Consider the following 115,343-nt stretch of genomic DNA (forward strand, 5'->3'; position numbering starts at 1 on the left):
AGTGTCCGACCGGCAATCAATTCAAAGGACATTCGCCGGGTAATGATAGCCTGTGGAACGATGCCCGCGGCGTCGGCGAACAATCTTAGCCCGGCGACGGGCAGCAGCACGGCAACCCATTCCGAGCCGAGCATTCGACTGAACGGTCCGCTGCAGATGGCCAGCACGGCATACGCGACCAGCGCGCAGATCGACGCCGCCCAGAAGGTGGAGTCCAGATGAATGTCGTCTACGGACGACCGCTGAACAATCGCCTCGGCGAAACCGGTCGGCAACAGCACGGCGAGCAACGCAACCAGACTGCCGGCAAGGGCGACGACACCAAACTCGGCGGGACCGAGATAGCGCGACGTCACCAGAAACACGAGAAAGCCCGCGAGCGACGGAATCACCGAATTGACGCTCGACCAGAACACGCCCCGGATTGCGCGAACGGCATGGGTACGATTGCCTGGCTCCGTGCCTACCATTTGCAGTTATCTTCCCTGCGGGTGACGTTTCCGACAGGCTGCGCGTCGGAAGCGGTGAATGTATGGAACCGTGCACAGACCAGCTCACACACGGCGGATTGTCTTCGGGGCAGTCCTTGAAGCTCATGCAATTCAACTGCCATCAGATGCTCCGCCGCGGGGAGATCAGCCGAGCGGACAGTTGGCCAGCTACCTGACTTTGCAAGAGGCACGCCTGCTGTTCGCGATTCCACGCGGGTCACGCATGAGCCCTCAACCAGCCCGGAAATGCGACCAAATTGTAGCCGAAGAGGCCGCATGTGGCATGTTCGGCTTCCAGCAAATCATGACTACACCGGCCCCTTCGGGCATCAAATGCAAGCAATGCGACGGGAACGTGTCACATACCCACATTCCGTTGCCGGATCATGACCGCGAGCTCCTCGGAGACAGTGGCATCGGTGACCTTGCGACAAAACAACAGTTCACCGGAGCCGTAGATGCCATCTATCTTCATGCACGGATTGGCACGGAACATCGCGATGTGACGCTCGCCGATCTCCGACGGATTTGCCCCGCCGCCGCTCCAGTCCGAATAGGTGATGCTGCGCCGCATCTTCGAACGAAACGGCGAGTTCGCAAGGATGGTCTGAAACACCATCTCATCCGGCACATGAGTGTTTTCATAGAACTTCATGAACTTGGGATGCTCGTCAGCGAACTTCTGGATGTAGATGCAGGCGTCGCGGGTCAACGCCCACCACTGGTTGCCGGCGTACGGCACGAGTTCGCCGAACCACTTCTTGTAATCGCGCGCCATCGGCACCAGGCCAAGCCCTTCGAGCAGCTTGCGACCCTTGCCGATCCACCAGCCGACCGGCCCGGGACGGCCCTTGTAGTGCGTCAGGCGCGACAGCGGTTTCGCGGCGGCTTCCGACGGCATCGCCACCGAGTCGATGAATTCAGTGCCGTTGTTCTCGCGAAAGAACTGCTCGATCTCGCCCACCGAACGGAGCGGATAGTCCGTCCCACTGATCAGGACGAGATAGTCGCAGCGGCGCGGCGCCGCCAACCCCGCCTCCATGAGCACGAGGGCTGCCTTGATCAACGAATAGTCACCCCAATGAATTGGAATTCGCTTGGTCGTGAAATGCGCGCGAGGACCGACCGCGCGCTGGAATGGACCGATGTCCGTATGGGCATCGATATGCACAAAGATCTCCGTGGACGGCGACTGGAGCTCACAAACCAGCCGAGCAAGTTGCTCCGGCTGCCTATGGGCGAGAATGAGGTAAGCAACATTCATCTCTTGACTGTCCTGATGCGGCCGCGCGATCGCGGTGACGCACGATGGGGTTCAGTGACGAAATCAGAATGCTGGTGGGCCGAGCCCGAAAAATCGTTGGAAAAATCGTTGTAAGGGTTGCGGATCCCGCGCCCCCGTCTGGCACTAAAGCCTCAACGAAAGCTCACACTTAACGCTACCACGCCCATGAGGATCCCGTAGCCATACTGGGGCTCCGACCGCAGGCGCCCCGCCCCATGAAACATGCGCAACAGTTCGGCAAAAAGCAGACCCTCACAACAGTTTGCTCAACAAGTAGACAGGGTATTCTTCGCGGGACTACTCCCCCGCCGGCTGAGCCACGGTGACCGCAGCGCCCGTCTCCCGTAGTCGCCGGCCGGCACGTCCGCGCTCGACCGCGAAGACCGTAAGAAACCGCGAACGCAGCCAACGCGTCATCGGGCGCTCGACCTTGAAGTACACCACAAATCCGACCGCGAGCGAAGCTGTCGCAGCGAGAATTGCGAATGATGCAAATTGCAGCACACCTTCCACCGGCAATCGAAGAAACAGGCGGCGAAACACGAAGAGCGTCAACGCGTGCGTCAGATAGATCGAATAGCTGGCGTCTCCAAGCAACCGCAGCCAACCGATATCGCGAATCTTGAATGACCGTTCGGCGGCGACCGCGCCGAGCATGATCAACGCTGCGCACAACCCATTGAGCAGGTACAGGTGCGGAAGCTGCAACGCATGCACCGCGAACAGCGTCACAAATCCTACAGGCAAGAGCAACCAGACGTTGGGGATTTTCTCGTTGAGGAACAACCACCCCAACACGATGCCCGCTGCAAACTCCAGCATCAGGGGGTGAGTATACATCAACAGCGGGTGCGTGTAGCTGTGAAAGATCGATTCATCGGTCGAGACAACGAGGCCCAATGCAACAAGCAGCGAAATCAGGCCCAGCGAAATCAGCAGCGGTTTGCGGAAGAACAACCCAATCGTGAAGATCAAGTAGAAGAACATTTCGAAATAGAGGGTCCAGCCCGGATTCAGCACCGGCCAAATGGTGCCTTGAAAGATCGAACTGTGATGCGGAAAGAACATCGCGGAAAGCATCACGTCGTTCACCAGCGCGAAGCCGGGCTTGGCCCCGCCTGACATCAGAAGCAGGCTCGCTGCACAGAGCGTGAGAATCCAGTACAAGGGCGCGACGCGAATAAGCCGCAATCCGGCGAAGACGGCAGGCGTTTCGATCCGCGACGAAACGTACATCACCACGCCGCTGATAATGAAAAAGATGTCGACCCCCGCCTCGCCCATGGCGAACCTCTCGAGCGGGTTGTAGAGATTCGGCCAGGGATTTCTGATGTGGTGCAACACCACCATCACCGAGGCGACCCCGCGCAGATACTGGATGGTCAATAGCTGTTTGGAAGATCTTTGATCCAGCGCCGTTGCAGGTGTCATCAGCCGTCACATCGAGAAGAGGGAAACTGCGCTGAGCCGATCAGCAGCTAGCAAATTGTTCCGAAAGCATGTCCGATAGCGTCACGGTTCCGCAACGACCCCTTGCACACGCAAGAGGCAGTTCGCTTCACAGCTTTGCCACAAACCTCTCGCTGAAAGTTCATGCCAACTTGCTGCTATGCATCTGCCGGGCCAACGGGGCATGTTACCTCGGCCGAACCATCGCGCGATGCGTAGCATCAGAGCCCATGACGTCCATGCGAGATAATTCATGTTGACCTTCATCATACCGGTTCGCCATCCGGCCAATTCCAAGAACTGGGACGCTCTCAAGGCGCGGCTCGCGCAAACCATAGCATCGATCTCGGGTCAGAATAGTGACCGCTGGCAAGCCATTATTGTGGCGAATGACGGGGCAGATCTGCCTGACCTGCCAAAAGGCTTTTCAGTCGAGCGCGTCGACTTTGAGCCGAACCCGAAGCATGAACGTGGTGCGACGGACGATGTCGAGGTTTTCCGCGATTTCTTCCGTATCGATAAAGGACGCCGCGTGCGCGCAGGAATGCTGGCCGCACAGAACGCTACCTTTTTCATGATTGTCGACGATGACGATTTCGTCAGTTCCCGGCTCGCCGACTACGTCGCCCGGCATCCCGACGACAATGGCTGGTATATCGACCGCGGCTACATGTGGAGCGAAGGCAACGTGCTGCTCGGAGCCATTTCGAAATTCTTCATGCTTTGCGGCACATCCCACATCATCAGCGCCCGGCTCTATGATCTCGAGAGGCTCAAGGGAAACGACGCCGATGACTACCTGAAGCGCATGCTTGGCAGCCATATCGCGGTCGCCCAGGAGATGTCCGCCGCTGGAACGCCGCTCAAGGCCCTCCCATTCTTCGGCGCGATCTATCGCGTCGGGCATCCGGGAGCCCACAGCAATTCCTCGGGGCTGATCGCAACCTTCTTCAAGAAGGCGACGTTGGCCAATCCGATCGGCTTCGTCAGGACCGCGCTTTCGCTCAGACTGTTGACCCCGAAGCTACGGCGCGAGTTCTTCGGTGCCGAGCGCGCATAGCGAACAAGCCGTGCGGCCGGATCGGCAAGGACCGGCAGCACGGCGAGCTCGCCGTAGCCACAGGCGGCATCAATGCGATTGCGCCTGCACGTCCAGGTTCAGGAGCTTGCACACCGTCGCCTTGGGGGGCTGGACGACATCGGTGCTGCATGTCACCGGGCTGGACAGCGTCTGCTTCGCTCCATTGCCGTTGGTCACATCGGAGGCCAGCCGGCCAAACAGAATATAGTTTCCAGGGCGCTCAACGGCGGGCAGTGAGGCCACCACGGTGGTCGCGCCGTCGGCCCGCTTCTTGTCGGGCTCAACCTGCAATTTGGTGTTGGCTGACGACACGATGGCTCCGGTCGCCTTGTCGTAGACCGTCACCTGAAGCGTCCGGTTGGACGGATAGTCAGCCGGGATCTTAAGCGGTATTTCGATGTTGAGCTTGTCGCTTGTCGTTAGCGCCAGAGCGCCCGCGCTGGGCTGCTTGCCCGCGACCACCTTGCTGACAGGCAGGAACGCGGGCTTCGCCATGTCGTTGAGCGGCGCAGAATAGCCGAACTGCTGGGGATCCGGCGTCAACTGGCTCGGCCCGCATTGCCGGCCGCCACGCTCGGAGGTCGTGAACTGACATACGCGCACATAGTCGATCTTGAAGCTCTGCGGAAACGCGGCCTCGTCAATGCCGTGCCGCCCGGCCCATTTGCTGCCACCGACGGCGAAGTTGAGATCGACGTGCGCAGGCGGCCCAAGCTTTCCGTCACTGCGCTGCCACTGGTAATTGCGCGTGTAGATCAGCTTGCCATCCCAGAACATTGAAATCTTGTCGGGCGCCCATACAAAGCCGGCGGTGTGCCAGCCCTGGTTGAGATCCTCGCTGCCATACATGTTCTGGAACTTGAGCTCGAAGGAGCGATCGACATAGGTGTATTGCCGCGGATCGAACGGCGCCACCACATTGGAGTGCAATGAGTTCGCCTTGTCCTCGACGCCATTCATGACAAACTCGAAGATGTCGATCTCCGGCGGATGCCAGGTTTTGCCGTCGATATCGTAGTCCGCCTCGAGCCAGAACGCCGGCCAGACGCCCTTGGCGTTGGGCAGGAACACACGCGCTTCATAGTATCCGTAGTAGAATGTTCGATGACTGCGGATCATTGCCGATTCGTACAGACTGGGAGATCCGGGCATCTTCTTTGCGATCAAATTGAGAACACCGTCGGCCACGACGTGACCGTCGCGATAGCGTTGGTTCTCGTCGTTGAAGTGATCCATCGTCTCATTCGAGTAGAGATAGCGCGTCGCCCATTTGTTACGATCGAGCTTGTCGCCGTTGAACTCGTCCGAGAACACCAGTTCCCATCCCGCCGACCGCGCCGGCGTCGAAGCCGCTGTCAGCGCCGACGTCAGCACCACCAGTGTCGGGAGAACACGTTTCGCAATCTCGGTGAGGTTCATTCAGCGAGCCTTCTGACTGATCGTATGCAATTTCGATGACGAGACTCCCGCCCTCACAGGCGAGCAGTCGTCAAGTTGACAGCCCTGCCTCGGTAGGACAGGTTAGCTTCGCGCTCCAACGCTCGATCATTCACATCGATGAATTGGACGAAGACGTGGCCTCGGACAAAATACATCGACCTTGTCGATGATGTGATCAGGCTGCCGAATTTATGTCCGGAGGATGACGGAATTTGCGGCAATATCGCTCGCGTCGTGCAAGCGGTAACATCAAACGTGAGAGGATCGTGGGAACCGACGCTACCATACCGGCCTTCGTCATCAATCTCGATCGGGACATCGCACGATGGCAGGACATCTCGAGTTCGCTGACGCGGCTCGGGGTCCCCTATGAACGCATCTCCGCAATCGACGCCAAGAACCGGATGACGCTCATTCGCCGGGTAATCCGGCGCGAGTTCCACTTTGCACCGGCCAATCGTCCGATGAAGGCAGGCGAAATCGGCTGCTATCTCTCGCACATCGCCGCGCTGAAGCGCATCGTGCGCAGGGGCCTGCCGATGGCGATCGTCCTTGAAGACGATGCGGCTTTCGAGGAGCGCTTTCCGCTGTTCTACCGGCGCGACTTGCCGCGCTTTCTGGCGAAAAGCGATATCGTAAAGTTCGAAGGCATCCACTATGCGCACACGTCCAAGTCAGGGATTTCCCTGATCAAGGGCGAAGCAGCTCAGCTCGTCATTCCCTTGAAGCCCGCGCTCGGATCGGCCGCCTATGCCGTCACCCGAAAGGGCGCGATAGGGTTGATCAGAGCTCTTTCGGTCACCGACCGGCCGCTGGACCACAAGCTGGTCTATTACGATCGGCACGGAATTGATTTTGCCGAGACCCAACCGTTCCTCGTCAGTCAGGCTGCTTACGAAAGCAGCATCGAGCTGCGCAATCTCGATACTCCCCCGCTGCAACCTGCGGAACGGATTCGTCGAGGCGTTGCCTCCGTCGGTCGCGGCGCGAAGCGGATCGCATATGTCGCAAGGCTGCTGGTCAAACGGCGATTGCTCGGCACAAAATCTCCGTCCGCTGCCTGATCCGGATGGGGCGTGCGCCCCCGGCACCGACATTCTGTACTGCGCGTTCTTTCGAGATCGAGTGATGAAGAAGATTCTGTGGATCGTCGGCCGCATCCCCTCGCCGCTCTTTAGCGGCGATGCGCTCTATTCCGCGGGACTGCTCACGGCTCTGTCGCGGACCGAACAGACCGACGTGACGGTCGTCGGCTCACGGCGCGAGAACGGCCCGGTCGAGGGCCGCCTGCTCCGCTTGCCGCGCACGGCCTTTCCGGAGGCACCGTGGCCGCGACGGCTTGGAATGCTGAGCCTGCTGACATCGTTGCCGAGAGATGCCTATAGCCTTGCACCGCCCTCGATCGGCATGACTCTAGCAGAGCTCCTGAACCAGCGCTGGGACTGGATCGTGTTCGATCACGCGCGCTCTGCCGCGTTGCTACCGATGGTATTGCAACGCCGGAAGCAGGCGTCGGTCTGCTATCTCGCGCACAACGCCGAGGGAAAGATCAGGCCCGCGATCGCGAAGGATTTCGCCAACCCGCTGCGCCGTTCGATCATGCGCTGGGATGCCGAGAAGTACCGGCGACTTGAGCAACGTATCGTCGATGCGGCAGACCGCATTCTGTGCATCACCGACGCCGACGCAGCCTATTTCGCGCGATCGGGCAAAACCACGTTCGTGGTGCCGCCGATCTATCTCGGAGCGATCGCGCCGAGCGATCGCATCGAGCCAACCCGACCGAAGTCCATCCTGCTGCTCGGCTCGTTCGAATGGGTCGCCAAGCAGCGCAATCTCGAGCATATCGTCAGCGCGCTGCTGCCGGCCTTGAAGAGCCAAAACGTCACGCTGGATGTGGTGGGCAATGTTCCGGAGGATATCAAGGCGCGCTACGCCCATGAACGGCCGAACCTGGTCTTCCATGGTCCGGTGGACGATCTCTCGAACGTGCTTGCGAGATCGCGCGGCGGCCTGGTTGCGGAGACGCTCGGCGGCGGGTTCAAACTCAAGCTGCTGGACTACGCTTTCGCACGGCTTCCCATATTCGGCCTTCGCGCGGCGGTCGACGGCACCACGGCCGACGAGCAATCGGCCATGTATCTCGCCGACACCATGGACGGCCTGGCACAAACCATCATCGATGGAATCGACGACCTCGCCGCGCTCAACCGGAAGCAGGCCACACTGTTCGAACTGATGTCGAACCGCTTCGGGCTCGAGCAGGGAACCAGGCGGATGCATGACATCCTGGTCAAGCAGGCCGGCGCGGCGGCATGACTGGAACCGGATATCGATCGATACAGATTGCCAATTGTGCTAGCGTGACCTTGATCCATCCAGGCAAACGTCGCGATGACTTTTGAGATCCAGGCTCCCATGGCGGCGCCGGCCGGGGCAGCGCATTCAAAGCCGGCAATGTCGGACACCGAACTCAGCAAGTCGGGGCGCTTCGCCGTCTGGGCGTCGATCATCTCCGTCCTGTTCCTGTCGCAGATCGCTTACAACATCAATACCTTCCCGGCATCGACCGACCTCATCTGCTACGCCGCCGTGACGGCATATCTGCTGATCAGCGGCTTCGCTTCGGTCGGATTGCTGTCTCTCGCGCTGTTCGTTGTTGCGCTGATATTCGCCTGTTTCGGGACGGTGACCGCGACATCGTCGACGTCATGGACTTCGCTGATGCTGCTCTTCGTTCTCTATGCTCCGTTCGCCACTCGGCTGAAGGGAGAGCCGGAGGAGGTCCACGACTACATCCTGTCCGCCTACGTTTCGGCGGCAACCTTCATCGCCTGTATCGCGATCGTGCAGATCGTGCTCGTCAACGCCACCAAATCGACGTTGCTGACCAACATCTACTTCAACCTGCCCGAAGCCATCCGCGGTGCCGGACACTACACTTTCCTGCGCGAGGGCGGCGGAATCATCAAGCCGAACGGCTTTTTTCTTCGTGAGTCGGCTGATCTTTCGCTCGTCGTCGCGTTGGCCCTCATCATCGAGTTTGGCTCGCAGGCGAGATTGCGGACCATGGGCATTCTCGCGGCAGGCCTGCTTTGCTCGCTATCCGGCACCGGTTTGCTCGCGATCACGGCTGGCTTCTTGCTGCCAAGATCGTTGTTTCGCATCCCGCTGTTCATCGTCTCTCTCGTCGGTCTGATCCTGGCGCTGTATCTGCTTTACAGCCTGGACGTTCCTGGTCTTGACCTGTGGTTCGACCGCCTCTCTGAATTTCAGACGCCGAATACCAGCGCTTATGCGCGCTTCGTCGCGCCAATGGAAATGATCGGACACAGCTTTGACAACGGCCCCATAGCCACCTGGTTCGGCAACGGCGCAGGCAGCTATCTCAGGGACGTCAAGCTTTACCACATGAACTACGAGGTCAACGACCCGACCTGGGCAAAGCTCACTTACGAATATGGCCTGTTCGGTTTTATCCTGATCTTTGCCATTCTCGTGCAGCGATTGTACTCGAGCCGGCTGCGCATCGAAATCTGCAACTTCCTGCTGTTTAGCTGGATCAGTGTCGGCCTCGTGCTCAAGCCGAGCTTTGCGCTGATCGTCTGGCTGCTGACACTGGTCGGAACCCCGGCACGCCGATCGGGCCAGCGCGCAAGACCATCAGCGGGTTGACGCTCCACCAAGGCGGAATGAGATTGGCAGATCTCCGGAAAGTCCGCTTCATGCTTTTCCGGATCATGCTCCAGCACGTGCCTGCAATCACCCATTCTCGCGATGCTCGCTTGATGGTTGTATCGGTTCAAGCGGAACCGCGTCGCAAAAACAACGCATAGTGTCCACACGAACAACGAAGTCCGCCGGGAAGATGGAAGTCCCGCGGAAGCACCGGACGCCGTGAGCATCGGCGGTAGCGCTTCACACCGCCAACACCCGACCTGCGATGGACCAATGGCCGCGCATGCAAGGGCGTTGCGCGGGCCCGCTCGAGGCGCCTTTTCAGGCAGTCGCAGTTACTCCGGGAGACGGCGTTGGCCAGGCTTCTCTCTATCCAATATCTGCGAGCGTTTGCGGCCTTCGGGGTCGTCGCTTTTCACGCGCAGGGCCTCACCTACGGCCGGGCGCTCGTCATCGGCAGCGCCGGTGTAGACATATTCTTCGTCGTCAGCGGATTCGTGATGTGGACCGTGAGCGCGTACCGCACGCAGACGCCGGCGGAATTCTTTGCGAACCGCATTGTCCGGATCGTCCCGATGTATTGGTTCGTGACACTTTGCTTCGTCGCCGCGGCAGTTGCCTTTCCGGCCCTGTTTCCGCGGCTCGTCGTCAGCGCCTCCCACACTCTCGCATCCCTTTTCTTCGTTCCGATGCGATCTCCGAGCAACGGTGAGATCTGGCCGGTGGTGGTGCCCGGATGGACCCTGAACTGCGAGATGTTCTTCTATGCCATCTTTGCCTTGGCACTCTTCCTCGACAACGCCAAGCGGCTGGTCTTCCTGGCCCTGACGTTCTTCGCCCTGATGCTAGTGGGACGCCTTTACACCGGCGACAGTCCCCCCATCACATTCTACACAGATCCGATCATGCTCGAATTCCCAATGGGAATTCTGCTCGGCAGAGCCTTTGAGCAGGACCGCCTGCCACGGCTCCGCTGGGGCTATGCCGCGCTCGCCGCCGGTCTGCTGCTGTTTGCCGCTTCCGCCTGGCTTGCAGTCGATTCCCCGCGCCTGCTGGCATGGGGCATCCCGGCGTTCCTGCTGGTTGCTGGCGCCGTCATTGTCGAAAAGAACCGCAGCGTCCGGATCGTCCCTGCCCTCGCTCTGCTCGGCGATGCCTCATATTCAATCTACCTGACGCATACCCTCACCATTTCCGCGATCGGCAAGTTCAAGGCACACTTCAATCCATCGACATTCTTCATTACCAGCCTGACGCTTTCGGCCTTGATCGGCGTTGCCGCATGGCGGCTGATCGAGCGCCCCTTTGCCGAACTTCTGAAGCCCCGCCCCAGGGTTCAACAACCGCATTTGGCCGAGTGAACGATCGCTGACTTCGCCTTAGAGCGTTTTCGCGCGAAGTGGATACCGGTTCGCGCGAAGAAGCCGGCTCAGAACAAGACCCTCGGTTCTGATTTCAATCGGAACCGCAATTGCTCTAGGCAGCCGCCGGCGCTTTCTTCACCACCCGGAGCAGGCTAAGCGCTCGCCTCATCCATTGCGGCCGTGCTGTCGGCACATAACGCCAGCTCACCACGGAGCGCCGAAAGCCGCGCGGGCCGAACAGCGCAAGGATCATCCACAAGAACAACGAGATCCGCTGCGCCTGCGAGAAGCCTTGCGGAAACATCAATGCCCTGAACGTGGCGGATGCAATCTGCGGCGCGCTGTCGCCCGCGATCGGATGGATGTCCGGTCGCAGCGAGTATGACGCCGCGCGCAGGCACAGAAACAGCAAATTCCTATTCAGCGCATTTGCATCCACCTTCATGCCCACGCTGCTTGCCACTTCCGTGAAGAATTTGTGACGCCGGCGCGTGAGATCGACCTCGCGCGCGAAGCGGCTGTCGTCGAGCTGCAGATGCGCGCCATGGTTTAGTCCGTGGACCCGATAATCCACCAGCGGCTTCGGGATCGTGACGACGTCGCCATATACTGGGGCCGCCGCAATCAAATAGCTATCGGGCGCACGATCGACGAATTCAGATTCAAAGTCGAAGATTCGCTCCACCACCGATCGCGGATAGGCACTGCCGGATCCCGGCGGTGTCGGATAGAGACCTGTGGTCGTAACCCAGGTGCGAATCTCCTGCGGGGTCGGACGTGAGTAATATTGAGGCAGGATGCTGCCCGTCGGATTTCCCTTCGCATCAATGACGCGCATCTGAAATTGGAATTTGCTGGCCGCGTCGGACCACACTGCCGCAATTTCAGTCATGACGTCCGGATGAAGGACATCGTCGGAATCGAGAAATATCACGACATCGCCCGTACAGCGACGGAACCCATTGACGCAAGACGGCATCTGGCCGGCGTTTGCCTGGCTGATGATGGTGATCCTGTCGGCGTAGGGCTTGATCACCTCGAGGGAGTTGTCCGTTGATCCATCATCAACAACGATCACCTCGACCTTCGGCCAGCGAATGTCGAGCGCGCTCTTGACCGCTGTGCCTACATAAGCGGCGTAATTGTGATTGGGAATTACAACTGACAGGACGAGATCATTCGTCACTTCGGGTTCCTCACGCGCTATCGTCGCCGAGTTCTATTGCGCATTTGTGCGATATGACAACAGATTATCGCGACACTCGCTTGCGTTGCATCATCGATAGCGTCGAAACCGTGTCATCGCTTCCGCATATGTGGCCGCGTCTTCACTCGCCATGAAACTGTCGAATTATGGATAAAGATTGTGGCTAACAACAGTGGGGGAACGCAAACAAGTCGGGCAATAACCGTGTTGCCAAGATAAAGGGAACGGCCGTGTCCGCAGAGCTGTATCGAGAACTCGCCTGGCTTCCAAAACCTCCGTCCGATTTCTCGATCCGCTGCAAGGAGCTGGCAAGCGGCTCCGGTGGCGCTCTCGGAAAGAAGATCAGAACACTCGCGAGCCACGCGCTCGATGAGCGACAACTGTCCAGGCTCGGACGGACGATTCGATCATTGCAACTTGGCGGCGAGACCTTGGCCCCGCTGATACCCTTTCGCCTCGGCCTGATCGGAAACGGAACGCTCGACCTGATCGTTCCCGTGCTGGTTGCAACCGCGGCCCGCCATGGTTTTGCGCTCGAATGCATCACCGGCGCCTATGATCAGTATCTGCAGGACGCGCTGCAGCCGGAGTCGACCCTCAACAAGGCGCAGCCCGACGCGGTTCTCATTGCGCTCGATCACCGCGGGCTGTCGCTGCAGCCATGCCCGGGCAACGAGCAGCTCGCCACTGAAACCGTTGATGCGGCAATCGGACTTCTCGATTCGATCCGGGCCGGCGTATCGCGCAACAGCGGCGCGCTGTGCATCCTACAGACGCTCGCCGCGCCGCCCGAAGGACTCTTCGGATCCTTCGACCGCTCCCTGGCCGGCACCGCCCGCAATCTGGTCGATCGCATCAACCAGAAGATATCCAGCGCAGTGTTGCACTCGACCGACATGCTGCTCGACGTCGCCGGCATCGCCGAGACCGTCGGCCTTGCCGACTGGCACTCGCCGGCCCAGTGGAATCTCGCGAAATTGCCGTTTGCTGATGCGCTGGTGCCGCTTTACGCCGAGCATGTCGTGCGCATCATCAGCGCGCTGCGCGGCAAGAGCCGCCGCGTCCTGGTGCTTGATCTCGACAACACCGTCTGGGGCGGGGTGATCGGCGACGACGGCATGGAGGGCATCCAGATCGCCCAGGGCGATGCCACCGGCGAGGCGCATCTTTCCGTGCAGCAGCTCGCGCTGACATTGCGGGCGCGAGGCATCGTGCTCGCGGTGAGCTCGAAGAACACCGACGCTGTGGCGCGACGGCCGTTCAAGGAACACCCGGACATGCTGCTGAAGGAGGAGCATATCGCGGTGTTCCAGGCCAACTGGAACGACAAGGCGACCAACATCCGTGCCATCGCAAAGGAGCTTGCGCTCGGTCTCGATTCCTTCGTCTTCCTCGATGACAATCCGGCCGAACGCGGCCTGATCCGGCAGGAGCTTCCGGAGGTCGCGGTGCCCGAGCTCGATGCCGATCCGGCGAGCTACGCCCGCACGCTGGCCGCTGCCGGCTACTTCGAGGCGATCAATTTCTCCGAGGAAGACCGCGCACGCGCCGAAATGTATCAGGCCAATGCGCGCCGGCTCAGCCTGCAGGGCCAGGCGACGGATCTGAACAGCTACCTGCGCTCGTTGGAAATGCGGATCGTGTTCGGCCCCTTCGACCGGACGACGCGAGCCCGCGTCACCCAGCTCATCAACAAGAGCAACCAGTTCAACCTGACGACGCGCCGCTATACCGAATCGCAGGTCGAGCAGTTGGAAGGCGACGACCGGGTCATGACGCTGCACGCGCGGTTGATCGACAAGTTCGGCGACAACGGCATCATCTGCGTGATCATCTGTCGCGCCACGAGCCCCGATACCTGGACGATCGATAGCTGGCTGATGAGCTGCCGGGTGCTCGGACGATGCGTCGAGCAGGCCGTGCTGGCCGAGATCGTGTTGCGGGCACGGGCTGCCGGTGTCACCACCCTCGAGGGCGTCTATCTTCCGACCGACAGGAACGAGATGGTTCGCGACCACTACGCCAAGCTCGGCTTCACGCGCCTCGACGAGGGTGCCGACGGAAGCAGCCGCTGGGCGCTCCGGACCGATGTTGAACTGGACGCTTTGCCGATGACGGTTCAGCGCGAAGAGAAGCAGTTTGAGGCGGCTTGATCCGATCGGATCGCCGACTGACCTGAACGAGAACTTCTGACAGCCTCGAGCCCACGGACATGAGTCTGACATCGCCCCTGTTTTTCGCCTTTGTTGCCGCGGTCGTCATCGCCTTTCACGTCAGTGAATCGGTGATCTACCGACGGCTCGTGCTCGGGGCCGCGAATGCGATCTTCATCGCAAGCTATTTGAGCGACGTCACCCAGGTGCTACCGCTGCTCGCCTTCCTGGCGCTCGGCTATGTCTGCGTGTCCGCGCTGTCCGTGCGCCAGTCGTCTCTGGTGTTGGCGGCCGGCGTCGCCGCGATCCTGTGCTGCTACGTATTCCTGAAGCGTTTCTCGTTCTTCGAAGGGCTGGGCCAGCTTCCATTCCCGTATCTGACGGTCGGACTTTCCTACATCCTGTTCCGCATCCTGCACATCATGGTCGACGTGCGCTCAGGAGATCTCAGCGAGCGAATTGGTCCGCTGGCATTCTTTCGCTTCACCTGCAACTTCCTGTGCTTCGTCTCCGGCCCGATCCAGCGCTACCAGGATTTCAGCGCGATGGATGGGAAGGCCGCGGTTCAGCTCGATGCATCGGTGGTGTACGCGGCGTTTTCCAGGATCGCGACCGGCTACGTGAAGTTCGTCATCATTGCCGCGACCGCCGACTACGCCTTCACGTTTGTCAGCCCGCACCTGCTGCAGCCATCCGGACTTTCCTTCCTCAAGCTGTGCGCCGTCTATGCGACGGTCGCTTCGCTCTACACGGTCTATCTGTACTTCAATTTCTCCGGCTACATGGACATCGTGATCGGCATCGGAACCCTGCTCGGGCAAGCGCTGCCGGAAAACTTCGACAGGCCATTCTCGGCGCGCAGCTTCCTAGAATTCTGGCAGCGCTGGCACATGACGCTGTCGCAATGGTTCAAGTTCTACCTCTTCAACCCGCTCCTGATGTTCCTGATGACCTGGTTGCCGTCGCCGGCGCTGACGTCCTATCTGGGCGTGCTCGCCTTCTTCATCACGTTCGGCGTGATGGGTGTCTGGCACGGCACGACCGCGGTGTTCGTCATCTACGGCCTGCTGATGGGCGCCGGCGCCAGCATTAACAAGCTCTGGCAGGTGGCGTGCACTGAACGCCTCGGCAAGAAGCGCTATCGCGCGCTGACCGAATCCACTGCCTACATCTATTTCGCGCGTGGTCTCACGGTCGCCTATTTCGTGCTGGCGCTGACCTGCCTCTGGGTCCCCGAACTGCCTCAATTCACCGCTCTGCTGGCGCGGCTCGGCTTCGCCGGCGTGATCGCGACCTTCGTCGTGGTGGCGGTGGCGTTCGGGGTCGCTGCGCTGATCCTGGATCTCGCCCAAGCTCGGCTCCGCATCCCCGTCGCTCTGTCGGCAATCCAGAGCGGCGAGATCACCAAGAATCTGCACCTGGCGGGCAAGATGATGGCAATCGTCGCCGTCGCGACCCTGCTGCATAAAGCTCCGGACTTCGTCTACAAGGCGTTCTGAAATTGAAATACATCCTTCGACAATCGGCGTTGACCTTGTTGTCGTTCGCCTTCCTTTATGCGCTGCTCGCCGGCGCATCGTTCCTCGTCTTTCCGGATCCGTCGAGTGCCGGCCCGCGGGATTTCCAGGCCGCGGGAGACACGCTCTACATGACGGTTCCGAAATATGTCTTCCTTGGCCGCAGCGTGCTGGCCAACGCGGACCGCAAGATCATTCTGGTGGGAGCATCGAACACCGGGGTCGGATTCCGGCAGAAGCTCGTGCAATCGAAACTCGGCTGCGGCAAGGTGAGCAACCTCGCGATGGGGGGCGCCAACATCTCCGAGGTCAAGCAGGTGATCGACCTCGTCCATGAGGTCCAGACCGATCAGGAACGCCGGCAGAACACTTTTGTCATCGGCATCTGGTTCGGCATGTTCATCGATTCCGATGTGAAGTTTGCGGATGGCGATCGGCACCGTGGCGAGACCGACATCGATATCGAGCGGTACCGCTACGGCTTCTACAGACGCACGCCCGATGGTCCGGTCGCAGTTTTGCCGCCGCAATGGCTGGACGCGGGCGCCATGGCGATTCGGCCGTTTTTGCTGCTTGAGAAGGCCGCGCGCGAGGCCAGGGCCGGCGTCAATCTCGTGATGACCGGCCGCACCAGCGCCCAGCGCACCGACGACGAGCGCGAACGTGTCGTGGTATCGGCGGCTTACAAGCAACAGGCGTTGCAATACTGGACGGAAACCATGGGGCGCCCGAGTGACATTGCTCCGGGCCAGGTCGAAGTCCTGAAGCAGACCATCCAGGCGCTGCTGGATTCGGGAGAGAAGGTCGTGCTCGTCGACCTGCCGATCCCGGCTTGGCATCGCGATGCAAGCCCGTATGAACCGAGCTACCGACTGGCGCTGAAGGGCCTGCTGCAAGAATTTGGCGACCGGCCGAACTTCACCTCGATGAGCATGGACGACCTTGATAACGACCTCGATTATTCGGACGAGGTGCATGCCAAACGGCATCTGGCCGATATCTGGTCGGTCAGGCTGGCCAAGACGCTGGATTCGTTCATCTGTCAGCAGAAGCCCGACAACGCGCCACGAGTCACCACCGTGCGCTCTTCGGAGGGCTAACTGCCGTCCCCGACAACTGACCGCGATCCACACAGCGGCACCACCGCAACTCAATCGACAAAGGAAGGCGCAAATGGAGAAGGCCGAAGTCTATAGCAAGCTCACCGCTGTATTTCAGGACGTGTTTGACGAGGATGACCTCGCGTTGACGCCGCAGACCACGGCCGACGACGTCGACGGCTGGGACAGCCTGTCCCACATCCGGCTCGTGCTGGCCGTCTCGAAGGCCTTCGGCGTGAAATTCTCGGCGTCCGAGATTGGCGGCCTCAAGAATGTCGGCGAGTTCGCCGACTTGATCGAGAAGAAAGCGTAACGGCGCGTGGACCACCCGGCGAACGACATCGCGTCAGCATCTGACGTCCTGGCCTTTCATCACCTCGGGCTCGCGGTCGCCTCCCCCGAGGAGGCGTTTCGTTACCTGGCGTCGCTCGGCTATGCCGCGGGAAACTCCGCCTATGATCCGATACAGCGGGTCAACCTCGCCATGCGGCATCACCCCGTGATGCCGGACGTCGAGGTGATCTGGCCGGGCGACGGCCCCTCTCCCATCGACAAGCTGATCAAGCGGACTGGCACCATGATCTACCATTTATGCTACGCCTGCTCCAATGCCGAACAGGCGCTTGATGTGCTGGCGGCGTCCGGGATCGAGATCGTGCCGGTCAGCGCGCCTGCACCGGCGATCCTGTTCGGCGGCCAGAAGGTCTCGTTTCACCACGTTTCCGGCTTCGGCCTCATTGAGCTTCTAGAGACCGGCGCATGACGAGCGTTTTCCGGTCACGCCGCGTTGGTCACGTCAGCCGCATTTCGCGCAGCCTGATGGCCGCTACTCTGCTTGTCGCAGTCCCGGCACAGGCTCAGGTCGTCGGCTTCGGACGATCGTCGGCGCCAATGTACGGAGGAACCGGCGTGTCGCCGATGCCCGCGAACCCGTTCCCGCCGATGAAGGGCACATATGCGCCGCCGCATAAGGCGCCGGACGGGACAACCTGCATATCGGTCCACCCATCGACACATCCGCAAGTCATCAATCCGAAGATCATCGACCAGATCGTGACCGTGAACAACGCTTGCGGCCAATCGATCAACGTTCAGGTCTGCTATGCCGGCAGCTCGGACTGCATCAAGGTCGCACTGAGCGGCTACCAGAAGCTGCAAAGGATCCTCGGGATCTCGGCGGGTTCGACCGCATTCCGCTACGAGTATCGCGAGCTCTATTGATGGCGCAGTCAGAACCAACCGCAGCCGTTGTCGCGTCGCGCGTTGCTTGCCCGCCGACGCAAGTGGTCACTGATGACGTCCTGACGGAGATGTCCCACGCCGAATTCAGCACCCACACGCGAACCGGGCCTTGAGCGCATGTCGAACACCACCCAGGCGATCGTCTTCGGAGGTGCCGGCTTCATCGGAACGCATCTGATGAACCGGCTGATCGCGTCCGGACAATACCAGCGCATTGTTGCCGCCGACATCGGCAAGCCGAGGACGCTGGTTGCCGGCGTCGAATATGTCCATCACGATGTCCGCGAGCCGATCGACCCCAAGCTCGCGCGCGGCGTACCCGCCGACATCTTCAATCTGGCGGCAATCCACACGACACCCGGTCATCCGGACGGCGAGTACTACTACACCAATGTGCTCGGAGCGGTGAACGTATGCCGGTTTGCCAAGGAAACCGGCAGCCGGAATATCATCTTCACAAGCTCGATATCCATCTACGGCCCGAGCGAAGCCCCGCTTGACGAAGACTCGCAGCCCGCTCCGGTCAGCGCGTACGGACGTTCAAAGCTGTCGGCCGAAGCCATCCATCGTCTTTGGCAGTCGGAGGATCCGGCCAGACGTCTCACGATCGTGCGCCCCGCTGTGATCTACGGTCTCTACGAGGGAGGCAACTTCACGCGGCTGTCGCGGCTGCTGCAGAGACGGGCTTTCGTCTATCCCGGCCGAACCGACACCATCAAGTCGTGCGGCTACGTCAAGGATCTGGTGTCGTCGATGCTCTTCATGGCGGCACGCAACGACAGCGTGTCGGTCTACAACTTCTGCTACGAGCACCGCTATACGATCAGCGACATCTGCGCGGCGTTCGCACAGGCCGCCGGGTACAAGAAGCCAACGCTGACCATTCCGATATGGTTCATGAATCTCGCCGTCCTTCCGTTCGAGGTGCTGCACAAGATCGGCATCAAGACCGGGATCAATCGCGAACGCATCCGGAAATTGTGGTTCTCAACGAACATCCTGCCCAAGCGGTTGGTCGCGAGTGGGTTCAAGTTCGAATACGACGTGGCAAGCTCGCTTCACGAGTGGAAGCACGATTCCGGCGTCGGCGATTTCGATTGATTTTCTGCGGGCGACCTCGAGCCGGCGTTGACCGAGCAAGAGCGTTCTGGGCGCATGGCCTAATCCAACGGCAGTCGACGACAAGCCGCCTCGGCCTGGCCATTCTCGTCGAGCCGGCGCTGCCGGTCCATCTGCGTCGGAGTCGCCGGCTGGGCGCAATCGTCCTGAGCCGATGGCCGTCCGCCTGCTGTGCGACGCGAAAGCTTACCCGTTCAGCACATGGAACCCGACTCTCGGGCGCAGAATTGCCGCCGAAATAGGCGCCGCGCCCGCAGCTTTCGTCGCCGCGGGTCAGGCCTCCTTTTTTGGACTGTTTGCTCGCTGCCGAATTGCCGCTACGCGCGCCACGTCGTGCGCTATCAACCGGCACGGGAATTGCTCTACCTTGGCCGGAACCACAGTCGGCCGGTGACAGCGCCCCAGATCCGGAGGCACGTTCCGGAAATGAATGATGCACTGCACTCTTGCTGACACATTTGTTTGGCACGTTCGGGGGGCTGATGCGTTCAGCGTGGGCCAATTTTCGCTCACTTCGACGCGGCACAATCCAGGAACTCTAGTCAGGTAGACGAGCCGGATGCTCCAAACTCGAATCACACCTCCTCGCGAGATCGAATCTCCCACACAAGAATCGGCTTCGCTGGAGCAGACGATTTCTGCGGCGGTCGCGCTGATCGGCCGCCAGTACCCGGTGATGATCTTCGTGATGTGCCTGTGCATCGGCCTGGCTGGCGTCTACTTGATGACCGCACCGAAGCGATTCACCGGCACCGCCGTGCTGCTGATCGACAGCCGCAAGATGCAGGGCTTGCAGACCCAGCAAGCAACCAGCTCCGACAGTTCGATCGACTCGGCCATGGTCGACAGCCAGGTCGAAGTGCTGAAGTCCGAGACCATCGCGACGAACGTCATCAAGCAACTGCATTTGCTCGATTCGCCTGAGTTCACCGGCGAGGAAGCCGGGCTGCTCTCCAGCGTCTCGAACCTGTTTTCCTGGATGTTTCCGGAGCAACGCCCCTCCGAAGCCGCATTGATGCGGATCGCGATCGGCAAGGTGCTCGGCAACCTCTCGATCAAGCGCGTCGGCCTGAGCTACGTCATCGAGATTTCCTATCAGTCGCGTTCGCCCGACGAGGCCGCGCGGATCGCCAATGCTGTGGCCGAAGGCTACATCAACGATTCGCTGGAATCGAAGTATCAGGCGTCACGGCGCGCCGCGGTTTGGCTGCAGGATCGGCTGAAGGAGCTGCGAACGGAGGCTTCCACCGCAGAACGCGCGGTCGTGGACTTCAAGGCGAAGAACAATATCGTCGATGCCGGCGGGCGCCTTCTCACCGAGCAGCAACTGGCGGAGATCAACAGTTCGCTGACGCAGGCCCGCGCCCAGCGCGCCGAAGCGCAGGCCAAGCTCGAGCGGATCACAGCGATTCTGAACGCGGACGACAGCGATTCCAAGGTCATCCTGAATGACCTGGCGACAGTCACCGACACCATGAACAATCCGGTGATCACCAAGCTGCGACAGACCTATCTCGACTATGCGGCGCGTGAGGCCGACTGGTCCAACCGATACGGACCGACCCACCTTGCGGTCGTCAACCTGCGCAACCAGATGCGCGAAATCAGGCATTCGATCACCGACGAGCTGCGGCGCACGGCGGAGGTCTACAAGAGCGACCTTGCGATCGCGAAAGCGCGCGAGGAATCCAGTCAAAAGAGCCTGAACGACACCATCGCGCTATCCAATGGCACCAACCAGGCACAGATCGCCCTGCGCGACCTGGAGAGCAATGCCCAGAGCGCCCGCGCGCTTTCGGACAACTTCCTGCAGCTCTATATGGTCTCGGTTCAGCAGCAGTCGTTTCCGATCACCGAAGCACGCGTGATCACGCAAGCGTCCAACGCTCCCAACAAGACATCGCCCAAGACCACCCTCATCCTGCTGGCAACGCTGATCGGCGGGGCCATCTTGGCAGGGGGCGTTGCCGTTCTGCTCGACATGATGGATCGGGTGTTCAGGACGGTATCCCAGGTCGAGCAGTACCTGCACACCAACTGTCTTGCTTCGATCCCCGCGATCGGGAGCGAGCAGAACGTGCACCTGACGGGGCATACCCTGCTCTCCAGAGCGGGACGGCTGTTCAACAGACGACCGAAGAAGCCGCAGCCGCTGGCGCCAAAGTCCGTTCCCGCAGCAGCTTCAGGTTTGCCGATGGGCAAATCCGAGCTCGGGTTGAAATACCCGCAGCCGCATGGCGATCGTCTCCTGGCGGCCGACCAGAGCGTCGGAAGATACGTGATCAATTCGCCCTTCTCGCGCTTTGCCGAGGGCTTCCGCTCCATCAAGCTTGCATGCGACCTCAGCAGCTACGGATCGTCCAACAAGGTGGTGGGCATCACGTCCGGGTTGCCCAACGAAGGCAAATCCACGGTCAGCGAGGCATTGGCCCAGACCGTTGCGCAAAGCGGCTCCCGCACGCTTCTGATCGACGGTGATATCCGCAATCCAAGTCTCACCGCGAGGCTTGCCCCGTCCGCGCAGGCCGGCTTGATCGATGTTGTGCTGGGCCGGGTCGATTGGACGGATGCGGTTTGGATCGATCCCCAGACCAACCTCCATTTCATGCCGTGCGTCGTGACCTCACGCTTCTCCAATTCCAGCGACGTGCTGGCCTCGCAACAAATGGAAAGGCTGTTCCAACATTTGCGGGAACACTACGATCGCATCGTCCTCGACCTTAGCCCGCTCGCACCGGTGATCGACGTTCGAGCCACCGGCGCGCTGGCGGATTCGTACATTCTGGTAGTCGAATGGGCCAAGGCCAAGGTCGATATTCTCGAGCGCGTGCTGGGCGAAGCTCCGGTCGTGCGCGAGCGCTTGCTCGGCGCAGTCCTCAACAAGGTGAACATGGCGGTGATGAGCCGCTACGACATCTATAGCGCCGGCTACTATCGCAACCGATATTACAAGCGATACGGTTACGTCGACTAGCGTCCGCCGAAGAGGAGCGATCATCCGGTGCGCCACTGACAGCGGCGCCCGGTGGTTCCAGCACTATCGCATATGCCGCCTTTGGGTGGCTGCGCACGTACGCGGCCTCGTGGTTCGAGACACGCCGCAAGCGGCGCTGCTCACCATGAGCGGCTACCGTTGTGCTGTAAAACAAGACCTCATCCTCTGAGAGGAGATGCAAAGCTCGGACAAATCATGTCGCGAGAATGCGGATGCACATTCTCTCTCAGTCGTCATGGCCCGCCACCGGGTCGCGCGAACGCGCGCCCGATGAAAGCCTCCGGCGGGCCATCCAGTACGCCGCGGCCTCTCGGTTCAACCACAAGCCTCGCTGGAATTAGATCACCCGCATGCGCGGGTGATGACACCGAGTTGATCGCCTTAATCAGCGGCGTCGAGGCGGTGAATTCAGGTCGCCGCGCTGGGCACGCAATGTGGCCCAGCGCGGTTGGTCTCGCTTCACTGGCGCGAGTTGATCCGCAGGATCTGCGCGTTGTTCGCGGTGACGATCGTACTGTTGGCGGTGCCGACCACTGCCTGGACGAACGTCAGGAATTTCGTGGTATCGACTGTGGCAGCGTTCGCGGCGAACAGCACGTCCTTGTCCCGCATTTCAAACTTGCTGGCGAGGAAGAAGCCGGACGGATCGCGGAAGTCGGCGTTGTAAACCACCGGGACCAGCGGACCGGTGAATTTGGAGCAGTCTGCGCCCAGTCGTTCCGCCAGCTCGCGCGGCTCGCGTCGATAGACATAGACGCCCGCAGGCTCAGCCTGCGCATCAATCAGGCCGCCGGCCTTGGCCATTGCCTGCGCCATGGTGATCTTCCACATATCGAACGGGAATTGGGCCTGCCCGCCGAAGTTTCCGCCAATCGTGAACGCGCCGAAGGCCAGGAAGACCTGCGGTTCGCGGTAGACGTAAATGGTGTCACCTGGGTGGATCCAGACGTTGTTGGCCGGCTGATACATCAAGGCTCCGAACGGAACCGTGGCGCGCTTGCCGCCGCGCTCCAGCGTCACCCAGCTCTCCCAGCCCGGTCCGGTGAGGCCGCCAGCACGCGCGATCAAGTCGAGGATCCGCTCGCCGGCGGCATTGGCCGTCAAACGGGCCGGCGTTTTGACTTCACCCAGCACGCTGATCAGCGACGTGTTTTGCGTGATCAAGGACACGACCACCTGGGGCTCAATGGCGCGGTTTCCGATTGCCTTGACGATGTCCCGCTGGATCTCGACCGGGGTACGGCCGTTGGCCTTCACCTGCCCGGCATAGGGAACCGTAATGTTCCCGTTCAAATCAACGTTTTGGTTTGGCAACGCCACAAAGTTACCTGGCCGCACGCCAGCTTCTGCAGGGATGAACAAGCCCCCCGCGGCCGCTTCGAAGATCGACACGGCCACCGTGTCTCCGATGCCAAATCTGATGCCCGGCGGCGGCCGGTGATCAGGAAATGACCCTGCGATGGCGCCCGGACCGTATTCCTTCAGAATATCGACAACGGTCGGTGTCAGCTTGATCAAGACGTAGTCCGGTCCCGACCGCGTGATCTCGCTCTTGATGACATGATCTTCCGGGCCGGACGACGGCATGATCGCGCACCCCGCGGAAGAAAGCAGAATGCCGAGCAACATTCCCCATACTAAAACGCTACGCCTCACAACGCGTCCCCCTACTCCAGGCTAACTTCGTCAAATTCCCCAAGCGGCGTCAACGAAGCCCTAGGAGATGGTGAGAATAAGGAGAGGATGTTGCAGCGCAGTTACAGGTAAGCGCCATTTTAAATGGGCAGAGACACTGTCTAATACAGAGGCATTGCCCAATATTCGTCGCGTTGACGCACGAGTTCCAGGCAATCACCGCGCAGATCCTCGCCCGCCACCGGTTCCATGTGTCTTGCGACGGAGGTTCCATCGCATGATCCAAGTCCAGCCGGCCAAAATCAAACTCAGCGGGGTCGAGAGCGCCGCGGCCGGTCGCTTGCCACAAAATTGAGCAACGTTACCGATCGTCCTTTGATACTGGTGCGGCGTTGTTGAGTGGAGCGTGCAGCATCAGCTCCAATAAGGGTTCCGTTATCGTTGACAATGACACGCTTAACACTGCTGTGCGCCGTTCTGCTGATTGGAGCTCATGGTTCCGGCCGAGCCGAGACGCCACGTCCAGGTATGACGAATTGCGCAACCGGGGTCAGTCCCGAGCAGCGGCAACGCTGCGACGAGGAGGCGTTCAGGCAGGTCCAGTCCGGCAGCCAATCGACGCAACTCGACGGCGGATGGCGATTGGTACGAAGCAGAGACCCCGAAGGCGGTGCCGACGCTGTTTCAGCGATGCATGTTGCCGACAGCTCGAAATCGGACGGGCGCCTCGCCGGCTTGAGCTTGCAATGCGGACGCGACGGGATTGACGTTGCGCTGATCGTCCTCGAGCCCTTGTCGCGCTCGGTGCGACCGACCGTGGTCTTGACGAGCGGAGGAAAGCGCGCGGCGTTCGAAGCGTCCGTGGTCCAGGGCGGCGCAGCGTTACGGCTGCCCGCGGATGCATCGAAGCTTGCGGCCAGCGATTGGCAGAACGCCCCTGAGCTTTCGGTCGAAATCGCGACTGAACCGAACGCGATCCATGGCACTGTGCCGACCAGCGGACTGCCGATGGCGCTGAGTTACCTGTCGCAAAATTGCCATGCTCGATAGCTGCTGGCCGGAACCTCCGCGGGTTCCTTGGTGACATGCGCTCCATTGGCAAACGCCGAGGGCAACTGTCTCGACAATCGATGGCTGGCCTGCGCGTGTTGGCCTCGCGCGTTTGCATATGCGATAATTCGGCTAACCTTGTCGCAGTGACATCATTCCCCGCCCCGATCCCAGCCCAGCTTCGAAGTCTCGCATTTTGCCGGTTGCCTCTTTCCTCCTGACCATATTGCTGGCCGCTGTTCCGACCCTGGTCGTCGCAAATGGCGTTTTCGCACAGCATACGATCGCACTCGCCGCCGCCGTCCTGCTGGCCATGGCGGTCAGGGGCGCGGACGCTGAACTTACGTCCACCACACAGTTGCTGAAGCGTTTTTCAGTCGCGATCCTGGTCCCCGTTATCTGGATGGTAGTGCAAATCCTGCCATTGCCATTCGCGTCATTGGCAAACCCGATCTGGTCGGCGACGTCGATCGCGCTGAACGAACCGTCGCTACCGGGCCGCATCAGCCTTGATCCCGGCGCGACACTGCAAAGCCTGTTTGTTTATCTGGTCTACGTGTCGTTGGTGGTGTCGACCGTCATCATCAGCAGGGATCGCCACAGGGCCGAAACGATCCTGTTCGTGTTGTGCGCCGTGACGACTTTCATGTCGCTCGAAGTCCTGCTCGGCCGGCTTCATTTCTTCGCCGCGATGACTCCGGCCACCGATGCGCCAACAAGCCCGTTTCCTGCGGTCGCCGCGCTCGCCGCGGTCACCAACACCGCACTGATTTCCCGGGCACTCGAGCGACACCTGCACCGGCGGGACATCCGCAATCTGGCCTCGGTCCGGCTCTGGCTCGGCGTACTTTCCGGTTCGTTCGGAATTGCCGCGGCGATCATCGCGATGGCGGTCCTCGCGCGAGGCACGCTGTTGGCAGCCGCCGGCTTTGGATTGATCGCGATCGCTTTCGTCGCCGCGGTCCGCCGCCTCGGATTTCGCTCGTGGCCATCCGCGGCCTTATTTACGGGTCTCGTCGTGATCGTCTGCGCACTCGCCGTGCCGCGCTTTCAGTCGGGCGGCGCGACCCTGGCTGGATTGGCGAGATTCGCTCCCGAAACCGTGGCGCTGGCAGGGCGCATGCTCCCCGATGCTCCGTGGTTGGGGAACGGCGTCGGAACGTTTTCCGCAGCGTCGCGAGCCTATCAGAACGTGGACGCCACGGCCCCGGCAGTCCCGCCTTCCACCGCGGTGCTGGTCGCGATCGAGTCGGGACGGCTGGCGCTTGTGATCCTCGCGGGCTTCGCTGCCCAGCTTTTCTTCGTCCTGTTTCGCGGCGCCGTCCGGCGCGGACGCGATTCCTTTTTCGCATCGGCCGCGGCCGCCGGCGTTCTGGTCGTCTTCTTCGAAGGCTTTCTCGATTCAAGTCTCTTAAGCCCCGCGGTCAGGATCATTGTGGCCGTCATGGTCGGGTTGGGACTTGCACAGTCTGCCGGCCGGACGAGCGGCCTCAAACGCTAGGCGATGGTGCGCTCGCAGCGTAGGATGGCCTCGCATTGAACCTCGGCCTGCCCTCTTCGTCGGAATGGCTCCCTTGAGCGGAATTCGTATCCTTCTGATGGCAGTGGCGCTGACCATCGGATCCTACGTTGTCGTCTCCGCCGTCACGGCGATGACGGCGCTCGAACCCGTGCCATTTCCATCCGATGCCGCCAAGATCAGCTCGCCCTGGGTCGGAGACGTGCCATCCCTTTCGGCGATGCTCTCGCCGTTCGGATCGGAGCAGGAAAGCAATCACGCCCTGATCAGCGCGCTCCAGGCTATCGAGGCCAACCGGAAAAAGCAGACGACCGTGCAATCCGAGCAATATGCCGAGGCCATCGGCAGAGTGAGACGGACATTGTCGATCTCGCCTTACAATCCCGAACTGTGGCTCGCGCTCGCGTTGCTCCTGACGCAACGCGACCCCCACGACCCGGTCGTGTTCGAGGCGCTGAAGATGACTTACTTCACTGCTCCAAGCGATACGCGGTTGATGCCGGTGCGGCTGGACGTCGCGGGCCGGTCCGACATGCTCGCCGATCCCGATATCAGGGATCTTGCACTGAGCGATGTTCGGCTGATCATGACCCGCCGGCCGGAGCTGAAGCCCGCGATCGTATCGGCCTTTCGACGGGCGTCGGAGCGTGGTAAGGCGTTCCTGCAAGATGCCGTTCAGTCGATCGATCCGGCATTCGCTCAAACGCTGCGCGGCTAACGTCGGGCGCGACGCAATCGCGAATCCCGGGCAAGGCCACGCGCAGACGCGCCCCATTGGCTCACCTCGGCCACACTTCATCCAATATTCGCCCGGCAGTATCGTTCCGGTTGCTCGTCCCGGCGCGAGCACTTAAGGTCTGATCGCGATCAGGGGAGCAGAAGCGATGTCACGATCCTATGTCGGTCTTGTTGTACTCGCCTCGACGATGATCATCGCGGCAGCGCCGGCGTGCGCCGCCGACTATGCCGTGCATCCGCGAAAGGCGCGCATCGCGGCATCCGTGCTGCACGTCGACCGCGGGCCAAGCCCCTATTGCGGTCCCCGATGCGGCTGCTGTGCCCCGGTCTACGTTCGACACCGATCGCTCGAGCAGGCCTATCCCTACACCTTCGATCCGCGCACCCGGAGCGACGAGCCACACTATTATTATGGCCGTAACCGGACTTACGTCCGTTACGTGAATCCGCGCTATCCCGATCTGGTGTTTCAGTACTGAGCCGGATCCGGCGGCGTGAGACTCTGCCAATGGAAGCGGCACTTAATCGCCGGCGGCGCCGTGGTCGACGTTGAGCTGGAGCGATTGCTCGTTGATGGAGCGGCGCGTGGCGATGGCCTGCGGGCGCGATATTGAGATAGCCCTCAGGCCTTACGCGGCTCCAATTCGTCCGAACGCTGGCTCAGCGGTCGGCCGTTAGAGGGTGCGCGCCAGGAATCCGGAAAGCTCGAACCGCTCTGCGAGGACATATAGCGTCCATACATCATGTGGTGCGCGCGACGCTTGCGCGAGCGCCGTTCGCGCGTCGCGTAGCCAAGGACGAATCCGAGCAGGAAAGACGCCACCAAGATCAAGGCTGGAAGCATGTTTTATGTCCCGTGCAGCAGAAGGATATTTTCATCTCTGGGCTATGACGTCATCACAATTCCCGCCCTGCACAATCGTTCGCCCCTCAATTTTTTGTGCAGAGCAACACCGCGCAAACAATCCGCTCGGGAGACGCGCCAGGTCGCAAACCCGCCAAATTACGCGCGGCCCGTCTAGGGCGGTGGCAGGCGACAAGCCCATTCGCTAACCGCTCCGGAATCCATCCTCCGCGCGCACGCGACACCCCCAGCGCACCGGCATGGCGCGAACCGCGGGGCGCTTGCGCAGAATCCATAGTCAGACTATGCAGTTCATGATCCCCATGGAACCCAGACGCTTGGCGAGCTTAACGCAACAAGCTGACGATCGGAATCATGCCAAGCCGGGCTTGCTCCTCGACCTCTTCAACGGCGTCCTGTGCAGGCTCGACTGCGCCTACCAGCGCACGCGAGCAAAGCACCACGCGAGCAAGTCTCGGTATGTCCAATCCCCTGATGTCGCACCAGCACTGCTGCCGCGCCTGCCTTTGCTCCCAGACAATCGCTTGCGAACCTTGAGTTGCGGGACCGCGCTCGCCGTTGGAGCGCACCAGAGCTAACATGTTCCGATCCTTTCGCGAGAAACCCCGCCGCCAGATGCTGTCACCGCGCCGATCTCAGCCGTCGAGGCACAAGCCGAGACTGCCGGACGGGGTACGTATCTATGCGATGAGCGACATTCACGGTTGCGCCCATTTGCTGAAGCAGATGCTCCGGGTGATCGACGCGGACGTCGCGCGAAGCCGTCCACGCTATGCCATCGAAGTGTATATGGGCGACTATGTCGACCGTGGGCCAGACTCGCGCAGCACCCTCGATATCCTGATCAACCGTAGCCGGCGCGGCAACACGGTCTTCCTGAAAGGAAACCACGAGGCGTTTCTCGGCGACGTCTTGCGCAATCCGGCGCTGCTGCCCGAGTGGCTGCAGGTCGGCGGGCTGTACACGCTGATGTCCTATGGATTGGCGCCCTCCTCCGCTCCGGGAGAAGAGGAGCAGCAGACGTTGGTGCGGGATTTGACGCGTGCAATGCCGCCCCAACATCGGGAGTTTCTCGACAAGTTGCGGCCAACGTTTAGCTGCGGCGACTTCTTCTTCGTCCATGCCGGCGTCCGCCCCGGAGTGCCGCTTGCCGAGCAGCAGGAGGCGGATCTGCTCTGGATCCGCGAGGAATTTCTGCAAAGCAAGCAGAACTTCGGCAAATACGTTGTGCACGGTCACACGCCCGTGCACATGCCTGAATTGTTGGAAAACCGTGCCAATATCGACACCGGTGCGTTTGCGACCGGCAATCTCACCTTGCTGACGATCCAGGGCAACAGCATGCTCGCCGTCTAGTCGCCCCTGCGAACAGCATCGGCGATGGGAGGGCACTCCGGCCCTCGCCGACGCACAGCATCGCGACCAGCCTCAATAGGCCTCCTGGTACATCAACGCAGTCGCCGTGCGGATGAGGATCCGGATGTCGAGCCAGATGCTCCAGTTGCTCACATACCAGACGTCATACTCGACGCGCTTTTCCATCAGGTCGATGGTCGGGGTCTCGCCGCGAAAGCCGTTGACCTGGGCCCATCCGGTCAGGCCCGGTTTCATGTGGTGCCGATAGACGTATTTGCTAATGAGTTGGTCGTAATAGTTGTCGTGGGCCAGCGCGTGCGGGCGCGGACCGACCAAGGACATCTCACCGCGCAGCACGTTCCAGAGCTGCGGCAACTCGTCGATGCTGGTCTTGCGCAGGAAGCGACCGACCCGAGTCACCCGCTTGTCCTGCTTGGTAACCTGGGTGACGGTGGAGCCGTTCTCGGCCACGGTCATGCTGCGGAATTTCCAGATCTGGAACGGCTTGCCGTTGAAGCCGCGGCGCGACTGCCGGAAGATGATCGGACCGGGCGTATCGAGCTTGACCAGCAGTGCCGCCGTCAGGATCAGCGGCGCCAGCATCAGCAACGCGAAGGATGCGAGCCCGATGTCGAGGCAGCGCTTCTGGACCCGCTCGAACACGGACAGCGGCGGCCGCTGGATCTCGATCGCCACCGTCCCGCTGACCGGCAGGAATGGCCGCGACACCAGGTCGGCGATCGGAAAATCGGGCAAGAGGCGGATCGGCTGCGGAACCACCCGAAGATGCTGGCTCAGCTTCTGCAGCATCGGCAGCTCGTTCCAGTCGATCGCCACCAGATATTCGTCGACGTCAGCCGCGCGCGACTGACGGACCACATCAGCGATCTGCTGGCTCCAGGCCCCGTCGTCCTGGTCCGGGCCCACGCTGAGCACGAAATGGCGCACGACATCGAAGCCGTGCTTGCGGAGGTCCTTGAAACGGTTCGAGGTGAAATCAAGCGAGCGCAGACTGAGCAGGATGACCTTGCGGTCGATCAGCCGCTCCTTGGCGAAAGCCGACGACAGGCAGTAGCGCCAGATCACACGGTGCGCGACGAGCCCGAGCGCCCCAATCACCGTGAACAGGATGATCGTGCCGCGAGACAGGTTTGCCGTCGACTTCAAGAGGAACGCCGCGACCGCAAGCGTGGTCAGCGCGAACAACCAGGTGAACAGGACCTTGCGCGATTGCCAGAGCGTATTCAACAATCTGTGGTTGTCATAGGCCCCCTGAAAATAGGCGGCCGCGACGAACACCATGCCGACAATCAGCCCGGCGCCGAGCGAATTGTCCGGGTCGATCGGCGGATTCGTGAATTCGCGATAGAGCGCGCTCGCCGCCACGTAGCTGAGCAGGATGAGAAAGAAGTCGCCGGCGATGACGAAAAGCTGAAACGGTCTCTGCAACGAGGTCCCGCGGTTCGAGCTCAGTATGCGGAGTCCATCAGAGCCGTAGGTTGTTGCAGACATCTCGAACCTCATCATCACTTCAACGGCCGCGCGTCGCGTGAAAAGAAAACGGACAAAGCCAACAAATGTCGGTGGGGACGACTCGAAACGATCTAACGAAAAAGCTTGCCTGGGAAGTTCGGGTTCGCGCGAACGCTGGCGGAAGTTGTTTAGTAAACGAAGCGATATTGTGGCGCCGCACTCGGAAAATCAATTTCGTTCTTCGCATTGCAAAATTGTGACGTTGGTCTCGATCACAGCATGATGCACAAGCAAGCAATTCGTGATGCGCAATTGCTCAACGCGCGCACGGAACTCGCGTCTCATGGGTACTGCGCAACGAGGAGCGACTGATTGCACGACTTGACGTCACGCTGTTGACACTTCCTTGAGCAGCGCTGCTCGCAGCAACTTGTGCATGAAGCAGAATCATTGACGCTTTCGGGCAACAGTTCGTTGCGCACACGCCTTTGATGTCACGACAATTCGACCGTGGCGCTTAAACCAATCTTAGCTCGCCGTCGTTAGGGAATATGGCGGTGAGGAGTAACGAGTGTGACCACATTGGCGATCTGCTGCACCTTGTTTGGCATGGCCTTGGGGGTCCGGCTCAGGTTTTTCGTCCTCCTGCCGGTGCTGTTCCTGGGAACGTTGCTCATTGTCGTGCTCTCGTTCGCAGAGCAGCTTGGCTTCGGTCAGGCGCTGTCCAATATCGCCGTGTTCGCCGGCTGCCTGCAGCTCGGGTATTTGATCAGCGCACTGGTCAGGCACATGGCCGGTCCGGCGGTGGTGATCGAGAGAAAGGAACCGCTGGCGGTCCGCCGGTCCGTTGACCGCCGGCTGTGAGCCTTGCGACCGAAACGCGGCAAAACCGGCGCAATCTGGGCACAAGAGCGGTAGCAATCTGACGGCGACAGCCAGGAGTGCGCCGCCGACGCTCCTTGGCGAAGCTAGCCTACCGGAAGAGCTCCGGGTGGAACCCGCCTCTCGGTTCCCCATGGCTCCGCGAGATCCGGTCGTCCGGGAGAAGACGGGGGTTCCCGGGCCTGCTTCAGACGCGATAGTAGTCGCGATACCAGGCGACGAACGTCTCGATCCCTTGCTCGATCGCGACCTGCGGCCGAAAGCCGATCTCGCGCTCGAGCTCATCGACGTCGGCAAAAGTCTCGAGCACGTCGTCCGGCTGCATCGGCAACAGGTTCTTTTGCGCAACGCGACCGAATCCCTTCTCGAGCAGCGCAACCACGTGCATCAGGTCCTCCGGCTGGCTGTTGCCGACGTTGTAGATGCGCCACGGCGCCTTGCTCCTGCTCGGCTCGGGCGTTGCACCAGACCAGTTGGGGTCGCCTTGCGGCACGCGATCGATGATCCGGATGATCGCCTCCACGACATCATCGATATGGGTGAAGTCGCGCCGCATGTTGCCGTGGTTAAACAGGTTGATCGGCTGGCCGGTGGTGATCGCCCTGGCGAACAGATAAAGCGCCATGTCGGGCCGATACCACGGTCCATAGACCGTGAAGAACCGAAGGCCCGTCGTCGGGAGGCCATAGAGGTGACTGTAGGAATGGGCCAGCAACTCGTTGGCTTTCTTGGTTGCCGCGTACAGGCTCACGGGATGGTCGACATTGTCGTGCACCGAGAACGGCAGCTTGGTATTGGCGCCATAGACCGACGACGACGACGCGAACACGAGGTGCCGGCAGTCGTTCCGGCGGCATCCCTCCAGCACGTTGACGAAGCCTTCCAGATTGGAATCGGCGTAAGCGTGGGGATTCTGGAGCGAGTACCGTACGCCGGCCTGGGCGGCGAGGTGCACCACCGCCGGAAAGCGGTGCTGCGCAAACAACGCCTGCATTCCCGCCCGATCGGTCAGATCGAGCTTCTGGAACGTGAAGTTGGGGTACGGCTTCAGGCGCTCGAGCCGCGCCAGCTTGAGCGCCGGATCGTAGTATTCGTTGAGGTTGTCGATGCCGACAATCGCCCTCCCCTCGTCCAGCAGGCGCTGCGCAAGGTGAAATCCAATAAAGCCCGCACAACCTGTCACTAGCAACGTGGTCACAATCCGCGTCCTACCAATGCTGCCGGGGGCGTCGTGCTCGGATGAAATCGCTTCAGATCAGGCGATCCTTGCCCTCAAGAGCACGATTTTCGCCGGATTCGCTCCGGCTTTGCCCGAACGGGCGTCATTCCTAACGATATTGCGGGGAGGATCAAGCACCAACCGCGCCGGCCGGCAGCCGGACTGTCGCGTCAGATGTGGACTGTGCGCCGTCGTGTCGGGGCAGGCTAGCCGGCGACAGATGCCTTGTAGTTGGGAAAGCGGCTCAGCACCGCGGCCTTCATGAATTTGAAATGGGCGATCTCGGCGGACAACTCCTTGAGACGGCGCTGCCCGTTGGCGATCTCGGCGGCAAACAGGTTCTGGTGGTGATTGTCGAGTTCTTCCCGCTCGAGATACTCGTCGGTGCCGTTGCCGAACGTCACCGCGGCACGCGCCAGTACGTCGTCGACCCGCCGGCTCAGGCCGGATTGCTCGCTTTCGGCCGCATGCAGGGCGGCGTCGATCGCGGTCATGATCGAATCGATCCGGGCCCGATCGGTCTCCGCGTCACGTTCCGGCGAGCGCGCCCTGAAGGCGTCGTCGCCCAGGCGGCCCTTGATGTAGTTTTGCGCTCGAGAGCGCAAGAACAGCTGAAACATCCGCGTTTGTCCGATTCAGGCGCGATCAGGAGACGATCACACTCAAAATCGCCTCGCCTTAGTTAAGAAAAGGTAAATCCTTGCCTCGCGCTACACGCGCATCCTCAATCCATTGCAACCACGCGCGATCGTGTTTGCGATAGAGTTCGAGCCAGCGCCGCGCCGGTCCGCTGGCCGGGCGGCTACCCGTGTCCCAAACCACATGCCCGGCATCGTGCAAGCTCGCCTGATGATCGAGCCGCTCGAACTCGAAGGTCTCCTCGTAGGTAAGGCCGATCAGAACGCGCCGACCGTTACCGTCGATGAAGTAGCGCCGCGGCGAATTATTCCCGAGGTCGGTCATGCTAGGTGGGCTCGTTTGCGATCGAGAAGCAGATCGGCCGCGAGGTGCTCTCGAGCAAGCCCCGACGAACGTGACAGCGGCCATCACGGGCGCCGGCAGCACGATCAACCAGCGCAAGGCGCGCACGCCTCAACCAATCTGTCTTGATCACGCAAGGACCAGGCGATCGCAGCGACTTGCGCTGTCGCCCGTGTCGAAGCCATACTCGCTCCCGGCTGGCACTACGCCAAACGCAAACCTGCGATGGCGCGATCATCACCATGGCTAGAACGCCCGGCGCGCATGACCGAATGTTGTGCAGGGTGGTCTCGATCTTTCGGGCGCCTGCTCTTGCAGGCGTCGCCTGTACGATCGCCAGGCACACATTCCGCATCCGGCAGAGAAGCCGGCGAAGAACGTCATCAACAAGATCAGACTATCAGGCATGTCCGTCGTCCCAATTCACCCGCGGTGTATCTACAGTCCGAAGTTGTGACCACATCATGATTCAGCACGCCGAAAGATTGTTCATCCGCTGATTTTTTTGTGCAGCCTAACGATGCGGAACTGATCACACTCGCGCGCGAGATTCCGCCTCTCACGAAAAAAACCACAGCGCAAATTTCAAGAACATCGTGCTCAGCAGGTAGATCCATCCCGTCATCGCCAGCAGGACCAACCCGACGAAAACGCCGGAAAGACTTCTTTCTTTCAACTGCGTCAGCAGAGGAAATTTGAAACGATAAAGCATGTATCGAGCTCGCCCCGTAGTCGCAGACAGAGGTACTCGGCAAATTCGATAATCTCATGACGCAGCGTCGTGAGATCGCACGGCAGCGTGCACATCCGGAGCATCGCGCATTCACAATCGCGCGCTCGACTGATTGATCAAACGAGGTCCACATCTAGTCCGGTTCTGATTTGATCGACGCAATTTTCATATCGCGACATTTGCGGCGAGGTCGATGTCGGAGCGACCGCACCCGAACCGCGATGCTGTCGACGCGCGCGCTCGCCCGGACCGAAGGAAACGTCTCCGCAAGTCCCTGCGCGGACGCGGCAAATTCGTCCAACGGACCGTACCGCGGATAAAATCTGTGCTAGAGCTTCGCTGGGCAACCTCAGATGCGGCGGGGCGGAGGCGTGATGAAGGGGATAATTCTGGCGGGCGGAACCGGGACACGGCTTTATCCGGTGACGACCGTCGTCTCCAAGCAACTATTGCCGGTCTTCGACAAGCCGATGATCTACTATCCCTTGTCGACGCTGATGCTCGCGGGCGTCAAGGATATCCTGATCATCACGACGCCGGACGACCAGCACCTGTTCCGGCGGTTGCTCGGCGAGGGCAGTGAGATCGGCCTCAACTTCTCCTACGCGGTTCAGCAGCAACCACGAGGTCTGGCCGATGCCTTCCTGGTGGGTCGCGATTTCATCGGAGGCGACAACGTCGCGCTGATCCTCGGCGACAACATTTTCTACGGTCATGGCCTAGCCGACAAGTTGAAGCGGGCCGGCAGCAGACCCAGGGGCGCGACGATCTTCGGCTACACGGTCGGCGCACCGCAGAGCTATGGCGTCGTCGAGCTGGATGGCCGGGGGCAGCCGGTCTCGATCGAGGAAAAGCCGGCGCAGCCGAAATCGGATATCGCAGTCACCGGTCTCTATTTCTACGACAATACGGTGCTTGACATCGCGGCCTCGATGAAGCCCTCGGCGCGAGGCGAACTCGAGATCACCGATGTCAATCGCGTCTACATGGAGCGCGGTGAACTTGCCGTCGAAATGCTTCACCGCGGCTTCGCCTGGCTCGATACCGGCACCCATTCATCGCTGGTCGAGGCCAGCCATTTCGTCCAGATTCTCGAGCAGCGGCAGGGTCTGCGGATCGCCTGCATCGAGGAGATCGCGTTGCGGATGGGGAACATCACGCTCGACCAGTTTCACAGCCTCGCCCAGAGATCGGCCAAGAGCAGCTACGGCGAATATCTGCTTTCCGTCTATCACAGCTTCGCAAAGTCGCAGCGCTAGCCCCCACATGTTTCAGGCATGAGCCAGGACCGATCAACGATCTTCGTGACGGGGGGAGCCGGCTTCATCGGCTCCGCCGTTATCAGGCATTTGCTCGACACCACCGATGTCTCGATCGTCAACATCGACAAGCTGACCTACGCGTCGAGCCTGGATTCGATTCCACAAGCCGCCGGGCAATCGGCCCGCTATGCGCTTGCCAGGATCGACATCTGCGACGGCGAGGCGCTGCGCGCACTGTTCGCGCAATATCAGCCGCTTGGCGTGATTCATCTCGCGGCCGAGAGTCATGTCGACCGCTCGATCGATGGTCCCCAGGATTTCATCAGGACCAACATCACCGGCACATTCACGTTGCTGCAGGAGACCCTGCGCCACTGGCGGGCGTTGACGCCGCAGGCCCGCAAGGCGTTCCGGCTGCTGCATGTCTCGACCGACGAGGTGTTCGGCTCGCTCGGCCCGGACGGCGCCTTCACCGAGCAGAGCCCCTACGCGCCGAACTCGCCCTACTCCGCGAGCAAGGCCGCCTCGGATCATCTGGTTCGCGCCTGGTGCGAGACCTACGAACTGCCCTGCCTGATCTCGAACTGCTCGAACAACTACGGGCCGTACCAGTTTCCGGAGAAGCTGATCCCGCACATGATCATCAAGGCGCTCGCGGGGGAGTCTCTTCCGGTCTATGGCGACGGCCGCAATGTTCGCGACTGGCTCTATGTCGAAGACCACGCGCGCGCGCTGCACACCATCCTGCGGCATGGAAAGGTCGGCGAGACGTATAATGTCGGCGGCCGCAACGAACGGACCAACCTTGAGGTCGTCGAACGGCTCTGTCTGCTGCTCGATCGGCTGCAACCGTCAAATCACGGCGAGCGAACGCGGTTGATCTCGTTCGTGGCCGATCGCCCCGGCCACGATCGCCGCTACGCAATCGACGCATCGAAGCTGGAGCGCGAGCTTGGCTGGACGGCGCGGGAAAATTTCGACAGCGGGCTCGAGAAGACCGTCCGCTGGTATCTCGCGAACAAGTCGTGGTGGCAGTCGATCCAGGATTCCGGCTATGACGCCAAGCGACTGGGGCTTGCCGCCCCGGCGTCGCGAGACGGCAAGCCTGTCCACTAGGCCCAACTGCCGCTTCCAGCCGACAGAGCAGGCATGGATGCTCGCCAAGCCCAACTTAGTCGCACTCGTGCATACACTATCGCGCAATCCTGGCCGCGATGCATGCAGACGTGGTTCCAAGATTCATATCGCGGCGTGAAGAAACCTTAACTTTGACACGTTCTTCGCATTGTTGCTGTCACGGGGCGTTTGACGATCGAGACGTTGGGCTTGGCTGAGGAGTCAACATGCGTCGGTTCGAGGAAGGCAGAACGCCCGGCAAGCTGGCGGCGCTCTCCACTCATCTCGATCAGGCGTAGCAATGTAGGGGACGTCATGCCTTACAATCTGGCCGAACGCATCTTGGTGACCGGCGGCTCGGGATTCCTTGGCTCGCACCTCTGCGAGCGCCTGCTTGCAAACGGCGCGGAAGTCTTGTGCGTCGATAATTTCTTCACCGGCACACGAGGCAACGTCGAGCATCTTCTCGATCATCACCGCTTCGAACTGCTGCGCCACGACGTGACATTCCCGCTCTATGTCGAAGTCGACCAGATCTACAATCTCGCGTGTCCGGCTTCGCCGGTGCACTACCAGCATGATCCGGTCCAGACCACCAAGACCAGCGTGATCGGTGCCATCAACATGCTTGGGCTCGCCAAGCGGCTCAAGGTGAAGATCCTGCAGGCCTCGACCTCCGAGATCTACGGCGACCCCACGACTCATCCTCAAAGCGAAGAGTATTGGGGCAACGTCAATCCGATCGGGCCCCGCTCCTGCTACGATGAAGGAAAGCGTTGCGCCGAAACCCTGTTCTTCGACTATCGACGACAACATGGGATCCCCATCAAGGTTGCACGCATCTTCAATACCTATGGACCGCGCATGCATCCGAACGACGGTCGTGTGGTCTCGAATTTCATCGTCCAGGCGCTGCGTGGCCACGACATCACGATTTACGGCGACGGCTTGCAAAGCCGAGCGTTCTGCTACGTCGACGATCTGATCGACGGCCTCATGCGGCTGATGCAGTCACCCGACGAGGTCACCGGGCCATTGAATCTCGGAAATCCCCACGAGATCACCATGCGCGAGCTTGCGGAATTGACGATCGAATTGACCGGCTCTCGCTCGAAGATCGTCCATCGCCCGCTCCCGCAAGACGATCCGCGGCAACGTCAGCCCGACATTTCGCGCGCCCACGCCATGCTCGGGTGGGCGCCCCGGACCCCGCTCCGCCAGGGTCTTGCGCGAACGATCACCTATTTTGAAGGAATGCTCACGGATTCCGCGGGCCGATACTCCCAGGTTTCCTCGACGAATCCGGCGGCGCGCGGTCTGGACCTTACGGTCCCGGCGTCCTGATCTTTCCGGCGCCTGGATCAGGGGCGCCTGCCGAGGGCACCCCGCCCGGGCGCGCCGCAGGCATTACACGCGAAAGAACACGAACCAGACGACACCGAGGATCAAAACTGCGAGCCCCGTCGAGGCCGAAAGTAGTGCAAGGACCGACGGACCTGGCTCGCCCTGGCGTGCTTCAGTCGGGGTTTCAACGATCCGACCGTGTCGTTCTGTTGCCATGGCCACCTCTCTGCTTAAGTGCCTGTAATTCCCAGCGATTGTCTTCCCCCCTCACAGCCAACGCCTGGTGCTGAGCGATGTTCCGAAGCCATTGCCGAGGTGGGAGCCGACTGCATCGGCGTCAAACCGACGCAGGCCGAAACGACGGTTAACGCCGTTGCGAGATTCAGAGGGCGCGATGTTTCAAACCGGGGTTCCCGGTGTTATCCTTACTCATTCCGTCGGTTGCGTAATCGGAGTTTGCCATGGCCCCCCGCGCCAACTGGAAAGGCTTCTTGCGCCTTTCGCTCGTGACCTGCCCGGTTGCCCTGTACCCGGCGACGTCGGACACCGAAAAGGTCTCCTTCAACCAGATCAACCGCAAGACCGGCCATCGGATCAAATACGCGAAGGTCGACGCGGAAACCGGTGAGGAAGTGGCCTCCGAAGACATCATGAAGGGCTACAAGGTCGACACCGACACCTATATCGAGATCACCAAGGAAGAGCTCGACGACATCGCGCTGGAGTCCACCCGCACCATCGAGATCGACGAGTTCGTGCCGCGCGCCGAGATCGACAGCCGCTATCTGATCCGCCCGTATTATCTCGTCCCCGACGGCAAGGTCGGCCACGACGCCTTCGCGGTGATCCGCGAAACCATTCGCAGCCTGAACAAGGTTGCAATCGGCCGCGTGGTGTTGACCAACCGCGAGCACATCATCGCGCTGGAGCCGCTCGACAACGGGCTGATGGGCACGCTGCTGCGCTATCCCTACGAAGTGCGCAGCGAGAAGGACTATTTCGACGACATCCAGGACGTGAAGATCACCAAGGACATGCTCGACCTCGCCAAGCATATCGTCGAGCAGAAGTCCGCGGACTTCGATCCGGAAGAGTTCGACGATCGCTACGAACAGGCGTTGATCGAACTGATCAACCAGAAGCGCAACGGCATCAAGGTCGCCAAGCCCGCCCCGAAGTCGGGCGGCAACGTCATCAACCTGATGGACGCACTCAAGAAGAGCCTTGCCAACGAGAAGCAGGCCGCCCCGCCCGCCAAGGCGAAGGGCAAGAAGCCGAAGAAGCGGATCGAGGGCCAACGCGAGATGCTGTTGCCGATCTCGGGCAGCGGCAAGCGCGAGCCCAAGGAGGTCGCTAAGCCGGAGAAAAAGGCGGAGAAGCCGGTGCGCGCGCAAGGCGCTGCGCGCTCGAAGAGGGCCGGCTGATCCGGCGTTCGCGGCGGCACTCAGATGATCCCGACACGCCGCGCCTGACATGCCGTGGTCGACGCCTTTCGACGAGCCGATCGTACTGCGCCGCGGCAGCAGCCTGGTGACGCTGCAACAGGCGGCCGACTACATCATGAAGCTGCCAGAAAATGCCCAGCAGGAGCCGCGCTGGCAGATCGCGGTGGAGCACCTGATCAATGCGGCCGAGACCGGCGGCGGCTGGCTGATGTTCGCGCGGATTGCGATACTGCGCGCGCTGAACGGAGACGGCGGCACGTAAAGCCGCGTGCGATTACTTCAGCGATGTGCTCATCGCGGAGAAGCGGCCACTGAGGTTGGTGCCGATGCCTCCGACGGCGGCAAGGATCACGATGCTGAGCCCGCCCGCAATGATGGCGTATTCGATGGCTGTTGCTCCGGCCTCTTCACGCAGAAATCTCGCCAGCAACGCACGCATTGAAAAACTCCTGTCGGCATCAGCGGATCATCGCCCATGCCGTAAAAATGTACCAGCCAAGCTACGCCACATTGGTTGATGGCGCATTGACGGACAGGATGAACGATCGCTTAAAGGTTGGACCGGATTTGCGGCCGTTCCGGCCTGCATAGATCCGCCCCGCCCGGGACGTCGCGCCGCGCGAGACCGCCATCCTTGCCTGCAAACGCATATCAGCACTACGCGATCCGGGCGCGGGCGCGCTTTACCGCCCCGCAGAATCCTGTTCCTTTAAGCCGTACGGGACGACAACGAGGCCGGATGAAACCGGCCGCATCCAGGGGAGAGACCGTCATGAAACTCGGCACCGCGATTGCGGAAATCATGAAGCGCGAGGGCATCGAGATCCTCACGGGCTATCCGGTCAACCACCTGATCGAATACGCCGCCGCGGCCGATATCCGCCCCGTGATGGTGCGCCAGGAGCGCATCGGCGTGCACATGGCGGACGCGATTTCCCGCGTTAGCTCGGGCGAGAGGATCGGCGCGTTCTGCATGCAACACGGTCCGGGCGCCGAGAACGCAATGGGCGGCGTGGCGCAGTGCTATGGCGAATCCGTGCCGGTGCTGGTGCTGCCGATGGGCTATGCACGCCGGCTCGCCAACATCGACCCGAACTTCAACTCCAGCCAGGCGATGAAGGCGTTCTCGAAATCGTCGGAGCCGATCAACATCGCATCCGAGGTCTGCAACATTTTCCGCCGCGCCTTCACCAGGCTGAAAAACGGCCGCGGCGGGCCCGTGATCGTCGAGATCCCGGCCGACATGTGGAACGAAGAGGTGCCGGAGCCGCTGAACTACACGCCGGTGCTGCGCACCCGCTACGGCGCCGATCCGGTGCATGTGAAAGAAGCCGCCGCCCTGCTCGTCAACGCCAAGCGGCCGGTGATCTATGCCGGCCAGGGCGTGCACTACGCCAAAGCCTGGCCGCAACTGAAGCGGTTGGCCGAGCGGCTCGCGATCCCCGTCACGTCCAGTCTCGGCGGCAAGTCCTCATTCCCTGAGACGCATCCGCTGTCGCTCGGCTCCGGCGGCCTCGCCGTGCCGCGCGCGGTGCCGAAATTCTTGGGCGAGGCCGACGTGATCTTCGGCATCGGCTGCTCATTCACCGAGACGTCATTCGGCATCGCGATGCCGAAGGGCAAGACCATCATCCATTCGACGCTCGATCCGAACCACATCAACAAGGACGTCGAGGCCAAGGTCGGCCTGGTCGGCGACGCCGGCCTGGTGCTCGACGCGCTGCTTGAGGAGATCGGCAAGACCGTGACCTCCGATCGGGACGCCGGCGCCGTCGCCGAGGAGATCGCGGCAAGCCACAAGGAATGGCTCGCCAAGTGGATGCCGAAGCTCACCCACAACGAGGCCCCGCTCAATCCCTACCGCGTGCTGTGGGACCTGCAACACACCGTCGACATCCACAACACCATCATCACCCACGATGCCGGCAGCCCGCGCGACCAGCTCTCGCCGTTCTGGAAGTCGGTCGAGCCCTTGTCCTATATCGGCTGGGGCAAGACCACACAGCTCGGCTACGGCCTGGGGCTGGCGATGGGTGCCAAGCTCGCCAGGCCCGACAAGCTCTGCATCAATGTCTGGGGCGATGCCGCGATCGGCTTCACCGGGATGGACTTCGAGACCGCGGTGCGCGAGCGCATCCCGATCATGTCGATCCTGCTCAACAATTTCTCGATGGCGATCGAGTTGAAGGTGATGCCGATCTCGACCGAGAAGTATCGCTCGACCGATATCTCCGGCGACTACGCCGCGATGGCCCGCGCCTTCGGCGGCTATGGCGAGCGGGTGATCAAGCCCGAGGACATCATCCCGGCGATCAAGCGCGGCATCCAGAAGACCAAGGAAGGCGTGCCGGTGCTGCTGGAATTCATCACCAGCAAGGAGACGGAGGTCTCGCGACCGGGCACTTGAGGGCGGCGATCGTCCCCGCCTCCCTCATCCAGCCCTTGATTTGACCTCGCTTAGGCAGGCAAGCTTGTCCTGACGCAAGGTCGGAGGGAGAGATGCTGCGCATCCTGGTGCTGGGTGCCGGCTTTGCCGGGCTGTGGGCCGCGCTCGGCGCGGCACGCAAGCGCGACGAAATCGGCGCGCGGGCGGCGGACACCGACATTCTGGTGGTCGATCGCAACGCCTATCACAACATCCGGGTGCGCAATTACGAGGTCGATCTCGGCGATGTCGCGCTGCCGCTCAGGGACCTGCTCGATCCGGTCGGCGTCCGGCACATGGTGGCGGAGGCCGAGGCGATCGATCCGGCGAGGCGACAGGTCATGGTCAGGACAGGCACAGGCGCTGAGGTTCTGAGCTATGACCGCCTGGTGCTGACGACCGGCAGCGAACTGGTCCGCCCGGCCATCCCCGGCCTTGCCGCCCATGGCTTCGATGTCGACACATACGACGCCGCGATGCGGCTCGACGCGCATCTTGCAGGGCTCGGCAAGCAGGCGGCCTCGGACGCACGTTCGACCGTGGTGATCGTCGGCGCCGGCTTCACCGGGATCGAGGTCGCGACCGAGATGCCGGCCAAGCTTGCGCAGGCCGGCATCACTGGCGACCGCCGCATCATCCTGATCGATCCCAATCCCGTGGTCGGCGCCACCTTCGGCGCGCACGGCCGCCCCGTCATCAACGAGGCGCTGTCCGCGCTCGGCGTCGAGACGCGGCTGAACGTCCGGGTCAGCGCCATCGACGCCGCCAGCATCACATTGAGCTCGGCTGAGGTCATTCCGGCGGCGACCGTGGTCTGGTGCGGCGGCATGCAGGCGAGCCCGCTCACCGCAACGCTGCCGGCGGCGCGCGACCGGCTGGGCCGGCTCGCCGTGGACCACTATATGCGCGCCGAGGGCCTTGCAGGCGTGTTCGCGGCCGGCGACGTCGCCACCTGCCTGATCGACGGCACGCATCCGACCGTGATGTCCTGCCAGTTCGCCCGGCCGATGGGCCGGTTCGCCGGCCACAACGTGGTCGCCGACCTGTTCGGCGAGCCGATGCTGCCGCTCACCATCGACTGGTATGTGACGGTGCTCGATCTCGGCGCCTGGGGCGCGCTCTACACCACCGGCTGGGACCGCGAGGTGCACACCACCGGCGCCGCCGCCAAGCTCACCAAGCAGACCATCAACCGGCAGCGCATCTATCCGCCGCGCAACGGCGATCGCGCCGCGCTGCTGGCTGCCGCGGCACCCACGATCCAGGCGGCCCCGCCGACGCGATCATAAGCGCAGCGACGCCGTCATTGCTGTCGATTCATGTCGCGAGAATGCTGATGCACATTCTCTCTCAGTCGTCATGGCCCGCCACCGGGTCGCGCGAACGCGCGCCCGATGACAGGCTCCGGCGGGCCATCCAGTACGCCGCGGCCTCTCGGTTCAAGCACTAGCTTCCCTGGAATACTGGATCACCCGCATACGCGGGTGATGACACCGCGAACTTGGAACTGTCCCTGTCATGAAGTTGCCGACCCGGCACTCCCCGGTTTCTTCTTAGGAGCCAACGGATCGCAATGACAGCTACTTGGACGTCACCGTTACTGCGACAGCTTCACGAAGTCCGGAAACTTCAGCTTGCCTTCGGCGACCGCCTTCGGCCAGACCGTGATCTGCTTGCCGCCCTGCCACTGGAACACGAGGCCGGTCACCGCACCGGGACCGGACTTGATGCCGTGGGTGAACTCGTCGTTCTTGCCGTAGAACTGGATCTTGCCGATCGTGCCCTCGAAGTCGGTCTTCTCGAGCTCGGCGACCATCTTGTCCGGATCGGTCGAGCCGGCGCGCTGGATCGCTTCCGCGATGATGTAGACCTCGTCATAGGCGGTGTAGCCGGTATAGGCCGGCGGCGTGCCGAACTTGGCCTTGAAGGCCGCCGCAAATGGCTTGGTCTTCGGCGTTACTGCGACGTCGGGCGTCGCCACCGCAAGCGAGGGCACGCCCTCGGCGGCGCCGTTGGTGTCGCCCCAGAACGTCGGGCTCAGCGCCTGCGCGCTGATGCCGAACATCGGGATCGGCACCTGCTGGTTCTTCCACTGCACCGTCGGCTGCACGCCGACATGGGAGATGCCGGTGACGATCACGTCGGGCTTTGCGCTCTCCATCTTGTTGAAGATCGGCGTGAAGTCGGTGGTGTCGGGCGAGAAGCGGATGTGCTCGACCACCTTCAGCCCCGCCTTGGGCAGGCAGGCCTCGTAGCCCGCGTCGAGCGGCTTGGTCCAGGCCGCGTCCTCGCTCATGATCGCCGCCGACTTGAACTTGAGCTGGTCGACCAGAAGCTCCTTGGCGGCATCGCAGACGAGCTGCGCCTGTGCCGCCGAGGTCAGGTAGCCGTGGAAGGTGTACTTGTTCTTCTCATAGTCGTTGTGAACAGCCTTTGTGATCTCGTTCGACGCTGCACCCGGCGTGATCAGCGGCATCTTCAGCCGCGCCGCCCACGGCTCCAGCGCCAGCACCACCTCGCTGATATAGCTCGCGATCACGGCGGAGACCTTGTCCTCGCTGACCGCGCGCTGGAAGGCGCGCACCGAATCCGCCGACGAGCTCTTGTTGTCGTAGGTGACGATCTCGATCTTGCGGCCCATCACGCCGCCCTTGGCGTTGATCTCGTCGGCGGCGATCTGCGCGCCGCCCGGCGTCGCCGCACCCGCGATCGACTGCACTTCGGCGATGACGCCGATCTTGATCGGATCCTTGGACTGCGCATAGGCGGGCGCCGCGAGGCAGAGCGCGAGCGCGGATGCGAGCGGCAACAGGCTTGCACGAGCAGCCGAATAACGTGACATCATGATCTCCCTTTCTTTGCTTATTGTTGTCAGCGAAGTTCTAGAGGAAGTCGGCACCAGCCTCCGCGGCGAACCGGGCGGGATCGCCCTCCCACACGATCCGCGCGTGCTCGAGCACATAGACGCGGTCGGCATGCGGCAGCGCGAAGGTCACGTTCTGCTCGCCGAGCAGCACCGTGATCTGCGTGGTCTGGCGCAATCGCTCCAGCGCCTTCGACAGTTGCTCGAGGATCACGGGCGCGAGCCCCAGCGTCGGCTCGTCCAGGATCAGGATCTGCGGCTGCATCATCAGCGCGCGGCCGATCGCCAGCATCTGCTGCTCACCGCCGGAGAGCGTCTGCGCCATCTGGCCCTGGCGCTCCTTGAGGATCGGGAACAGCTCGAACAGCCAGGCGAGCTGCCTCGCCCTCGCCTCGTCGGTGAGATGCTGGCCGCCGAGATCGAGATTCTCGCGCACGGTCATCTCGCCGAACAGCTCGCGGGATTCCGGACACTGCACGAGCCCGGAGCGCGCGATCTTCGCCGGCCCCATCCCGCGCAGCGTCTCGCCGCCGCGAATGATTTCGCCGCTATAGGGCAGGAAGCCCGAAAGCGTGTTGAACAGCGTGGTCTTGCCGGCGCCGTTGAGGCCGACGATCGAGACGAACTCGCCCTCGTGGACATGGATCGAGACATTCTCCAGCGCCTGCGCCTTGCCGTAATGCACGCTGACATTCTCGACCTGCAACAGCGGCGTCTTGTCCTTGAAGCTGGTCTCCGGCCGCGCATGGGTCTCGATCGCGCCGCCGAGATAGACCCGCCGCACGGTCTCGTTCTTCATCACGTCGTCGGCGCGGCCGGTCGTGATCTCTTCGCCGAGATACATCGCAAGCACGCGGTCGACCAGCGCCGCGACGCTCTTGACGTTGTGGTCGACCAGCATCACCGCGCGTCCCTCGTCGCGGAAGCTGCGGATCAGTTGCGAGAAGCCGCCGACCTCGGCGCTGGTCAATCCGGCGAACGGCTCGTCGACCAGCACGACTTTCGGATCGCGCGCGATCGCCTTGGCGAGCTCGAGGCGGCGCAGATCGGCGAATGGCAGCGTCGGCGGGCGGCGGTCCATCACCGCCCCCAAGCCGACGCGATCGGCGATCCACTTGGCGCGCTCGATCAGCGCCCGGTCGGGAAACAGCATGAACAGGCTGTCGGGCAACAGCGCAACCATGATGTTCTCGAGCACGGTCTGCCGGTTCAGCGGCCGCGAGTGCTGGAACACCATGCCGAAGCCCTTGCGCGCGATCTTGTGCGACGGCATGCCGGCGACGTTCTCGCCCTCGAAGATCACCTCGCCTGCGCTGGGGCGCTCGATGCCCATCACGCTCTTCATCGCCGTGGATTTTCCGGAGCCGTTCGGTCCGATCAGGCCGAGGATCTCGCCGGGGCGCAGATCGAAGCTCAGATTCTTCACGGCCGTCAGGCCGCCGAACCGCTTGGTCAGGCCGCGAACGGTGAGCGTCGGAGTGGTGGTCACAGTCTGATCCATTACGAGCGCGCCTCGCGTGACAGGGCTGCTCCGAGGAAACCGCCGGGGAAGAACAGGACGACAAGCAGGGCGACGGCCGAGACGATGAACGTCGCGAGCTCACCGGTCGGCCGCAGGAATTCGCCGGCCACGATCAGGAAGATTGCGCCGAGCGCAGCACCGAGCACTGTGCGACGGCCGCCGAGCACGGCCGAGACGATCACGTTCACGCCGACGGCGACATCGACCACGGTGCCGACCGAGGCGGTGCCGAAGTAGAACACCAGGAGCGCCCCTGACAGCCCTGAGAAGAACGCGCTGACGATGAAGGCGGCGAGCTTGTGCTTGACGATGTTGAAGCCGAGCGCGCCGGCCTGCACCGGGTCCTGCCCGCTCGCCTGCAGCACGAGCCCGATCGGCGATTGCGACAGGCCATACAGGATGGCCGCGCTGATCGTCATGAAGCCGAGCGCGATCCAGTAATTGGCGCCGGCATTGATGGTGATGACGTCGGGAATGGTGAGCCCGATCTCACCGCCGGTGAGATCGGCAAACACCACGACGAAGTTCTGCAGCATCAGCACCGCGACCAGCGTGGTCAGGCCGAAATACGGCCCCCTCACCCGCAGCGCCGGCAGCGCCAGCACGAGGCCGGCGATCACCGAGGCCAGCGCACCGAGCAGGATGCAGAGATAGACCGACCAGCCGAACTGGTTGTTCAGGATGCCCGCGGTGTAGGCCCCGGTGCCGATCAGGAAGGTGGGGCCGAAATTGACCTCGCCGGCGAAGCCGAACAGCAGGTCCCAGGCCATCGCGAACACGCCGAAATAGAAGGCGACGGTCAACAGCCCGAGCACGTAGCCCGAGACGTAGAGCGGCAGCGTCGCGGCGACCACCACGCAGGCCAGCGAAATGAAGAACAGGCGCGATGTGAAGAAATTGGCCATTTCAGCGCCTCCCCAACAGGCCTTGAGGCCGGATATACATCACGACGACGAGCAGCAGCAGCGCCGGAATGGTTCGGTACGCCGGCGAGAGCAGGTAAGCCGTCACGGTCTCGAGATAGCCGACGACGAAGGCCGCGATCAGCGAGCCCGAGACGCTGCCGAGACCGCCGAGCACCACGATCGAGAATGCGCTCGCGGTCAGCGGGCCGACGCTGTAGGAGCTGACGCCCAAGAACATGCCGAGCAGCACGCCGGCGATGCCGGCCAGGATGCCGTAGATCGCCCACACCACGATGTAGATGCGGGTGAGCTCGAGCCCGAGCAGCGTGACGCCGCGCGGGTTCATCGAGGCCGCCAGCACCGCCTTGCCGGTCCGGGTGCGGTTCACCAGCAGCCAGAGCAGGCCGATCACGAGGCAGCAGACCAGCGCGGTGAAGATATTGTTGCGCGGCGTGCGGTTGCCGAAGATATCGACGACGCCCTCGACGATCGGCAACACCGTCTTGGCGTTGTTGGTGAAGAAATAGGCGATCAGTTCCTGGATCATGATTCCCCACAGCAAGGTGCCGGTGAGGACAAAGATCTCCTTCTCCTCATTGGGAATCCGCTTGGAATTCTGGATCGGCTTGACGACCACGAAATAGGTCGCGAACGACACGACCAGCGCCACGGCGACGCCGAGCAGCGCGCCGGAATAGGTGTCGAGGTGCAGCAGGCTGGCCGCGGCCCAGGCCGCGACCGCAGCGGCCACCATGATGGCACCGTGAGAGAGATTGAGAACGCCCGAGACACCGAAGATCAGGGTGAAGCCGGTGGCGCCGAGTGCGTAGAGGGCACTGATGGCAAAGCCATCGATCAGGATTTGTAACGCAAGCATCTCAGACTGGCCGCGGCAGCAGGGCTGCCTGTTGTGGAGGACATCGCAACTGCAGAAAACCGCTCCCGGGAGAGGCCCGGGAGCGGTTTGTCGTCAGTTAGTTCGCAGTGACCTTGATGAAGCTCGGGAACTTCAGGTCGCTCTTGGCGACCTCTTTGGGCCAGACCGCGACCTGCTTGCCGCCCTGCCACTGCAGCATCAGCCCGGTGATCAGGCCCTTGCCGTACTTGATCGAGTGGGTGAACGGATCGTCCTTGCCGTAGAACTGAACGCGCCCGATCGTGCCTTCCCAGTCGGTCTTCTCGAGCGCCGCGACCATCTTGTCCGCCTCGGTCGAACCGGCGCGCTTCACCGCGTCAGCGATGTAGTAGACCTCGTCATAGGCGGTGTAGCCCGCATACGACGGATAGTTGCCGTAGCGCTTCTTGAAACCTTCCGCGAACGGCACCGACTTCGGCGTCACCGCGACGCCCGGCCCCGACACGCCCTGATACAGCACGCCTTCCGCCGCATCGTTGGTGTCCTTGCCGAAGGTCTCGTTGGTCGCCTGCGAGGAGATGCCGAACATCGGGATCGGCACCTGCTGGTTCTTCCATTGCACCGTCGGCTGCACGCCGACATGCGAGATGCCGGTGATGATCACGTCGGGCTTGGAGCCCTCGATCTTGTTGAAGATCGGCGTGAAGTCCGTGGTGTCGGGCGAGAAGCGGATATGGTCGACGACCTTGAGACCGATTTTCGGCAGGCACTCCTCGTAGCCGACGTCGAGCGGCTTGGTCCACGCGGCATCCTCGCTCATGATGACCGCGGTCTTCATGTGCTTCTGATCGACCAGGAGATCCTTGGCGGCGTCGCAAACCGACAGCGCCAGCGCCGCCGAGGTGAGATAGCCGTGGAAGGTGTACTTGTTCTTTTCGTAGTCGGCGTGGACGCTCTTGCTGATCTCGTTGGAGGCAGCGCCCGGCGTGACGAACGGCGTCTTCAGGCGCGAGGCCCAAGGCTCGAGCGCCAGCACCACTTCGCTGATATAGCTCGAGATGACGACGTTGACTTTGTCCTCGTTCACCGCGCGCTGGAATGCGCGTACCGAGTCCGCCGAGGATGAATGGTTGTCGTAGCTGACGATCTCGATCTTGCGGCCGTCGATGCCGCCCTTGGCGTTGATCTCGTCGGCGGCCATCTGAGCCGCCTGCGGGATCGATGCGCCGGCAATGGCCTGCGCCTCGGCGATCACGCCGATCTTGAGCACATCAGCGGCCAGCGCTCCGCTCGGCGCCAGCGCAACCAGTCCCAGGACCGCCGCTGCGGCGAGCTGCTGCATCGCGTAATGAGGCAATCGGGTTGATCTATGCATTTTGTTTCACTCCTCTTTTGTCAATTTTCTTCGGCTGCTTCGCGCTCTTGGGCCGCGACTATAGCCACGACAAATCGCGCAGCAAGCAAAACCGCGCGCAGATCGCCATGCGGGAACGGCAACTAAAGTAGTGGGTCGCAGCTCGCGAAATTGGCGACTGCACTCGCTCTAGGCATCCTGCACGCAAATTGCCCGAGGGAATTGCAAAGGGCTGGGAATGACGAAGAAATGAAGGAATAACCGCGTTTCCCCTTGGCACTGAGTTGCCCGACGGCGCAAGACCCTTCGGCAAAAATACTTCGGTTTTAAAGAAGCGCAGCTCAGTGGGAACGAGATGCAAAGCTCGGACAATTCATGTCGCGAGAAGCGGCTTTTTGCCCAAATACCGACCACAACCGTCATTGCGAGCGAAGCGGAGCAATCCATCGTGCGACATACGCGGAAGCATGGATTGCTTCGTCGCTATCGCTCCTCGCAATGACGGTGTTGAGACATCGAGGGAGAACTATCCCCATTGTCGTCCCGGCCGAGTGCGCAATTGCGCACGGGGGCCGGGACCCATTACCCCGAATGTCAGTTGTTGCACGGCGTTCGGGCCGCGGCCGCGTTCACCAATCAAGCGCAGGAGTTATGGGTCCCGGCTTTCGCAGGGACGACAGCGGAGAACTTGGCACTGTCGCGAGGTCATCCCGGACTTTCGCCGGAATGACGGCCGCTAACGACGCGGCGGCCCTACTCCGCCATCTCGACGGCCGGCCGCGTGGCGGGACCGGCGAGCGGGCGCTCTTCCATCGTGATCATGCAGATCGAGGCGGTGGTGAGCAGCACGGCGGCGGCACCGAACACGTAGCGGAAGGCAGTGATCATATCGGCAACCGGAATCGCGCTCACGATGCCCGCGCTCGCGGCGTGATGCTCGCCGGCGAGCGAAATATCGGGGCCCAGCGTGATCAACAGGATCGCCGCAAAAGCCGCGACCGTGAAGGAGGCCATCAGCGCGCGGAAGAAATTCATCGCGCCGGTGACGGTTCCGACCTGCTCCCGCGCCACCGAATTCTGCAGCGACACCACACTGACCGGGAACGTGGTGCCGAGCCCGAGCGCGAACACACCCATCAGAACCAGCAATCCCCACAGCGGCAAGGTCGTCACGGCCATCCCGACGGCGCAGATCGCGGCAACCGAGGTGCCGACGATCGCCACGCGCTTGTAGTGCTTGGCCTTCGCCATGGTTCGTCCCGCGATCGCCGCCCCGCAGGTCGAGATCGCGGCGAGCGGGATCAGCGCAAGCCCGGCCTCGCTGGCGCTGAGGTGATAGACCACCTCGTAATAGAGCGGCAGATGGACGGTCAGACCGACGATGGCGCCGAGTGCGCAGCCGCCTGCGCCCATCGCGAAAGGAACCACCGAGCCGCCGAGCAGCGACAGCGGCAGGAACGGCTCATCGGCGCGCCGCGCGTGCCAGACGAACGCACCGGCGAGCGCGATCGAGGCGCCGAGCATCGCGGTGATGGTGGGCGACAGCCAGGAATAGCGCGTGCCGCCCCAGGTCAGCACCAGCATGAACACGACGGCCGAGGCCATCAGCAGGATGCCGCCCAGCCAGTCGACCTCGCGCTTGCGGTGGAACACCGGGATCTTGCCCATCTTCGGCAGCAGCAGCGCGAGCGCAGCCGCCGCCAGCGGCAGGTTGATCCAGAAGATCATGGACCAGTGCAGATGCTCGGCGAACACGCCGCCGATCACGGGCCCGAGAATGCCGCCGGCCATCCAGACGCTGGAGAAATAGGCCTGGTAGCGGCCACGCTCGCGCGGGGACACCACGTCGGAGATCACGGTCTGGACGACCGGCATGATGCCGCCGCCGCCAAGCCCCTGCAGCCCGCGGGCGAGGATCAGCGTGGTCATATCAGGCGCGATCGCGCAGAGCACCGAGCCGGCCACGAACAGGCTCAGCGAGGTGATGATCATGGCCCGGCGGCCGTAGATGTCGCTCAAGGTGCCGAACACCGGCGCCACGGCGGTGGATGCCAGCAGATAGGATGTGATCACCCAGGACAGATTGGTGACGTCATGAAACTGGCGGCCGATGGTCGGCAGCGCAGTGGCCACGATGGTCTGGTCGAGCGCCGCAAGGAACATCGTCAGCATCAGGCTGATCACGATGGTGCGGACTTCGTCGTGGTTGAGCGCGGCCGGCGGCGCGATGGACGGCGCCTCGCTGAGCTCGATCACCTCGCTCGGAACACCGGACAGTTTCACGGCAATGTCGTCGGGCAATGTCTGTCGGTCGGCAGGAAAACGGCTCTGCCGTTCATACTTGTTCATTTCGGGCGTATAGGAGCTGCGCGGGCCGTGCCCGCGGTGGAATCATTCTGCAAGCCGCAATTTATGCAGCAATTCGTTGCCCAGGCAGGCATCTGCGCGCATGGGTGCTTCCCGCCGCAGCATCCTCGCGATGACGTGATCGAAAGCTCCGCGACCTTACGTCTTACGACGTCACGCCTTGGTCAATTTCGGCCGCTTCTTCAGCCTTGCCCGCTTCGGCAGCAGCGCCGGCCACCGCACGATGTGGTCCTCGAGGTCGGCGTCGTTGACGTCGAGCTCGGTGCCCTGCACCCGCCCCCGCACCGAAACCCCCGCTTCATGAACGGTGTTGGGATCGCCGGAGATCAGTGGATGCCACCAATAGAGGTCCCGCTCCTCCGCCACGAGGCGATAGCCGCAGCTCGGCGGCAACCAGTTCAGGGTGCGGACATTCTCGGGCGTCAGGCGGACGCAATCCGGAACCTTGTCGGAACGGTTCGGATAATCCTTGCAAGTGCAGAGGCCGGCATCGAGCAGTTTGCAGGAGATGTGGGTAAAATAGATCCTTCCCGTATCCTCGTCCTCGAGCTTCTCCAGGCAGCAGCGTGCGCAGCCGTCGCACAAAGACTCCCATTCGGCGTTGGACATCTCTTCCAACGTCTTGGTTTTCCAGAAGAATCCCTCCTGGTCCGACGGGCGTTTGGGCGGTGCGGTCATGATTCCCTGAAAATGCTGATCGGGCTCTTCTTGGGATGCCGCCGAAGACTGCGCAAGGGGGTGCTTTTGCGGGCTCGCAAAAGCCGGCAGGCGACGTTAGCCCTCTCATTAAATTCACAAGCTGCGCCATTGGTTTATGGCTGCCGCTCGGATAGAACAAGCAGCGAGTCCCCAACGACGCAAAAGCGCCTTGGGCTTGCCGCAACCTCCAAGCAAGACGCTCGTTGGTGCCCGCGTGGGGCGCTTGCAGCGCTGTCGAACTGATCAAGGGCCACGGTGCGTCAGATCCTACCGCCGCATTGGAAGCAGAAGGTCCGGAATTTCTTCCTCGACCTCGATGCGCGCATCGACTCGACCTTATTCTCGTCGGGCAAGGGGCTGCGCGAGCTCTACGAGCGCTATTCCACCTTCATGGATCGCTTCTATGTTGGCCGCTGGAAGCGCTGGGTGTTCATCGAGCCGCTATCGGAGGCCGCGACCATCGGGCTCGCCGGCATGGTGCTGATGCTGACGCTCGCGATCCCCGCCTTCCACGAGACCGCCGACGAGGACTGGCTGAAGAAATCCGACCTCGCCGTGACTTTCCTCGATCGCTACGGCAACCCGATCGGCAGCCGCGGTATCAAGCATAATGACTCGATCCCGCTGGAGGACTTTCCGGACAACCTGATCAAGGCGACACTCGCGACCGAGGACCGCCGCTTCTACGATCACTTCGGCATCGACGTACCGGGCCTGGCGCGCGCGCTCGTTACCAACGCGCAGGCCGGCGGTGTTCGCCAGGGCGGTTCATCGATCACCCAGCAGCTGGCCAAGAACTTGTTCCTGAACAACGAGCGCACCATCGAACGCAAGGTGAAGGAAGCCTTCCTTGCGATCTGGCTGGAGACGCGTCTCAGCAAGAACGAGATCCTCAAGCTGTATCTCGATCGCGCCTATATGGGTGGCGGCACCTTCGGCGTCGACGGCGCGGCGCATTTCTACTTCAACAAGTCGGTGCGCGACGTGAACCTCGCGGAAGCCGCGATGCTCGCCGGCCTGTTCAAGGCGCCGACCAAATATGCCCCGCACATCAACCTGCCGGCTGCGCGCGCCCGCGCCAATGTCGTGCTCGACAACCTCGTCGATGCCGGCTTCATGACCGAGGGCCAGGTGTTCGGCGCCCGCCGCAATCCGGCGGTGGCGGTCGACCGGCGCGACGAGAACTCGCCGAACTACTATCTCGACTACGCCTTCGACGAAATGCGCAAGCTCGTCGACACCTTCCCGAAATCCTACACCGAACGCGTCTTCGTGGTGCGCACCGCGATCGATATGAACGTGCAGCACGCGGCCGAAGAAACCATCGAGAACGAGCTGCGCCAGTTCGGCCGCGATTATCACGCCACGCAGGCGGCGACCGTGGTGTCCGATCTCGACGGCGGCATCCGCGCCATGGTCGGCGGGCGCGACTACGGCGCGAGCCAGTTCAACCGCGCGGTCGACGCCTATCGGCAACCCGGCTCGTCGTTCAAGCCTTACGTCTACACCACCGCGCTGTTGAACGGCTTCACGCCGAACTCGAAGATCGTCGACGGCCCGGTCTGCATCGGCAACTGGTGCCCGCAGAACTATGGCCACTCCTATTCCGGCTCGGTGACGCTGACGCAGGCGATCACCCGCTCGATCAACGTCATCCCGGTCAAGCTCTCGATCCTGCTCGGCGGCAAGCAAGGGCCGAAGGCCGGCCGCGCCAAGATCGTCGAGGTCGCGCGGCGCTTCGGGCTGACGGCGCCGCTGCCCGACACGCCGTCGCTGCCGATCGGCTCCGACGAAGTCACCGTGCTCGAACACGCCGTCGCCTATGCGACCTTCCCGAACCGGGGCAAGGCCGTGACGCCGCATGCGGTCCTCGAGGTCCGCACCGGCGCCGGCGACCTGGTCTGGCGCTGGGACCGCGACGGCCCGAAGCCGCGCCAAGCGATTCCGCCGAACATCGCCGCCGACATGGCGGGCATGATGAGCCACGTGGTCAGCGAAGGCACCGCGCGCCGCGCTGCGCTCGACGGCATTCCGACCGCGGGCAAGACCGGCACCACCAACGCCTACCGCGATGCCTGGTTCGTCGGCTACACCGGCAACTTCACCTGCGCGGTCTGGTTCGGCAACGATGACTATTCGCCGACCAACCGCATGACCGGCGGCTCGCTGCCGGCACAGACCTGGCACGACATCATGGTCGCCGCGCATCAAGGCGTCGAAGTGAAAGAACTGATCGGCGTCGGCATGGGCCAGAAGCTGCCGCAACCGGCGAACGTCGCGGCGAATGCGGCTCCGAAAGTGCTGGAGACCAGGCCGGGCCCGCCGCCGGTGCTGACCAAGCGCGGCGCGGATGTCCTGGTCCGGGTCGAGAAGGAGCTCGATGAAGCCGCCAAGACCATTGGCAAGACCACGCTGAACGAGCCCTCCAACGGCACCGCCAAGCCGGGATCCTCCAGCGCGCTGGCCTTCCCCGAAAACTACGTCGCCACGGCCGGGGCGGACGGCACGACGGCGACCGTGCCAAGCAAGAATTGACGTGCGGCTGCTCTTCTCCACCTTGCTGGCGCTGTTGATCGCCACCGCCGTCGGGCTCGGCCTGACCTACATGACCGCGACCCGCGGCACCGATCTCGGCACCTTGAAAATCGGCGCCTGGACCGCGCGGCCGAAGAACGGCACGTCCGACGTCGACCCCTATTCGCGGGCGACGATCGCGCGCAGCGGCGAGCTGCCGGTCGGCACCGGCGACGGCATCGCGTTCACCGCCACCACCGACGACAAGAACAAGCCGCTCGACGGCCGCTGCGACGTCATCGTCAGCGGCGTGACGCCGGCGGCGCGGTTCTGGACACTGACGCTGTTCGACCGCAAGGGCCATCTCGTCGCCAACGCCCTGCAGCGCTACGGCTTCACCAGCCAGGAGATCATCCGCGCCTCCGACGGCACGTTCGAGATCCACATCGCCTCGCGCGCGCGAGCCGGCAACTGGCTGCCGACCGGCGGCATCGAGCGCTACGCGCTGATGCTCCGCCTCTATGATACCCCGGTCGGGGTGGCGACCCGTACGCAGCGAGACGCGCCGCTGCCAGCGATCGCGACGACGGGCTGCCCATGATCCGTCTGCTGTTCACCATCATCGCGGGCGTGCTGCTGGGCGGCGTGGTGCATCTCGTCAGCGTGCTGGCGCTGCCGAGCATCGCCTCGCAGGACGCCTATTCGCGGCTGACGCCGATGACCAAGCTCAACGAGGTGACGCAGCTCCCGCTGGCCGATCCCGGCAATTCGCCGATGCCGTTGATGGACCCGGCCTTCGCGATGGCGATCTGCCGCTACGATCTGTCGACCGGACCGATCAAGCTCACCGTGCCGGTGAGCCAGGCCTATACGTCGGTGTCGTTCTACACCCGCCAGGAGATCGCCTATTACGCCATCAACGACCGCTCCGCCGGCAAGAAGGTGATCGAGCTCGACCTGATGACGGAAGCGCAGCACGAAGACCTGCCCGAGGACGAGGAGATCACCTCCGCCGACCGGCTGATCATCGACTCGCCGACCACCACCGGGCTGATCCTGCTGAAGGCGCTGGCGCCGGAGCCCGGCCTGATGCCGCAGGCGCAGGCCTCGCTGGCCGCCGCGAAGTGCAAGGTGCAATCCGAGCCGACGGCGGCAAAGCAGGATGCGCCAACGCCCGCTCCGTCCGCGCCGCCTCCGGCGCGCAAGCGCTAGGCGGCCGCCGCGGGAGCGTGCCGGCCGCAGCGGCAGGCCTCGTAGTCGACGGGATCGTGGCTGTTGACGATGGTGACCATGTCGCCATGAGCCGCCTTCAGCGCCCGCAGCCGCTCCTGGTTCTGGACGCGGGCGGCGCGATCCATATCGACGCGGCGCTGGAACATGCCGAGCACGAGCGGGATCCGCGGTCTCGCATCGAGCTGGGCATGATGGAAATAGGCATCGCCGGCGTGCAGCAGCCACCTGCCGCCGTCGCGCACCGCGATCGCGCAATGGCCGAGCGTGTGCCCCGGCAGCGGGATCATGAGGATGTCGGGCTCGCGGTCGCCGAGCGCGCGCACGCCGGCAAAGCCGAACCAGTTCTCGCCGCCGCCGTCATGGAGCGCCCAGTCCGGCCCATGCCGCCACTGCGCTGGGACGTAGCGACCGGCCGGCGGCGCAATCTGCCGCGTCACCGCCATCTCGTATTCCCTGCGATGGACGTGAACCCTGGCCTTCGGAAAGTCCGCCACCCCGCCCGCATGATCGCGATCGAGATGCGTCAGCAAGAGATGCCGCACGTCATCAGGCGAAAAGCCGAGCGCCTTGACCTGCCGGGCCGCAGTCTCCGCTGGATCGAGCCGCGGCGTGGTCTGCCGCACCCATTTGCGGCCGAGCCGCGAGGGGTCGGCGATATCGTCGAGCCCGATGCCGGTATCGACCAGCACGAGACCGTGATTGCTCTCGACGAGCAGGCAGTGGCAGACCATTCGCCCGCGCTGGAACAGACCGCCGGTGCCGTTCACAAATCGCTGTCCGATCGGGCACATGGTGCCGGTGTTGAGATGATGGATGCGCATGACGAGCCCTCCGCTAGATGAGCGCACGGCTTGCCACGGCTTATGCCATAGGTAAAATATTGTCTTCCGATCTAGTCGATAGGATTGGCCTATGGATATCCGCGAGCTGCGCTATTTCGCGGCGGTCTACCGCGAGCGCAACCTCACTGCCGCAGCGAAGCGCTGCTTCATCTCGCAGCCGTCGATCTCGGCGGCGATCACCAATCTGGAGGCCGAGCTCGGCACCACGCTGTTCATCCGGCACAAGAAGGGCATGGCGCCGACGGAATCCGCCGCGCAATTCCATGCCGTCGCCCGCAGGATCATCGATGAGACGGACGCTGCACGAAACCTGTTTCGCAAGCCCGCGACGCGGCAGGCGCTGACGGTCGGATTGTTGCGCACGCTCGATCAGGCGCGCACGATTGCGCTTTTGAAGCCGTTGACCGGCAACGCCGACATCGCGCTGCGTCTGGTCGGCGCCAACGAGAAGGCCGACGCGCGAATCGTCTCGAAGAGCATGATCGGCGCCGGCGAGCACTTCATCCCGCTCTGGAGCGAGCGTTACGTCGCGGCGCTGCCGCCGTCGCATCCGCTCACCCTGAAGGAGACGCTGCGGACCGCCGACCTCGCGGGCGTTCCGATGATCGATCGCTGCCATTGCGAGCAGCAGGGATTCTTCAAGCGCGCCTCGCCGCCGCGCGCCCCGGTGGCGATCGCGGAATCGGAGGATTGGGCGATGGCGCTGGTTGCCGCCGGCGTCGGCGTTGCGATCGTCCCTGAAGGGGTGGCGCGCGGCAATCCCGATGTCGCGGTGCGCGCGATCGAGATCGATGTGACGCGGCAGGTCGGGCTCGCCTATTCCGCGGCCCGTCCGCCGTCGGACGCGCTGAAGGAATTCATTGCGACGCTACCGCGGCCGCACGCGACCGGCGCCCGCGCAAAGTCGAAGGCGAGCAAGCCTAACCCTTCGACACCACGGCGCGGCCGATGACCGGTGGAGAGACGACCGGCGAAGTCGCCGCGAGCCGGGCGAGTTCGCCAATCTGGCGGTCGGCGTCCGCCGCCATGCCGTCGGGCGCCTGGATCACCAGCCGCTCCAGCGCCCAGCGATAGGACGAGATGCGCCGCTCGAGGCTCTGCTGGACCCACTGCACGATCAGCGCGTTCTCTTCCATCCGCGCGACGGCGTCGGCGCGCTCACGCGGCGACACGTCCGCGATCATATTGAGGCTGGCGTTGCGCTTGCGGTCGAGGTCGATGACCTGGCCCGCGGTCGCGAAGAACGGCTCGAAGCGCGTGATGTCGTCGCGGACGTCATCGATCAGCAGCGAATAGCGCGAGGCAAACGAGCGATGCGGCTCGTCGATCAGATTGCGCCCGTAAGCCGTGCGGTCAAACACCACCCTCTGCCGCCATGGCGACGGCAGCCGCTGGTAGTCGCCAAACACGCTCTTCCAGGCCGGGCGCGACAGCGGCGCCTCGATGAACTGATAGGCGAGATCGCGGAGCTGGCGTTCGTTCTCGGTGAGCTGAAACTGGGAGGCCCGCATGCCGACGCTGCCGGTCGCCTCGGCGCCGAGCCAGCGGTGCATATCGTCGTTACGGAAGTCTGCGCGGGTGCGTCCGAAATCACCGCCACTGCAGCCGCAGAGGGCTGTGCCCGCCAACAGCACTATCAACGCCGGGAACGCCCGTCGGCCGCCAATCCGTTGCGCAAGGTCCGGCATCGCGCGATGTCCGCAATCAGGAACGCCGGCGGCGACGGCGGCCCGGTGCAGTCCCTTGTTCGGGTCCGCGATCGCCGCCGGTTTGCTCGGCGCCTCGCTCGATCCGAACGACGGGAAGGATCAAGACCTTTCCTACGCCTTGGCTTGCAGCGCCGTCCATCATGTTCGGCCGCCGCGTAGTCGCATCCGCCGGAAACTCAATGATGGTGCCCATGTTCCGTTCTCTCCGGCCCCCGCATGGACATGATTTGCCCTGCGCTCTGAATTAAGAGCACGCATGGTTAATGACATCTTAATCTGCGGATGCGGGCGGTTACGGATGTGGCGCTGTGCCTTATTCGACACGCGCAAATTGTAGCGTTCGCCTTCACGACTTATTTTCCTTAACTGCCTCTTAAAGCAGCCCGCGTAAGCTCGCCTGCACAAGGCTTTCCAAACTCGAACCGATACCGACGTCGCGTAACGCCCGAGATGAGCGCTGCTCCACTATTTCCCGGCTTTGATGGGCTGATGACGCTCTCCCGTCGCGAGGGTGTCGATATCCGCCCGACCTTGCTGCGCGTGCTGACTGACCTCTACGTGCAGGCAAGCGCCCACTCCGCCGACGAGGAGCAGCAATTCGTCGAGCTGACGTCGCGGCTGATCGATGAGGTCGACGACGCGACCCGCGCTGCCGTCCGCGCGCGCCTCGCGATCTATCCAGGAACGCCCGCCAGGATCCTCGACAAGCTTGGGCTGCACCGTGCCGGTCCAGGCCAGCCAACGCCGGTCGCTTCTCCCATTCCCGCTCCCGCGCCTCCTGCGCCGACGGCCCGGATCCCAACGGAGGCAGAGCTGCGTATGGCGGCGAGCCTGTCGATGCGGCCGAACGATGCCGCCGAAATCTCGGACACATTCTTTGCCGCCAGCGCCAGCGAGCGCGCGCGGATCCTGCACAATCTGCAGGACACGCCGCTGAAGGCGGCCGCGCGGATTCCCGCCGCCCGCGCCGCACGCGCGATCCATATCCTGGAGATGGCGGCATTCGCCGAGGACATCGACAACTTCACGCTGGAGCTCGGCGAGGCGTTGATCCTGCCGTCGCGGATCGCCGCGCAGGTGGTGAACGATCCCGGCGGCGAGCCGCTCGCCAGTGCGATGCGGGCGCTCGACGTGTCGAGCGCGGCGTTCCAGCGGATCCTGATGTTCCTCAACCCGGAAGCGGGCTCGTCGGTCAACTATGTCTATCGCCTGTCCCGGCTCTACGATCGCCTGAGCGAACGCTCTGCATTGGTGATGCTGGCGGCGTGGCGCGGTTCGACCATGGCGGTGGCCCGCGCCAAATATCGCTCCTCGCTCTATGACGATGAGCTGCATCGCACGCGTCCGGCATCGTCGCCGACGCGGCCGGCCGTGCAGCCCGGCAGCGCGCCGGCCATTCGCAACCAGAAATCCAAAAGCTAGCTTCTCGCAAGATCGAGGAAGTGGCGCCCGGTCGGGTCCTCGGTCTCGACGATCCAGGCGTCGGGATCGAAGCGGACCTCCTTGACCAGCCGCTGCTCGACCGACGGCTCGGGCAACGGCTGCGGCGCGATCGGAACAAACAGACGTTCGACCGGGCGGCTGTCGTCATAGACCGTCTGCGGCGCCGGCGCATACAGCATCGCATTGCCATCCATCAGCGCCACCTTGACGAAGACGGCACCGGCCTCCTCGGCGCCCTTCTTGCGGATCGCGCCGAAGACGCCCTCGGTCTGGCAGCGGCGCAGATAGGCGGCCACCCAAATGCTGGTTTTCAATCGCATCCGCCGACCTATAGGCCAGCGGCGCGGCCCCGTGCAATCGTGATGTCAAGCAAGCCCGCGGGTTGACCGTTACGGGGAGCCTCCATATCCTTGTCGTCGCGGTGCAAGCCGCACCCGGGTCCACGGGAAGGGTTGAACCCACTTGCAGCAATCAAGCGGCACATCGAGCCTTTGTGCAGCCGGTTTTGTGGACCATCGGCGATCCATGCACGGAGGTTTTCCATGGACCGATCGCCCGCGCGATTGAATCTCGAACATCTGAAGAAGCAGGCCAAGGAGCTGATGCGGCTCTACCGGCGACGGGCGCCGGAGGCTTACGCCCGCTTCCGGCACGCGCTTCCGGCGGCGGCCGGGCGCAGTGACGACGACATCGCCGCGCTCAACCTGCGGCTCCACGACGCGCAGTCCTGCGTGGCGCGCGATCTTGGTTTCGTTTCATGGATGGATGTACGGCGTTACGTCGAGGCACAATCGCCTCCCGGCAAGAGCAAACCCGATCGCGTGCTGCGCTGGCTCCAGCTTGTCTATGCGGGGGATGTCGACGGCACGACCAATCGCGCCAATCCGCGCGTTGCGGCAAGGATGATCTCCGAAGATCCCGATCTGGCCACCGGTGATCCCTATCTGGCCTGCGCCATCGGCGACGAAGCTGCCGTGCGACAGGCAACGACCAGCGATCCCGGTTGGGTCAACCGGCCGGGCGGACCGCTGACGCTGCCGCCACTTGTCGCCGTCACGCATTCCAGCCTGCTGCAGATTCCGGACTTCCGCGCGCGCCTGCATCGCTGTGCACGCCTCCTGCTGCAGGCCGGCGCCGATCCCGATCAGAACATCGCCAGTCGCTGGCCGCCGGCATCGCTCAGCCAGCCGGACGACCGCTTTCCCTTGTCGGCGCTGTACGGTGCAGCCGGACGCAATCACGATCTGGCCCTGACGCGGATGCTGCTCGAGGCCGGCGCCGATCCGAACGACAACGAGTCGCTGTATCACTCGCTGGAAGGCTTCGTGACGACGGGCGCGCTGCTCGAGCATGGCGCGCGGATCGAGGGCACCAACGCGATGTACAAGGTGCTCGACGACGAGAACGTCGCTGCGCTCGAATTGCTGCTCCGGCACGGCGGCGACCCGAATGAGCCGGCGCGCAACGCGCCGCTGACCGATTACGGCTCGCCGCTGATGTGGGCGATCCGGCGGCGGCGCTCGCCCCGGTGCATCGCGATCTTGCTCGACGCCGGAGCCGATCCGCGCACCACAACCGCCGACGGGCTCGGCGCCTACAGGTTCGCGCTGCAATTCGGACTGACCGACGTCGCCGAACTTCTGCGCGAACGGATGGGCGCCGAACCGGTTCCCGATGACGAGCGGTTCGTCGCCGCGTGCGCCAGCGGCAACGAGAGCGAGGCACGGCGGATTCAGGCCGAACGCCCCGATCTTCCGCACTCGCTCTCGGCGCAACAGTTGCGCTTGCTGCCCGAACTCGCGGCTGCCGGTAACGACGCTGGCGTGCGGTTGATGGTCGAGCTCGACTGGCCCATCGCAGTGCGCGGCGGTGACTGGGATGCATCCGCGCTCAATCACGCGGTGTTCCGCGGCAATGCCGGCTTGACGCGGCTCCTGCTCGAGCACGGCGCACAATGGACAGAGCAGCACGGCTTCGGCGATAACGCTTCCGGCACGCTGTCCTGGGCGTCCTGCAACGGGCCGGTCGAGGGTGGCGATTGGGCCGGCTGCGCCCAGGCCCTGCTCGACCACGGCATGCCTCGTGCCGCTCCGGATGGTGACGATCCGGAATGGGTGTTGATCGGGGGCCGCAAGAAGCTGTTCTCCGACGAGGTCAGAGACGTCCTGCTCGGGGACATCGGCTGAGCGGCGGAATCATTCGATCGGGTGGCCGATCATCGCAGAGAGCTCATGCACCAATCGATCGGACATTTGTCCGGTCACCGGGAGCCTGCGCGCACGCTCGAATTTCGCGATCGCCGTCTGGGTGTCCGCGCCGATCGTGCCGGTCGGCTTGAGCTGGCCATAGCCATATTCGGTCAGCGTCCGCTGGACCGCTGCGATGCGCTTTCCGGCGGAGCTCAAGTGCGAGGTCGGGATCGGTGCCGGCGGTCGAATGACGTTGGACGGCGCGGCGGCCGGTGGCGCGGCGGTCGACTTCAGCACCAGACTGGTCATGGGGTCGGACGCCTTCGCTTCAACCGGCTTGGCTTCAGCAGGTTTTGGCTCGGCGGGTCTGGTTTCAGCGGGCCGCGTCTCCACCGGTTTCGCTTCGACCGGCTTGGACGGCTCCACGGCGGCCGGCTCGGCCGAGCGTGCGACAGCTTCAGCCGGGCGCGGACGCGGCAGCGGGCTGGCCGCGGCGGCGACCGGCGCCGGCGGCGGAAGCGTCACGACCGAACCGCCAAACATCGGCGACGGATGACGACCGGCCTGCAGGAACAGGGCATTGATCACGATCGCAACAATGACCGCCGTTGCCAGCACGCCCGCGACCATGTCCTTCGGACTGTGCAGCAGCATGCGCAGGACGAGGCCACGTTCCTCCTCGGCCTCGATCGCCACTGCCTTGGCACCGCGGCGACGGCGCGGCGCTTCATCATCGTCCAAAGTCTTTCTAGGCACTTTTCTTCACCTGATGGGCTTGCTCTTGTAGTCCGGATCGCAGCGCGGGCTTCAGGGGTGAAACATTGCTGGATGGTTCGGAGGCTGCAGCCGGCGTGAACGCGAGCGGCAGCACGATCGATACCGTGGTGCCCTCGCCGACCTTGCTCTCCACGCTCAGTGCGCCGTGATGCAGGCCGACCAATCCCTTGACGATCGAAAGGCCAAGACCCGTGCCCTCGTGCCGCCGCTGATAGGTCTTGCCGGCCTGGAAGAACGGATCGCCGATCCGCTTGAGGTCGTCGGCGGCAATGCCGACACCGGTGTCCGAGACACGCAGCAGCAGCCGCGACCCCTCGACCACAGCCGATACCGTCACCCTGCCGCCGCGCTCGGTGAATTTGATGGCATTGGAGACGAGGTTGAGCACGATCTGCTTGAACGCGCGCGGATCGCCGTTCATGACCGGCAAATCATCGGGGACGCGGGTCACGAGATCGACGCCGTTCTCGCGTGCCTTCAACGCCACCAGGTTGCAGCAACTGACCAGCGCCGGCCGCGGGAGAAACGGCTCGGGAGAAATCTCGAAATTGCCGGACTCCATCTTCGACATGTCGAGAATGCCGTTGACGACCGACAACAAGTGCTGGCCGGAGTCGTGGATGAGTTGGGCGTATTCCTTGCGGCGTGGTGCGTCGAGTCCCAGGGCATCTTCCTGCGCGATCATCTCGGAGAAGCCGATGATGGCGTTAAGAGGCGTCCGCAGTTCGTGGCTCATGGTGGCAAGGAAGCGCGTCTTCGACGCGTCCGCCTGCTCGGCGGCGGTGCGTGCCAGCTCGAGGGCTTGCTCTTGCGCCTTGCGGTCGGTGATGTCGCGGATCACGGCGACGACCTCGGCCTCGCCCGAGCCTTGATCAAGCGGACGGCACCGCATCTCGACCCAGATGAAGTCGGCCGCGGCGGCCTGTCCTCCGGCGGCGTCGCGGCGCAGCCGGAACTCGACGCTGCACGACGCGCCGCCGCGCGCGGCATCCGAAAGTGCCGTGAGATAGGCGGGGCGATCCGCGACGTGAACGCGATCGAACAGACCATGGCCCAACAGCCGCGGCGCCGTCACGCCGAGCATGATTTCGGCCGCGGGCGAAATGAAGCGCACTGCACCGTTGCGGCTGTGCCGCGACAGCACGTCACTCATGTTGTGCGCCAGCAGCCGATAGCGCTCTTCCTCGACGTAGAGCAGCGACACACTGGTGCGCGCCAATGACTCCGCGCCAAAGGCAAGCCCGGCTGCGTAGAATATCGCCGATACGACACCGAACCCGCCCAGCATGCTGTTCGCCGCAATCGCGGGCTCGACAGCCGGCAGCATGTGAAAGTATCCGAGCGCGCTCAGCAGCGCCGCACAGGTCATCGCCAGCGCAAATGCAAAGGCGACCACGCGCCGCGACGCCGACAGCGCCGCCTCGATCGGAATGACGACGAGCCATACGGCCGCGAAGGACGCGATTCCGCCGGTGGTCGCCGCGATCATCATCACGAGACCGGCGAGCGCCAGCGACGACAGTACGTGCGCGCCCTCGTAGCGCCCGGTGCGCGACAGGAACCACGAGAGCAGGATAGGCGCAATCAGCCAGGCGAAAGCGGCGACCTCGATCGCGGTAGGTGCACCGCGCATCGCAAGGAAGGCTGGAAAGGACGCGAGCGCAGCCAGGCTGCCGAGCAGCCGCGGCGCCATGAAGGCGCGATGGCGCGCACGCGTCAGCGCATCATACTGCGCCGACGGATGCAGCAGCGCATCGAGGCAATCGCGAATCAGACTCACTACACTCACAGCACTCGCGCTTCGGCTCGATCGTCAGACAGACGCGCCGGAACGCCTCCTTGGTGATTGCAGGTCAACGTGTCAGAGCGAACTTAAGCGAACGCTAAGGCGAGGCGCCCCGCTACCAAACGCCGTGCATTCGCGAAGCTTTGCCGCGCTATTCACCGCGCATTTGTCAGGGATGGTGAACGGCAGGTTTCCGGACCTGACGATCTATGGTTTCGAAATGGTGGACGCGGCCGATGCCGTGCATCCGGTACCGCTGGACACCATCAATCGAAAATTTACGCCGAATCAAATCAGGGCGATTTTCGGCGAGTTTACCTCAATGCAAACACTTCCGATTTATCGAGCGATGCTACCTGTGAGCCAAATGCGGCATCGACCGCATGTGAAGCAAAAGACAAGACAGACGACCGGGGTCGCGCCATGTTTTTCCTGTTGCGCTTGGCATTCTGGCTCGGGCTGGTGCTCGTGCTCCTGCCGAGGGACAAAACACCTGAATCGGACAATGCGCCGCAGATCAGCGCATCGGACGCGGTATCGGCGGCGACTGCAACCATCAGCGACATGGGCCAGTTCTGCAAACGTCAACCTGCTGCTTGCGAGGTGGGCGGCCAGGCCGCGACCGCGATCGGCCAGCGCGCGACCGACGGAGCGCGCAAGCTCTACCAGATCATCACCGACAAGAAGCCTCCCGACCACACCGGCTCGATCGACCGGGACGATACGGACGGCGCCACGGCCGTCGCCGCATCGCGCGACACCCTGACGGCAGACGATCAGGCGATCGAATTTCACCCGCCGTCGGCGCCATAACCGCAAATTAACCGGGGAACCAGGTCCATTTCCGTCGCATTCGCGGCCCGCCTTCCTATATAACCGCCAAGAACGAAACGCGGGCCGTAATGACGACGATCGACGACATCAGGGACAATTTTTCGCTGCTCGACGAGTGGGACGACCGTTACCGCTACGTCATCGAGCTTGGCCGTGCACTCGAGCCCCTGCCCAAGGAAGAGTATTCGACTGCCAACAAGGTGCAGGGCTGTGTCAGCCAGGTCTGGCTGTCCAAGCGGGTCGACCGCGACGCCAACGGCGAGCCGCGGCTGATCTATCTCGGCGACAGCGACGCGCATATCGTGCGCGGCCTGGTCGCGATCGTGCTGACCCTGTTTTCCGGACATACCCCGAAAGAGATCCTGGCCACCGATGCGCTCGCGCTGTTCGATGAGTTCGGCTTCCGCGACCACCTGACGCCGCAGCGTTCCAACGGCCTGCGGTCAATGGTCGAGCGTATCCGCAATGATGCACGCGAGGCGCTGGCGTCCGCCGCGTAGGGGAACCGCGGTCCACGCCGCGTCGACGCGCCCTACTTTTTCTTCCGCGCCTGCTGGCCCAGTCCCATCTTCTTGGCGAGTTGCGAACGCGCCACTGCGTAGTTCGGCGCGACCATCGGATAGTCGGCCGGTAGCCCCCATTTGTCGCGATACTGCTCCGGCGTCATGTTGTACTGCGTCCGCAAATGGCGCTTGAGCGATTTGAAGCGCTTGCCGTCTTCAAGGCACACCAGATATTCCGGCGTAATCGACTTCTTCATCGACACCGCCGGCTTGGCCGGCTCCAGCGGTGTCTCGTTGCGGCCCGTCGCAACGCGCAGCAGCGCGGCGTGGACCTGGCTGATCAGGTTGGGAATATCCGAGGCGGGCGTCGGATTGTTGCTGAGATAGGCCGACACGATGTTCGCCGTCAGTTCGACCGGACTCTTGCCTGACGTATCCGACATGGCTCAACCTTTCCCTATGTCCTCGAAGGGCGCGGCACGGCGCGCCGACCGATCAGTATCCGGCCGCGGCAATACATGCGCAGAATCTCGTATTACTTTGCGAATATGAGCGAACGACCGGGAATCTGACAAGAATGGCGAGTCCTGGCTTCAAAGCCGGGCTTGTCGCAAGTATTGGCCTCAGCTCAAGGCCGCTGCTCCAGATGCGACCGGAGTTCGTCAATTGAGGCAAACCGCATCATGCCCTCTGGCATCTGCGCCTCGATTGAGCCGTCCGAGTAGAGCGAATAGGCCATTCCGTCCACGACACCGGACTTCAGCACCGTCACCGGGGGCTGTTCCTGGGGCGCCGGCGGGTGGCCGGGCGATGGCGGAGCAGCTTGCGCCTCGCCGAACGTCGACGGCGTGCGGGCCCCGCGCCGCGGAGCGACATCGACCGACCGCGGCCGTTCCGCCTTCGGCCAGGCATCTTCGAAGCTGGGTGAGGACTCGCCGGGCGCGGTGGGATGGGGGCGAAGCTCCGGCGACAGCAGATCGGGAGGCAGCGGCTCCGCGGTCCGGCCTTGGGCACGCTCACGCTCCTTCCGCGAGGTCGAGGAAAACAACAAGTTCCGTCGCCTGGGCGGCGCGGAGGCGGCCTCCGGAGCGGCCCCGGCTGGCGCGGACGGCACCTCGCCTGGCGTGCCGCGGGACGCGATTTCTTCGGCCCAGGGTGGTGGCGAGGCCGTCGGAGCGGCAGGAGCCGCTGCTGGGGCCAGCGGCGGAGGCATCACGGCCTGCGGCTCGCGCTGGAACGGGATGTCCCCCGGAACGGGGCCACGCGGGAAGCTCGGGGTCTCCGGCAGCGGGAACTCGGACCGGGCACCTGCCGCAACGGCGCCCAGCCGCCGGGCGATATTCTGGAGCTCCCGGACGGCCACGGCGATCGCCAGCACGATGGCGCCGGTGCACACGCCGGTGACTCCAGCCATGATCAACGTGCTGCCGACGCTGAATTCCTTATTGGGAATTCCCAGGCCGATCGCCGCCAAGCCCGCCAGGACAAGGCCCGCGCCGACGACCAACAGAGCAACCATCATCGAACTAACCCCCGGGCGGCCCGCGTAAAAATCGGCGTAGCCACCAACGCCACGATACCGTCATATTGCCCACACCGCCAACCGCCAACTGTGGACAGTGTTCCCGAAAATCTCATTACCGCCGGCAGGATAGCGCTCCTGCCGGGATCGGCGCTGGCGCTCCCGGCAACGATTCCCGTAGATCTACTGTCTACGAAATACTGCTAATTTATTGCAACGCTTCCGGGAAATTACGCCACAATTACCAATTACTTGGAAATGGAACTGCGCTATATGGACGCCGGGGAATGAGGCCCTAAAGCGCCAACTGGGCCACAGGGACGCCGGTACCGCTAGCCATGTCATCCATTACGACGTCTGCCATCGATACGCCTGCGCGGCGCTCGGTGGAAAAGACTTGCGACGATCTCGCCATTCTCGTCCTCGGCGTGGTCGCCGTGATCGCTGGTCTCACCTTTCGCGATTACGGACTGGGATGGGACGACTACACCCACGCCGAATACGCCGACCTCCTGCTGCGCATGTACGGTTCCGGCTTCAAGGACACCGGCGCGCTATCCTTTGCCAATCTCTATATGTACGGCGGCGGCTTCGATATGGCGGCCGCCTTGCTGCACAAGATCGTTCCGCTGGAGCTGTTCGAGACGCGCCGGCTGGTCGGCGCCATCGTCGGTGTGATCGGGCTCGCGGTCACCTGGCGGCTGGCACGTCGGGTCGGCGGTCCGCTGGCCGGGCTGGCGGCGCTCCTGCTGCTGGCGCTGTGTCCGACCTTCTACGGTCATATGTTCATGAACCCGAAGGATGCGCCGTTTGCCGTGGCGATGGTGATCCTGATCATGGGCCTCGTCCGCTTGGCGGAAGAATATCCGGCCCCCTCGCCACGCACGGTTCTGATCGTCGGCTTCGGTGCCGGCCTGTCACTCGGATGCCGGGTGCTCGGCGGGCTCGCGCTGATCTATGCGGCCATCGGCTTCATCCCGCTATGGATCGATGAGTGCCGCAATCAGGGCACGGGTGAGGCGCTGCGCCGCTTCGCGCATGTGGTCTACATGCTGCTGCCGGGGCTCGTGTTCGGCTATCTCGTGATGGGCCTGATCTGGCCGTGGTCGATCATGGAGCCCGGCCATCCGCTGGAAGCGGTGACCTACTTCTCGCACTTCTTCGAGAAGCCGTGGAAGGAGATGTTCGACGGCGCGCTGGTGTCAGTGCCGGACATGCCCTGGTCCTATCTGCCGACCCTGTTCGCGCTGCAGCTTCCCGAGGTGCTGCTGGTACTGCTGATCGCGGCCGTCGTCATCGCCTTGACCTCGCTGTCGCGCAAGGAGGTGCCGGCGCGGCGCAAGACCGTGATGCTGATGCTGACGCTGGCGGCGATGCTGCCGCTCGTCATCGCGATGGTGAAGCGGCCGGCGCTCTACAACGGCATCCGTCATTTCATCTTCGTGATTCCGCCGATGACCGTGCTGGCCGGCGTCGCATTCGCGCGCGGCGTCGATTGGCTCGGCGAGAACCGCCGCGCCTGGCAGCCGGCCGCGCTCGCGGTGTTCGCGTTCGGCCTGCTGCTGCCGCTCAGCGAAATGATCCGCTTGCACCCGTATCAGTACACGCACTTCAACCACATCGCCGGCACGGTACGGACCGCCGACAACTACTTCATGCTGGACTACTGGGGCCTCGCGCTGAAGCAGGCTTCGGACGGGCTGCGCGAGCAGTTGGCCGAGCGGCAGGAGGTGCCGCCGCAGGACCGCAAATGGAAGGTCGCGGTCTGCGGTCCGCAGCGGCCGGCCCAGGTCGCGCTCGGCCCCGACTTCACGATCGGCTGGGACAGCAACGGCGCCGACTTCGCCATGACGCTCGGCGAGTTCTACTGCAAGGGTCTGGCCGCGCCCGTGCTGGTCGAGATCAAGCGCGACGACGTGGTGTTCGCCCGCGTCTATGATATCCGCGGCCGCAGCATCTCCAGCCTGCTCACGATCCCGGCTCCCTGAGCGCCGACGCCGGCACAGCAGATCCATCGCGCTCAGGCGCAGTGTCGGAGCATGATCGTTCCTGATCGCCGCAGCCGTCACACGACGGCATGACTGTCACGCCGGAGCGCGGCCTTGCTGGGGTCGGGCCGCAACGCTAGGCTTCCCTCGAACAGCCATCAACGGAGCAGATCGACCATGTCGCCAGCGGAAGCGCGCCTGAAGGAAGTGCCGTCGGATATGAGCGCAGCGGAGTGGGAGCAGCGGGTCAACCTTGCCGCCTGCTACCGCCTGGTTGCCCTCCATGGCTGGGACGATCTGGTCGACACCCACATCTCCGCCCGGGTGCCTGGACCGGACCATCACTTCCTGATCAACCCCTACGGCCTGATGTTCGACGAAATCACCGCATCGAGCCTGGTCAAGGTCGATCTCGACGGCAACCAGCTTTCCCAGAGCGAGTACAGCATCAATCCGGCCGGCTTCACCATCCACTCGGCGATCCACGAGGTGCGCGAGGATGCCGGCTGCGTGCTCCATCTGCACACGATCGACGGCACCGCGGTGTCGTCGAGCCCCGAGGGATTGCTGCCGCTGAACCAGACCGCGCAGCTCGTCACCCATGACCTCGCCTATCACGACTACGAAGGCATCGCGCTCGACCATGACGAGCGCCCGCGCCTGCAGCGCGACCTCGGCACCAAGAACCACATGCTGCTGCGTAATCACGGCACGCTGACGGTGGGCCGCTCGGTCGCCTCGGCGTTCGAGCGCATGTACCATCTGGAGCGGGCCTGCTCGATGCAGGTGGCGACCCGCGCGCTCGGGGCAAGCGCCTATCCGGTGGAACAGCAGGCGATCGACAAGAACACCGAGCTCTTGTCCAACCCCGACCGCGCCGAGCTGCGCTCGACCCAGCTCGTGTGGCCGCCGCTGTTGCGCAAGCTCGACCGGGTCAATCCCGGCTATCGCAGTTGAATTTTCACAATCTTCGCATAGATTAGCAGCAACACCCTCTGCACTATCGGAATCAAACGCCGCCCAATTCCGGGCGGCGTTTTTGCGTTGGGCGGGTGCTTCGCCTATTTGGCGTCCGCGAAGGCCGCGAGAATCCTCGTAGCTCGTAGGATGGGTAGAGCGCAGCGAAACCCATCATTGATGACATCACGACCGCTCGCCGAATGCCCCGTTCAACGTCTTTGCATCACCACCCCAATCGTCAGGGTAGATGCCGAGCTTGACCATGCGGTGAAACGACGAATAGGGCCAATCCTTCACCCGCTTCACAAGGCCATGCTTGAGCGGATTGATATGCACATAGTCAACGTGACGAGAGAAGTCGTTCTCGTCTCGAATCGTGTGCTCCCAGTACCGCCTTTGCCAGATGCCGCGCTCCCCTTTGGCGGCGCGGCTGTCTGAAATGACTTCGTCGCGGGGAATACCTCGGGAAAATCTCGATTTAATTTGTCGCCAACGGGTCGCATAGTCAGCATCTCTTTCCGGCAGGCTCCAGACGGTGTGGAGGTGATCAGGCAAGATGACTATCGCCTCCACCGTGAAAGGATGACGCCCGCGCGTCTCGCGGAAGGCGGCGCGCAATTGATCGACGTGCTCGGTCAGCAATCGCAGTCGCCGGTCCTCAAGGTTGACCGTGAAGAAGAAGCTGCCTCCTGCGAGGAAATTGCGGCGATAGGTGATCATTATTCACGACGGCGGCGAAGCGATGGGTTTCGCTTCGCTCTACCCATCCTACATTCCATTGAACGCCGCCCAATTCCGGGCGGCGTTTTTGCGTTGGGCGGGTGCTTCGCCTATTTGGCGTCCGCGAAGGCCGCGAGAATTCGCGCCCACGAGCGGATGCCCTTGTGGAAGCTCTTGAGATCGTACTTCTCATTCGGCGAATGAATGTTGTCGTCGTCGAGGCCGAAGCCGACCAGAACGCTGTCGAGGCCGAGCGTGCGCTTGAAGTCGGCAACGATTGGAATCGAGGCGCCGGAGCCGATCAAGAGCGCCTCCTTACCCCATTCGTCGGTCAACGCGCGCCGGGCGGCGGCGAGCGGCTTCATGTTCCAGTCGAGTGCGATCGCCGGCGCAACGGAGTGGTCGGTGAACTCCGCCTTGCAATCCGCCGGCAGGCGCGCCCTGACGTAATCGCGGAACGCGTGCAGGATCTTCCCCGGGTCCTGTCCCTCGACGAGGCGGAATGAAATTTTCGCCGACGCCTCGGCCGGGATCACGGTCTTCGAGCCTTCGCCGGTATAGCCGCCGATGATGCCGTTGATGTCGCAGGTCGGACGCGAGGACACCTGCTCGATCAGGAGCCTGTCCTTCTCCCCGGCCGGCACCGAGAGGCCGATCGGCTTGAGGAAGCTCTCCGGCGTCAGATTGAGCTTCTTCCACTGCGCCAGGATATCCGGTGGCAGATCCTTCACGCCGTCATAGAAACCGGCGATGGTGATGTGGCCGTTCTCGTCGTGCAGACCACCGAGGATCCGCGTCAGCACGCGGATCGGATTCTGCGCGCCGCCGCCGAACACGCCGGAATGCAGGTCGCGATTGGCGGCCTTGATCTTGACCTCGTCATACACCAGTCCGCGCAACGCGGTCGTGATCGCCGGTGTGTTCGGATCCCACATGCCGGTGTCGCAGACCAGCGCGAAATCGGCCTTCAGCTCGGCCTTGTTCGCCTCCAGGAACGGCACGAAGTTCTTCGAGCCGACCTCCTCCTCGCCCTCGATGATGACGGTGATGTCGACCGGCAACGACCCCGTCACCGTCTTCCAGGCACGGCACGCCTCGACGAAGGTCATGAGTTGACCCTTGTCGTCCTCGGCGCCGCGCGCGACGATGATCTTGCGGCCGTCGGCGTGGTCGGTGACCACAGGCTCGAACGGCGGCCGATGCCAGAGGTTCAGTGGATCGACCGGCTGCACGTCGTAATGGCCGTAGAACAGCACATGCGGGCGCCCATCGGTGCTGCCGGTGAACTTGCCGACCACGGCCGGATGGCCCGCAGTCGATCGCACCTCGGCCTGGAAGCCGAGCGCTGCAAGATCCGCGGCGAGATGACTGGCGGCCGCCTTGCAGTCCTTGGCGAAGGCCGGGTCGGCCGAGATTGACTTGATCCTCAGGAGCGTGAACAGCCGCTCGAGGCTGTTGTCGAAATCGGCGTCGATGTGGTCGAGGACCGGCTGCAGCTTGGCGTTGGACATCGCGGACATCCTGTTGGTGAACGTGGCACCAGGTTGTAGCCCGGCGGCCGCCGCAGGCAAAGCGCCGGGGCCGCACTCATCGTTGGGCGCAGCACGGGGCGCTATCGGCGCAGCAGTCCGCCGAGCGCACCGCGCACGAGCGAGCGACCGATCGACCCGCCGATGGAGCCGCCGACCGACTTGCCGAGATCGGCAACCACGCCACCGACCACCTTGTTCGTGACCGAGCGGGTGACATTGCGCGCGATCAACTGGCCGGTCGATAGCCGGCCACGCTTGACATTGGTCCCGAAGATCGCGCCGGCAATTGCGCCGATGTGACCGAGAATGCCGCCATCCTCCGTCCCCTCCGCCGGCGCCGCCGTTCCGGCGAGACGCTTCTGGATGATCTCGTAGGCGGATTCGGCGTCGATCGCGGTGTCGTATTTGCCCTTCACCGGGCTCGCATCCATGATCGCCTTGCGCTCCTCGGGCGTGATCGGTCCGATCCGTGCCGATGGCGGCCGAACCAGGATGCGCTCGACCATCGACGGCGTGCCGCCACCCTCGAGGAACGATACCAGCGCCTCGCCTTTGCCGAGCTCCATGATCACGCGCGCGGTGTTGAGCTTCGGATTGGGCCGAAACGTTTCGGCGGCCGCTGCAACGGCCTTCTGGTCACGCGGCGTGAACGCGCGCAGCGCATGCTGCACGCGGTTGCCGAGCTGCGCCAGCACCTTGTCCGGCACGTCGATCGGATTTTGCGTGACGAAGTAGACGCCGACGCCCTTGGAGCGGATCAGCCGCACCACCTGCTCGATCTTGTCCATCAGCGCCTTTGGCGCATCGTTGAACAATAGATGCGCCTCGTCGAAGAAGAACACCAGCTTGGGCTTCGGCAGGTCGCCGGCCTCCGGCAATTCCTCGAACAACTCCGAGAGCATCCAGAGCAGGAACGTGGCGTAAAGCCGCGGGCTCTGCATCAGCTTGTCGGCCACGAGAATGTTGACCATGCCGCGGCCGTCGCGATCGGTTCGCATGAAATCCTTCAGCGACAGCGCCGGCTCGCCGAAGAATTTCGTGCCGCCCTGGTTCTCGAGCACCAAGAGCTGACGTTGAATGGTGCCAACCGTCGCCTTGGACACGTTGCCGTAGCTTTGTGCAGCCTTGCGCAGCGCCGCCAGCGCATCTTCCTCGTCGTCGGCCGCCTTCTTGCTGCCGTCGGGGGCGATCGCATCGAGCAGAGCGCGCAGGTCCTTCATGTCGATCAGTGCGAGGCCGTTCTCGTCGGCGACACGGAAGGCAACGTTGAGCACGCCTTCCTGCACGTCGTTGAGATCGAGCATGCGCGAGAGCAACAGCGGACCCATTTCGGTGACGGTGGCGCGCACCGGATGTCCCTGCTCGCCGAATACGTCCCAGAAAATGGTCGAGAATTGATCCGGCTGGAAGGTCAGCCCCATTTCCTTGGCGCGCTTGACAATAAAGTCCTTGGCCTCGCCGACTTCGGAGATGCCGGAAAGATCGCCTTTGATATCGGCCGCGAAGACCGGGACACCGGCGCGCGCAAACCCTTCTGCCATGACTTGAAGCGAGACGGTCTTTCCCGTTCCCGTCGCGCCGGTCACAAGACCGTGCCGGTTGGCCAGCGCGAGCGTCAGCCACGCTGTCTCGTCACCTTTGCCGATAAAGATCTTCTCATCGGTATCGGCCAGTTTGTTGTCGGAAGTCGCCATCGCTTCGTCTCTTCGCGCAGATTAGATCGGCTTCAGTTACCGAACCGCAGCAATCATATTGCATCTTGCCGGTCGAATGAAACTGCCAGCGCGCGCTGACATCTATTGTCGCCCCGGAGGTTCCTCATACTTTCTTCCCTGTCGCGTGAAGAAAAGGATTGCGCATTGCGACAAGATGGCGTGAATCCGGCGCTCACTCTTGCATCGGTGCAACACTCACAATGCGATCGAAAAAGAAAGCCGACTGAAATGCGCGGATCGCTTGTAATTCGTGGCACAGGCGCTCAAGATGAATTGTTAAGAAGTATCCGGCAAGAACCGGATGAGGCGGGGCAAGATGGACGAACTGGTTGGACGGCTGGCCGCGAAGGCCGGCATCGATGGCGTTGTCGCTGAGAAAACCATCGGCATCGTCCTTGGTTTCCTCCGTAACGAGGGGCCTTCCGACAAAGTCCAGGCTCTCATCGACCAAATCCCCGGCGCCGAAGCGGCAATCGCCGCATCCAGCAACAGCGGTGGTCTATCGCGGTTGATGGTTGGCGGACTGATGGCCGTCGGCACCCGACTGATGGCGCTCGGCTTGAGCATGAGCGAAATTCAAAATGTCGCGCGTGAACTTTTCGTGTTCGGCCGCGACAAAATCGGAGCCGATCAAATGGGCGAGATCATCTCGGGGACGCCGGGCCTCAGCCAGTTTGCCTGAAGCACCTCTCACGCCTTGCCGATACGCTCCCTTCTACCTGCATACGAGTATCATGACATACCCCCTTTCCGAGATCGAAGGCCTGTCCCCCTATTGCGCAGCAAAACTGAAATCACAGGGTATCCGCACGACCGAAGCGCTGCTTGAAGCCGCCCGCACCGTCAAGGGACGCAAGGCGCTCGCGGCCAAGACCGGGATCAGCGAACAGCAATTGCTCGACTGGGCCAACATCTCCGACTACATGCGGATTCCCGGCATGGGCAGGGCGAAGGTCGGCCTGATGCGCGCCGCCGGTGTCACCACGGTGCGCGAGCTCGCGCACCGCAATCCGTCGCGGCTGGCGCAGAGCATGAAGGACGCCAATCTCAAGCGGAAGCTCGTCCGCGTCATGCCGTCCGAGAAGTCGGTCGAGCTGCTCATCGAGCAGGCACGCAAGCTGCCTCCCAAGATCACCTACTAGCCCGCCTGACGTCTCCAGGTCGCCACCCGGCGCCGGCCATGCCTTGACTTGCCGGCGCTGTCAGCGCAAAGCGACCGCATGATGGCGACCAAGCCCATAGCGTCAGCCGCGGCCGGCCCGACCGGACGCGCGCTGCTGCCGGCGTTGCTGTCCAAGCCCTATCCAGCCGTGATGGGCATCTTGAACGTGACGCCGGATTCATTCTCGGATGGCGGCCAGTTCATTGCACCCGAGCTGGCGCTGGCGCAGGCTCGCAAGCTGATTGCTGACGGCGCCGACATCATCGATATCGGCGCGGAGTCGACCCGCCCGTACGGCTCTCAGCCGGTCTCGGCAGACGACGAGTTGAAGCGGCTGAAGCCGGTGCTGCCCGACGTCGTCGCGCTCGGCGTGCCGGTCTCGATCGACAGCCTGAAGTCGGAGGTCGTGGCCTGGGCTCTCGACCAGGGTGCCGCGATCGCGAATGACGTCTGGGGCCTGCAGCGCGACAGCGGCATGGCCCCTCTCGTCGCCGCGCGCGGCGTGCCCGTGATCATCATGCATAATCGCGAGCAGGCCGACCCTACCACCGATATCATGCAGGACATCGCGGCGTTCTTCACCCGCTCGCTCGACATTGCGGCCAGGGCCGGCATATCGTCCGACCAGATCGTGCTCGATCCCGGCATTGGCTTCGGCAAGACCCACGAGCAGAGCATGAGGGTGCTGGCGCGGCTCTCCGAGCTCGACACGTTCCACCTGCCGGTGCTGGTCGGCGCGTCGCGCAAGCGCTTCATCAGCACGGTTGTGCCGTCGGAGCCGCAAGAGCGGATCGGCGGTTCGATCGCGGCGCATCTGATCGCCGCACAGAAGGGCGCCCGCATCATCCGCACGCACGATGTCGCGGAAACCGTGCAGGCGCTTCGGGTGGCTGCGGCAATCGAGGGACAGCAATGACCGATACGATCTTCATCACCGGGATCGTCATCCATGCCCGTCATGGCGTGATGGAACATGAGACCGAGGTCGGGCAGCGTTTCGTCATCGACCTCGAACTCTATACCGATCTCTCGGAGTCCTCGCGCACCGACCGCCTGTCCGATACCGTGTCCTATTCCAACGTGGTGGCGACCGCGACGTCGGCATTCAAGACCACCAACTACAAGCTCCTGGAGCGCGCCGCCGGCGCGGTGGCCGATGACATCCTCAGCGCATTTCCGCGCATCAGGGCCGTCAAGGTCACAGTCCACAAGCCGCACGCTCCGATCGCCGCGATCTTCGACGACGTCGGCGTGGTGCTGACGCGCTCACGGCATCCGCCGGCCCATGGCTAGCGTCCTGATCGCGCTCGGCGGCAATGTCGGCGACGTCCGCGCGACGTTCCGCAAGGCCATCGCCAATATCTGCGGCATGGCGCAGGCCGCCCTGCTGGCGCGCTCGTCGGATTATTCGACGCCGCCCTGGGGAGAGGAGCAGCAGCAGAGCTTCATCAACGCCTGCATCGAGATCGAGACCAGCCTCGATCCGCATGCGCTGCTGTTCACGCTGCACAAGATCGAGACCAGGTTCGGCCGCGACCGCGCCAACGAACGGCGCTGGGGTCCGCGCACCCTCGACCTCGACATGATCGCCTATGACGACATCAAGCTGGACAAGCCGGAACTGATCCTGCCGCACCCGCGCCTGTTCGAGCGCGCCTTCGTGCTGGTGCCGCTGGCCGAGATCGTTCCCAATCGCCTGATCGCCGGACGCCGTGTCGCCGACGCGCTGGCCCAGGTTTCCACCGACGGTATTTTCCGTCTGCCGGACCTCGAATAGGGTTCAACATCCCCAAAACAACTGTTTGGCTTGGCCGCCCGCCCGTGGCAATTTCCGGCCAAATCAGAGGGCCCCCCTCGCGGGGCCGGCGAAGGACATTTTGGGCGGATGACGACCACGACTGACGATTTGCGGCTGGCAGCGGATTTTCAACCGGCGACGTATGAGGACTGGCGCAAGCTGGTCGACGGCGTGCTGAAGGGCGCGCCGTTCGAGAAGCTGGTCGGCAAGACCTATGACGGCCTGAAGATCGATCCGATCTATCGCCGCGCCACCAACACCAGTCCGATCGCCGGCCGCGCCGCCGCTGCTCCCTGGCGGATCCTGCAACGGGTTGACCATCCCGATGCCGCACAGGCCAATGCGCAGGCGCTGCACGATCTCGAGAACGGGGCGACTGGCCTCGAATTCGAATTTGCAGGCGGTCCCGGCGCGCGCGACTTCGGTCTCGCCGACGCCAGCAAGCAGACACTGGCCAAAGTATGCGACGGCATCCATCTGGATGCCGGCGTCATGATCGCGCTGAACCCGGTGATCGGGCGCGAGAACGCCGGCGAGACGTTTGCCGACGTCGTGGAAGCCCGCAAGATCGATCCGGCCAAGCTCGACCTCCACTTCAACTATCAGGCGCTCAGCACAGTCGCGGTGCGGGGCGCCGCGGCTGCCGCCTGGGCTGACTACGAGAAGCCATTCGGCAAGGTGGTCAGCGGGCTGATCAAGCGTGGCTTCAAGGGACCGTTCGTGCTTGCCGATGGCCGTCCCGTTCACGACGCCGGCGGCTCCGACGTGCAGGAGCTCGCCTTCACGCTGGCGGTGGCGCTCGCCTATCTGCGCATGCTGGAAGCCGCCGTCATCGACCTCGATGCGGCGCGCGACGCGATCTCGTTCCGCCTCAGCGCCGACGCCGATCAGTTCCTGACGCTGGCGAAATTCCGCGCGCTGCGGCGGCTGTGGGCGCGGGTCGAACAGGCGTGTGGGCTTGCACCGAAGCCGATCTTCGTCAACGCGCAGACCGCCTGGCGCATGCTGACCCAGCGCGACGCCAATGTGAACATGCTGCGCGCGACCATGGCGACGTTTGCGGCCGGCCTCGGCGGCGCCAATGCGATCACGGTGCTGCCGCATACGCTGGCGCTTGGTTTGCCCGACGAATTCGCCCGGCGCGTCGCGCGCAACACCCAGCTTGTCCTGCTCGAGGAATCCAACCTCGCAAAGGTCTCCGATCCCGCCGCGGGTTCCGGAGGTATCGAGACGCTGACGTCGCAGCTTTGCGAGGCGGCGTGGGCGCTGTTCCAGGAGATCGAGAAAGCCGGCGGCGTCTTCCCGGCCCTCCAGCAAGGCCTGATCCAGAACAAGGTCGCCGCAACCCGCGTGGCGCGCGAAGCCAACGTCGCGAAACGCCGCGACGTGCTGACCGGCGCCAGCGAGTTCCCGAACCTGCACGAGGCCGACATCGCGGTGCTGGACGTGAAACCTGCTGCGCCCGCGGTCCCGGCCGATGCGACGATCAAGTTCGACGCGCTGGCGCCGATACGCCTCGCCGAACCGTTCGAAGCCCTGCGCGACAGGTCGGATGCGGCGCTGAAGGCGAAGGGTGCGCGGCCAAGGATTTTCCTGGCTAATCTCGGCACACCAGCGGAATTCACCGCACGCGCCAGCTTTGCCAGGAGCTTCTTCGAAACCGGCGGCATCGAGGCCATCGACAGCGAGGGCTTTGCCGACGCGGCGGCGCTAGCCAAGGCCTTCAAGGCCTCCGGCGCGGCCATGGCCTGTGTCTGCTCCTCGGACAAGGTCTATGCCGACCGCGCGGCCGACGCCGCCAGGGCCCTTCACGGCGCCGGAGCGAAGCATATCTATTTGGCTGGGCGGCCCGGCGACCAGGAAGCGGCGTTGCGGGCGGCCGGCATTGGTGAGTTCGTCTTCGCCGGCGGTGACGCGTTGGCGACATTGCGCGACGCTTATCGGCGGATGGAGCAAGCATGACGGCTGAGACACCGGCGAAAACCGTTCTGACTGGCGGCTGCCAATGCGGCGCCGTCCGCTTTGCCGTATCGGCGGCACCAACCCGGATCAGCATCTGCCACTGCCGGATGTGCCAAAAGGCCTCCGGCGCGCCGTTTGCGTCCTTCGCCGACATCGACAAGCAGGACTTCGCCTGGACCCGCGGCAAACCTGCCGCGTTCAAGTCGTCGTCAATCGCCGAGCGCGACTTCTGCGCGGCCTGCGGCACACCCTTGAGCTTCCGCCGCATCGACGGGCCGCGGATCGAGATCATGACCGGCGCGTTCGACCGGCCCGACCGGGTGGTGCCGACGCAACAATTTGGAACCGAGTCCCGGCTCGGCTGGGTGGTCGGTATCGCCAATCTGCCGAGCCACACGACGATGGAGAATTACGGACCGGAGAAGATGGCGACCATCGTCAGCCACCAGCATCCGGACCATGATTGAGGGACGTCGCAAGATGGTCCGAGTGATATGATGGACAGCATGAGCCGCATACCAAACTTCGCCGATATCGCTTTTGAGAAGGTCGGCGGTGCAGCGCCCACCACAGCGAATGCCGAGCCGTGGCTGACGCCCGAGGGCATCCCGGTCAAATCGGTCTACAGCGAGGCCGATCTCGACGGCATCGACTTCCTCGAGACCTGGCCCGGGATCGCGCCTTATCTGCGCGGCCCCTACCCGACCATGTATGTCAACCAGCCCTGGACCATCCGCCAATATGCCGGCTTCTCCACGGCGGAGGATTCCAATGCCTTCTACCGCCGCAACCTCGCGGCCGGACAGAAGGGCCTGTCGGTGGCGTTCGACCTCGCCACGCACCGCGGCTACGACTCTGATCATCCGCGCGTCTCCGGCGACGTCGGCATGGCGGGTGTTGCGATCGATTCCATCTACGACATGCGCACGCTGTTCGCCGGCATCCCGCTCGACCAGATGAGCGTGTCGATGACCATGAACGGCGCCGTGCTGCCGATCCTCGCGCTGTTCGTGATCGCCGCCGAGGAACAGGGCGTGCCGCCGGAGAAGCTGTCGGGCACCATTCAGAACGACATTCTGAAAGAGTTCATGGTGCGCAACACCTATATCTATCCGCCCCTGCCTTCGATGCGGATCATCTCGGACATCTTCGCCTACACCTCGCAGCGGATGCCGAAGTTCAACTCGATCTCGATCTCCGGCTACCACATGCAGGAGGCGGGCGCGACGCAGGACCTCGAGCTCGCCTATACACTGGCCGACGGCGTCGAATATCTGCGCGCCGGTCTCGCCGCAGGCCTCGACGTCGACCGCTTCGCGCCGCGGCTGTCGTTCTTCTGGGCGATCGGCATGAACTTCTTCATGGAAGTCGCCAAGATGCGCGCCGCGCGGCTGTTGTGGGCCAAGCTGCTCAAGCCGTTCAACCCCAGGGATCCGCGCTCGCTGTCGCTGCGCACGCACTGCCAGACTTCGGGCTGGTCCCTGACCGCGCAGGACGTCTTCAACAACGTGATGCGCACCACGATCGAAGCGATGGCGGCGACCCAAGGCCACACCCAGTCGCTGCACACCAACGCGCTCGACGAAGCGCTGGCGCTGCCGACCGATTTCTCGGCGCGCATCGCCCGCAACACGCAGTTGTTCCTGCAACAGGAGAGCGGCACCAACCGCATCATCGATCCCTGGGGCGGCTCCTATTACGTCGAACGGCTGACCCGCGATCTCGCCGCGAAGGCCTGGGGCCATATCCAGGAGGTCGAGGCGCTCGGCGGCATGGCCAAGGCGATCGAGGCGGGCGTGCCGAAGCTTCGCATCGAGGAGGCCTCCGCCAAGACGCAGGCGCGGATCGATGCCGGGCGCCAGGCGGTGATCGGCGTCAACAAGTACAAACCGGAGAACGAGAGGTCGATCGACGTGCTGAAGGTGGAGAATTCCACCGTGCGGCGGCTGCAGATCGACAAGCTCGCCCGGCTCAAGAAGGAGCGCAACCAGAAGGACGTCGACGCGGCGCTTTCGGCGCTCACCCGCGCGGCTGGCGAAGGCAATGGCAACCTGCTGGCGCTGGCGATCGACGCGGCACGAGCGAAGGCGACCGTCGGCGAGATTTCGGACGCGATGGAGAAGGTGTTCGGCCGGCACCGCGCCGAGATCAAGTCGATCACCGGCGTCTACAAGCGAGAGGCAGCGACCATGTCCAACAAGGTCGAGAAGGTTCAGACGCTGATCGACGCCTTTGAGGAAGCCGAAGGCCGCCGCCCGCGTATCCTGGTGGCGAAGATCGGGCAGGACGGCCACGACCGCGGCCAGAAGGTGATCGCATCGGCCTTCGCCGATGTCGGCTTCGACGTCGATATCGGGCCGCTGTTTGCAACCGCCGACGAAGCCGCCCGCCAGGCGGTCGAGAACGACGTGCACATTCTCGGCGTCTCGTCGCTGGCGGCCGCGCACCTCACCGCGGTGCCGGAGCTGAAGGCCGCGCTGAAGAAGCACGGCCGCGACGACATCATGATCATCGTCGGCGGCGTAGTGCCGCCGCAGGATTACGATGCGCTGTACAAGGCCGGCGCCGAGGCGATCTACCCGCCCGGCACCGTGATCTCGGATGCCGCTGAGGAGCTGATCCGCAAGCTCAACGCCCGGCTCGGCCATAGCGAGGCGGCAGAATAGCTCTGCGGCGCCATCCACAGGACTCGTCATGCCCGGGCTTGTCCCGGGCATCTTTGGTTCTAGCTAGGATGCTGCGATGAGTTGGCTTAGTGAGGCCGTACACCAGATCTCTTGGTCGAGCGCCCCCGCGCTGCCGAGTTAGACCAGCTTGTCGAAATAATGATCCAGAGAAGCCAGCGTGACTCGAAAGAGTGCTGGGCTGCCTTCGACAAGCTAACAGCCGCTGTCTCAAGAGAATTTGACCTGAGGCTTAGGTTTGAGAGGAAGCCGCAGGCGTTCTGAACTCCGTATCGTGGCTCTCCTCGGCGGGCTTGGCGTTCCAATCACCTGCTAGACTAGGCTTCATCAACAAGCCCTGCCGGTGCCGATCCGCCTTCCCATCGCCAATTCGTAGCCCGCATGAGCGAAGCGATATGCGGGGCCGGCTTCCCCGGGTATCGCTGCGCTCACCCGGGCTACGGGTTACAGCACGATTTCTGGATAATGGAAGAATGCCGCTGAGTTGCCCGACGTGTCAAGTTGCCTTGCCGAACGCCGGCTGCCGTCGGCTACTTTGCATGGGGTTGTTTTTCGATATTTTGGCAGTGCGCCCTTCGCAGCCATTCAACCTCATCGCCTCATGCGCTAGGCGCCATCAACAAGTCGTGCCGGTGCCGGTCCGTGTTCCCCTCGCCTGCCATGGCCAGCCGTTGTAAAGCAGGACATGACCGCATCGAAGCCTGCCTCTCCCGACATCCACGCCCTCGCCAGCGACCTTCGCGCCGGCCGGCGCGCGGCGCTGGCGCGAGCGATCACGCTGGTGGAGAGCCGCCGCAGCGATCACCAGGCCGCCGCGCGCGACCTGGTGCAGGCCCTGCTGCCCGACACCGGCAAGGCGGTGCGGGTCGGCATCACCGGCTCGCCCGGCGTCGGCAAGTCCACCACCATCGATGCCCTCGGCATGTTCCTGATCGAGCATGGTCACAAGGTCGCGGTGCTGGCGGTCGATCCTTCCTCGGCGCGCACCGGCGGCTCGATCCTCGGCGACAAGACGCGGATGGCGCGGCTTGCGGCCTCCGATCAGGCGTTTATCCGGCCCTCGCCTGCCTCGGGCACGCTCGGCGGCGTCGCGGCGAAAACCCGCGAGGCGATGCTGTTGTGCGAGGCGGCCGGCTTCGACGTGGTGCTGGTCGAAACCGTCGGCATCGGCCAGTCCGAGACCGCGGTCTGCGACATGACCGACTTCTTCCTGGCGCTGATGCTGCCGGGCGCCGGCGACGAACTGCAAGGCATCAAGAAGGGCCTCGTCGAGCTCGCCGACATGATCGCGATCAACAAGGCCGACGGCGACAACATCAAGCGCGCCAACCTCGCTGCGGCCGAGTATCGCAGCGCGCTGCACATCCTCGCGCCCCGCTCCGAGCATTGGCATCCGCCGGTTGAAACCTATTCGGCGTTGTCGGGCATCGGCCTCGACAAACTGTGGAAGAAGATCCTCGAGCATCGCACCGCGATGACGGCCTCCGGCGAGTTCGCCAGCCGGCGCCGCGAGCAGCAGGTGAAGTGGATGTGGTCGATCTTCGAGACTCGGATGATGGCGCGGCTGCGCGCCGACGCCGCGATCCGCGCCAAGGTCAAGAAGACCGAGGGCGACGTCGCCGATGGCCGCATCGCTCCCGCGGTCGCGGCCGAACGGATCGCCGAGATGCTGAGGTGAGCGAGAGCTTGCGCATCCTCATCACCGGCTTCGGACCGTTCCCGGGTGCGCCGTTCAACCCGACCATGGCACTGGTGAAGCGGCTAACCGAGCTGCGCCGTCCCGCCTTCGACGACATCGCGCGGACGAGCCACATCTTCGACGTCACCTATGCGGCGGTCGATCGCGAATTGCCGGAGTTGCTCGCAACCCATCGCCCGCAGGCGCTGCTGATGTTCGGGCTTGCCGGCCGCACCGGCCATGTGCGGATCGAAACCCGCGCCCGCAACGCGGTGACCACGCGCTTTCCCGATGCCGGCCGCCAGCACGCGCGCAAGGGATCGATCGCCGACGGCGCCGATGCGCACATGTTCGGGCCGCATTCCGAGAAGCTGCTGCGCGCCGCGCGCGCGACCGGCATCGATGCGCGCCTGTCACGCGATGCCGGCAGCTACCTCTGCAACTATCTGAGCTGGCGCGCGATCGAGGCCGTGGATCGCGACAATGGCCTCCGGCTGGCACAATTCGTTCACGTTCCGCCGCTCGCCCATGACGGAACAGCCGCGCGCGGCATGTCGACCATCACGCTCGAGCGGCTCGTCGATGCCGGCGAGGCCATGCTGATGGAGTTGGTGAAACTGACCCGGCAGGCCACCCTCACGGGCACGCACTGATCGCTGCACCGGGGGTTAACCCTACCGCCAACAATCGGCCCGCTGCGTCGGCGTGTTCACCATGCGTCTCCGTATTTCGCGTTACCTATCGGACGCGAACATCACCGCTCGCGAACTCTTGCGAGGGCCACGGAGCATGGACGTCAACCGCCGTCATCTGATCGGAGCATCTGCCGTCGGCGTCGCCGGTGCGCTTGCGATGTCGCCGGACGCCGCGCGCGCGGCGCCGGCGATTGGCTCGCTCGGCCGCGATGTCACGCAATATGGCGTTCGCCCCGACAGTCCCGACGATCAAACCCGAAATTTACAGCGCGCCATCGACGAGACCGCACGCACTCAGGTGCCGCTGGTGTTCCCGCCTGGCGTCTACCGCACCGGCCTCTTGCGACTTGCGCCCGGCAGCCAGTTGGTCGGCGTGCGCGGCGCGAGCCGGCTCGCCTTCACCGGTGGCGCGTCGATGCTCTCCGGTGAAGGCGCCGACGGCGCCGGCCTCTCCGGTCTGGTCCTCGACGGCGGCAACATCCCGCTGCCGAACCGGCGCGGCCTGGTGCATTGCCTGGCGGGGCGCGACATCCGCATCAGAGATTGCGAGTTCAAGGGCAGCGGCGGCAATGGCATCTGGTTCGAGCAGGTGTCGGGCGACGTCAGCAACAACATCTTCACCGACATCGCGAGCACGGCGCTGGTCTCGTTCGATGCGCTGGGCCTGAGCGTCGCGCGCAACACGATCAAGGGCGCCAACGACAACGGCATCGAGATCCTGCGCACCGCGATCGGCGACGACGGCAGCATCGTCGCCGACAACCGCATCGAGGACATCAAGGCCGGTCCCGGCGGATCAGGGCAGTACGGCAACGCCATCAACGCCTTCCGCGCCGGCAACGTGATCGTGCGCGGCAACCGCATCAAGAATTGCGACTATTCGGCGGTGCGCGGCAATTCGGCTTCCAATATCCATATCACGGATAACAGCGTCAGCGATGTCCGCGAGGTCGCGCTCTACTCGGAGTTCTCCTTCGAAGCTGCCGTCATCGCCAACAACACCGTCGACGGCGCCGCGGTCGGCGTCTCCGTGTGCAACTTCAACGAAGGCGGCCACATCGCGGTGGTCCAGGGCAACGTCATCCGGAATCTGGTCCCGAAACGTCCGATCGGCACCGCGCCCGATGATGATGCCGGCATCGGCATTTATGTCGAGGCCGATACCTCCGTCACCGGCAACGTGGTCGAGAACGCCCCCTCGTTCGGGATCATCGCCGGCTGGGGCAAGTACCTGCGCGACGTCGCGATCACCGGCAACGTCATCCGCAACGCCTTCGTCGGCGTCGGCGTCTCCGTCGTGCCCGGCGCAGGCACCGCGCTGATCAACAACAACATGATCTCGGAAACGCCCCGCGGCGCGGTGGTCGGCCTCGATCACGCCCGCGCCGTGACGACGGACCTGTCGGCCGGCGGGGCCCAGCAATATGCGCAGCTAATGGTCGGCTCCAACGCCGTCCGGCGTTAGCATGATGGGATTAGGTTGACCTGAAACAGCGCCGGAGTCACCTCTCCCTTGGGAGAGGTCGATTTGCGCAGCAAATCGGGTGAGGGGTTACGGTCTATCGAGAGCGCAAGGCCCTCACCCGGATTGCACCGCACGGACGATGCTCCGCATCGCCGAGCGCAATCCGACCTCTCCCCGATGGGGAGAGGTGAACCGAACCTCCGCGAGTCGATGCAACCCGAACTCATCCTGCTTTGGCTGAGGCGCCGGCTTACAGCATGTTGCGCAGCAACGGGTAGCGCGCCTGGATCGCGTTGAGATCGAGCACCGGCGGCACCGGCATCTCGAGCGGCGGCGCGTCGGTCACGGCGGGCGCCTCCTCCATCACCTCGGCGGCCGTCTCGAGCGCAGCCGTCATGGCTGTCATCGTGGAGTTCGCGAAGGTCAAGACCTCCGGCTCGCGTTCCGCCGGCAGGGTGAGGCGCGGCGGCAATTTCGGGCGTCCACGGCCGAGCCACGACAGATCGATCGGCGAGTTGTCGAGCGAGGCTTCGCGCGACAGGAGCTCGCGCCAGGTGTCGACCGCGGCCCTGGCTTCCCTGATGTTTTCGAGAAAGCCGTCCTCGGTGTGGTAGCGGCGCCAGCGCCCGGTCTCGAACAGCTCGGTGAGGTGTTCGAGCCGTTGCTCGGCAAGGTTGCACCAGCGCGCAACGATCTCGTGACCTCTGGCCACGTCGGTCCGATGTGTCATTCAATTTGCCCGTAAGCAGAGAAAACGGACGCAGACGCAACCGAACCGAATCAACTTGAGGCGACCGAGATATTCTGTGGAAAAGGTAAATAAAGTCTAACTAAATTCTTAATTTGAGAACGCCGACGAGGGAAGTCCGCTGCACTACGGAGTTGCTTGCCTGTCCATGGTCGAGTCATGGGCTGGCATGATGCCGATGTGTCGCGCGTCTGCGATGCGTCGTGCTTCTGAAGAGAGTGCGGCTGGCCGATCAACCGCGGTGCCTCGTGATTGATGGCGATGCAATCGCCGCCTGCATCCGAGCAGTCATCGCATGGAGCACACCCCAAAAATGGAAGACCCGTCCGGGGGGACAACCGGACGGGTCAAAGCCATATGGGCGCTTGGGGTGGATGGGCGCTCGCGCCTGATATAGCCGGGGAGGGATAACCGCTCCCACAGAGATAAGTCGTGACAGGAACGTCGACGTTCAAACCCCCGGCGATCTTTTTTACTTTTCGGTCTCGAGGTTCCGTTGCATCAGCCGGTGCGTACAACGCCAAAATCCCCGCGAAGCAGCTTGATTTTGCGTCGTTTGCAGCGGAATCGTCGATGTCATCGACGGCGTTGCGACATTCGGCGCGCGGACTCACGGAAGTGTTATTGAAAGCTGCAAGACCATCGGCGACTGCGACGGAATCGCACACACTGCCCTGTCCGTTGTTGTTGGGAATTGACGTGCGGCTCAATGCCGACGGCTACGGCGCTTCGGCCGCGGAGCTGACGATCTTTTCCTTCTGTAGCCTGGCGACCAGTGCCGCGACGTCGCCCTGCGACATCGCACGGTTGCCGAACTGCAGACGAAATAGCCCACCCTTGGCGCCGTCGACGATCGAGGCCTGATAGCTGTCGAGCAATGCGCTGATGTCGGCGATCTTGGCATCCGGCGTGAAACGCACCAGCACGCGCGACGAGGCTGCTGCCGGGGCAGCGGACAAATCGCGGGTCAAGGGCGCGCTGCGCTCGGCCATCTGCGGTGGCGCTGGCGCCGGGCTGGAGAGGTCACGGGTCACCTGCGCGCCACGCTCGCTCTCGTCGAGTGAGGCTGTCTGAAATGACGTCGGCTGGCTCCGCATCAGCACCGTGCCGATCACACCTGCCTGCAACAGCACCAGGATCGCACCGAGGGCGGACGACCAAGCCAATGTCCGCGGCGACAATTTCGCGAAGAACTCGGAGATGCCGGTCGACATGCGCGCCGTGATCGACGGCTTGCGCTTCGGCTCGGCATCGATCGCCGCAAACAGCTCCCGCATGGCGCGCATCGAGGGCGCGCCGAGGCTCTCGTTCAGGCGAATGGTCTCTGCATATTCCTCGCGGACCACGGCATATTGCCTGGCCAGTTCCGGATCACGGGCGAGCGCATCCTCGACACGGCGCGCGTCGCGCGCGTTCAGCGTGCCGGCCGCGTGCCAGGGCAGCAGCAGCTCGATATCGCCCGGCTCCTGATCCAGCACCTTTCTGTTCGCTGCCATCATGGCCAACCTCGCTCGATGCCGGCTACCTTCAGCAACTCGGCAAGTTTCTTGCGTGCGTAGAACAAACGCGTCTTCACCGTGTTCTGCGGAATGCCGACGATTTCAGCGACGTCTTCCACGGATTTCTCGTGATAATAGACAAGATCGACGATCTCCCGGTGCTCCGCCGAAAGTGCCGTCAGGCACCTGCGCAACGCTTCACCGGTATCCTTCTTCTGCACCACCGTTTCCGGATCGTCGGACGTATCCTCGATCGCGTTCGCGGCCTCATCGTCCAGTTCGGCGTCTTTCCTGCGCCGCAGCGCGGACAACGCCTTGAACCGGGTAATCGCCAGGAGCCAGGTTGAAACGGCGGATCGACCCTCGAACTTGCCGGCCTGACGCCACACGTCCAGGAACACCTCACCGATGAGGTCTTCCGCCACCTGTTCGTCCCGCACGAGCCGAAGCCCGAAACGATACACCCTCACATGGTGCCGTCCGTACAGCACCTGCATAGCGAGCCGGTCGCCTTGAGCGATCCTGGCGATCAGAAGCTCGTCCGAAGCCGCCTGTGTCGCGCTCAATGGCCGTCTCGCAAAGTTGGTCTGAGGGGGATGGCCCGCGGTTCGACGCGCAAGCCAAGATTCTTCACATTACGGCAATGCTCGAATTGCATGTGTGATCTACACCACTGACGAGCTTCCGAGCGCAAAAAAATTCAGCGGTATCATAATAAAGTCCTCAAGGCCACGCTTGGGGGCCAGGGCCGCCTGCAAGCTCATGCCGGCGCGCGCCGCCCAGCCGGCCGGCAAGGGGATTTCCCTTACGAAAACAAGGGCGAGACCGCATTCCAGTCCGGGCGGATTCGGTTCCAAAAGATACCAAACCTAAAGGCTTTCCCACATAGATTTTGCCGGATTTCACCAATGGCGAGACCATGGCCGGCGCTGCGTCGTCATTTCTCGGCCCGATCGCGGGCGTACTGGACGGCGACCGTCCCAAGCTGACAGCCGAGCGTCTGGCGCTCCGGGCCAGGCAGCGACGCCAAATCCAGGCGATGATCGCCGGCTGCTATTTGCTCGATGCCGTCGTCCTGCTGATCTACGCCCATGCCGGTACCACCAGCATCGGAGTAGCGGCTGGCTACGCGCTGACCGGTATGGCTTTGGTGGCGATTTACGTGCTGCTCTCCGAGCGCGGCTTCCACGAGCGCTTCCGAGACCACTATCTCGTCACCCCGCAATCGGCCATCAACATGGTGAACCTGCTGGTGTTCACCTACATCGCGCCGGAAGTCGGCGTGCTCTTTCTCTGCAACCTGTTCGTCGTGTTCGGCTTTGGCGCGCTGCGCATCTCGGCGCGACAGACCGCCATCGTCTGGACCGTCATGGTGATGGGCCTGGCGGCGCTGTTCCTTGCAACCGACAAGCCGATCGGCATGCCGTCGGGCACCACGGTCGAGCGCCTTGCCACCATGCTGGTGTTCGCGCTGACCATCGGACGCTGCATGTGCCTCGGCATCTTCTCGAGCTCGATGCAGCAGTCGCTGTATCAGAGCGGCTTGAAGCTCAAGGAGGCCTATCGTCGGATCGAGGAGCTCGCCGAGCTCGACGAACTCACCGGCGCGTTCAATCGCCGCAGCATCGTGCGCATGCTCGACGAGGAAATCGCACGCTGTGGCCGTAACGGCAGCTCCTGTGCCGTCGCGCTGATCGATCTCGACCATTTCAAGCGGATCAACGACGTCTACGGCCATCCGATCGGCGACGAGGTGCTGCGAACCTTCGCCATCGGCATGTTCGCCAATCTGCGCAGCATCGATCGCTTTGGCCGCTATGGCGGCGAGGAATTCCTGCTGGTGCTGCCCGATCTGTCCCAGGATCAGGCCATGCGCGCACTGCAGCGGCTGGGCACGATCATCGCCGATCTCGACTGGAGCGCATTCTCGCCGGGCATGCAGGTGACGATCTCCGCAGGCGTCACCGCGCTGCGGCCGCGCGAAAGTGCCGACACCCTGCTCGCCCGCGCCGACGGCGCGCTTTACACAGCCAAGGCCCAGGGACGCAACCGCATCGTGGGTGCCTGATCGCTCCCGTTCAGCAAACAGCGCCGGAGAAACCGTCGCCATCGCTCCAGGATAGAGTCATGAGTTCGAAGTCCGCGACCGCCCCCGCAAGCCTGCTCGACGAGCTGCAGGCGACGCTTGCCCACGGCACCGTTGCGCGCCGCGTCGAGACGTTGCGTCGCGTGACCGACCTCTTCATCAACGGCTCGGTGGACTATTCGGACGAGCAGATCGGCCTGTTCGACGACGTTTTCCAGTGCCTGCTCGAGCACATTGAAAGCTCAGCCAGAGCCCTGCTCGCTAGTCGGCTGGCCCCGATCGACACCGCGCCGCCGCGGACGATCGGCACGCTCGCCTTCGACGACTTGATCGAGGTCGCAGGCCCGGTGTTGGCGCAGTCGATGCGGCTCGACGATGACACCCTGATCGAGACGGCGCGCAGCAGGAGCCAAGCGCATCTGCTGGCGATCTCGACCAGAAAAGCGCTGAGCGGCGCCGTCACCGACGTGCTGGTGCTGCGCGGCAATGACGAGGTGATCCAGAGCACAGTGAACAATCCCGGCGCGGAATTCACCGAGCGTGGCTTTACCCGCCTGGTCAGCCGGGCCGAGGGTGATGACAATTTGTCGACCTGCGTCGGCCTGCGCCCGAGCATTCCGCGGCACCTTTATCTCAAGCTGGTCGCGAAGGCCTCCGATACCGTGCGGCAGCGGCTCGAGGCCGCCAATCCGCAGCAGGCCCAGGAGATCCCAATCGCGGTGAAGGAAGCGACGCGACGCGCGCGCTCGGCCCCCGGTGCCGTCACCCGCGACACCGCCATCGCACATGCCCTGGTCAAATCGCTCTACCAGGACGGCCGGCTCGACGAATTCCAGCTCGCGGCGTTCGCCGAGGCCGGCAAGTTCGACGAGACCAACGCCTCGCTTGCCGCGCTCGCCAACGTCACGGTCGGCGTCGCCGAGAACATGATGATCGAAAGCCGCGCCGAGGGCGTGATGATCCTTGCTAAGGTATCGGGCCTGTCGTGGTCGACGGTGCGCGCCATCTTCAATCTGCGCGACGACATCTCGGGCGGCGAACCGACCGACCTCCAGGCATGCAAGGACACCTACGAGCGGCTGCGGCCCTCGACCGCGCAGCAGGTGCTCCGTTTCCATCGCATGCAGCAGTCCGCGCCGGCCGCCTGATCACTGATGTGCCGTAGATAGGCAACGGGCCCTGGTCCCCCATTCTGCGATTTTCAATATCGCAGCACCCGCCGTCCCGCGAATGCGCCAACGGTGGCGACGATCGCGGTTGCGAGCGTGTACCAGGTCGCGACGAACAGCGGCGAGTCGTCGGTGCAGTGCGAGGCATAGATCGTCGCCGCCAATCCCGCCGACAGCATGCCGGCCACCGCGCCGGCCACCGCCGGCCGCGACGGCGCGCCCTGCCTCAACCCATATAGCGCGCCCGCGAGCAGCGGCAGCGACATCGCGGGGATCGCGGACATGCAGGCCGTCGAGTTCTTGCCGATCAGCCGCGTCATCATCGGCGCGCGTTGCGGCATCATCATCTCGCCGCTGATGGCGGCAACGAGAATGCCGGCAGGGACCAACAGCCACCAGCCGAAGCCGCGCAGCGAGGCTTCGGGCCGCGTCAGGTGCAGGCTGACCGCGATCGCGGAGGCCGCAAGCGCCAGCGTGACCGCGAACTTCAGGTCGAAGAATGGATTGTGCATCGCCGTCATCACGTCGGGGCGGACGCCAAGCTCGGCAAAGAAGATCAGGAGCGAGACTGGAGCCGCGGCGAGCAGCGCCAGCATCAGCGCAAGGCCGATCGGCCGCGGACGGTAAGCATTGTCGGCCGCCAGGGTTCGAATGAGTTGATCGGTATCCATGCTCATCGGTCCCGTAGTTTCGCAGTGAGGCTCGCCAGCCCGCGATGCAGCGCAACCCGCACCGCGCCCTCGCTCATCGAGAACTTTGCCGCTGTGTCCTTGATCGAGGCGCTGTCGACCGCGATCGATTGCAGCACATCGCGCTGCCGCGCGGGCAAGGTCTGCAATTGGGCCGCCACCTCGCTCGCCGACGCGGTCGGCTCGGGTGTTTCTCCGGGCAAAGTCTCGGCAAAGTCGTCGATGTTGACAAAGACGCGCTTGCCGCGGCGGCGCAGCGCATCGATCAGCTTGTTGCGCGCGATCGCGAACAGCCAGGGCGCAAATGGCGCGTTGCTATCCCACGTCTGCCGCTTCAAATGCACTGCTAGCAGGATGTCCTGCACGATGTCCTCGGACTGATCGACCGGTTGTCCCGCGCGCGCCAATCCCCGGCGCGCCGCGGCGCGGAGCACGGGCGTGATGGCCTTGAGCAGGCGATGATACGCAGCTTCATCGCCTGAAATGGCCGACCGCATCAGGCCGGTCCACTCGTCCTCACGTTCCCGCACGCCTGCTCCTGAGTTGCAATTCGGTCGATCTTTCAATTCGTTACGCGAGGTCCGATTACATCACGAATTCGTGATAAGAGGCCCCGGCAAGATGGCCGCGACGACCGGTTGGCAGAATCGCTCCTGCGGTTGTCCAAAGTTCTCGGCTCATAACACCGATCGGACCGACAAGCATCGGTGCGGCTTTCGATGATCAGACCGCGACGGCGGAATTGCCCAGCTTTCGCCCATGGAGGCCCGAAGATTCCCTTTTTCTGCCCCGGTGTGGACACGCAGCGGGGTCTCATTTCTCCCCCAAGGGCAGGCGAATTGGGGAGATAATCAAATGAAAATCAAAGCCAGCGGGTGCTTGGCCTTGATGGCGGCGACAGGGTTCCTCGCGTGTGTCTCAGGCTCGATGCCGGTACGCGCGGCCGGTACGGACACCACAGCATCCAAATCTGCGAGCGCGACCGCTGACAAGCCGGTCCGTCAGACGGCGCGGCGCAGCAAGCACGATGCCGGCGGCAAGTCCGCCAAGACCACCGACACGTCCGACAGCAAGAAGGCGGCCAGCAGTGACGTCAGCAACGCCGGTAGCGTCACCTCAACAGGGATTCCCGCCTCCGTCGCCAACGCCAATGCAGAGCTAACGTCCGGCGGCAGCAATGGCAACGCCTCAGCCGCCAAGGCCGGTTCGACGCTCGTGGCGGCCGACAGGCCGGCCGACGCGCAGCAGCCTGCCGCCGATAGCAGCGTGGTCGCGTCCGATCAGCTCAACGAGGTGGATCGCGGCCTGCAGCAGGCGCAGCCGGCGGAACGACAGCAGCCGGCCCAACAACAGGCAGCTCAGCCCGAACCTGCGCCGGCGCAGCCGCAAACCGTGGCGATGGCCGCCTCCGGGGCAGCGCCGGTTCTGGCCAGCGACGAAAGCTCGGCCTGGGATCAAACGTCGCTGATTGGAAAGATATTCATCGGTTTCGGCGCCCTGCTCACGGTGGCCTCCGCTGCGCGCATGTTCATGGCGTAAGCCGGGCGCCGCCGCTTGTGCGGCACGGGTAGCGCCGCACCGCCTTTCGGCCACTTGAAGCGCATCCCGCCAGCGGGCACATTGCCGGGCAAATCACGCACGGGGTTTGCGTCCATGGCTACGTTCGAATTCATCATCGTCGAGAGCAAGGGACCGGTCGGCATCATCACGCTGAACCGGCCGAAGATGCTTAATGCTCTCTCTTTCGGCGTGTTCCGCGAGATCGCCGCAGCGGTCGACGATCTCGAGGCCGACGACAAGATCGGCTGTCTCCTGATCACCGGCAGCGAAAAGGCCTTCGCGGCCGGCGCCGATATCAAGGAGATGCAGCCGAAGGGCTTCATCGACATGTTCACCAGCGACTTCGCTTCGATCGGCGGCGATCGTGTCGCCAGATGCCGCAAGCCGACGATCGCGGCGGTGGCCGGCTATGCGCTGGGCGGCGGCTGCGAGCTCGCGATGATGTGCGACATCATCATCGCCGCCGACACCGCCAAGTTCGGCCAGCCGGAAATCACCCTCGGCACCATCCCCGGCATCGGTGGCACGCAGCGCCTGACCCGCGCGATCGGCAAGTCGAAGGCGATGGATCTCTGCCTCACCGGGCGGATGATGGACGCCGCTGAGGCCGAGCGTTCGGGCCTGGTGTCGCGGATCGTGCCCGCCGACAAGCTGATGGAAGAGGCGCTGGCCGCAGCCGAGAAGATCGCCTCGATGTCGCGCCCGGCGGCCGCGATGGCCAAGGAAGCCATCAACCGCGCCTTCGAGACGCCGCTGTCGGAAGGCATGAATGTCGAGCGCAACCTGTTCCACTCGACCTTCGCGCTGGAAGACCGCTCCGAGGGCATGGCCGCGTTCATCGAGAAGCGCAAGCCGGTCAACAAGAACCGCTAGCGCCCCCTGCTCCTTGCGAGCGCCGCACTGACGAGGGCGCGATAGGCGCGCTCAACAGCGTAGGTCGGCTTGTCGAGGCCGAGCCGCGCCAGGCATTCGCGGTCGGCGGCGTCGGGTGGATGCCGCATGCCCTGCCACAATAGGCCAAGCAGTTGCAGCGGGGTACGCTGCGCCTGCTGCAGGGTCTGCAAGGCAGGGATCAGCCGCTGCTCGACCTCGGTGAAATCGCTGCCGAACGGGAACGGCGGCAACAGGCCGGCATCACGCGCGGGTTTCAGCGCGGCCCTGATGCGCTCGGGATAATTCTCGCGGTGGGCCGCAGGAATCTCGTGATTGCGTGGCAGCTTGCCGGCATCCTTGGCCTGCCGCATCAGCTCGCTCTGGAAGCGAGAATCCGCCACCTGCAGCATCGCCGCGACGACATCGGCATCCGATTTCCCGCGCACGTCGGCAACGCCATATTCGGTGACGAAGATGTCGCGCAGGTGCCGCGGAATGGTCTCGTGTCCGTAGCTCCAGCGGATGTTCGACTGCGTCCGTCGTCCGGACGGGTGGGTCGCCTCCAGTGCCAGCACTGAACGTGCGCCCTCGAGCGCAAACGCCTGCGCCACGAAGTTGTATTGACCGCCGACCCCGCTCACGACCTGGCCGTTCTCCAGACCGTCCGAGATCGCGGCGCCGAGCAGCGTCGCCATCATCGCGTTGTTGACGAAACGCGCGTCGACACGGGCGCGGCGCTTGCCATCCTCGTCGCCGAAGATCTCGTTGGTGAAGGACACCGGCATCATCTGGATCCGCGCCAACTGCTCCGCGGTCATCTCGCGCAGCGCCCGATAGAACGATTCCGGGCCCAGGAAGAAAGCGCCGTGCAGGATTACGCCGTCAACATCGCGCTTGAGGATGCCGGCGTCGATCAGCCCGAGGAACGCCTCGAACAGCATCTCGCTGACGCCGTAGAGGCCCTTTTCGAACGGCCCGGTTTCGGCTGCGGCGAGTTGCCCGCTGCCCGGCGCCAGCCGCTTCATGATGCCGTGAAACTGCCCACTTTCGCGATGGCGGACCACCAACCCTTGGGCCAGCGCATCGCCGACCTGGCCAATGCCGATTTGCAGCGTGCCGCCGTCTCGCACCAGACCCGCAGCGTGTAACCCGATCGCATATTTGGTGTCGCTGATCGGCTCGGACGGCGGCGCGAACAGCGGAAAGTCGGTCGTGGGACTGTCGAGCACAGCCGCGAACTCGTCGGCCGGCAGATCGCCGGCGCCGGGCATGAACGGCAGCTCGGAGTTGACCTGCGCGATCAGCTTGAACGATGCGCGCCCGGCGTTGCGAGCGCGGAGGACGTCGAGCGTCGTATCGGTGTTGCAGCTCAGGCTGTAATGGGTCTCGCCATCGACCACACGTTTGGCAACGAGCTGGGTGACGACGTTCAACCCACGTGACAGCAAATAGGACGCCGCGTGGGTATAATTCGCCGAGATGTAATGCTGTTGAGCGAACGGCTGATACAGCCATTGCCCGGCGAGGAAAAAGAACTCGATCACCTTGATGTTGGGCGGCAGGACACCAGCATGCAGCGCCTCTGCATAGGCGAGATCCGGATAGCCGCCGAACAGCCGATCGATCACCGGGCCGATGAAGCGCTGCTCGAGCAGGTTCTTTGGCTTCGGCTTTTCGAGCGTCAGCGCCGAGAGCAGCGTCAGGTTGATGGAGCGGTCGGCGGCGGCGCGCGCGTACAGCGCATTGACGATGTGGTTGGCCTTGCCGAGCCCAAGCGGCAACCCGACCACAAGTTCAGGTCCGATGTCACGGATGATGTGCTCGGCGATCGCCTCGGGATCGGAGAAGATTTGCGGCATCACGGATGAACCCGGAGAGGCTGTGGACAACCAGCATCCTGAATCGGCTGCCGGCGACTGCAATTTATACAGCATATGACATTGAGGTCCGCCTGTGACGAACCGGCAACAGGCCACAATTGAATTGATGTGCAGATGTCGCGCGGTGGTTTGCCAGTGGCGACGCCGCCCCCTAAACAGGTAGATGTGTCGGACGCGTCGGCGGGGGCGGCCTGCCGGGGTTGAGTTTGCGAGATCACATGGTTGAGCGTGCCGCCAGATTTGGCGACGTAAAGAGGCGCGTGCTGTTGTCGGGCAGTTGCGTTGGCGCACTCGTGTGCACGCTGCTGCTGGCGGCGCCAGCCCGCGCCGAGAACCTGCCGCAGGCCCTCGTCAAGGCCTACCAGACCAACCCGCAGCTCAATGCCGAACGCGCGCGGCAGCGTGCAACCGACGAAAACGTGCCGCAGGCGCTGGCCGGCTACCGACCGCAGATCGCGGCCAGCCTCTCGGCCGGCCTGCAGGCGGTGCGTGACCAATTGCCCGGCAATGTCATCCAGACCGCGACGCTGAAGCCCTGGCAGATCGGCCTGACGGTGACTCAGACCTTGTTCAACGGCTTCAAGACCGCCAACAGCGTGCGCGTCGCGGAGTTGCAGGTGCAGTCGGGCCGCGAGGCGCTGCGCAACGTCGGCCAGGGCGTGCTGCTCGACGCCGTGACGGCCTACACCAACGTGCTGGCCAACCAGACGCTGGTCGAGGCGCAGCGCGCCAACGTCGCCTTCCTGAGGGAGACACAGGCGATCACGCAGCGGCGCCTCAATGCCGGCGATGTCACGCCCACCGATACCGCGCAAGCCGAGGCACGGCTCAACCGCGGCCTCGCCGATCTCAATGCCGCCGAGGTCAACCTCGCGGTCAGCCAGGCCACCTACGCCCAGGTGATCGGCAACCCGCCGGCGCAGTTGCGTCCCGCCGAGCCCATCGACCGGCTGCTGCCGCGCAGCCGCGAGGAAGCGATCGCGTTTGCGTTGCGCGAGCACCCGGCGGTGCTGGCGGCCGGTTTCGACGTCGACGTCGCGTCGACCTCGATCCGCGTCGCCGAAAGCAGCTTGCTGCCGAACGTCACGGTGCAAGGCAGCGTCAGCAAGAGCCGCGACACCGACACCACGCTCGGCACCTTCGGGACCGATCAGGCCTCGGTGATCGGCCAGGTGACGCAGCCGATCTATGACGGCGGCACGGCGGCATCGCAGACCCGGCAGGCGAAGGAAGTGGCAGCGCAGAGCCGGCTCGTGCTCGACCAGGTCCGCAACCAGGCCAAGACCGCGGTGGTCAGCGCCTGGGTCGCCAGCGAGGGTGCCAAGATTGCGGTCTCGGCCTCCGAATCCGAGATGAAGGCCGCCGAGGTTGCGCTAGCCGGCGTGCAGAAGGAGGCCGCCGGCGGCCAGCGCACCACGGTCGATGTGCTCAACGCGCAGCAGGATTTGATCTCGGCACGCGCCCGGTTGATCGGCGCGCAGCGCGACCGCGTGGTCGCCTCCTACACACTGCTCAGCGCGATCGGCCGCCTCGACGTCAAGACGCTCAATCTGAAGACGCCGGACTATCTGCCCGAGGTCCACTACCATCAGGTGCGCGACGCCTGGCAGGGCCTGCGCACGCCGTCGGGGCAATAATAGGCCTCGACGCGGAACCGTTCGCATGGCGAGCGCCGAGCCCTTTCCGCCTGTGCGATCCCCCGATAACCTCCCTCCCCGCCGGCCACCGAGAACGCCGAGGCGCGGATGACGCGCATAACAGCCGAGCACGCAGGGAGACGTCCAATGCTGACGCGACGCAGTATGATGCTTGCTTCCATCGCGGCGGGAGTGACCATGACCAGCAGCAACGCATTTTCCAAGGCCTCGCAGCCATCGACCCCGGTGAACTTCGATGTGCCGGCCGGGGCGTGCGATTGCCACACCCACATCCACGGCGACCCCGCCAAGTTCCCGTTCTTCGCCGGCCGCGTCTACACGCCGGAACAAGCCTCGCCCGAGGAGATGAGCGCCCTGCACAAGGCGCTGCACATCGAGCGCGTGGTGATCGTGACCCCGAGCGTCTACGGTCCGGACAATTCGGCGACGCTGTTCGGCATCATGGCCCGCGGTCCTACCGCGCGCGGGGTAGCCGTGATCGATGACAAGACCAGCGAGAGCGACCTCGATGCCATGCACAAGGCCGGCTTCCGCGGCATCCGCCTCAACCTCGCGACCAGCGGTATCAATGATCCCAATGTCGGCCGGCAGCGCTTCTCGGCCGCCGTGGAGCGGATGAAGGCACGGGGCTGGCACATCCAGCTCTTCACCAACCTCGCCGTGATCTCGGCGATCAAGGACCTCGTTGCCGCCGCTCCGGTGCCGGTGGTGTTCGACCATTTCGGCGGCGCGGAGGCCGCACTCGGCGCCGGGCAGCCGGGATTTGCCGACCTCGTCGAGCTCGTCAAATCCGGCAAGGCCTACGTCAAGATCTCCGGCGCCTACCGCGCCTCCAAGCTCGCGCCCGATTATCCGGACGTCGTGCCGCTGGCGCAGGCGCTGATCGCGGCGAATGCCGAGCGGATCGTCTGGGGCACCGACTGGCCGCATCCCGATTCGGTGACGCCTCCGGGCAAGAAGGTCACCGACGTGACGCCGCTGTACCAGATCGACGACGGCCGCCTCCTCAATCAATTGCCGGTCTGGGCACCGGATGCCGCGGTCCGCAAGACGATCCTGGTCGACAATCCGGCACGGCTGTACGGCTTCACCTGATCGTTAGCGCTCCCTCGGCCGGCGGGAGAAATAGGAGATCAGCACCGGCAGCGTGACCAGGATCACCAGCGGCGCCAGCAACATGCCGGTGACGACGACGATGGCGAGCGGCTTCTGCACCTGGGAGCCGATGCCTTCCGACACCGCCGCCGGCAGCAACCCGACGCCGGCGACGACGCAGGTCATCAGCACCGGACGAAGCTGCAGCTCGCCGGTGCGGATCACCGCGCGCATGCGCTCGTAGCCCTCGTCGATCAACTGGTTGAACTGCGACAGGATGATGATGCCGTCCATCACGGCGATGCCGAACAGCGCGATGAAGCCGATCGCCGCCGATACGCTGAACGGAATGCCCGAGATCAAAAGCCCGAGCACGCCGCCGAAGATCGCCATCGGGATCACGCTCATGGCGAGCAATGTGTCGACCATCGAGCCGAAGTTGAAGAACAGCAGCGCTGCGATCAGCGCGAGGCTAATCGGCACCACGATCGACAGCCGCTTGATCGCGTCCTGCAGATTGCCGAACTCGCCGACCCATTCGAGATGCGAGCCGGGCGGCAACTGCACCTGTGCGTCGACCTTCTGCTGCGCCTCCAGAATCGCGCTGCCGAGGTCGCGATCGCGCACCGAGAACTTGATCGGCAGATAACGCTCCTGCTGCTCGCGGTAAATATAGGCGGCGCCCGAGACCAGCTTGATCGAGGCGACCTCGCTCAGGGGAATCTGGGTGATGCCGCTATTGCCGTTCGACACGCCGATGCGCAGGTTCTGGATCGCCTCCGCACTCTTGCGATATTCGGGTGCGAGCCGGACGATGATCGGGAAATGCCGGTCGCTGCCGGGCTCATAGAGGTCGCCGGCGCTGTCGCCGCCGATCGCGACCTTGATCGTTGCGTTGATGTCGCCCGGTGACAGGCCGTAGCGCGCCGCGCGCGCACGGTCGATGTCGATCTGGATGGTGGGCTGACCGAGCGAGGTGAACACCGCGAGGTCGGTGATGCCCTGCACGGTCGACAGCACGGACTTGATCTTGTTGGCGGTGTCGGTCAGCGCCTGCAGGTCGTTGCCGTAGAGCTTGATCGAGTTCTCGCCCTTCACGCCCGACACCGCCTCGGAGACGTTGTCCTGCAGGTACTGCGAGAAGTTGAATTCGACGCCGGGGAACTTGTCCTGCAACTGCGCGAGCAATTGCGCGGTCAATTCGTCCTTGTCGTGCGTGCCGGGCCATTCGCTGGCCGGCTTCAGCGGCGCGAAAAATTCGGCATTGAAGAATCCTGCGGCGTCGGTGCCGTCATCGGGCCTGCCATGCTGCGACACCACCGACACCACCTCGGGCCGGCTGCGGATCAGCCGCCGCATCTCGTTGACATAGGTATTGCCTTCCTGCAGCGAGATCGTCGGCGGCAGCGTGGCGCGGATCCATAGATTGCCCTCTTCCAGCTTGGGCAGAAACTCGAGGCCCAGGAAGCGTGCGAAGATGATGGTCATGACCACAAGGCCGGCCGCGCCGGCCATCACGATCTTGCGGTTGCCGATCGCCCAGTTCAGGATCGGCAGATAGATCTGGTTGAGTTTCTTGACGATCCAGGTCTCGGTTTCCTGAATATGGGCCGGCAGAATGATCGCGCTCAGCGCCGGCGTGATCGTGAAGGTCGCCAGCAGGCCGCCCGCCAATGCATAGGCGTAGGTCCGTGCCATCGGCCCGAAGATGTTGCCCTCGACGCCGCCGAGCGTGAACAGCGGCAGGAAGGCGGCGACAATGATGGTGGCGGCAAAGAAGATCGAACGCGAGACGTCGGCCGCGGCCGACAGAATCGCGTGACTCTTGATGCCCATCATCGTGTCCTCGGAGATGTGGCTCTGCTCCGCCTCCGAGAGTGCGGTGGTCTGCGACAGTCGCCGGAAGATCGCCTCGACCATGATGACGGTGGCGTCGACGATCAACCCGAAGTCGATCGCGCCGACCGACAGCAGGTTGGCTGATTCGCCGCGCAGCACCAGGATGATCACGGCGAAGAACAGCGCGAACGGGATCGTCGCGCCGACGATCAGCGCGCTGCGGAGATCACCGAGGAAGATCCACTGCAACAGCACGATCAGGAGAATGCCGACCACCATGTTGTGCAGCACGGTGTGGGTGGTGAGCTCGATCAGGTCCTTGCGGTCGTAGATGCGCTCGATCTTCACACCAGGCGGCAGGATCGAGGAATTGTTGATCTGATTGACCAGTTGCTCGACACGGGCAATCGTCGGCGAGCTCTGCTCGCCGCGGCGCATCAGCACGATGCCTTGCACGATATCGTCGTCATTGTCGATGCCGGCAATGCCGAGCCGTGGCTTCTCGCCGACGGTGACGGAGCCGATATCCTTGATCAGGACGGGATTGCCGCCGGACTGCGAGATCATGGTGTTGGAGAGGTCGTCGATCGAGCGGATCAGGCCGACGCCGCGCACCACGGCCGATTGCGAGCCGATGTTGACGGTGTTGCCGCCGACATTGATGTTGGCGTTGGAGACCGCCTGCAGCACCTGCGGCAATGTCAGGCCGTTGGCGACCAGCTTGTTGAAATCGACCTGGATTTCATAGGTCTTGGTCTTGCCGCCCCAGCCGGTGACGTCGATCACGCCGGGCACCGCGCGGAAGCGGCGTTGCAGCACCCAGTCCTGCAACGTCTTGAGGTCGAGCACGCTGTAGTTCGGCGGGCCCTTGAGCCGGTAGCGGAAGATCTCGCCGATCGGGCTTGTCGGCGAAATGCCGGGCTGCACGTTGCCCGGCAACGGCGCGAGCTGCGACAGGCGGTTCAACACCTGCTGCAGCGCCTCGTCATAGGTGTAATCGAACGAGAACTGCAGCTTGACGTCGGAGAGGCCGTACAGCGAGATGGTGCGAATGGTGCGCAGGTTCTTGATGCCGGCGACCTGGGTCTCGATCGGGATCGTGATGTAACGCTCGATCTCCTCCGCCGAGAGGCCCGGGCTCTGCGTCACCACGTCGACCATCGGCGGGGTCGGATCGGGATAGGCCTCGATGTTGAGCTGCTTGAACGCGAGCAGGCCGCCGATGAGGACGGCCACAAACATGGCCACCATCAAGTAGCGGCGGTTGACGGCAAGGGCGACGAGGCGATCCATTCAGATCGGAGCTTTCAGGCTGGAAGGACTGCTTTGATTGAGATGATCTTCGGAAGACCGATCCCGCTTTTCCGGATCATGCTGTCTTTTAAGTGCCGGACGCGGCGCGGTCGATGAACAGGCTTCCCTTGGTCACGATCTGCTCGCCGGGCTTCAGATTGCTGGCAACCTCGACGAGGTCGCCATTGGTGAGGCCGGGCTTGATCTGGCGCAGCTCGATCGTCTTGTCGTCACGGACGACCCAGACCCGAACCTGGTCAGCCTCATAGATCAGAGCCTGCTTCGGCACACCGACTGCCGGGTGATCGCCGGCCGAGTACAGCGTCACATTGGCGAACATCTCCGGCTTCAGCCGGTTGTCCTTGTTGTCGATGGTGGCGCGGACCAGGAGCCGGCGTGAGGCCGGGTCGATCGCCGCGGCCACGTAGTTGATCCGGGCGTTCAGCACCTTGCCCGGCAGCGCCATCACGCTGAAGCTGACGTCCTGCCCGACCGCGACATTGTCGGCGTCGGATTCCCGGACATAGGCGATCAGCCAGACCGTGGAGAGATCGCCGATCACGTAAACCGGATCGCTGGCGCCGGTCGAGACATACTGCCCCGGGCCTGCCTTGCGCTGCACGATGGTGCCGCCGATCGGCGCAAACACTGTCGTCTCCGGATTGAGCCGGCCCTTCTGCTGCAGCGTCGCGATGGCGTCGTCGCCGAAGCCGAGGATATGCAGCTTGTTCTGCGCGGCTTCGAGTTGCGTCTGCGCGGAGCGATTGTCGTTCTGCGCCTGCACCAGCGCCGTCTGCGCCTGCTGATAATCCTTCAGCGGGACCGCCTTGCCCTCGAACAGGTCCTTGGCGCGCTTCTCCTGGATTTGCGCGAGGTCGAGCGCCGATTGCGCCTTGTTGAGGCCGGTCATCGCCGCGACATAGTCGTTCTGTGCCTGCACGGTGTCGGCCGCTTCGATCACGAACAGCGGCTGCCCCTTGGTCACGCTCTCGCCCGGCCGCACCAGGAGCCGCGTCACGCGGCCGGTATAGGGCGAGTAGACCGGGGTGGAGCGGTCTTCATCGATTCCGATCTTGCCCTCGGTGACAAGCTCGGAGCGGAAGGTGTGTTCTGTCACCGTCTGGAAGGTCAGGCTGGCCCATTCGGCCGCGGTCGGAGTGTAGCGCGAGCCCGCCTTGCGCGACTGGCTTGAGACCTCCGACGGCGTCGGCTTCTCTGCGCCAAGATGCGTGTAGCCATAGGCCGCGGCGCCGGCGAGCGCCAGCACTACCACCGCCGTCACCAGCGAAGGGCGGCTAAAGCTCTGCATTCGTTTGGTAAAATCTTTAAGCATGCGGTCCGGGGGTCGATCGTTTCAGCTTCCGGCGGGACGGCCCCAGCGGTGCGCTAATAGTGCCGATTTGATGTTGCAAACAACCTAAAAATCGCGGTTCGGCAGCGGCCGCGGTTAAAGATTGAATAGCCTGAACAACGCCTGAATGCTTCATCCGGGAAACTCCGGGGAATGGCTGCCGAGCGGCATGGCCGGACGTGACCAGCGGGCCGGCGTTTTCGACAGCACAGCAGCGTGCCTCACCGAACTTAGCGTGCCAAAACCGGACGGAAGCTGCTCGATATAGGGTGTTACCGCATCGGCCTTCAGATCCTCAGTGGCGAGGCCATCAGCGACCCGGCCGAGATTCCACAGCCAGCGCCCGGTCTGCGCCAGCGATACCCGGACGTGCCAGCTCCCACCCTCGCGCGCCTGCCGAGCCTTTGCCATCATGGCGCCGAACGCCATGAAATATCCGGTGGCGTGGTCGAGCATCTGCGCCGGCAGCTCCTTCGGCCCGTCGATCCCGGCGGCCTGGCCTTCGGCATGATTGAAGCCGGTCGTGGTCTGCACCAATGAATCGAAGCCCCGGCGCTCCGCCCACGGACCGGCGTGGCCGTAGGCCGAGAGCGTCACATAGACGATGCCGGGGTTGATCCGCGCAGCCTCCTCCGGCGAGAAACCAAGACGCGCAATCGCCTGCGGACGATAGCCTTGCGAGAAGATGTCGGCCTGCGCGACGAGATCACGCAGCACGCGCCGCCCCTGCTCGCTCCTCAATTCGACGAAGCTCGAAAGCTTGCCGCGGCCGGTATCGATGGTGAGCCACGGGATCGCCGGAAGATCTGGACCCGAGATCAGGAGCACGTCGGCGCCATGCGCGGCAAGGGTCCGCCCGGCGACCGGCCCCGCAATCACGCGCGAGAGATCGAGGACGCGGATGCCGGCCAGCGGCCGGTCGCCCGCGGGCCACGGCTTCGGCGCAGCGTCGCCGATCTTCTCGATCGAGATCAGCGGCAATGTCGCCAGCGCTTTCGCGGGCGGCGTCGCCGACCATTCGTCATGCGTGCGCATCAGCGCGACGACGCCACCGGCGGCGTAGGCCGCGGTCTCGAACGCCTCGCCGTCCCACTGCATCAGCGCGGCCTGGACATCGTCGCGTTCCGCGTTGCAGTTCAGTACCCGGCAGACGGCGTCGCGGTGATGGGGGAAATTGGTATGGAGGCGGACGAAGCGGTTGTCCCCGACACGATAGACGCCGGCGATCTTGTCCCAGGCTGGTGGCGGCGGCTTGCCGTCGACACGAAGGTAGCGTTCGCTGCGGCATTCGACCATGGCGTGGCGCATATCGACCGCGACATCCTGCGTCTCGCCGCTGCGCGCGCGCCAGATCTCGGCAGCCGCCAGGCCTGCCGCGGCGATCGAGGCCTGCGCGGCCGCGCCGACGCGGAACGACGACGGCAATTGCGGCTCCGCACCTGTCAGCTTCATGTAAGCTAACGCAGACGACACGCCGCCGGCCCTGGTCCAGATCTCGGCAACGATGTCGCTCACGTCCTGCATGCGCATCCCTCTTTCCGATCGATATATGCACGAGCATGATGACAGAAAGGCGGTGCCGGTTTGGCCCGTCTCGTTCGACTTTTCAAGGGGCTCCGCCCGACCGGAACAGGAGTTGCAATGGCTGCCATCGATCCCCTCACCGCCGGCGGCGTTTTTCTTGCAACCGCGGCCACCGACGCGGTCTATGTCATGTTCACCTCGGCGGTCGTTGCACGCAAACGTGTGCCGGCGGCGAGCTGGAGCAGCATCTGGTATCTGCTCTCGTCCTACGCCGTGATCAGCTACACCGAGAACTGGGTCTATGTCGCCTTTGCCGCGGCCGGCTCCTGGGTCGGCGCCTACGCATCGATCACTTTCCTGCATCGCCCGCCGGGCGGCCCGCCGGTGGGGGCTGCGGTGGAGTAGCTGCTTCGTCGCCAATTGCGAGAAGCGATCGCGACGCGAAGCAAGCGGCCGGTGTCATCACCCGCGAAGGCGGGTGATCCAGTATTCCAGAGACGCCGATGCTTGAACCGAGAGGCCGCGGCTCGCTCCACCGCGTCGTCCCGGCCTAGTGCGCAATTGCGCACGGGGGCCGGGACCCATACGCCGCGACTTGTGGTTTGAACGGGACTCGTCGTTCCAGCGGTGCATGACAACATGCATTCGGGGTTATGGGTCCCGGCCTCCGCCGGGACGACGGCGAGGATGTGGCGCCGCTTGTGAGTCATACGTTCGCGTTCTCGCGACATGACGGCAAGCGAACGCAAGTTGCGAGCACGATGTCCACATCGATCATCTCGCCCCGGGCCACCCCTCTCCCCAACCCTCCCCCGCATCCGCCTTCGCTAAGGCTTCGGCGGACATGAGGGAGGAGGGAGTCTGAAGAACGTGCTCACCTGACGCGCGAACCTTTTCACGCATAGCAAGGACATTGGTGGATCGGCTGATCCGTCCTACGATTCCTCCAACTGCTTCAATGAAAATCGCGCGACGGCGGCAGGATGCGGACGTTGCGCGGATGGCGGATTTTTTGCGCCGGCGTATCGGCGTGATCGCGACGATCGTCGTTGAGTGGCTCGACCAGCGCGGGTCCCGCAGGCACCGGGTGCTTGCGGCTGAGGGATTCGTTGGCGAGACCGATCAGATCGTGGGAGCGGTCGATCATGCGCTGCGCCACCAGATGGGTCACCCCTTCCGGGCTGCTCTGGATATAGCCCTCGACCAGGATCAGCCGCGCGCCCATCACCTCTTTCCGGTACTGCTCCATCACCTTCGGCCACACCACGATGTTGGCGATGCCGGTCTCGTCCTCCAGCGTCATGAACACGACGCCTTTGGCGCTGCCCGGCCGCTGCCGCACCAGCACCACGCCGGCGCAGCGGACGCGGCGGCGATCGTTGCTCTGGTTGATCGTATGACAGGCGACGACGCGCTCCTTCGTGAACATCTCGCGCAGGAACTCCATCGGATGGCCCTTCAGCGACAGGCGGATGGTTTGATAATCGGCGACCACCTGCTCGGGGCGCGGCATCTCCGGCAACGGCTTTGCGTTTTCATCCGGTTGCTCGCGCGCTGTGGCCGCTTCGAACAGCGGCAATGGCACGTCGTCGGGTAACCGTCGCACCGCCCACAACGCCGCGCGGCGATCGAGCCCGAGCGAGCGAAACGCATCGGCATCCGCCAGCAGGATCAGCGCCCGCTTCGGCAGGCCGGTGTCGCGGGCGAAGTCCTCCAGCGAGGTGAAGGGCCGGCGGTTGCGCGCGGCGACGATGCGATCGGCCCAGTCTGGCTCCACTTTGCTCAAGGCCGCACGGGAGGTGGACGGGTTCCCTCCCCCCTTGCGGGGTCCGAGGCGAGCGAAGCTCGCTCTCGAAGTTAGGGAGAGGGGTAAACCGCACGGGCGCTGGTCGTGGCTTACCCCTCTCTCCAACTCTCCCCCGCAAGGGGGGAGAGAGCCCATCCGTTCGTGCCTCCCTGACTCCTGCACATTTGCGTTGTGTTGGCGCCGCAGCGCCTGATCGCGCTTCAGCCTCTCCTCATCCTCATCCAGCCAGTGAAAGCCGTCGATCTGGCGGAAGCCGAGCCGCACCGCGCAATATTTCCCGTCTCCCTCTTCCAGCGTGTTCTGCGCAAAGCTGTAGGAGACATCGACCTCGCGCACCGTGATGCCGTTCTTGCGGGCGTCGCCGACGATCTGCGCCGGCGCGTAAAAGCCCATCGGCTGCGAGTTGAGCAGGCCGCAGCAGAACGCGTCGGGATGATGGTGCTTCAGCCACGACGAGATGTAGACGAGCTGGGCGAAGCTCGCGGCGTGGCTTTCCGGGAAGCCGTAAGAGCCGAAGCCCTTGATCTGATCGAAGCAGCTTCGGGCGAAGTCCGGCGAGTAGCCGCGCGCGACCATGTTGCCGATCAGCTTGTCCTCGTATTTGCCGATGGTGCCGAGGTTGCGGAAGGTCGCCATCGAGCGGCGCAGACCATTGGCCTCCTCGGAGGTGAATTTTGCCGCCTCGATTGCAATCCGCATCGCCTGCTCCTGGAACAGCGGCACGCCGAGCGTCTTGTGCAGGACATTGTAGAGTTCGTCCGGCGGGCCGTGCTCGGGGGACGGTGATGGATAGCTTTCCTGCTCCTGCTTGTTTCGCCGGCGCAGATAGGGATGCACCATGTCGCCCTGGATCGGCCCCGGGCGCACGATCGCGACCTCGATCACGAGGTCATAGAACTTTCGTGGCTTCAGGCGCGGCAGCATGTTCATCTGAGCGCGGCTTTCGACCTGGAACACGCCGAGCGATTCCCCGCGGCACAGCATGTCATAGACTTTTTTGTCGTCCTGCGGGACGGTGGCGAGCTCCCAGCGCTCGCCCTTGTGCTTCTCGATCAGGTCGAAGCATTTGCGGATGCAGGTCAGCATGCCCAGCGCCAGCACGTCGACCTTCATCATGCTGAGCGCATCGACGTCATCCTTGTCCCATTCGATGAAGGTGCGATCGTCCATCGCGGCGTTGCCGATCGGCACATAGGTGTCGAGCCGATCTTGGGTCAGGACATAGCCGCCGACATGCTGCGAGAGATGACGGGGAAACTCGATCAGCTCGGTGGCGAGCTCGACCGCGAGGTTGATCATCGCATTTTTCGGATCGAGCCCGGCCTGCCGCACCTGCATGTCGTTGAGGCCCTTGCCCCAGCTCCCCCACACGGTGTCGGCGAGCGCCGCGGTGACGTCCTCGGTCAGCCCGAGCGCCTTGCCGACATCGCGGATCGCGCTGCGCGGGCGATAATGAATGACGGTGGCGATGATTGCCGCGCGGTGGCGGCCGTAGCGGCGGTAGACATATTGCATCACCTCCTCGCGCCGCGAATGCTCGAAATCGACGTCGATGTCAGGCGGCTCCAGCCGCTCCTTGGAGATGAAGCGCTCGAACAAGAGATCGACCTTGGTCGGATCGACCGAGGTGATGCCGAGCACGTAGCAGACCGCCGAGTTCGCCGCCGAGCCCCGCCCCTGGCATAAGATGCCCTGGCTGCGCGCATAGTGCACGATGTCGTGCACGGTGAGGAAGTAATGCGCGTATTTCAGCTCGGCGATCAGCGCGAGCTCCTTGTTCAGGGTGGCGCGGAGTTTGTCGTCGATCTCGTCGTTGAAATATTTGTCGACGCCGGCCCAGGTCAGATCCTCCAGGTGCTGCTGCGCGGTCTTGCCGGGCGGCACCGGCTCGTCCGGGTACTGGTACTTGAGCTGGTCGAGCGAGAAGGTGATGCGTTTCGCAAAGCGCATGGTTTCCGCGATCGCGTCGGGCAGATCGCGGAACAGTCGCACCATCTCATGCGCCGGCTTGAGATGGCGCTCGGCATTGGCTTCGAGCCGGCGGCCGACCGCCTCGATCGTGGTCTTCTCGCGGATGCAAGTGAGCACGTCCTGCAAGGGGCGACGCGCCGGATGATGATAAAGCACCTCGTTGGTCGCGAGGAGCGGCACATCGGCCTCAGTGGCAAGCCCATGCAACCGCGCGAGGCGGCGCTTGTCGTCACCACGATAGAGCAGGCTTGCGGCGAGCCAGACCCCGTCGGCTGCACTCTCCTTCAGCCGCGCGAGCAGATCGAGCGTCCGCGCCGGATCAAAGCGATGCGGCAGCGCCAGCACCAGGAGCTGGCCTTCCGCGAAGTCGAGCAGGTCGGACAGTTTCAGATGACACTCGCCTTTTTCAATACGCACGATTTCTTGTTTTGACGCGTTTTCTTCACGCGAACCGGTGTCCACTTCGCTTGAAAACGCTCTGTCGTCGTCGCCGCGCTTGCCGCGGGTCAAGAGCTGGCACAGCCGGCCGTAGGCGGCGCGGTCGCGCGGATAGACCAGGATGTCGGGCGTGCCGTCGATGAAGACGATGCGGGCGCCGATCAGAAGCTGGGGCGGATGCTTGACCTCGGCATTGTCGAGCTCCTTCCAGGCGCGCACCACGCCGGCCAGCGTGTTGTGATCGGCGATGCCGATCACGGGAATCCGCAAGTCGCTCGCCTGATGGACATAAGCGCGCGGATCGGAGCCGCCGCGCAGGAAGGAGAAATTGCTGGTGATGCCGATCTCGGCATAGTCGGGCACGGGCGCTTTCATGCGAACAGCCCGTGCACATACCAGGTGGCGGGAACAGGCTTGCCCTCTTCGTCCCTCAGCTCGCTCTCATAGAGGCCGTCGCGGAAGATCCAGAAGCGCTGGCCCTCGGCATCCTCGACGCGGAAGTAATCGCGGGTCAGCGACCCGCCGTCCTGCTTCCACCATTCCATCGCGATGCGCTCGGGACCTTCGACCCGCACCACCTCGTGCCGCGCGCGGCGCCAGGTGAACTGATGCGGAGGGCCGTCGGGCACGGTCGCGAACGGCACCTTGATCGGCTCGGGCCGCTCGAACAGCCGCAAGGGGCGCAGCGGCGGCTCGCCCGCGACGCGCTCCGGCCAGGCGGCCGCGCTCGCGGCGGCCAGATGATGCTGCGCCGGCACCGCGAGCGCTGATCGTTCGGGGATGTGGCTCTCCAGCGGCAGATGCACGACGACGCGTTTGCCGCCGATGCGAGCGGCGATGCGGTCGATCAGTGCGGAGACCTCGTCATTGTCGTGGACGGTGGCGTCGAGATCGCGCTGCTGCTGCACCACGAGCTCGGTGCGACCGGCGGCCAGACGAATGAGATCGAAGCCGAAACCGGGATCAAGGGGATCGTTGAGCGCATCGAGCCGCTCGCGGAACAGGCGGTCGATCATTTCGGGCCGCGTCACCGGACGCCCGGTCTCGACCACGATCGAACGCACCGCGCCATCGGTGCGGAAGAAGCTCGCCTCCAATTGCCGCGCGCCCTTGCCCTGCTTGTCCATCGCCGCGACCAGCATCCGGGCGAGGTTTTGCAGCGTCAGCGCGATCACAGTGTCGGTTGCAACAGGCTCGGGGAAACGCTTCTCCACGATGTAATCCGGCAGCGGCTTGCGCGGGCTGATCGGGGCATCGCCCTGCCCCAGCGCATGACTGAGCAGCGTGGTGAACGCGGCGCCGAACCGCGCCGAGATTTCATGCGGCGCGCGCGCGGCGACATCGCCGATGGTCTTCAGGCCGGCGCGGCGCAGACCGGTCGTGATTGCGGCATCGGCGCCAAGCGCGGACACCGGCAATGGACCGACCGACTCGGCCTCCTCGCCATCGGCTGTGATCCGTCCCGAGGCATGCCGCGTCAGCGTGCGCGCCGCGATCGAGGTGCCGGCGATGGCAGCGCTGACGGCAAAGCCGCGGCGGCTCAGCGCGTTGGTCGCGATCTGCAGCAGCGCGCGCTCGCCGCCGAACAGATGCGCGCAGCCGGTGATGTCGAGGAACAGACCGTAGGGCGGATCCAGCGCCACCAGCGGCGTGAAGCGGTCGCACCAGTCGGCGATGTCGTTCAGCGTCTTCAGATCGGCGGCGGGATCGGCGTCGTAGACGGTGAGCTCCGGACAGATCGCGCGGGCATTGGCGAGCGGCAGCCCGATCGACAGCCCGGCGCGCACCGCGGCCTCGTCGATGGCGTGGAGCAGGATCGCGTTGTGATCCTTTGCGACCACGACGCTGGGGAGTTCCAGTAGAGAGCGAGATCCTTTCTTCGCCTCTCCCGCTTGCGGGGGAGGCCGGATCGCATCGTCAGATGCGATCCGGGTGGGGGCTCTCTCCCTACGAAGAGCGTCGCTCGTGGCAAGACCCCCACCCCAACCCTCCCCCGCAAGCGGGAGAGGGAGCCCGACCACCTCCCGAGCCTCAGCTTGCGAGACGTCGTGCTGCACGAGTTTCCGCTTGATGCGGTCGATGGGCAGGCGTGGCAGCCACAGGCTGAGGATACGCCGACGGTTCACTGAATTGGCACTCATCACATTTCCATTCCATGATCCATCGCCCGACCGGGCCATGACGATTGCGCACGAGTTCGGCCTCGAAGCGCGGCGCGCCCCAGGCGCTGGCGGCGGTGCCGGGCGGCGAATGCGCCGCGCGCACGATCCAGCGCGTCTCGGCGGTCGAGGGGATCGGGGTCGCCGCGATCCGCAGCACCAGCGCGGTGACCCCGGAGGCCTGCGCGGCCAAGGTCAATTTGCGGCTGGCGACGAGATCGAGCTGGCGCACATTGCCCCAGACCTCCAGCACGACCGCGCCCAGCGCATCGCAGGCGAGCGCGTCGGCCGTGGTGCGCAACGCGGCATCGACATCGGCGGCGCGCACCATGACGAGCAGGCGCGGATCGAGGCCGAGCTCGGCAAGCCCGCTCATCGACAGCGCGCCGCTTTCAAGATCGGAAAAATCCTGCCGCACCCAGACCAGCGGCTTGCGCGGTGACATCCGTCCGGCGAGCCCCGCGATGAAGCCGGTCGCGGCCCCGCCCTGATGGCCAGCCGCGAACACTTCATGCAGCGCTGCAGGCGCAAGTCCGCCGCGCAGCATCGCATCCGCGCCCGCATGGCCGAGCGCGATGCGGTTCGGTATCTGCACATCGTCAGGCGCCTCGATGCGCGCGATGCTGCCGCGCAGAGACGCAAGCGTGCTCATGCGTGCGCCGTTCATGGTGCGCCGCTCCTTCCAAGCAAAATTTGAAGCCGTCACTGGTCTGAACAGAGAACCAGGGTCTGGCTCATTTGTTCATGATATGTTCTAATATAAAGCTAACAGGGCCGGCAGAGTCAATCGGATTGGTGGGCTCCCTGATTCACGAGCGGAATCAAGGGGATTCACAGGCATCGGCGCGACCGCGGCAGCCTCTCTCCGGTGTCACCGGACGCGCGGGCCCGAATGACAGTGAGACTGAAACGGAGCAGATCGCATGCACATCATCATGCTCGACAGCGACACCGATTTCGAAGGCTGGCGCAAGGCCGCGCGACGACTGGCACTGAATGACGTGAAGCCATCTGATGTCACGTGGACAGTGCGCGGCGAGGCCGAACTGTTTTCGCCATCTGGCGCGAACGACCTGCCCGATGCGCCGCATGCGACGTTCAACGTCCCCGCTACATTTGTCGAGCTGGCACGGGCCGCGATCCTGCATCAAAGCGGCGAACGCTTCGCCCTGCTCTATCGCCTGCTGTGGCGGCTGCGCGGCCACCACGATCTGGCTGATGACCCCGACATCGCCAAAGCCAATGCGATGGCTCGCGCGGTCTATCGCGAGATGGACAGGATGATCGCGCAGGTCCGCTTCCGCGAAATCGGCCGCGAGAAGGCGCATTACGTCGCCTGGTTCGAGCCGGAGCATCACATCGTCGAGCTCGCCGCGCCCTTCTTCGCCAGCCGCTTTTCCGACATGCCGTGGTCGATCCTGACCCCCGACGTCTGCGCGCATTGGGATGGGCATGCGATCTCGATCACGTCAGGCATCGACAAATCCGAAGTGCCATCCGAGGACCGGCTCGAGGAGACCTGGCGGCGTCACTACAGCAGCCTCTTCAATCCGGCACGGTTGAAAGTGACGGAGGCGCCGCAGGCCTATTGGAGGAACCTGCCCGAGGACTCGATCATTAGACCATTGCTCGAAGACGCGATGCGAATGACGAGCGGCGCCTTCATCGCAAGCAAGGCGGCGAAGCCGCAGGCGCCGCAGAAACCGCAGGACACGCCGATGGCCCGCAAGCACGCCCACGACACTATCGCAACGCTACGCGCCGAGGCCGCCGATTGCCGCGCCTGCCCGCTGTGGAAGGATGCGACCCAGACCGTGTTCGGCCAGGGACCGCAAAGCGCAACCTTGATGTTGGTCGGCGAGCAGCCCGGCGACAAGGAAGATCTCGCCGGCAAGCCGTTCGTCGGTCCGGCCGGATTGATGCTCGATCGCGCGCTGGAAGAGGCCGGCATCGGCCGCACCAAGGTCTACATCACCAACGCGGTGAAGCATTTCAAATTCGTGCCGCGCGGCAAGATCCGCCTGCACCAGAAGCCGAGCACGCCGGAAATCCGCGCCTGCCGTCAATGGTACGAGCGTGAGCTGGCGGCCATCAAACCGGAGCTGGTGGTGGCGCTCGGCGCGACCGCCGCACAGGGCGTGCTCGGCAAGATCACGCCGATCAACAAGAACCGCGGCCGCCTGATCGACCATGATGGAACCAAGGTGCTGGTCACGGTGCATCCCTCCTATCTGCTGCGGCTGCCCGATGAGGAGGCCAAGGCGAAGGAATATCAACGCTTTGTCGACGATTTGAAAATCGCGGCCAGCTTGCTGCGCCGCGCGGCTCATGCGGCGTGATGCGGCCATGGAACAACTTCGTTCCCCGATATTCACACTTTGCTGTGAAAAATCAGAAACAGGCCGAGAAAAAACTACAACCTTTAATTGATCCATGATAGCGTCACAGGCTCAACAGGCATTGGGCGTCATGTTCACGCCATGACGTACCCTGAGGCCAGCGCGCTGCGCGGTTCGACTAGCCCCAACCGCGCGGCGCGCGACCTCTACCCGGCAGTCCGCCGCCCGCCGAATTGGCTCGCCCCACGAGTTGCCTGATCCGTCCCGCGTGCCCTAGCGATTTGTTGTTCCGGAACGCGCAATCCGCGGCAGCGTCCGCAATCGGTGACGCTCGTAACTGAAGATTGCCGCACCTGAAATCTTCACGGCCCGTGTGACCTCGCCACGCGATTGCCGGCCGGCGCCCGGGCCGGATTTCAATTGCCTGTCATATGCATGGATCAAAATCGGCGGCATTGGGACAGGAGATTATCATGAGCGATATGGCGTTACCCGGTTCGATCGAACCCGCCCTGAAGAAAGGTCCGGATCTCGACAAGGGCTTTCATCCTCTGACCGGCGTCATTTATTTGGGCGTGGTTGCGGCTGCGCTGCTGTTCGTTGGCTACAGCATCTATGCCGACGTCGATGCCACCGGCACGCGCGTCACTTCGTTCCTGCCCTACATCCTGCTGTTCGTTGCGCTCCTGATCGCGCTCGGCTTCGAATTCGTCAACGGCTTCCACGACACCGCCAATGCGGTCGCGACCGTGATCTACACCCGCTCGCTGCCGGCGCATGTCGCCGTGGTGTGGTCGGGCCTGTTCAACCTGTTCGGCGTGCTGCTCTCCAGCGGCGCGGTCGCGTTCGGCATCGTCTCGCTGCTTCCGGTCGAGCTGATCCTCCAGGTCGGCAGCAGCGCGGGCTTTGCGATGGTGTTCGCGC

The 115,343-nt window shown here is 63.6% G+C and carries 98 protein-coding genes (2 of these 98 running past the window's edge); 56 read left to right on the forward strand and 42 right to left on the reverse strand.

What is annotated here, in order from left to right; genetic code table 11:
- The 3 genes from P6U30_RS24295 to P6U30_RS24305 all read right to left on the reverse strand — a co-directional run.
- Positions 1-470 carry the 5' portion of a lipopolysaccharide biosynthesis protein gene (locus tag P6U30_RS24295; protein WP_407165414.1) on the reverse strand. 1,036 nt of this gene lie to the left of the window's left edge, so only the first 470 of its 1,506 coding nucleotides appear in the window; its start codon is at positions 468-470; its stop codon lies beyond the left edge, outside the window.
- A 379-nt stretch (positions 471-849) separates the two neighbouring features.
- Positions 850-1,755 (reverse strand): beta-1,6-N-acetylglucosaminyltransferase, encoded by a 906-nt coding sequence (locus P6U30_RS24300; RefSeq protein WP_407165415.1) that lies wholly within the window; start codon positions 1,753-1,755, stop codon positions 850-852.
- 318 nt (positions 1,756-2,073) lie between these two features.
- Positions 2,074-3,207, reverse strand: coding sequence for an acyltransferase family protein (locus P6U30_RS24305; protein ID WP_407165416.1), 1,134 nt, complete (start codon positions 3,205-3,207; stop codon positions 2,074-2,076).
- 271 nt (positions 3,208-3,478) lie between these two features.
- Here P6U30_RS24305 and P6U30_RS24310 point away from each other — a divergent pair, with 271 nt between their 5' ends.
- Complete coding sequence (locus P6U30_RS24310; RefSeq protein ID WP_407165417.1) at positions 3,479-4,285, forward strand: galactosyl transferase; 807 nt, start codon at positions 3,479-3,481, stop codon at positions 4,283-4,285.
- Between the two features lie 69 nt (positions 4,286-4,354).
- On the opposite strand, the gene P6U30_RS24315 is transcribed toward P6U30_RS24310, so the two are convergent.
- Entirely contained in the window at positions 4,355-5,725 is a 1,371-nt protein-coding gene (locus tag P6U30_RS24315) for a family 16 glycosylhydrolase (protein WP_407165418.1), read from the reverse strand.
- A gap of 287 nt (positions 5,726-6,012) precedes the next feature.
- Here P6U30_RS24315 and P6U30_RS24320 point away from each other — a divergent pair, with 287 nt between their 5' ends.
- The 4 genes from P6U30_RS24320 to P6U30_RS24335 all read left to right on the forward strand — a co-directional run bounded on the left by P6U30_RS24320 (position 6,013) and on the right by P6U30_RS24335 (position 10,785).
- The gene (locus P6U30_RS24320; RefSeq protein ID WP_407165419.1) at positions 6,013-6,810 is read left to right on the forward strand and encodes a glycosyltransferase family 25 protein; all 798 of its coding nucleotides are present in this window, start codon (positions 6,013-6,015) and stop codon (positions 6,808-6,810) included.
- A gap of 64 nt (positions 6,811-6,874) precedes the next feature.
- The gene (locus tag P6U30_RS24325) at positions 6,875-8,065 is read left to right on the forward strand and encodes a glycosyltransferase (RefSeq protein ID WP_407165420.1); all 1,191 of its coding nucleotides are present in this window, start codon (positions 6,875-6,877) and stop codon (positions 8,063-8,065) included.
- Between the two features lie 75 nt (positions 8,066-8,140).
- Entirely contained in the window at positions 8,141-9,421 is a 1,281-nt protein-coding gene (locus tag P6U30_RS24330; protein ID WP_407165421.1) for a hypothetical protein, read from the forward strand.
- Between the two features lie 356 nt (positions 9,422-9,777).
- Positions 9,778-10,785: an acyltransferase family protein gene (locus P6U30_RS24335; RefSeq protein WP_407165422.1), complete on the forward strand. Its 1,008-nt coding sequence runs from the start codon at positions 9,778-9,780 to the stop codon at positions 10,783-10,785.
- A gap of 115 nt (positions 10,786-10,900) precedes the next feature.
- Here the strand turns inward: P6U30_RS24335 and P6U30_RS24340 are convergent, their stop codons facing one another.
- Entirely contained in the window at positions 10,901-11,974 is a 1,074-nt protein-coding gene (locus P6U30_RS24340) for a glycosyltransferase family 2 protein (protein WP_407165423.1), read from the reverse strand.
- Between the two features lie 251 nt (positions 11,975-12,225).
- Here P6U30_RS24340 and P6U30_RS24345 point away from each other — a divergent pair, with 251 nt between their 5' ends.
- The 8 genes from P6U30_RS24345 to P6U30_RS24380 all read left to right on the forward strand — a co-directional run bounded on the left by P6U30_RS24345 (position 12,226) and on the right by P6U30_RS24380 (position 22,100).
- Complete coding sequence (locus tag P6U30_RS24345; RefSeq protein WP_407165424.1) at positions 12,226-14,148, forward strand: HAD-IIIC family phosphatase; 1,923 nt, start codon at positions 12,226-12,228, stop codon at positions 14,146-14,148.
- A 59-nt stretch (positions 14,149-14,207) separates the two neighbouring features.
- The gene (locus P6U30_RS24350) at positions 14,208-15,647 is read left to right on the forward strand and encodes an MBOAT family O-acyltransferase (RefSeq protein ID WP_407165425.1); all 1,440 of its coding nucleotides are present in this window, start codon (positions 14,208-14,210) and stop codon (positions 15,645-15,647) included.
- Between the two features lie 2 nt (positions 15,648-15,649).
- Positions 15,650-16,765: a hypothetical protein gene (locus tag P6U30_RS24355; protein ID WP_407165426.1), complete on the forward strand. Its 1,116-nt coding sequence runs from the start codon at positions 15,650-15,652 to the stop codon at positions 16,763-16,765.
- Positions 16,766-16,838: 73 nt separating this feature from the next.
- Positions 16,839-17,078, forward strand: a complete 240-nt coding sequence (locus tag P6U30_RS24360; protein ID WP_280972472.1) for an acyl carrier protein — start codon at positions 16,839-16,841, stop codon at positions 17,076-17,078.
- Positions 17,079-17,084: 6 nt separating this feature from the next.
- Positions 17,085-17,528, forward strand: coding sequence for a VOC family protein (locus P6U30_RS24365; RefSeq protein ID WP_407165427.1), 444 nt, complete (start codon positions 17,085-17,087; stop codon positions 17,526-17,528).
- Positions 17,525-17,986, forward strand: a complete 462-nt coding sequence (locus P6U30_RS24370) for a hypothetical protein (protein ID WP_407165428.1) — start codon at positions 17,525-17,527, stop codon at positions 17,984-17,986. Before P6U30_RS24365 ends, P6U30_RS24370 begins: the two co-directional genes overlap by 4 nt.
- A 138-nt stretch (positions 17,987-18,124) precedes the next feature.
- Positions 18,125-19,108 carry an NAD-dependent epimerase/dehydratase family protein gene (locus P6U30_RS24375; protein WP_407165429.1) on the forward strand — a complete coding sequence of 328 codons (984 nt, stop codon included), beginning with the start codon at positions 18,125-18,127 and terminating at the stop codon, positions 19,106-19,108.
- Between the two features lie 577 nt (positions 19,109-19,685).
- Positions 19,686-22,100 (forward strand): polysaccharide biosynthesis tyrosine autokinase, encoded by a 2,415-nt coding sequence (locus P6U30_RS24380; protein ID WP_407165430.1) that lies wholly within the window; start codon positions 19,686-19,688, stop codon positions 22,098-22,100.
- A gap of 480 nt (positions 22,101-22,580) precedes the next feature.
- Here P6U30_RS24380 and P6U30_RS24385 read toward each other — a convergent pair whose 3' ends face one another.
- A complete protein-coding gene (locus tag P6U30_RS24385; RefSeq protein ID WP_407165431.1) occupies positions 22,581-23,750 on the reverse strand; it encodes a polysaccharide biosynthesis/export family protein in 1,170 nt (389 codons plus the stop codon).
- 405 nt (positions 23,751-24,155) lie between these two features.
- On the opposite strand from P6U30_RS24385, the gene P6U30_RS24390 reads away from it, so the two are divergent.
- The 5 genes from P6U30_RS24390 (at position 24,156) to P6U30_RS24410 (ending at position 29,284) form a co-directional block, all read left to right on the forward strand.
- A complete protein-coding gene (locus P6U30_RS24390; RefSeq protein WP_407165432.1) occupies positions 24,156-24,806 on the forward strand; it encodes a hypothetical protein in 651 nt (216 codons plus the stop codon).
- 196 nt (positions 24,807-25,002) lie between these two features.
- Positions 25,003-26,307, forward strand: coding sequence for an O-antigen ligase family protein (locus P6U30_RS24395; RefSeq protein ID WP_407165433.1), 1,305 nt, complete (start codon positions 25,003-25,005; stop codon positions 26,305-26,307).
- Positions 26,308-26,380: 73 nt separating this feature from the next.
- Positions 26,381-27,043: a hypothetical protein gene (locus P6U30_RS24400; protein ID WP_407165434.1), complete on the forward strand. Its 663-nt coding sequence runs from the start codon at positions 26,381-26,383 to the stop codon at positions 27,041-27,043.
- A 166-nt stretch (positions 27,044-27,209) separates the two neighbouring features.
- Positions 27,210-27,542 (forward strand): hypothetical protein, encoded by a 333-nt coding sequence (locus P6U30_RS24405; protein ID WP_407165435.1) that lies wholly within the window; start codon positions 27,210-27,212, stop codon positions 27,540-27,542.
- A 1,001-nt stretch (positions 27,543-28,543) separates the two neighbouring features.
- Positions 28,544-29,284 carry a metallophosphoesterase gene (locus P6U30_RS24410; RefSeq protein WP_407170530.1) on the forward strand — a complete coding sequence of 247 codons (741 nt, stop codon included), beginning with the start codon at positions 28,544-28,546 and terminating at the stop codon, positions 29,282-29,284.
- Positions 29,285-29,356: 72 nt separating this feature from the next.
- On the opposite strand, the gene P6U30_RS24415 is transcribed toward P6U30_RS24410, so the two are convergent.
- Positions 29,357-30,733 carry an undecaprenyl-phosphate glucose phosphotransferase gene (locus P6U30_RS24415; RefSeq protein ID WP_407165436.1) on the reverse strand — a complete coding sequence of 459 codons (1,377 nt, stop codon included), beginning with the start codon at positions 30,731-30,733 and terminating at the stop codon, positions 29,357-29,359.
- A 597-nt stretch (positions 30,734-31,330) separates the two neighbouring features.
- Between P6U30_RS24415 and P6U30_RS24420 the strand changes: the two genes are divergently transcribed.
- On the forward strand, positions 31,331-31,621 hold the full coding sequence (locus P6U30_RS24420) for a hypothetical protein (RefSeq protein ID WP_407165437.1): 291 nt from the start codon (positions 31,331-31,333) through the stop codon (positions 31,619-31,621).
- A 205-nt stretch (positions 31,622-31,826) separates the two neighbouring features.
- On the opposite strand, the gene P6U30_RS24425 is transcribed toward P6U30_RS24420, so the two are convergent.
- The 4 genes from P6U30_RS24425 to P6U30_RS24440 form a co-directional block, all read right to left on the reverse strand.
- Entirely contained in the window at positions 31,827-32,840 is a 1,014-nt protein-coding gene (locus tag P6U30_RS24425; protein WP_407170531.1) for an NAD-dependent epimerase, read from the reverse strand.
- Positions 32,841-33,064: 224 nt separating this feature from the next.
- The gene (locus P6U30_RS24430) at positions 33,065-33,478 is read right to left on the reverse strand and encodes a hypothetical protein (protein ID WP_407165438.1); all 414 of its coding nucleotides are present in this window, start codon (positions 33,476-33,478) and stop codon (positions 33,065-33,067) included.
- Between the two features lie 58 nt (positions 33,479-33,536).
- Positions 33,537-33,821 (reverse strand): hypothetical protein, encoded by a 285-nt coding sequence (locus tag P6U30_RS24435; RefSeq protein WP_407165439.1) that lies wholly within the window; start codon positions 33,819-33,821, stop codon positions 33,537-33,539.
- A 577-nt stretch (positions 33,822-34,398) separates the two neighbouring features.
- Positions 34,399-34,551: a hypothetical protein gene (locus P6U30_RS24440; RefSeq protein ID WP_280972488.1), complete on the reverse strand. Its 153-nt coding sequence runs from the start codon at positions 34,549-34,551 to the stop codon at positions 34,399-34,401.
- Positions 34,552-34,946: 395 nt separating this feature from the next.
- On the opposite strand from P6U30_RS24440, the gene rfbA reads away from it, so the two are divergent.
- The 5 genes from rfbA (at position 34,947) to P6U30_RS24465 (ending at position 40,001) form a co-directional block, all read left to right on the forward strand.
- Positions 34,947-35,831, forward strand: a complete 885-nt coding sequence (gene rfbA / locus P6U30_RS24445) for a glucose-1-phosphate thymidylyltransferase RfbA (protein ID WP_407165440.1) — start codon at positions 34,947-34,949, stop codon at positions 35,829-35,831.
- 18 nt (positions 35,832-35,849) lie between these two features.
- Positions 35,850-36,950, forward strand: coding sequence for a dTDP-glucose 4,6-dehydratase (rfbB, locus tag P6U30_RS24450; protein ID WP_407165441.1), 1,101 nt, complete (start codon positions 35,850-35,852; stop codon positions 36,948-36,950).
- Positions 36,951-37,265: 315 nt separating this feature from the next.
- On the forward strand, positions 37,266-38,294 hold the full coding sequence (locus P6U30_RS24455; RefSeq protein ID WP_407165442.1) for a UDP-glucuronic acid decarboxylase family protein: 1,029 nt from the start codon (positions 37,266-37,268) through the stop codon (positions 38,292-38,294).
- A gap of 461 nt (positions 38,295-38,755) precedes the next feature.
- A complete protein-coding gene (locus P6U30_RS24460) occupies positions 38,756-39,718 on the forward strand; it encodes a Ku protein (RefSeq protein WP_407165443.1) in 963 nt (320 codons plus the stop codon).
- Between the two features lie 49 nt (positions 39,719-39,767).
- Entirely contained in the window at positions 39,768-40,001 is a 234-nt protein-coding gene (locus P6U30_RS24465) for a hypothetical protein (RefSeq protein WP_407165444.1), read from the forward strand.
- A gap of 12 nt (positions 40,002-40,013) precedes the next feature.
- Here the strand turns inward: P6U30_RS24465 and P6U30_RS24470 are convergent, their stop codons facing one another.
- Entirely contained in the window at positions 40,014-40,178 is a 165-nt protein-coding gene (locus P6U30_RS24470) for a Flp family type IVb pilin (RefSeq protein WP_407165445.1), read from the reverse strand.
- A 333-nt stretch (positions 40,179-40,511) separates the two neighbouring features.
- Between P6U30_RS24470 and P6U30_RS24475 the strand changes: the two genes are divergently transcribed.
- On the forward strand, positions 40,512-42,146 hold the full coding sequence (locus tag P6U30_RS24475) for a thiamine pyrophosphate-requiring protein (protein WP_407165446.1): 1,635 nt from the start codon (positions 40,512-40,514) through the stop codon (positions 42,144-42,146).
- Between the two features lie 92 nt (positions 42,147-42,238).
- Entirely contained in the window at positions 42,239-43,453 is a 1,215-nt protein-coding gene (locus P6U30_RS24480; RefSeq protein ID WP_407165447.1) for an NAD(P)/FAD-dependent oxidoreductase, read from the forward strand.
- 308 nt (positions 43,454-43,761) lie between these two features.
- Here P6U30_RS24480 and P6U30_RS24485 read toward each other — a convergent pair whose 3' ends face one another.
- The 7 genes from P6U30_RS24485 to P6U30_RS24515 form a co-directional block, all read right to left on the reverse strand.
- A complete protein-coding gene (locus P6U30_RS24485; protein ID WP_407165448.1) occupies positions 43,762-45,009 on the reverse strand; it encodes an ABC transporter substrate-binding protein in 1,248 nt (415 codons plus the stop codon).
- Positions 45,010-45,046: 37 nt separating this feature from the next.
- Positions 45,047-46,528, reverse strand: coding sequence for an ATP-binding cassette domain-containing protein (locus P6U30_RS24490; RefSeq protein ID WP_407165449.1), 1,482 nt, complete (start codon positions 46,526-46,528; stop codon positions 45,047-45,049).
- Positions 46,528-47,454 (reverse strand): branched-chain amino acid ABC transporter permease, encoded by a 927-nt coding sequence (locus tag P6U30_RS24495; protein ID WP_407165450.1) that lies wholly within the window; start codon positions 47,452-47,454, stop codon positions 46,528-46,530. The genes P6U30_RS24490 and P6U30_RS24495 overlap by 1 nt, the downstream gene beginning before the upstream one ends.
- A 1-nt stretch (position 47,455) precedes the next feature.
- Positions 47,456-48,331 carry a branched-chain amino acid ABC transporter permease gene (locus P6U30_RS24500; protein WP_407165451.1) on the reverse strand — a complete coding sequence of 292 codons (876 nt, stop codon included), beginning with the start codon at positions 48,329-48,331 and terminating at the stop codon, positions 47,456-47,458.
- A 97-nt stretch (positions 48,332-48,428) separates the two neighbouring features.
- Positions 48,429-49,652 carry an ABC transporter substrate-binding protein gene (locus P6U30_RS24505; protein WP_407170532.1) on the reverse strand — a complete coding sequence of 408 codons (1,224 nt, stop codon included), beginning with the start codon at positions 49,650-49,652 and terminating at the stop codon, positions 48,429-48,431.
- A 765-nt stretch (positions 49,653-50,417) separates the two neighbouring features.
- The gene (locus tag P6U30_RS24510; protein WP_407165452.1) at positions 50,418-52,013 is read right to left on the reverse strand and encodes an MDR family MFS transporter; all 1,596 of its coding nucleotides are present in this window, start codon (positions 52,011-52,013) and stop codon (positions 50,418-50,420) included.
- Positions 52,014-52,184: 171 nt separating this feature from the next.
- Complete coding sequence (locus tag P6U30_RS24515) at positions 52,185-52,709, reverse strand: YcgN family cysteine cluster protein (protein ID WP_407165453.1); 525 nt, start codon at positions 52,707-52,709, stop codon at positions 52,185-52,187.
- Between the two features lie 276 nt (positions 52,710-52,985).
- On the opposite strand from P6U30_RS24515, the gene P6U30_RS24520 reads away from it, so the two are divergent.
- Genes P6U30_RS24520 through P6U30_RS24530 form a run of 3 tightly spaced genes read left to right on the forward strand, consistent with a single transcriptional unit; the run spans position 52,986 to position 56,456 of the window.
- Positions 52,986-55,265 (forward strand): transglycosylase domain-containing protein, encoded by a 2,280-nt coding sequence (locus P6U30_RS24520; RefSeq protein ID WP_407165454.1) that lies wholly within the window; start codon positions 52,986-52,988, stop codon positions 55,263-55,265.
- Between the two features lies 1 nt (position 55,266).
- Complete coding sequence (locus tag P6U30_RS24525; protein WP_407165455.1) at positions 55,267-55,845, forward strand: DUF1214 domain-containing protein; 579 nt, start codon at positions 55,267-55,269, stop codon at positions 55,843-55,845.
- On the forward strand, positions 55,842-56,456 hold the full coding sequence (locus tag P6U30_RS24530; protein ID WP_407165456.1) for a DUF1254 domain-containing protein: 615 nt from the start codon (positions 55,842-55,844) through the stop codon (positions 56,454-56,456). The genes P6U30_RS24525 and P6U30_RS24530 overlap by 4 nt, the downstream gene beginning before the upstream one ends.
- On the opposite strand, the gene P6U30_RS24535 is transcribed toward P6U30_RS24530, so the two are convergent.
- Positions 56,453-57,298: an MBL fold metallo-hydrolase gene (locus P6U30_RS24535; protein ID WP_407165457.1), complete on the reverse strand. Its 846-nt coding sequence runs from the start codon at positions 57,296-57,298 to the stop codon at positions 56,453-56,455. The two genes, P6U30_RS24530 and P6U30_RS24535, sit on opposite strands and share 4 nt — an antisense overlap.
- 91 nt (positions 57,299-57,389) lie before the next feature.
- Here P6U30_RS24535 and P6U30_RS24540 point away from each other — a divergent pair, with 91 nt between their 5' ends.
- Positions 57,390-58,271: a LysR family transcriptional regulator gene (locus P6U30_RS24540; protein WP_407165458.1), complete on the forward strand. Its 882-nt coding sequence runs from the start codon at positions 57,390-57,392 to the stop codon at positions 58,269-58,271.
- On the opposite strand, the gene P6U30_RS24545 is transcribed toward P6U30_RS24540, so the two are convergent.
- Positions 58,240-59,007: a hypothetical protein gene (locus tag P6U30_RS24545; RefSeq protein WP_407165459.1), complete on the reverse strand. Its 768-nt coding sequence runs from the start codon at positions 59,005-59,007 to the stop codon at positions 58,240-58,242. The genes P6U30_RS24540 and P6U30_RS24545 overlap by 32 nt on opposite strands.
- A 16-nt stretch (positions 59,008-59,023) precedes the next feature.
- A complete protein-coding gene (locus P6U30_RS24550) occupies positions 59,024-59,221 on the reverse strand; it encodes a hypothetical protein (protein WP_407165460.1) in 198 nt (65 codons plus the stop codon).
- 296 nt (positions 59,222-59,517) lie between these two features.
- On the opposite strand from P6U30_RS24550, the gene P6U30_RS24555 reads away from it, so the two are divergent.
- Complete coding sequence (locus P6U30_RS24555; protein WP_407165461.1) at positions 59,518-60,450, forward strand: DUF2336 domain-containing protein; 933 nt, start codon at positions 59,518-59,520, stop codon at positions 60,448-60,450.
- On the opposite strand, the gene P6U30_RS24560 is transcribed toward P6U30_RS24555, so the two are convergent.
- Positions 60,447-60,791, reverse strand: a complete 345-nt coding sequence (locus tag P6U30_RS24560; RefSeq protein WP_407147373.1) for a DUF1491 family protein — start codon at positions 60,789-60,791, stop codon at positions 60,447-60,449. The genes P6U30_RS24555 and P6U30_RS24560 overlap by 4 nt on opposite strands.
- Positions 60,792-61,013: 222 nt before the next feature.
- Here P6U30_RS24560 and P6U30_RS24565 point away from each other — a divergent pair, with 222 nt between their 5' ends.
- Positions 61,014-62,657, forward strand: a complete 1,644-nt coding sequence (locus tag P6U30_RS24565; protein WP_407165462.1) for an ankyrin repeat domain-containing protein — start codon at positions 61,014-61,016, stop codon at positions 62,655-62,657.
- Between the two features lie 9 nt (positions 62,658-62,666).
- Here P6U30_RS24565 and P6U30_RS24570 read toward each other — a convergent pair whose 3' ends face one another.
- The gene (locus tag P6U30_RS24570; protein WP_407165463.1) at positions 62,667-63,401 is read right to left on the reverse strand and encodes a peptidoglycan-binding protein; all 735 of its coding nucleotides are present in this window, start codon (positions 63,399-63,401) and stop codon (positions 62,667-62,669) included.
- A 7-nt stretch (positions 63,402-63,408) separates the two neighbouring features.
- Positions 63,409-65,217: a PAS domain-containing sensor histidine kinase gene (locus P6U30_RS24575; protein WP_407165464.1), complete on the reverse strand. Its 1,809-nt coding sequence runs from the start codon at positions 65,215-65,217 to the stop codon at positions 63,409-63,411.
- 429 nt (positions 65,218-65,646) lie between these two features.
- Between P6U30_RS24575 and P6U30_RS24580 the strand changes: the two genes are divergently transcribed.
- Complete coding sequence (locus P6U30_RS24580; protein ID WP_407165465.1) at positions 65,647-66,036, forward strand: DUF5330 domain-containing protein; 390 nt, start codon at positions 65,647-65,649, stop codon at positions 66,034-66,036.
- Positions 66,037-66,125: 89 nt separating this feature from the next.
- Positions 66,126-66,557 (forward strand): SufE family protein, encoded by a 432-nt coding sequence (locus P6U30_RS24585; RefSeq protein ID WP_407165466.1) that lies wholly within the window; start codon positions 66,126-66,128, stop codon positions 66,555-66,557.
- Positions 66,558-66,589: 32 nt separating this feature from the next.
- Here the strand turns inward: P6U30_RS24585 and P6U30_RS24590 are convergent, their stop codons facing one another.
- Positions 66,590-67,003 (reverse strand): MucR family transcriptional regulator, encoded by a 414-nt coding sequence (locus P6U30_RS24590; RefSeq protein WP_407165467.1) that lies wholly within the window; start codon positions 67,001-67,003, stop codon positions 66,590-66,592.
- A 185-nt stretch (positions 67,004-67,188) separates the two neighbouring features.
- Positions 67,189-68,082 (reverse strand): DUF308 domain-containing protein, encoded by an 894-nt coding sequence (locus tag P6U30_RS24595; RefSeq protein WP_407165468.1) that lies wholly within the window; start codon positions 68,080-68,082, stop codon positions 67,189-67,191.
- 338 nt (positions 68,083-68,420) lie between these two features.
- Here P6U30_RS24595 and P6U30_RS24600 point away from each other — a divergent pair, with 338 nt between their 5' ends.
- Together P6U30_RS24600 and P6U30_RS24605 are read left to right on the forward strand one after the other, a co-directional pair.
- Positions 68,421-70,070 carry a glycosyltransferase family 39 protein gene (locus P6U30_RS24600; protein WP_407165469.1) on the forward strand — a complete coding sequence of 550 codons (1,650 nt, stop codon included), beginning with the start codon at positions 68,421-68,423 and terminating at the stop codon, positions 70,068-70,070.
- A 177-nt stretch (positions 70,071-70,247) separates the two neighbouring features.
- A complete protein-coding gene (locus tag P6U30_RS24605; protein WP_407165470.1) occupies positions 70,248-71,027 on the forward strand; it encodes a class II aldolase/adducin family protein in 780 nt (259 codons plus the stop codon).
- 186 nt (positions 71,028-71,213) lie between these two features.
- Here the strand turns inward: P6U30_RS24605 and P6U30_RS24610 are convergent, their stop codons facing one another.
- The 3 genes from P6U30_RS24610 to P6U30_RS24620 form a co-directional block, all read right to left on the reverse strand.
- Positions 71,214-71,750, reverse strand: coding sequence for an REP-associated tyrosine transposase (locus tag P6U30_RS24610; RefSeq protein WP_407165471.1), 537 nt, complete (start codon positions 71,748-71,750; stop codon positions 71,214-71,216).
- Positions 71,751-71,860: 110 nt separating this feature from the next.
- Positions 71,861-73,261: a M20/M25/M40 family metallo-hydrolase gene (locus P6U30_RS24615; protein ID WP_407165472.1), complete on the reverse strand. Its 1,401-nt coding sequence runs from the start codon at positions 73,259-73,261 to the stop codon at positions 71,861-71,863.
- A gap of 101 nt (positions 73,262-73,362) precedes the next feature.
- Positions 73,363-74,976, reverse strand: a complete 1,614-nt coding sequence (locus P6U30_RS24620; protein WP_407165473.1) for a helicase HerA-like domain-containing protein — start codon at positions 74,974-74,976, stop codon at positions 73,363-73,365.
- 337 nt (positions 74,977-75,313) lie between these two features.
- Between P6U30_RS24620 and P6U30_RS24625 the strand changes: the two genes are divergently transcribed.
- The 11 genes from P6U30_RS24625 (at position 75,314) to P6U30_RS24675 (ending at position 86,441) form a co-directional block, all read left to right on the forward strand.
- On the forward strand, positions 75,314-75,679 hold the full coding sequence (locus P6U30_RS24625; protein ID WP_407165474.1) for a DUF2267 domain-containing protein: 366 nt from the start codon (positions 75,314-75,316) through the stop codon (positions 75,677-75,679).
- A gap of 52 nt (positions 75,680-75,731) precedes the next feature.
- A complete protein-coding gene (locus P6U30_RS24630; RefSeq protein ID WP_407165475.1) occupies positions 75,732-76,139 on the forward strand; it encodes a DUF4332 domain-containing protein in 408 nt (135 codons plus the stop codon).
- Between the two features lie 78 nt (positions 76,140-76,217).
- Positions 76,218-77,075, forward strand: a complete 858-nt coding sequence (folP, locus tag P6U30_RS24635) for a dihydropteroate synthase (RefSeq protein WP_407165476.1) — start codon at positions 76,218-76,220, stop codon at positions 77,073-77,075.
- The gene (folB, locus tag P6U30_RS24640) at positions 77,072-77,452 is read left to right on the forward strand and encodes a dihydroneopterin aldolase (protein ID WP_407147387.1); all 381 of its coding nucleotides are present in this window, start codon (positions 77,072-77,074) and stop codon (positions 77,450-77,452) included. The genes folP and folB overlap by 4 nt, the downstream gene beginning before the upstream one ends.
- Positions 77,445-77,936: a 2-amino-4-hydroxy-6-hydroxymethyldihydropteridine diphosphokinase gene (folK, locus tag P6U30_RS24645; protein WP_407165477.1), complete on the forward strand. Its 492-nt coding sequence runs from the start codon at positions 77,445-77,447 to the stop codon at positions 77,934-77,936. Before folB ends, folK begins: the two co-directional genes overlap by 8 nt.
- A 108-nt stretch (positions 77,937-78,044) precedes the next feature.
- A complete protein-coding gene (locus P6U30_RS24650) occupies positions 78,045-79,919 on the forward strand; it encodes a methylmalonyl-CoA mutase family protein (protein ID WP_407165478.1) in 1,875 nt (624 codons plus the stop codon).
- Positions 79,916-80,386: a GFA family protein gene (locus P6U30_RS24655; protein WP_407147390.1), complete on the forward strand. Its 471-nt coding sequence runs from the start codon at positions 79,916-79,918 to the stop codon at positions 80,384-80,386. The genes P6U30_RS24650 and P6U30_RS24655 overlap by 4 nt, the downstream gene beginning before the upstream one ends.
- Before the next feature lie 39 nt (positions 80,387-80,425).
- Positions 80,426-82,585, forward strand: coding sequence for a methylmalonyl-CoA mutase (gene scpA, locus P6U30_RS24660; RefSeq protein WP_407165479.1), 2,160 nt, complete (start codon positions 80,426-80,428; stop codon positions 82,583-82,585).
- 703 nt (positions 82,586-83,288) lie between these two features.
- Positions 83,289-84,281: a methylmalonyl Co-A mutase-associated GTPase MeaB gene (gene meaB / locus P6U30_RS24665; protein ID WP_407165480.1), complete on the forward strand. Its 993-nt coding sequence runs from the start codon at positions 83,289-83,291 to the stop codon at positions 84,279-84,281.
- Positions 84,278-84,934: a pyroglutamyl-peptidase I gene (locus P6U30_RS24670; protein ID WP_407165481.1), complete on the forward strand. Its 657-nt coding sequence runs from the start codon at positions 84,278-84,280 to the stop codon at positions 84,932-84,934. Before meaB ends, P6U30_RS24670 begins: the two co-directional genes overlap by 4 nt.
- Positions 84,935-85,070: 136 nt before the next feature.
- Positions 85,071-86,441 carry a TIGR03808 family TAT-translocated repetitive protein gene (locus P6U30_RS24675; RefSeq protein WP_407165482.1) on the forward strand — a complete coding sequence of 457 codons (1,371 nt, stop codon included), beginning with the start codon at positions 85,071-85,073 and terminating at the stop codon, positions 86,439-86,441.
- A gap of 250 nt (positions 86,442-86,691) precedes the next feature.
- On the opposite strand, the gene P6U30_RS24680 is transcribed toward P6U30_RS24675, so the two are convergent.
- The 3 genes from P6U30_RS24680 to P6U30_RS24690 all read right to left on the reverse strand — a co-directional run bounded on the left by P6U30_RS24680 (position 86,692) and on the right by P6U30_RS24690 (position 89,254).
- Positions 86,692-87,171 (reverse strand): TIGR03809 family protein, encoded by a 480-nt coding sequence (locus tag P6U30_RS24680; RefSeq protein WP_407165483.1) that lies wholly within the window; start codon positions 87,169-87,171, stop codon positions 86,692-86,694.
- Between the two features lie 737 nt (positions 87,172-87,908).
- Positions 87,909-88,688, reverse strand: coding sequence for a hypothetical protein (locus tag P6U30_RS24685; protein ID WP_407165484.1), 780 nt, complete (start codon positions 88,686-88,688; stop codon positions 87,909-87,911).
- Positions 88,685-89,254, reverse strand: coding sequence for a sigma-70 family RNA polymerase sigma factor (locus tag P6U30_RS24690; protein WP_407165485.1), 570 nt, complete (start codon positions 89,252-89,254; stop codon positions 88,685-88,687). Before P6U30_RS24690 ends, P6U30_RS24685 begins: the two co-directional genes overlap by 4 nt.
- A gap of 353 nt (positions 89,255-89,607) precedes the next feature.
- Here P6U30_RS24690 and P6U30_RS24695 point away from each other — a divergent pair, with 353 nt between their 5' ends.
- Together P6U30_RS24695 and P6U30_RS24700 are read left to right on the forward strand one after the other, a co-directional pair.
- Entirely contained in the window at positions 89,608-90,756 is a 1,149-nt protein-coding gene (locus P6U30_RS24695) for a GGDEF domain-containing protein (RefSeq protein WP_407165486.1), read from the forward strand.
- Between the two features lie 59 nt (positions 90,757-90,815).
- Positions 90,816-91,922, forward strand: coding sequence for a DUF2336 domain-containing protein (locus P6U30_RS24700; RefSeq protein WP_407165487.1), 1,107 nt, complete (start codon positions 90,816-90,818; stop codon positions 91,920-91,922).
- 53 nt (positions 91,923-91,975) lie between these two features.
- Here P6U30_RS24700 and P6U30_RS24705 read toward each other — a convergent pair whose 3' ends face one another.
- Both P6U30_RS24705 and P6U30_RS24710 read right to left on the reverse strand, forming a co-directional pair.
- Positions 91,976-92,614: an NrsF family protein gene (locus tag P6U30_RS24705; RefSeq protein WP_407165488.1), complete on the reverse strand. Its 639-nt coding sequence runs from the start codon at positions 92,612-92,614 to the stop codon at positions 91,976-91,978.
- 2 nt (positions 92,615-92,616) lie between these two features.
- Entirely contained in the window at positions 92,617-93,162 is a 546-nt protein-coding gene (locus P6U30_RS24710; protein WP_407165489.1) for a sigma-70 family RNA polymerase sigma factor, read from the reverse strand.
- 325 nt (positions 93,163-93,487) lie between these two features.
- Here P6U30_RS24710 and P6U30_RS24715 point away from each other — a divergent pair, with 325 nt between their 5' ends.
- On the forward strand, positions 93,488-94,171 hold the full coding sequence (locus P6U30_RS24715; protein WP_407165490.1) for a hypothetical protein: 684 nt from the start codon (positions 93,488-93,490) through the stop codon (positions 94,169-94,171).
- A 114-nt stretch (positions 94,172-94,285) separates the two neighbouring features.
- Positions 94,286-95,065 carry an enoyl-CoA hydratase gene (locus P6U30_RS24720; protein WP_407147403.1) on the forward strand — a complete coding sequence of 260 codons (780 nt, stop codon included), beginning with the start codon at positions 94,286-94,288 and terminating at the stop codon, positions 95,063-95,065.
- Here the strand turns inward: P6U30_RS24720 and P6U30_RS24725 are convergent.
- A complete protein-coding gene (locus P6U30_RS24725) occupies positions 95,062-96,924 on the reverse strand; it encodes an acetyl-CoA hydrolase/transferase C-terminal domain-containing protein (protein ID WP_407170533.1) in 1,863 nt (620 codons plus the stop codon). The genes P6U30_RS24720 and P6U30_RS24725 overlap by 4 nt on opposite strands.
- A gap of 239 nt (positions 96,925-97,163) precedes the next feature.
- Between P6U30_RS24725 and P6U30_RS24730 the strand changes: the two genes are divergently transcribed.
- Together P6U30_RS24730 and P6U30_RS24735 are read left to right on the forward strand one after the other, a co-directional pair.
- A complete protein-coding gene (locus P6U30_RS24730) occupies positions 97,164-98,582 on the forward strand; it encodes a TolC family outer membrane protein (protein WP_407165491.1) in 1,419 nt (472 codons plus the stop codon).
- A gap of 147 nt (positions 98,583-98,729) precedes the next feature.
- Entirely contained in the window at positions 98,730-99,698 is a 969-nt protein-coding gene (locus P6U30_RS24735; RefSeq protein ID WP_407165492.1) for an amidohydrolase family protein, read from the forward strand.
- Positions 99,699-99,701: 3 nt separating this feature from the next.
- Here the strand turns inward: P6U30_RS24735 and P6U30_RS24740 are convergent, their stop codons facing one another.
- The 3 genes from P6U30_RS24740 to P6U30_RS24750 form a co-directional block, all read right to left on the reverse strand.
- Positions 99,702-102,830, reverse strand: coding sequence for an efflux RND transporter permease subunit (locus P6U30_RS24740; protein WP_407165493.1), 3,129 nt, complete (start codon positions 102,828-102,830; stop codon positions 99,702-99,704).
- 88 nt (positions 102,831-102,918) lie between these two features.
- Positions 102,919-104,163 (reverse strand): efflux RND transporter periplasmic adaptor subunit, encoded by a 1,245-nt coding sequence (locus P6U30_RS24745; RefSeq protein WP_407165494.1) that lies wholly within the window; start codon positions 104,161-104,163, stop codon positions 102,919-102,921.
- A gap of 150 nt (positions 104,164-104,313) precedes the next feature.
- On the reverse strand, positions 104,314-105,705 hold the full coding sequence (locus P6U30_RS24750; RefSeq protein WP_407170534.1) for a CoA transferase: 1,392 nt from the start codon (positions 105,703-105,705) through the stop codon (positions 104,314-104,316).
- A 117-nt stretch (positions 105,706-105,822) separates the two neighbouring features.
- Between P6U30_RS24750 and P6U30_RS24755 the strand changes: the two genes are divergently transcribed.
- Positions 105,823-106,110 carry a hypothetical protein gene (locus tag P6U30_RS24755; RefSeq protein WP_407165495.1) on the forward strand — a complete coding sequence of 96 codons (288 nt, stop codon included), beginning with the start codon at positions 105,823-105,825 and terminating at the stop codon, positions 106,108-106,110.
- Positions 106,111-106,660: 550 nt separating this feature from the next.
- Here the strand turns inward: P6U30_RS24755 and P6U30_RS24760 are convergent.
- The 3 genes from P6U30_RS24760 to P6U30_RS24770 are packed head-to-tail and all read right to left on the reverse strand — an operon-like array spanning position 106,661 to position 112,747.
- Complete coding sequence (locus P6U30_RS24760) at positions 106,661-110,296, reverse strand: error-prone DNA polymerase (protein WP_407165496.1); 3,636 nt, start codon at positions 110,294-110,296, stop codon at positions 106,661-106,663.
- The gene (locus P6U30_RS24765) at positions 110,293-112,062 is read right to left on the reverse strand and encodes a Y-family DNA polymerase (protein WP_407165497.1); all 1,770 of its coding nucleotides are present in this window, start codon (positions 112,060-112,062) and stop codon (positions 110,293-110,295) included. Before P6U30_RS24765 ends, P6U30_RS24760 begins: the two co-directional genes overlap by 4 nt.
- Positions 111,953-112,747 (reverse strand): ImuA family protein, encoded by a 795-nt coding sequence (locus P6U30_RS24770; protein ID WP_407165498.1) that lies wholly within the window; start codon positions 112,745-112,747, stop codon positions 111,953-111,955. The genes P6U30_RS24765 and P6U30_RS24770 overlap by 110 nt, the downstream gene beginning before the upstream one ends.
- Before the next feature lie 256 nt (positions 112,748-113,003).
- Here P6U30_RS24770 and P6U30_RS24775 point away from each other — a divergent pair, with 256 nt between their 5' ends.
- Together P6U30_RS24775 and P6U30_RS24780 are read left to right on the forward strand one after the other, a co-directional pair.
- A complete protein-coding gene (locus tag P6U30_RS24775; protein ID WP_407165499.1) occupies positions 113,004-114,419 on the forward strand; it encodes a UdgX family uracil-DNA binding protein in 1,416 nt (471 codons plus the stop codon).
- A 473-nt stretch (positions 114,420-114,892) separates the two neighbouring features.
- Positions 114,893-115,343 carry the 5' end (the start) of an inorganic phosphate transporter gene (locus P6U30_RS24780; protein ID WP_407165500.1) on the forward strand. 1,172 nt of this gene lie beyond the right edge of the window, so 451 of the gene's 1,623 nt are visible here — the first part of the coding sequence; the start codon lies at positions 114,893-114,895; its stop codon lies beyond the right edge, outside the window.

This window comes from Bradyrhizobium sp. ORS 111 (assembly GCF_045571485.1).
Lineage (GTDB): Bacteria > Pseudomonadota > Alphaproteobacteria > Rhizobiales > Xanthobacteraceae > Bradyrhizobium.

Coding starts and splice junctions, on each gene's coding strand:
- P6U30_RS24765 (WP_407165497.1), bottom strand. CDS start 112,062: ATGAGTGCCAATTCAGTGAACCGTCGGCGTATCCTCAGCCTGTGGCTG.
- P6U30_RS24695 (WP_407165486.1), top strand. CDS start 89,608: ATGGCCGGCGCTGCGTCGTCATTTCTCGGCCCGATCGCGGGCGTACTG.
- P6U30_RS24675 (WP_407165482.1), top strand. CDS start 85,071: ATGGACGTCAACCGCCGTCATCTGATCGGAGCATCTGCCGTCGGCGTC.
- P6U30_RS24580 (WP_407165465.1), top strand. CDS start 65,647: ATGTTTTTCCTGTTGCGCTTGGCATTCTGGCTCGGGCTGGTGCTCGTG.
- P6U30_RS24510 (WP_407165452.1), bottom strand. CDS start 52,013: ATGAACAAGTATGAACGGCAGAGCCGTTTTCCTGCCGACCGACAGACA.
- folK (WP_407165477.1), top strand. CDS start 77,445: ATGGCTAGCGTCCTGATCGCGCTCGGCGGCAATGTCGGCGACGTCCGC.
- P6U30_RS24460 (WP_407165443.1), top strand. CDS start 38,756: ATGGCCCCCCGCGCCAACTGGAAAGGCTTCTTGCGCCTTTCGCTCGTG.
- P6U30_RS24490 (WP_407165449.1), bottom strand. CDS start 46,528: ATGGATCAGACTGTGACCACCACTCCGACGCTCACCGTTCGCGGCCTG.
- folB (WP_407147387.1), top strand. CDS start 77,072: ATGACCGATACGATCTTCATCACCGGGATCGTCATCCATGCCCGTCAT.
- P6U30_RS24705 (WP_407165488.1), bottom strand. CDS start 92,614: ATGGATACCGATCAACTCATTCGAACCCTGGCGGCCGACAATGCTTAC.
- P6U30_RS24465 (WP_407165444.1), top strand. CDS start 39,768: ATGCCGTGGTCGACGCCTTTCGACGAGCCGATCGTACTGCGCCGCGGC.
- P6U30_RS24315 (WP_407165418.1), bottom strand. CDS start 5,725: ATGAACCTCACCGAGATTGCGAAACGTGTTCTCCCGACACTGGTGGTG.
- P6U30_RS24325 (WP_407165420.1), top strand. CDS start 6,875: ATGAAGAAGATTCTGTGGATCGTCGGCCGCATCCCCTCGCCGCTCTTT.
- P6U30_RS24775 (WP_407165499.1), top strand. CDS start 113,004: ATGCACATCATCATGCTCGACAGCGACACCGATTTCGAAGGCTGGCGC.
- P6U30_RS24600 (WP_407165469.1), top strand. CDS start 68,421: ATGTCATCCATTACGACGTCTGCCATCGATACGCCTGCGCGGCGCTCG.
- P6U30_RS24550 (WP_407165460.1), bottom strand. CDS start 59,221: ATGGGCACCATCATTGAGTTTCCGGCGGATGCGACTACGCGGCGGCCG.
- P6U30_RS24655 (WP_407147390.1), top strand. CDS start 79,916: ATGACGGCTGAGACACCGGCGAAAACCGTTCTGACTGGCGGCTGCCAA.
- P6U30_RS24700 (WP_407165487.1), top strand. CDS start 90,816: ATGAGTTCGAAGTCCGCGACCGCCCCCGCAAGCCTGCTCGACGAGCTG.
- P6U30_RS24410 (WP_407170530.1), top strand. CDS start 28,544: ATGCTGTCACCGCGCCGATCTCAGCCGTCGAGGCACAAGCCGAGACTG.
- P6U30_RS24405 (WP_407165435.1), top strand. CDS start 27,210: ATGTCACGATCCTATGTCGGTCTTGTTGTACTCGCCTCGACGATGATC.
- P6U30_RS24535 (WP_407165457.1), bottom strand. CDS start 57,298: ATGCGCATCCATCATCTCAACACCGGCACCATGTGCCCGATCGGACAG.
- P6U30_RS24350 (WP_407165425.1), top strand. CDS start 14,208: ATGAGTCTGACATCGCCCCTGTTTTTCGCCTTTGTTGCCGCGGTCGTC.
- P6U30_RS24610 (WP_407165471.1), bottom strand. CDS start 71,750: ATGATCACCTATCGCCGCAATTTCCTCGCAGGAGGCAGCTTCTTCTTC.
- P6U30_RS24595 (WP_407165468.1), bottom strand. CDS start 68,082: ATGATGGTTGCTCTGTTGGTCGTCGGCGCGGGCCTTGTCCTGGCGGGC.
- P6U30_RS24605 (WP_407165470.1), top strand. CDS start 70,248: ATGTCGCCAGCGGAAGCGCGCCTGAAGGAAGTGCCGTCGGATATGAGC.
- P6U30_RS24530 (WP_407165456.1), top strand. CDS start 55,842: ATGATCCGTCTGCTGTTCACCATCATCGCGGGCGTGCTGCTGGGCGGC.
- P6U30_RS24455 (WP_407165442.1), top strand. CDS start 37,266: ATGCCTTACAATCTGGCCGAACGCATCTTGGTGACCGGCGGCTCGGGA.
- P6U30_RS24480 (WP_407165447.1), top strand. CDS start 42,239: ATGCTGCGCATCCTGGTGCTGGGTGCCGGCTTTGCCGGGCTGTGGGCC.
- P6U30_RS24360 (WP_280972472.1), top strand. CDS start 16,839: ATGGAGAAGGCCGAAGTCTATAGCAAGCTCACCGCTGTATTTCAGGAC.
- P6U30_RS24310 (WP_407165417.1), top strand. CDS start 3,479: ATGTTGACCTTCATCATACCGGTTCGCCATCCGGCCAATTCCAAGAAC.
- P6U30_RS24685 (WP_407165484.1), bottom strand. CDS start 88,688: ATGATGGCAGCGAACAGAAAGGTGCTGGATCAGGAGCCGGGCGATATC.
- P6U30_RS24540 (WP_407165458.1), top strand. CDS start 57,390: ATGGATATCCGCGAGCTGCGCTATTTCGCGGCGGTCTACCGCGAGCGC.
- P6U30_RS24495 (WP_407165450.1), bottom strand. CDS start 47,454: ATGGCCAATTTCTTCACATCGCGCCTGTTCTTCATTTCGCTGGCCTGC.
- rfbA (WP_407165440.1), top strand. CDS start 34,947: ATGAAGGGGATAATTCTGGCGGGCGGAACCGGGACACGGCTTTATCCG.
- P6U30_RS24375 (WP_407165429.1), top strand. CDS start 18,125: ATGTCGAACACCACCCAGGCGATCGTCTTCGGAGGTGCCGGCTTCATC.
- P6U30_RS24505 (WP_407170532.1), bottom strand. CDS start 49,652: ATGCAGCAGCTCGCCGCAGCGGCGGTCCTGGGACTGGTTGCGCTGGCG.
- P6U30_RS24680 (WP_407165483.1), bottom strand. CDS start 87,171: ATGACACATCGGACCGACGTGGCCAGAGGTCACGAGATCGTTGCGCGC.
- P6U30_RS24560 (WP_407147373.1), bottom strand. CDS start 60,791: ATGCGATTGAAAACCAGCATTTGGGTGGCCGCCTATCTGCGCCGCTGC.
- P6U30_RS24555 (WP_407165461.1), top strand. CDS start 59,518: ATGACGCTCTCCCGTCGCGAGGGTGTCGATATCCGCCCGACCTTGCTG.
- P6U30_RS24430 (WP_407165438.1), bottom strand. CDS start 33,478: ATGTTTCAGCTGTTCTTGCGCTCTCGAGCGCAAAACTACATCAAGGGC.
- P6U30_RS24515 (WP_407165453.1), bottom strand. CDS start 52,709: ATGACCGCACCGCCCAAACGCCCGTCGGACCAGGAGGGATTCTTCTGG.
- P6U30_RS24370 (WP_407165428.1), top strand. CDS start 17,525: ATGACGAGCGTTTTCCGGTCACGCCGCGTTGGTCACGTCAGCCGCATT.
- P6U30_RS24380 (WP_407165430.1), top strand. CDS start 19,686: ATGCTCCAAACTCGAATCACACCTCCTCGCGAGATCGAATCTCCCACA.
- scpA (WP_407165479.1), top strand. CDS start 80,426: ATGAGCCGCATACCAAACTTCGCCGATATCGCTTTTGAGAAGGTCGGC.
- P6U30_RS24485 (WP_407165448.1), bottom strand. CDS start 45,009: ATGATGTCACGTTATTCGGCTGCTCGTGCAAGCCTGTTGCCGCTCGCA.
- P6U30_RS24615 (WP_407165472.1), bottom strand. CDS start 73,261: ATGTCCAACGCCAAGCTGCAGCCGGTCCTCGACCACATCGACGCCGAT.
- P6U30_RS24625 (WP_407165474.1), top strand. CDS start 75,314: ATGGACGAACTGGTTGGACGGCTGGCCGCGAAGGCCGGCATCGATGGC.
- P6U30_RS24650 (WP_407165478.1), top strand. CDS start 78,045: ATGACGACCACGACTGACGATTTGCGGCTGGCAGCGGATTTTCAACCG.
- P6U30_RS24475 (WP_407165446.1), top strand. CDS start 40,512: ATGAAACTCGGCACCGCGATTGCGGAAATCATGAAGCGCGAGGGCATC.
- P6U30_RS24760 (WP_407165496.1), bottom strand. CDS start 110,296: ATGAAAGCGCCCGTGCCCGACTATGCCGAGATCGGCATCACCAGCAAT.
- P6U30_RS24500 (WP_407165451.1), bottom strand. CDS start 48,331: ATGCTTGCGTTACAAATCCTGATCGATGGCTTTGCCATCAGTGCCCTC.
- P6U30_RS24565 (WP_407165462.1), top strand. CDS start 61,014: ATGGACCGATCGCCCGCGCGATTGAATCTCGAACATCTGAAGAAGCAG.
- P6U30_RS24300 (WP_407165415.1), bottom strand. CDS start 1,755: ATGAATGTTGCTTACCTCATTCTCGCCCATAGGCAGCCGGAGCAACTT.
- P6U30_RS24385 (WP_407165431.1), bottom strand. CDS start 23,750: ATGTTGCTCGGCATTCTGCTTTCTTCCGCGGGGTGCGCGATCATGCCG.
- P6U30_RS24735 (WP_407165492.1), top strand. CDS start 98,730: ATGCTGACGCGACGCAGTATGATGCTTGCTTCCATCGCGGCGGGAGTG.
- P6U30_RS24745 (WP_407165494.1), bottom strand. CDS start 104,163: ATGCTTAAAGATTTTACCAAACGAATGCAGAGCTTTAGCCGCCCTTCG.
- P6U30_RS24750 (WP_407170534.1), bottom strand. CDS start 105,705: ATGCAGGACGTGAGCGACATCGTTGCCGAGATCTGGACCAGGGCCGGC.
- P6U30_RS24440 (WP_280972488.1), bottom strand. CDS start 34,551: ATGCTTTATCGTTTCAAATTTCCTCTGCTGACGCAGTTGAAAGAAAGA.
- P6U30_RS24755 (WP_407165495.1), top strand. CDS start 105,823: ATGGCTGCCATCGATCCCCTCACCGCCGGCGGCGTTTTTCTTGCAACC.
- P6U30_RS24630 (WP_407165475.1), top strand. CDS start 75,732: ATGACATACCCCCTTTCCGAGATCGAAGGCCTGTCCCCCTATTGCGCA.
- P6U30_RS24730 (WP_407165491.1), top strand. CDS start 97,164: ATGGTTGAGCGTGCCGCCAGATTTGGCGACGTAAAGAGGCGCGTGCTG.
- meaB (WP_407165480.1), top strand. CDS start 83,289: ATGACCGCATCGAAGCCTGCCTCTCCCGACATCCACGCCCTCGCCAGC.
- P6U30_RS24770 (WP_407165498.1), bottom strand. CDS start 112,747: ATGAACGGCGCACGCATGAGCACGCTTGCGTCTCTGCGCGGCAGCATC.
- P6U30_RS24435 (WP_407165439.1), bottom strand. CDS start 33,821: ATGACCGACCTCGGGAATAATTCGCCGCGGCGCTACTTCATCGACGGT.
- P6U30_RS24470 (WP_407165445.1), bottom strand. CDS start 40,178: ATGCGTGCGTTGCTGGCGAGATTTCTGCGTGAAGAGGCCGGAGCAACA.
- P6U30_RS24720 (WP_407147403.1), top strand. CDS start 94,286: ATGGCTACGTTCGAATTCATCATCGTCGAGAGCAAGGGACCGGTCGGC.
- P6U30_RS24305 (WP_407165416.1), bottom strand. CDS start 3,207: ATGACACCTGCAACGGCGCTGGATCAAAGATCTTCCAAACAGCTATTG.
- P6U30_RS24725 (WP_407170533.1), bottom strand. CDS start 96,924: ATGCCGCAAATCTTCTCCGATCCCGAGGCGATCGCCGAGCACATCATC.
- P6U30_RS24330 (WP_407165421.1), top strand. CDS start 8,141: ATGACTTTTGAGATCCAGGCTCCCATGGCGGCGCCGGCCGGGGCAGCG.
- P6U30_RS24590 (WP_407165467.1), bottom strand. CDS start 67,003: ATGTCGGATACGTCAGGCAAGAGTCCGGTCGAACTGACGGCGAACATC.
- P6U30_RS24620 (WP_407165473.1), bottom strand. CDS start 74,976: ATGGCGACTTCCGACAACAAACTGGCCGATACCGATGAGAAGATCTTT.
- P6U30_RS24545 (WP_407165459.1), bottom strand. CDS start 59,007: ATGCCGGACCTTGCGCAACGGATTGGCGGCCGACGGGCGTTCCCGGCG.
- P6U30_RS24715 (WP_407165490.1), top strand. CDS start 93,488: ATGAAAATCAAAGCCAGCGGGTGCTTGGCCTTGATGGCGGCGACAGGG.
- rfbB (WP_407165441.1), top strand. CDS start 35,850: ATGAGCCAGGACCGATCAACGATCTTCGTGACGGGGGGAGCCGGCTTC.
- P6U30_RS24585 (WP_407165466.1), top strand. CDS start 66,126: ATGACGACGATCGACGACATCAGGGACAATTTTTCGCTGCTCGACGAG.
- folP (WP_407165476.1), top strand. CDS start 76,218: ATGATGGCGACCAAGCCCATAGCGTCAGCCGCGGCCGGCCCGACCGGA.
- P6U30_RS24740 (WP_407165493.1), bottom strand. CDS start 102,830: ATGGATCGCCTCGTCGCCCTTGCCGTCAACCGCCGCTACTTGATGGTG.